Source organism: Streptomyces sp. NPDC031466 (genome assembly GCF_055581265.1).
In genome coordinates, this window is record NZ_JBVIJT010000001.1 from 573347 (window position 1) to 687404 (window position 114058).

General features: G+C 71.8%; 88 protein-coding genes and 7 pseudogenes (2 of these 95 cut by a window edge). 44 read left to right on the top strand and 51 right to left on the bottom strand.

Annotated features, from left to right (window positions below; genetic code table 11):
- From ACZ5GP_RS02030 to ACZ5GP_RS02040, 3 genes are all read right to left on the bottom strand, one after another.
- Window positions 1-7668, bottom strand: the 5' end (the start) of a protein-coding gene (locus tag ACZ5GP_RS02030) for a non-ribosomal peptide synthetase (protein ID WP_468748915.1). 11454 nt of this gene lie to the left of the window's left edge; 7668 of the gene's 19122 nt are visible here — the first part of the coding sequence; its start codon is at window positions 7666-7668; its stop codon lies off the left edge, out of view.
- Between the two features lie 530 nt (window positions 7669-8198).
- Complete coding sequence (locus tag ACZ5GP_RS02035; RefSeq protein ID WP_468748916.1) at window positions 8199-9551, bottom strand: serine hydrolase domain-containing protein; 1353 nt, start codon at window positions 9549-9551, stop codon at window positions 8199-8201.
- A gap of 101 nt (window positions 9552-9652) precedes the next feature.
- Window positions 9653-10861 (bottom strand): cytochrome P450, encoded by a 1209-nt coding sequence (locus ACZ5GP_RS02040; RefSeq protein ID WP_468748917.1) that lies wholly within the window; start codon window positions 10859-10861, stop codon window positions 9653-9655.
- Window positions 10862-12055: 1194 nt separating this feature from the next.
- On the opposite strand from ACZ5GP_RS02040, the gene ACZ5GP_RS02045 reads away from it, so the two are divergent.
- Complete coding sequence (locus ACZ5GP_RS02045; RefSeq protein ID WP_468748918.1) at window positions 12056-12460, top strand: hypothetical protein; 405 nt, start codon at window positions 12056-12058, stop codon at window positions 12458-12460.
- A gap of 50 nt (window positions 12461-12510) precedes the next feature.
- Here the strand turns inward: ACZ5GP_RS02045 and ACZ5GP_RS02050 are convergent, their stop codons facing one another.
- Entirely contained in the window at window positions 12511-13110 is a 600-nt protein-coding gene (locus ACZ5GP_RS02050; RefSeq protein ID WP_468748919.1) for a TIGR03086 family metal-binding protein, read from the bottom strand.
- A 176-nt stretch (window positions 13111-13286) separates the two neighbouring features.
- Between ACZ5GP_RS02050 and ACZ5GP_RS02055 the strand changes: the two genes are divergently transcribed.
- The 5 genes from ACZ5GP_RS02055 (at window position 13287) to ACZ5GP_RS02075 (ending at window position 16087) form a co-directional block, all read left to right on the top strand.
- Window positions 13287-14072 carry a ferritin-like domain-containing protein gene (locus ACZ5GP_RS02055; protein ID WP_468748920.1) on the top strand — a complete coding sequence of 262 codons (786 nt, stop codon included), beginning with the start codon at window positions 13287-13289 and terminating at the stop codon, window positions 14070-14072.
- Window positions 14069-14893 carry a ferritin-like domain-containing protein gene (locus ACZ5GP_RS02060; RefSeq protein WP_468748921.1) on the top strand — a complete coding sequence of 275 codons (825 nt, stop codon included), beginning with the start codon at window positions 14069-14071 and terminating at the stop codon, window positions 14891-14893. Before ACZ5GP_RS02055 ends, ACZ5GP_RS02060 begins: the two co-directional genes overlap by 4 nt.
- A 77-nt stretch (window positions 14894-14970) precedes the next feature.
- Window positions 14971-15393, top strand: a complete 423-nt coding sequence (locus ACZ5GP_RS02065; RefSeq protein WP_468748922.1) for a cupredoxin domain-containing protein — start codon at window positions 14971-14973, stop codon at window positions 15391-15393.
- A gap of 59 nt (window positions 15394-15452) precedes the next feature.
- Window positions 15453-15926 (top strand): hypothetical protein, encoded by a 474-nt coding sequence (locus tag ACZ5GP_RS02070; protein WP_468748923.1) that lies wholly within the window; start codon window positions 15453-15455, stop codon window positions 15924-15926.
- A gap of 32 nt (window positions 15927-15958) precedes the next feature.
- Window positions 15959-16087, top strand: a complete 129-nt coding sequence (locus tag ACZ5GP_RS02075; protein WP_468748924.1) for a hypothetical protein — start codon at window positions 15959-15961, stop codon at window positions 16085-16087.
- Window positions 16088-16102: 15 nt separating this feature from the next.
- Here the strand turns inward: ACZ5GP_RS02075 and ACZ5GP_RS02080 are convergent, their stop codons facing one another.
- Genes ACZ5GP_RS02080 through ACZ5GP_RS02095 form a run of 4 tightly spaced genes read right to left on the bottom strand, consistent with a single transcriptional unit; the run spans window position 16103 to window position 20694 of the window.
- Entirely contained in the window at window positions 16103-17458 is a 1356-nt protein-coding gene (locus ACZ5GP_RS02080; protein ID WP_468748925.1) for a GH1 family beta-glucosidase, read from the bottom strand.
- A 41-nt stretch (window positions 17459-17499) separates the two neighbouring features.
- A complete protein-coding gene (locus ACZ5GP_RS02085) occupies window positions 17500-18339 on the bottom strand; it encodes a carbohydrate ABC transporter permease (protein WP_468749068.1) in 840 nt (279 codons plus the stop codon).
- Between the two features lie 28 nt (window positions 18340-18367).
- Entirely contained in the window at window positions 18368-19363 is a 996-nt protein-coding gene (locus tag ACZ5GP_RS02090) for a carbohydrate ABC transporter permease (protein ID WP_468748926.1), read from the bottom strand.
- Between the two features lie 14 nt (window positions 19364-19377).
- Window positions 19378-20694 carry an extracellular solute-binding protein gene (locus tag ACZ5GP_RS02095; RefSeq protein WP_468748927.1) on the bottom strand — a complete coding sequence of 439 codons (1317 nt, stop codon included), beginning with the start codon at window positions 20692-20694 and terminating at the stop codon, window positions 19378-19380.
- A 183-nt stretch (window positions 20695-20877) separates the two neighbouring features.
- Between ACZ5GP_RS02095 and ACZ5GP_RS02100 the strand changes: the two genes are divergently transcribed.
- Complete coding sequence (locus ACZ5GP_RS02100) at window positions 20878-22200, top strand: ROK family protein (protein ID WP_468748928.1); 1323 nt, start codon at window positions 20878-20880, stop codon at window positions 22198-22200.
- A 139-nt stretch (window positions 22201-22339) separates the two neighbouring features.
- Here the strand turns inward: ACZ5GP_RS02100 and ACZ5GP_RS02105 are convergent, their stop codons facing one another.
- Window positions 22340-24550 carry a discoidin domain-containing protein gene (locus ACZ5GP_RS02105; RefSeq protein ID WP_468748929.1) on the bottom strand — a complete coding sequence of 737 codons (2211 nt, stop codon included), beginning with the start codon at window positions 24548-24550 and terminating at the stop codon, window positions 22340-22342.
- Window positions 24551-24708: 158 nt separating this feature from the next.
- Window positions 24709-25071: pseudogene (locus ACZ5GP_RS02110) on the bottom strand (DUF6010 family protein); the annotation flags it as partial.
- Here ACZ5GP_RS02110 and ACZ5GP_RS02115 point away from each other — a divergent pair.
- Both ACZ5GP_RS02115 and ACZ5GP_RS02120 read left to right on the top strand, forming a co-directional pair.
- A pseudogene (locus ACZ5GP_RS02115) lies at window positions 25067-25279 on the top strand (alpha/beta hydrolase); the annotation flags it as partial. The pseudogenes ACZ5GP_RS02110 and ACZ5GP_RS02115 overlap by 5 nt on opposite strands.
- Before the next feature lie 198 nt (window positions 25280-25477).
- The gene (locus ACZ5GP_RS02120; RefSeq protein WP_468748930.1) at window positions 25478-26614 is read left to right on the top strand and encodes an FAD-dependent oxidoreductase; all 1137 of its coding nucleotides are present in this window, start codon (window positions 25478-25480) and stop codon (window positions 26612-26614) included.
- Between the two features lie 7 nt (window positions 26615-26621).
- Here ACZ5GP_RS02120 and ACZ5GP_RS02125 read toward each other — a convergent pair whose 3' ends face one another.
- The 4 genes from ACZ5GP_RS02125 to ACZ5GP_RS02140 all read right to left on the bottom strand — a co-directional run bounded on the left by ACZ5GP_RS02125 (window position 26622) and on the right by ACZ5GP_RS02140 (window position 32109).
- Window positions 26622-27341 (bottom strand): MFS transporter, encoded by a 720-nt coding sequence (locus tag ACZ5GP_RS02125; RefSeq protein WP_468748931.1) that lies wholly within the window; start codon window positions 27339-27341, stop codon window positions 26622-26624.
- A gap of 24 nt (window positions 27342-27365) precedes the next feature.
- On the bottom strand, window positions 27366-29027 hold the full coding sequence (locus ACZ5GP_RS02130) for a tannase/feruloyl esterase family alpha/beta hydrolase (protein ID WP_468748932.1): 1662 nt from the start codon (window positions 29025-29027) through the stop codon (window positions 27366-27368).
- A gap of 124 nt (window positions 29028-29151) precedes the next feature.
- Entirely contained in the window at window positions 29152-31029 is a 1878-nt protein-coding gene (locus ACZ5GP_RS02135; protein WP_468748933.1) for a helix-turn-helix domain-containing protein, read from the bottom strand.
- Between the two features lie 171 nt (window positions 31030-31200).
- Window positions 31201-32109, bottom strand: coding sequence for a 3-hydroxyacyl-CoA dehydrogenase family protein (locus ACZ5GP_RS02140; RefSeq protein WP_468748934.1), 909 nt, complete (start codon window positions 32107-32109; stop codon window positions 31201-31203).
- Between the two features lie 508 nt (window positions 32110-32617).
- Between ACZ5GP_RS02140 and ACZ5GP_RS02145 the strand changes: the two genes are divergently transcribed.
- From ACZ5GP_RS02145 to ACZ5GP_RS02160, 4 genes are all read left to right on the top strand, one after another.
- Window positions 32618-33418: an esterase/lipase family protein gene (locus ACZ5GP_RS02145; protein ID WP_468748935.1), complete on the top strand. Its 801-nt coding sequence runs from the start codon at window positions 32618-32620 to the stop codon at window positions 33416-33418.
- A 190-nt stretch (window positions 33419-33608) separates the two neighbouring features.
- The gene (locus ACZ5GP_RS02150; RefSeq protein ID WP_468748936.1) at window positions 33609-34367 is read left to right on the top strand and encodes a CoA transferase subunit A; all 759 of its coding nucleotides are present in this window, start codon (window positions 33609-33611) and stop codon (window positions 34365-34367) included.
- Window positions 34364-35014 carry a CoA transferase subunit B gene (locus tag ACZ5GP_RS02155; RefSeq protein ID WP_468748937.1) on the top strand — a complete coding sequence of 217 codons (651 nt, stop codon included), beginning with the start codon at window positions 34364-34366 and terminating at the stop codon, window positions 35012-35014. Before ACZ5GP_RS02150 ends, ACZ5GP_RS02155 begins: the two co-directional genes overlap by 4 nt.
- Before the next feature lie 41 nt (window positions 35015-35055).
- Window positions 35056-35367, top strand: a complete 312-nt coding sequence (locus ACZ5GP_RS02160; RefSeq protein ID WP_468748938.1) for a hypothetical protein — start codon at window positions 35056-35058, stop codon at window positions 35365-35367.
- Window positions 35368-35512: 145 nt separating this feature from the next.
- Here the strand turns inward: ACZ5GP_RS02160 and ACZ5GP_RS02165 are convergent, their stop codons facing one another.
- The 6 genes and pseudogenes from ACZ5GP_RS02165 to ACZ5GP_RS02190 all read right to left on the bottom strand — a co-directional run.
- A complete protein-coding gene (locus ACZ5GP_RS02165; RefSeq protein WP_468748939.1) occupies window positions 35513-36145 on the bottom strand; it encodes an SMI1/KNR4 family protein in 633 nt (210 codons plus the stop codon).
- Between the two features lie 70 nt (window positions 36146-36215).
- Window positions 36216-36472, bottom strand: a pseudogene (locus tag ACZ5GP_RS02170) (ISKra4 family transposase); the annotation flags it as partial.
- A gap of 342 nt (window positions 36473-36814) precedes the next feature.
- Window positions 36815-37747: a hypothetical protein gene (locus ACZ5GP_RS02175; protein WP_468748940.1), complete on the bottom strand. Its 933-nt coding sequence runs from the start codon at window positions 37745-37747 to the stop codon at window positions 36815-36817.
- Window positions 37748-39074: 1327 nt separating this feature from the next.
- Window positions 39075-40418, bottom strand: coding sequence for a glycoside hydrolase family 43 protein (locus ACZ5GP_RS02180; protein ID WP_468749069.1), 1344 nt, complete (start codon window positions 40416-40418; stop codon window positions 39075-39077).
- Window positions 40419-40565: 147 nt separating this feature from the next.
- Window positions 40566-41175 (bottom strand): annotated as a pseudogene (locus ACZ5GP_RS02185) (beta-xylosidase family glycoside hydrolase); the annotation flags it as partial.
- A gap of 732 nt (window positions 41176-41907) precedes the next feature.
- Window positions 41908-43709 (bottom strand): annotated as a pseudogene (locus ACZ5GP_RS02190) (type I polyketide synthase); the annotation flags it as partial.
- A gap of 562 nt (window positions 43710-44271) precedes the next feature.
- Between ACZ5GP_RS02190 and ACZ5GP_RS02195 the strand changes: the two are divergent.
- From ACZ5GP_RS02195 to ACZ5GP_RS02205, 3 genes are all read left to right on the top strand, one after another.
- Window positions 44272-44505, top strand: a complete 234-nt coding sequence (locus ACZ5GP_RS02195) for a chaplin (protein ID WP_468748941.1) — start codon at window positions 44272-44274, stop codon at window positions 44503-44505.
- A gap of 968 nt (window positions 44506-45473) precedes the next feature.
- Window positions 45474-46190 carry a GNAT family N-acetyltransferase gene (locus tag ACZ5GP_RS02200; RefSeq protein ID WP_468749070.1) on the top strand — a complete coding sequence of 239 codons (717 nt, stop codon included), beginning with the start codon at window positions 45474-45476 and terminating at the stop codon, window positions 46188-46190.
- 7 nt (window positions 46191-46197) lie between these two features.
- Window positions 46198-48504, top strand: a complete 2307-nt coding sequence (locus ACZ5GP_RS02205) for an Rv1355c family protein (RefSeq protein ID WP_468748942.1) — start codon at window positions 46198-46200, stop codon at window positions 48502-48504.
- A 70-nt stretch (window positions 48505-48574) separates the two neighbouring features.
- On the opposite strand, the gene ACZ5GP_RS02210 is transcribed toward ACZ5GP_RS02205, so the two are convergent.
- A complete protein-coding gene (locus ACZ5GP_RS02210) occupies window positions 48575-49300 on the bottom strand; it encodes a dienelactone hydrolase family protein (protein WP_468748943.1) in 726 nt (241 codons plus the stop codon).
- Between the two features lie 431 nt (window positions 49301-49731).
- Here ACZ5GP_RS02210 and ACZ5GP_RS02215 point away from each other — a divergent pair, with 431 nt between their 5' ends.
- On the top strand, window positions 49732-51000 hold the full coding sequence (locus ACZ5GP_RS02215; protein ID WP_468748944.1) for a cytochrome P450 family protein: 1269 nt from the start codon (window positions 49732-49734) through the stop codon (window positions 50998-51000).
- 215 nt (window positions 51001-51215) lie between these two features.
- The gene (locus tag ACZ5GP_RS02220) at window positions 51216-51959 is read left to right on the top strand and encodes a dienelactone hydrolase family protein (protein ID WP_468748945.1); all 744 of its coding nucleotides are present in this window, start codon (window positions 51216-51218) and stop codon (window positions 51957-51959) included.
- Window positions 51960-52044: 85 nt separating this feature from the next.
- On the opposite strand, the gene ACZ5GP_RS02225 is transcribed toward ACZ5GP_RS02220, so the two are convergent.
- A complete protein-coding gene (locus ACZ5GP_RS02225; RefSeq protein ID WP_468748946.1) occupies window positions 52045-53010 on the bottom strand; it encodes a pirin family protein in 966 nt (321 codons plus the stop codon).
- Window positions 53011-53130: 120 nt separating this feature from the next.
- Here ACZ5GP_RS02225 and ACZ5GP_RS02230 point away from each other — a divergent pair, with 120 nt between their 5' ends.
- The 3 genes from ACZ5GP_RS02230 (at window position 53131) to ACZ5GP_RS02240 (ending at window position 55361) form a co-directional block, all read left to right on the top strand.
- Window positions 53131-53472, top strand: coding sequence for a tetratricopeptide repeat protein (locus ACZ5GP_RS02230; RefSeq protein WP_468749071.1), 342 nt, complete (start codon window positions 53131-53133; stop codon window positions 53470-53472).
- A gap of 310 nt (window positions 53473-53782) precedes the next feature.
- The gene (locus tag ACZ5GP_RS02235) at window positions 53783-54346 is read left to right on the top strand and encodes a dihydrofolate reductase family protein (protein WP_468748947.1); all 564 of its coding nucleotides are present in this window, start codon (window positions 53783-53785) and stop codon (window positions 54344-54346) included.
- A gap of 85 nt (window positions 54347-54431) precedes the next feature.
- Window positions 54432-55361, top strand: coding sequence for a glycoside hydrolase family 18 protein (locus tag ACZ5GP_RS02240; RefSeq protein WP_468748948.1), 930 nt, complete (start codon window positions 54432-54434; stop codon window positions 55359-55361).
- A 51-nt stretch (window positions 55362-55412) separates the two neighbouring features.
- Here ACZ5GP_RS02240 and crcB read toward each other — a convergent pair whose 3' ends face one another.
- The 3 genes from crcB to ACZ5GP_RS02255 form a co-directional block, all read right to left on the bottom strand.
- Window positions 55413-55787, bottom strand: coding sequence for a fluoride efflux transporter CrcB (gene crcB, locus ACZ5GP_RS02245; RefSeq protein WP_468748949.1), 375 nt, complete (start codon window positions 55785-55787; stop codon window positions 55413-55415).
- Complete coding sequence (locus ACZ5GP_RS02250; protein WP_468748950.1) at window positions 55784-56323, bottom strand: fluoride efflux transporter FluC; 540 nt, start codon at window positions 56321-56323, stop codon at window positions 55784-55786. The genes crcB and ACZ5GP_RS02250 overlap by 4 nt, the downstream gene beginning before the upstream one ends.
- Window positions 56324-56577: 254 nt before the next feature.
- On the bottom strand, window positions 56578-57357 hold the full coding sequence (locus tag ACZ5GP_RS02255) for a PAS domain-containing protein (RefSeq protein WP_468748951.1): 780 nt from the start codon (window positions 57355-57357) through the stop codon (window positions 56578-56580).
- A 185-nt stretch (window positions 57358-57542) separates the two neighbouring features.
- On the opposite strand from ACZ5GP_RS02255, the gene ACZ5GP_RS02260 reads away from it, so the two are divergent.
- Window positions 57543-60800 carry a bifunctional cytochrome P450/NADPH--P450 reductase gene (locus ACZ5GP_RS02260; protein ID WP_468748952.1) on the top strand — a complete coding sequence of 1086 codons (3258 nt, stop codon included), beginning with the start codon at window positions 57543-57545 and terminating at the stop codon, window positions 60798-60800.
- A 209-nt stretch (window positions 60801-61009) separates the two neighbouring features.
- On the opposite strand, the gene ACZ5GP_RS02265 is transcribed toward ACZ5GP_RS02260, so the two are convergent.
- Window positions 61010-62434 carry a dihydrolipoyl dehydrogenase family protein gene (locus ACZ5GP_RS02265; RefSeq protein ID WP_468748953.1) on the bottom strand — a complete coding sequence of 475 codons (1425 nt, stop codon included), beginning with the start codon at window positions 62432-62434 and terminating at the stop codon, window positions 61010-61012.
- Between the two features lie 163 nt (window positions 62435-62597).
- On the opposite strand from ACZ5GP_RS02265, the gene trxA reads away from it, so the two are divergent.
- The gene (gene trxA / locus ACZ5GP_RS02270; RefSeq protein WP_468748954.1) at window positions 62598-63020 is read left to right on the top strand and encodes a thioredoxin; all 423 of its coding nucleotides are present in this window, start codon (window positions 62598-62600) and stop codon (window positions 63018-63020) included.
- A gap of 22 nt (window positions 63021-63042) precedes the next feature.
- On the opposite strand, the gene ACZ5GP_RS02275 is transcribed toward trxA, so the two are convergent.
- On the bottom strand, window positions 63043-64077 hold the full coding sequence (locus tag ACZ5GP_RS02275; protein WP_468748955.1) for a LacI family DNA-binding transcriptional regulator: 1035 nt from the start codon (window positions 64075-64077) through the stop codon (window positions 63043-63045).
- Window positions 64078-64255: 178 nt separating this feature from the next.
- Here ACZ5GP_RS02275 and ACZ5GP_RS02280 point away from each other — a divergent pair, with 178 nt between their 5' ends.
- The gene (locus tag ACZ5GP_RS02280; protein ID WP_468748956.1) at window positions 64256-65686 is read left to right on the top strand and encodes an amidase; all 1431 of its coding nucleotides are present in this window, start codon (window positions 64256-64258) and stop codon (window positions 65684-65686) included.
- A gap of 93 nt (window positions 65687-65779) precedes the next feature.
- Here the strand turns inward: ACZ5GP_RS02280 and ACZ5GP_RS02285 are convergent, their stop codons facing one another.
- Window positions 65780-66850 carry a glycosyl hydrolase family 18 protein gene (locus ACZ5GP_RS02285; RefSeq protein ID WP_468748957.1) on the bottom strand — a complete coding sequence of 357 codons (1071 nt, stop codon included), beginning with the start codon at window positions 66848-66850 and terminating at the stop codon, window positions 65780-65782.
- A 252-nt stretch (window positions 66851-67102) separates the two neighbouring features.
- Here ACZ5GP_RS02285 and egtA point away from each other — a divergent pair, with 252 nt between their 5' ends.
- From egtA to egtD, 4 genes are read left to right on the top strand one after another with little or no spacing between them, the layout of a single operon-like run.
- A complete protein-coding gene (egtA, locus tag ACZ5GP_RS02290; protein WP_468748958.1) occupies window positions 67103-68446 on the top strand; it encodes an ergothioneine biosynthesis glutamate--cysteine ligase EgtA in 1344 nt (447 codons plus the stop codon).
- The gene (gene egtB / locus ACZ5GP_RS02295; protein WP_468748959.1) at window positions 68443-69786 is read left to right on the top strand and encodes an ergothioneine biosynthesis protein EgtB; all 1344 of its coding nucleotides are present in this window, start codon (window positions 68443-68445) and stop codon (window positions 69784-69786) included. Before egtA ends, egtB begins: the two co-directional genes overlap by 4 nt.
- Complete coding sequence (egtC, locus tag ACZ5GP_RS02300; protein ID WP_468748960.1) at window positions 69786-70541, top strand: ergothioneine biosynthesis protein EgtC; 756 nt, start codon at window positions 69786-69788, stop codon at window positions 70539-70541. Before egtB ends, egtC begins: the two co-directional genes overlap by 1 nt.
- Window positions 70538-71500, top strand: coding sequence for an L-histidine N(alpha)-methyltransferase (gene egtD, locus ACZ5GP_RS02305; RefSeq protein WP_468748961.1), 963 nt, complete (start codon window positions 70538-70540; stop codon window positions 71498-71500). The genes egtC and egtD overlap by 4 nt, the downstream gene beginning before the upstream one ends.
- 27 nt (window positions 71501-71527) lie before the next feature.
- On the opposite strand, the gene ACZ5GP_RS02310 is transcribed toward egtD, so the two are convergent.
- On the bottom strand, window positions 71528-72784 hold the full coding sequence (locus tag ACZ5GP_RS02310) for an extracellular solute-binding protein (RefSeq protein ID WP_468749072.1): 1257 nt from the start codon (window positions 72782-72784) through the stop codon (window positions 71528-71530).
- A gap of 238 nt (window positions 72785-73022) precedes the next feature.
- Here ACZ5GP_RS02310 and ACZ5GP_RS02315 point away from each other — a divergent pair, with 238 nt between their 5' ends.
- Window positions 73023-73238: a dodecin gene (locus tag ACZ5GP_RS02315; RefSeq protein ID WP_358586921.1), complete on the top strand. Its 216-nt coding sequence runs from the start codon at window positions 73023-73025 to the stop codon at window positions 73236-73238.
- Between the two features lie 36 nt (window positions 73239-73274).
- Here the strand turns inward: ACZ5GP_RS02315 and ACZ5GP_RS02320 are convergent, their stop codons facing one another.
- A complete protein-coding gene (locus tag ACZ5GP_RS02320) occupies window positions 73275-73763 on the bottom strand; it encodes a phosphatase domain-containing protein (protein ID WP_468748962.1) in 489 nt (162 codons plus the stop codon).
- Window positions 73764-73822: 59 nt separating this feature from the next.
- Between ACZ5GP_RS02320 and ACZ5GP_RS02325 the strand changes: the two genes are divergently transcribed.
- Window positions 73823-74833, top strand: coding sequence for an LLM class flavin-dependent oxidoreductase (locus ACZ5GP_RS02325; protein ID WP_468748963.1), 1011 nt, complete (start codon window positions 73823-73825; stop codon window positions 74831-74833).
- Window positions 74834-74868: 35 nt separating this feature from the next.
- Here ACZ5GP_RS02325 and ACZ5GP_RS02330 read toward each other — a convergent pair whose 3' ends face one another.
- Window positions 74869-75288 carry a cold shock domain-containing protein gene (locus ACZ5GP_RS02330; RefSeq protein ID WP_468748964.1) on the bottom strand — a complete coding sequence of 140 codons (420 nt, stop codon included), beginning with the start codon at window positions 75286-75288 and terminating at the stop codon, window positions 74869-74871.
- Window positions 75289-75454: 166 nt separating this feature from the next.
- On the opposite strand from ACZ5GP_RS02330, the gene ACZ5GP_RS02335 reads away from it, so the two are divergent.
- A complete protein-coding gene (locus ACZ5GP_RS02335) occupies window positions 75455-77803 on the top strand; it encodes an ATP-binding cassette domain-containing protein (protein WP_468748965.1) in 2349 nt (782 codons plus the stop codon).
- Window positions 77804-77828: 25 nt separating this feature from the next.
- Here the strand turns inward: ACZ5GP_RS02335 and ACZ5GP_RS02340 are convergent, their stop codons facing one another.
- From ACZ5GP_RS02340 to ACZ5GP_RS02350, 3 genes are read right to left on the bottom strand one after another with little or no spacing between them, the layout of a single operon-like run.
- Window positions 77829-78575 carry a succinate dehydrogenase/fumarate reductase iron-sulfur subunit gene (locus ACZ5GP_RS02340; protein WP_468748966.1) on the bottom strand — a complete coding sequence of 249 codons (747 nt, stop codon included), beginning with the start codon at window positions 78573-78575 and terminating at the stop codon, window positions 77829-77831.
- The gene (locus ACZ5GP_RS02345; protein WP_468748967.1) at window positions 78572-80530 is read right to left on the bottom strand and encodes a fumarate reductase/succinate dehydrogenase flavoprotein subunit; all 1959 of its coding nucleotides are present in this window, start codon (window positions 80528-80530) and stop codon (window positions 78572-78574) included. Before ACZ5GP_RS02345 ends, ACZ5GP_RS02340 begins: the two co-directional genes overlap by 4 nt.
- Window positions 80531-80533: 3 nt before the next feature.
- Window positions 80534-81241, bottom strand: a complete 708-nt coding sequence (locus ACZ5GP_RS02350) for a succinate dehydrogenase (RefSeq protein ID WP_468748968.1) — start codon at window positions 81239-81241, stop codon at window positions 80534-80536.
- Window positions 81242-81335: 94 nt separating this feature from the next.
- On the opposite strand from ACZ5GP_RS02350, the gene ACZ5GP_RS02355 reads away from it, so the two are divergent.
- Entirely contained in the window at window positions 81336-82217 is an 882-nt protein-coding gene (locus tag ACZ5GP_RS02355) for a LysR family transcriptional regulator (protein ID WP_468748969.1), read from the top strand.
- Between the two features lie 38 nt (window positions 82218-82255).
- On the opposite strand, the gene ACZ5GP_RS02360 is transcribed toward ACZ5GP_RS02355, so the two are convergent.
- From ACZ5GP_RS02360 to ACZ5GP_RS02370, 3 genes are all read right to left on the bottom strand, one after another.
- A complete protein-coding gene (locus tag ACZ5GP_RS02360) occupies window positions 82256-84400 on the bottom strand; it encodes a putative bifunctional diguanylate cyclase/phosphodiesterase (protein WP_468748970.1) in 2145 nt (714 codons plus the stop codon).
- Entirely contained in the window at window positions 84397-85209 is an 813-nt protein-coding gene (locus ACZ5GP_RS02365; protein WP_468748971.1) for an SAM-dependent methyltransferase, read from the bottom strand. Before ACZ5GP_RS02365 ends, ACZ5GP_RS02360 begins: the two co-directional genes overlap by 4 nt.
- Window positions 85210-85438: 229 nt before the next feature.
- The gene (locus ACZ5GP_RS02370) at window positions 85439-86464 is read right to left on the bottom strand and encodes an SCO0930 family lipoprotein (protein ID WP_468748972.1); all 1026 of its coding nucleotides are present in this window, start codon (window positions 86462-86464) and stop codon (window positions 85439-85441) included.
- Window positions 86465-86979: 515 nt separating this feature from the next.
- Between ACZ5GP_RS02370 and ACZ5GP_RS02375 the strand changes: the two genes are divergently transcribed.
- The 4 genes from ACZ5GP_RS02375 to ACZ5GP_RS02390 all read left to right on the top strand — a co-directional run bounded on the left by ACZ5GP_RS02375 (window position 86980) and on the right by ACZ5GP_RS02390 (window position 89359).
- A complete protein-coding gene (locus ACZ5GP_RS02375; RefSeq protein ID WP_468748973.1) occupies window positions 86980-87516 on the top strand; it encodes a hypothetical protein in 537 nt (178 codons plus the stop codon).
- A 15-nt stretch (window positions 87517-87531) separates the two neighbouring features.
- Complete coding sequence (locus tag ACZ5GP_RS02380; RefSeq protein WP_468748974.1) at window positions 87532-88296, top strand: bestrophin-like domain; 765 nt, start codon at window positions 87532-87534, stop codon at window positions 88294-88296.
- 74 nt (window positions 88297-88370) lie between these two features.
- Window positions 88371-88589, top strand: a complete 219-nt coding sequence (locus ACZ5GP_RS02385; protein ID WP_468748975.1) for a hypothetical protein — start codon at window positions 88371-88373, stop codon at window positions 88587-88589.
- Window positions 88590-88801: 212 nt separating this feature from the next.
- The gene (locus tag ACZ5GP_RS02390) at window positions 88802-89359 is read left to right on the top strand and encodes a hypothetical protein (protein ID WP_468748976.1); all 558 of its coding nucleotides are present in this window, start codon (window positions 88802-88804) and stop codon (window positions 89357-89359) included.
- 162 nt (window positions 89360-89521) lie between these two features.
- On the opposite strand, the gene ACZ5GP_RS02395 is transcribed toward ACZ5GP_RS02390, so the two are convergent.
- A complete protein-coding gene (locus ACZ5GP_RS02395) occupies window positions 89522-90013 on the bottom strand; it encodes a hypothetical protein (RefSeq protein ID WP_468748977.1) in 492 nt (163 codons plus the stop codon).
- A 348-nt stretch (window positions 90014-90361) separates the two neighbouring features.
- Between ACZ5GP_RS02395 and ACZ5GP_RS02400 the strand changes: the two genes are divergently transcribed.
- Window positions 90362-91042 carry a class F sortase gene (locus ACZ5GP_RS02400; RefSeq protein WP_468748978.1) on the top strand — a complete coding sequence of 227 codons (681 nt, stop codon included), beginning with the start codon at window positions 90362-90364 and terminating at the stop codon, window positions 91040-91042.
- Between the two features lie 25 nt (window positions 91043-91067).
- On the opposite strand, the gene ACZ5GP_RS02405 is transcribed toward ACZ5GP_RS02400, so the two are convergent.
- Window positions 91068-91913 (bottom strand): polysaccharide deacetylase family protein, encoded by an 846-nt coding sequence (locus ACZ5GP_RS02405; RefSeq protein WP_468748979.1) that lies wholly within the window; start codon window positions 91911-91913, stop codon window positions 91068-91070.
- Window positions 91914-92033: 120 nt separating this feature from the next.
- Here ACZ5GP_RS02405 and ACZ5GP_RS02410 point away from each other — a divergent pair, with 120 nt between their 5' ends.
- Together ACZ5GP_RS02410 and ACZ5GP_RS02415 are read left to right on the top strand one after the other, a co-directional pair.
- Window positions 92034-92495 carry a universal stress protein gene (locus ACZ5GP_RS02410; RefSeq protein WP_468748980.1) on the top strand — a complete coding sequence of 154 codons (462 nt, stop codon included), beginning with the start codon at window positions 92034-92036 and terminating at the stop codon, window positions 92493-92495.
- A 120-nt stretch (window positions 92496-92615) separates the two neighbouring features.
- A complete protein-coding gene (locus ACZ5GP_RS02415; protein WP_468748981.1) occupies window positions 92616-94043 on the top strand; it encodes an amino acid permease in 1428 nt (475 codons plus the stop codon).
- 9 nt (window positions 94044-94052) lie between these two features.
- Here ACZ5GP_RS02415 and ACZ5GP_RS02420 read toward each other — a convergent pair whose 3' ends face one another.
- Window positions 94053-95255 (bottom strand): CapA family protein, encoded by a 1203-nt coding sequence (locus tag ACZ5GP_RS02420; protein ID WP_468749073.1) that lies wholly within the window; start codon window positions 95253-95255, stop codon window positions 94053-94055.
- Window positions 95256-95610: 355 nt separating this feature from the next.
- On the opposite strand from ACZ5GP_RS02420, the gene ACZ5GP_RS02425 reads away from it, so the two are divergent.
- Window positions 95611-96126, top strand: coding sequence for a hypothetical protein (locus ACZ5GP_RS02425; RefSeq protein WP_468748982.1), 516 nt, complete (start codon window positions 95611-95613; stop codon window positions 96124-96126).
- 43 nt (window positions 96127-96169) lie between these two features.
- On the opposite strand, the gene ACZ5GP_RS02430 is transcribed toward ACZ5GP_RS02425, so the two are convergent.
- Both ACZ5GP_RS02430 and ACZ5GP_RS02435 read right to left on the bottom strand, forming a co-directional pair.
- Window positions 96170-97030: an Fpg/Nei family DNA glycosylase gene (locus ACZ5GP_RS02430; protein WP_468748983.1), complete on the bottom strand. Its 861-nt coding sequence runs from the start codon at window positions 97028-97030 to the stop codon at window positions 96170-96172.
- A 9-nt stretch (window positions 97031-97039) separates the two neighbouring features.
- Complete coding sequence (locus tag ACZ5GP_RS02435) at window positions 97040-99154, bottom strand: SpoIIE family protein phosphatase (RefSeq protein WP_468748984.1); 2115 nt, start codon at window positions 99152-99154, stop codon at window positions 97040-97042.
- 245 nt (window positions 99155-99399) lie between these two features.
- Here ACZ5GP_RS02435 and ACZ5GP_RS02440 point away from each other — a divergent pair, with 245 nt between their 5' ends.
- Entirely contained in the window at window positions 99400-100827 is a 1428-nt protein-coding gene (locus ACZ5GP_RS02440) for a lipase maturation factor family protein (RefSeq protein WP_468748985.1), read from the top strand.
- Here ACZ5GP_RS02440 and ACZ5GP_RS02445 read toward each other — a convergent pair.
- From ACZ5GP_RS02445 to ACZ5GP_RS02460, 4 genes and pseudogenes are all read right to left on the bottom strand, one after another.
- Window positions 100770-101135 (bottom strand): annotated as a pseudogene (locus ACZ5GP_RS02445) (amidohydrolase family protein); the annotation flags it as partial. The gene ACZ5GP_RS02440 and the pseudogene ACZ5GP_RS02445 sit on opposite strands and share 58 nt — an antisense overlap.
- A pseudogene (locus tag ACZ5GP_RS02450) lies at window positions 101132-101401 on the bottom strand (aldo/keto reductase); the annotation flags it as partial. The pseudogenes ACZ5GP_RS02445 and ACZ5GP_RS02450, both read right to left, overlap by 4 nt.
- Window positions 101402-101406: 5 nt before the next feature.
- Entirely contained in the window at window positions 101407-102162 is a 756-nt protein-coding gene (locus tag ACZ5GP_RS02455; protein WP_468748986.1) for an SDR family NAD(P)-dependent oxidoreductase, read from the bottom strand.
- Window positions 102159-103544 (bottom strand): L-fuconate dehydratase, encoded by a 1386-nt coding sequence (locus tag ACZ5GP_RS02460; protein WP_468748987.1) that lies wholly within the window; start codon window positions 103542-103544, stop codon window positions 102159-102161. Before ACZ5GP_RS02460 ends, ACZ5GP_RS02455 begins: the two co-directional genes overlap by 4 nt.
- A gap of 257 nt (window positions 103545-103801) precedes the next feature.
- On the opposite strand from ACZ5GP_RS02460, the gene ACZ5GP_RS02465 reads away from it, so the two are divergent.
- On the top strand, window positions 103802-104515 hold the full coding sequence (locus ACZ5GP_RS02465) for a FadR/GntR family transcriptional regulator (RefSeq protein WP_468748988.1): 714 nt from the start codon (window positions 103802-103804) through the stop codon (window positions 104513-104515).
- Window positions 104516-104753: 238 nt separating this feature from the next.
- On the opposite strand, the gene ACZ5GP_RS02470 is transcribed toward ACZ5GP_RS02465, so the two are convergent.
- From ACZ5GP_RS02470 to ACZ5GP_RS02490, 5 genes are all read right to left on the bottom strand, one after another.
- Window positions 104754-107777, bottom strand: coding sequence for an alpha-mannosidase (locus ACZ5GP_RS02470; protein WP_468748989.1), 3024 nt, complete (start codon window positions 107775-107777; stop codon window positions 104754-104756).
- A gap of 81 nt (window positions 107778-107858) precedes the next feature.
- Window positions 107859-109112 (bottom strand): glycoside hydrolase 5 family protein, encoded by a 1254-nt coding sequence (locus ACZ5GP_RS02475; protein WP_468748990.1) that lies wholly within the window; start codon window positions 109110-109112, stop codon window positions 107859-107861.
- Window positions 109113-109147: 35 nt separating this feature from the next.
- Entirely contained in the window at window positions 109148-110065 is a 918-nt protein-coding gene (locus ACZ5GP_RS02480) for a carbohydrate ABC transporter permease (protein ID WP_468748991.1), read from the bottom strand.
- Window positions 110062-111024 (bottom strand): carbohydrate ABC transporter permease, encoded by a 963-nt coding sequence (locus ACZ5GP_RS02485; protein WP_468748992.1) that lies wholly within the window; start codon window positions 111022-111024, stop codon window positions 110062-110064. The genes ACZ5GP_RS02480 and ACZ5GP_RS02485 overlap by 4 nt, the downstream gene beginning before the upstream one ends.
- 105 nt (window positions 111025-111129) lie before the next feature.
- Window positions 111130-112428, bottom strand: coding sequence for an extracellular solute-binding protein (locus ACZ5GP_RS02490; protein ID WP_468748993.1), 1299 nt, complete (start codon window positions 112426-112428; stop codon window positions 111130-111132).
- A gap of 319 nt (window positions 112429-112747) precedes the next feature.
- On the opposite strand from ACZ5GP_RS02490, the gene ACZ5GP_RS02495 reads away from it, so the two are divergent.
- Window positions 112748-113764 carry a LacI family DNA-binding transcriptional regulator gene (locus tag ACZ5GP_RS02495; protein WP_468748994.1) on the top strand — a complete coding sequence of 339 codons (1017 nt, stop codon included), beginning with the start codon at window positions 112748-112750 and terminating at the stop codon, window positions 113762-113764.
- Between the two features lie 143 nt (window positions 113765-113907).
- Window positions 113908-114058 carry the beginning of a carboxylate-amine ligase gene (locus ACZ5GP_RS02500; protein ID WP_468748995.1) on the top strand. The gene runs 1013 nt beyond the window's last position, so 151 of the gene's 1164 nt are visible here — the first part of the coding sequence; it begins with the start codon at window positions 113908-113910; its stop codon lies beyond the right edge, outside the window.

The window sequence follows — 114058 nt, forward strand, 5'->3', positions numbered from 1 at the left end:
CTCCTCGCCCGGGTAAGCGGTCAGGCTGAGCGGGTAGTTGGTGGTCTCGACGCCTTCCAGTCCGCTCAGCCGCAGCCCGTGGGCGGCGGCGAGGTCGTCGTCCACCGGATAGTTCTCGAAGACGACGATGCTGTCGAAGAGACCGACGCGCTCGGGGAGTTCGGTGAACGTCTTCATCCGGGTGAGCGGCAGGTGCTCGAAGCGCCGGTCCTCGCTCTGGTCGTGCTGGAGCGCGCGCAGCCAGTCGAGCAGGGTGCCGTGGCCGGGGACGGTGACGCGGGTGGGCAGGGTGGTGATGAACAGGCCGGTCATGGCCTCGGCGCCGGGCAGTTCGGCCGGCCTGCCGGACACGGTGGTGCCGAACACCACGTCGTCGCGGCCCGCCTGGCGGGCGAGGAGCAGCGCCCAGGCACCCTGTACCACGGTGTTGAGGGTGAGGCCGGAGGTGCGGGCCACCTCTTCCAGCGTCCGGGTGGTGGCGGCGGGCAGTGTGCCGTGGACCGCGTGCGTGGACTCGGCGCGGTGGGCCTCTTGCGGCTCGCGGTCGTAGGGCAGCGGTGTGGCCTCGGTCAGGCCGGACAGGCGGCGCCGCCAGTGCCGTTCGGCCGCTTCCGGGTCGCGCCGCCGCAGCCAGGACACGTACTCCCGGTAGGGCGGGCGATGCGGGAGGGCGGCGGCGGGCCCGGCGTGGTGAGTGAAGACGTCGGAGAGGACCTGGAACATGCTCCAGCCGTCGAGCAGCAGGTGGTGGAAGGACCACACCACGCGCACGGCGGTCTCGGAGACGCGGGCGAGCAGGAGGCGCTGGAGCGGGGCCCGCCCGAGGTCGATGCCGTCGGCGCGGTCCCTGACCAGCAGGTCGTCCAGGCGGGCGCGGTGCTCGTCCGCCGTCAGGTCGCGCCAGTCGACGTGGGTGACGGGCACGGCCGCGTGGCGCTCCACCACCAGCAGCGGTTCGGGGACGTCCTGCCAGAGCACCCGGCCACGCAGCACGTCGGTGCGGTCGGTGACGTGCTGCCAGGCCGCGGCGAGGGCCGCCGGGTCGGGGACGCCGTCCAGTACGAACGTCAGCTGCTGGACGTAGACACCGCGGTCGTCCTGGGACAGGCCGTGGAAGAGCATGCCCGCCTGGGTGGGCGTGAGCGGCAGGACGTCGGCCACGGCGGCCGGGTCCGCGCCGGTGATCCGGTCCACGGCGGCCTGGTCGAGCCGGGCCAGCGGGAAGTCGGACGGGGTGCGGCCCGCGGCGCCCGGCAGGGCGGCGTGCCGGGCCAGGTCGGTGAGCGCGTCACCGAAGCGCCCGGCGAGGTCGGCGACCGCGCTCTCGCGGCCCGGGAGGTCGGCGTAGAACCAGGTGAACTCCAGTGTGTCGCCCACGAGTTGACCGACGACCTCGACGGCGTGCGGGCGCTCGGCCGCCGGGTGGGCGTCCAGTTCCAGCGGGCGTACGGTGCCCCGGTAGAGGCTGTCGGGGTCCTCCGGTGTGTCCATGCGGCCCAGGTAGTTGAAGCTGAGCCACGCGTCGGTGCGCGGCGGCGCCCCGGGGCCGGCCTGCCGGAGCAGTACGTCGTGGCCGAGGCCGTTGCGGGGTACGGCGCGCAGCTGCTCCTTGACCTGTTTGAGCACGGTGTCCCCATCGGCGTCCTCGGGGACGGCGAGTGCGACGGGGTGCCGGGTGGTGAACCAGCCGACCGTGCGGCCGATGTCCAGCTCGTCGAAGAGTTCCTCGCGGCCGTGCCCCTCGACGTCGACCACGACGCGCCCCTGGCCGCTCCAGCCGCACAGGGCCCGGCCGAGCGCGCCCAGCAGGACGTCGTTGGCCCGGGTGCGGTAGGTGTCGGGCAGGGTGCGCAGCAGGGCCGAGGTCGCCTCGGCGTCCAGGCGCACGGTGAGCGACCTCTGTTCGGCGTAGGTGCCGGGGCCGCCCGTGAGTTCGGCGGGCAGGGCGGGCCCGGTGGCGGGGACCGCCTCGGCCCAGTACGCGCGCTCGTCGTCGAAACCGCCGGCCGCGGCGTGGGCGTTCAGTCTGCGGGCCCACTGGCGCAGCGGCGAGGACTTCGTGGGCAGGGCCGCGGCGCCGTCCCGGCCCGCGCGGCGGGCCCGGTAGGCGCGGTCCAGGTCTTCGAGGAGCAGCCGCCAGGAGACTCCGTCGACCACCAGGTGGTGCACGGCGAGGTGCAGGACGCGGGGCGCGCCGGCGCCGGTGTCGTGCAGGACGGCGCGCAGCAGCGGCGGCCGGGCGAGGTCGAACGGGCCGAGGTGCGGGGTGTCCGTCTCCGGACCGGTGTGGCGGGCCAGGAGGAGGCGGGGTGCCCGCTCCTCGATGTGCCAGCCGGCCGGCTCGCCGGGAGTGAAGCGGGAGCGCAGGGCGTCGTGGTGGGCGACCAGGTCGTTCAGGGCGTCCTCCAGCGCCGCCGCGTCCAGGTCGGCGGGCATCCGCAGGGACAGCGCCTGGGAGAAGTGCCCGGCGCGTTCGCCGACGGCCTCGAACAGCCACTGCTGGATGGGGGTCAGGGGGGCCGTGCCGGTGGGCGCCTGCGGTACGGGCGCGGCCTCGCGCGGGCCGGCCGCCGCGTCCGCGCAGTGCGCGAGGGCGGCCACGGTCTGGCGCTGGTAGAGGTCCCGGGAGGTGAGCGGCAGGCCCTCCTGCCGGGCGCGGGCCACCACCTGGATGCTGAGGATGGAGTCGCCGCCGAGTTCGAAGAAGTTGTCGTCGACGCCGACGCGTTCCTCCCGCAGCACCTCCGCCCAGATCCGGGCGAGGGTGTGCTCGGTGGGCGTGCGGGGCGCGACGTGGCGCACCGCGCGCACGGCGGGGCCGGGGTCGGGGAGCCGGCCGCGGTCGAGTTTGCCGTTGGGGTTGAGCGGCAGGGCGTCCAGGACGAGGACGGTCGAGGGGACCATGTAGTCGGGCAGCGTGCGGCCGAGGTCCCGGCGTACCGCCTCGGGTTCGGTGCGCTGTCCGGCGGCCGGTACGACGTATCCGACCAGGCGCCGGTTGCCGTCGGCGTCGGTGGCGGCGACGGTGGCCGCCTCGGCCACGCCGGCGCAGCCGCGCAGCGCTTCCTCCACCTCGCCCAGTTCGATGCGGAAGCCGCGCACCTTGACCTGCTGGTCCGTGCGGCCCAGGTATTCGAGTCCGCCGTCGGGGCGTCGGCGCACCAGGTCGCCGGTGCGGTACATGCGCTCTCCCGGCGCGCCGAACGGGTCGGCGACGAACCGGGCGGCGGTCAGTCCGGGCCGGTTCAGGTAGCCGCGGGCCAGGCCGCCGCCCCCCAGGTACAGCTCGCCGGGGACGCCGATGGGCTGCGGCCGCAGGGCGGTGTCCAGTACGTAGGCGCGGGTCAGCGCCACCGGGTGGCCGATGGGCGGGGCCTGTTCGGGCAGCCGGTCACCGGCGAACCAGGCGGTGGCGTACACGGTGGCCTCGGTGGGGCCGTAGACGTTGGCGATCCGGCAGCCGGGCATGGCGGCCCGCAGGTCCTGCGTGGTCTGCGCGGGCAGCGCCTCGCCGGCGAGGACGACGGTGTCGGCCGTCAGGGGTGCCGTGCCGCCCGCGACGAGCCGGGAGACGACGGACGGCACGCCGCTGAGCAGCGTGGCGCGCCGGGGTCCGGTGCCGTCGGCGAGGGCGGTCAGGTCGGCGACCACCTCGACGGTGCCGCCGGCCGTCAGGGGGCAGATCAGTTCGAACACCGAGACGTCGAAGTTGAGGGAGGTGGAGGCGATCACATGGGCCAGGCCCTCGGGCCCGAACCGCTCCCCCGCCCACGCGGCCAGCGCGGCGGCACCGCGGTGTGCGACCACGACGCCCTTGGGGCGGCCGGTGGACCCCGAGGTGTAGATGACGTACGCGGGATGGTCCGGCAGCAGCGGCCGGAGCCGGTCGGCGTCGGTCAGCGCGGTGTCGGGCGCGTCCGGCGCGGCGCAGTCCTCCAGGAGCAGCGGCACGCACTCCGGGGGCAGCGCGGAGGCGGTCTCGCGGGTGGCGAGGACGAGGGCGGGCCGGGCGTCCTCCAGCATGAAGCGGACCCGCTCGGCGGGGTAGGCCGGGTCGACCGGGAGGTAGCCGGCGCCCGAGGCGAGCACCGCCCACAAGACGGGCACGAGGTCGGCGGAGCGCGGCAGGCACAGGGCGACCAGGGTCTCGGACCCCGCGCCACGCGCGACGAGCAGCCGGGCCAGCCGGGACGCGCGCCGGGCGACTTCGGCATAGTCCAGCCGGACCTCGCCGTGGACGACGGCGGTACGGTCCGGGGTCCTCGCCGCTTGGGCGTACAGCAGTGCGGGCAGCGTGCCGCAGCCGTTGTCCCGCACCGCGTGGGCGGGCGGGTTCCAGTCGTCCACCAGCGTACGCAGCTCATCGGCCGCGAGCATGGGCAGTTCGGCCAGCGTGCGGCCCGGGCCCTTTGCCATGCCCTCGAGGAGCCGATGCAGGTGGCTGGTCATCCGGGTCACGGTCGCCGCGTCGAACAGGTCCTTGTTGAACTCCACGGTCAGCACGCAGTCGCCGTCCGCGTCGGCGTCCGGCGTGAACTCCAGGACCAGGTCGAAGCGGGCGGCGGGGCGGGGCAGCGGGTGCTCGGTGACGCGCAGACCGCCGGCGAGCGGCAGCGCGGGAGAGGCGCTCTGCTGCACGACGAGCACCTGCACCAGCGGGGTGCGGCTCGGGTCGCGGCGCGGGGCCAGCTCCTCCACCACCCGGTCGAACGGGGCCCCGTCGTGGGCGAAGGCGTCCAGCACCGTCGTGCGCATCGTCTCCACGAACCGGTCCACGGTGGCTTGCTCGTCCACCTCGCCGCGGAGCACCACGGTGTTGGCGAAGAAGCCCGGCACATCCTCCAGGTCCCGGCGGCCGCGCCCGTTGGTGACGGTGCCGAACGCGATGTCCCGCTGTCCCGAGTAGCGGGAGAACAGCAGCGCGGCGGCGCCCGCGAACAGGGTGAACGCCGTGGTGCCGCGGCCCGCGGCCAGTTGGCGCAGCCGGGACGTCAACTCCGCGGGCAGCACGTGCCGGTGGGTGGCGCCGACGGTGGTGCGCACGGCGGGACGCGGCCGGTCCGTGGGCAGTTCCAGGTGCTGGAGGCCCGCCAGATGCCGCTTCCAGTAGGCCAGGTCGGCGGTGTCCGCGTCACCGGCCCGCTGCCGGCGCTCCCAGAGCGCGAAGTCCGGGTACTGGAGGGCGGGTCGCGTCAGTCCGTCCGGCTCGCCGGTGGCCTCCGCCCGGTAGAGGGCGGCGAGTTCGCGGGTGAGGATGTTGATCGACCAGCCGTCGGTGACGATGTGGTGCTGGGCCAGGAGCAGCAGGTGCTCCTCGGGGGCGAGCCGGACGAGCAGCGCCCGGGTGAGGGGCCCGACCGCCAGGTCGAACGGGCGGCACAGTTCCTCGGTGAGCAGTTCCTCGGCGGCCCCGGCGCGGCGCGCGTCGGGTACGCCCGTGAGATCGGTCGTCCGCAGGGGTACGTCCGGCTCGGGTGCGACACGTTGGACGCCCTGGCCGTCGACCGTGGGGAACGTGGTGCGCAGGGAGTCGTGCCGGGCCGCGAGCCGGAGCAGGGAACGGTGCAGCGCCTCCGGGTCCAGGGGGCCGCGCAGCCGGAGCGAGACACCGGTGTTGTACTCGGTGCCGCCCTCGGTGAGGTCGTCCATGTACCACAGGCGCCGCTGCGCGCTGGACAGCGGCAGTACGCCCTCGCGGGGGGCCGGCGGTATCTGCTCCGGTGGCGCGGCGGCCGAGGGGGCGGCGAGCAGGGGCGCGAGCGCGGTGATCGTCCGCGCGGTGAACACGTCCCGCACGGTCAGCCGGACGCCCAGGTCGTCCCGGACGCGGGCGAGGACACGGGCGGCGAGGATCGACTCACCGCCCAGGTCGAAGAAGTCGTCGGTGACCCCTACTTCGTCGACGCCGAGAACGTCCGCCCAGATCCCGGCCAGGGCCCGCTCCTCGTCCGACCGCGGCGGCACATGCCCGGCCGCCACCGAGCGCTCCGGCGCGGGCAGGGCCCGCCGGTCGATCTTGTGCTGCGGGGTGAGCGGCATCCGGTCGAGCACCACGATGGCGGACGGCACCATGTGCCCGGGCAGCACGGCCCCGAGGGCGGCGCGCAGCGCGGCCGGCTGGGGGGCGGCAGCGGGGAGGGCGCCGGAAACGGCCGGGGTGGCCGAGGTCACGCTGAGGTCCGCGGGGTCGGCGGAGCCGCTGGAGGCGCCGGGGACGCCGGGTGCAGGCTGGTCGGCGGAGCCACTGGAGCCGCCGGGTGAAGGCTGGTCGGCCGCGGTGACGTAGGCGACGAGGCGTCGGTGGCCCGGCACGTCCTCGCGTACCACGACCACGGCCTCGCCGATCGCGCCGCCGCCCGCCCGGCGCAACGCCGCCTCGATCTCGCCCGGTTCGATCCGGAAGCCGCGGATCTTCACCTGCCGGTCCAGGCGGCCCAGGAACTCCAGCTCGCCCTCCGCGGTCCACCGCACCCGGTCACCGGTGCGGTACAGACGCGCTCCCGGCGCGCCGAAGGGATCGGCGACGAACCGCGCCGCCGTCAGCCCGGGGCGGCCCAGATAGCCGCGGGCCACCGCGTCACCGCCGACGAACAACTCGCCGTCGGCGCCGGGCGGTACGGGCCGCATCGCGGGGTCCAGGACGTGCACCCGGGTGTGCGGCAGAGCGCCGCCGATCGTCGGCGTACCGCTGCCCGCGGTGAGCGGCCCGGTCCACGTGGCGACGATGGTGGTCTCGGTCGGACCGTAGGAGTTGATCATCCGGCGGCCGGGTGCCCAGCGATCGACGAGCCCGGCCGGGCAGGCCTCCGCGCCCACGATCAGCGTGCGCAAGTGGCGGGCGGTGCCGCGCGCGGGGTCGGGCAGAGAGGCCAGCGCGGCGGGCGGGATGAGGGCGTGGGTGATGCGGTGCTCGTCCAGGACCGCGGCGAGTTCGTCGCCGAGCCAGGGCCCGTGCGGCGGTACGACCAGCGTGGCACCGGACAGGACGGAGATGAACAGCTCCAGGACGGAGGCGTCGAAGCTGGGCGACGAGAACTGGAGCACTCTGTCGCCGGGGCCCACCGCGTACCGCTCGGCGGCGGCCGCGGTGAAGCCGCCGATGCCGCGGTGCGTCACCGTCACGCCTTTGGGGGTGCCGGTGGAACCGGAGGTGTAGATGACGTAGGCCGCGTGATCGGCGTCCACGCCGGCACCGGCCTCGGCGTCGGCCGAGTGCCCCGCGGCGTCTTCGGCTTCGATCAGTTCGCCCACCCCGCGCGGATCGTCCAGGGTGATCGCGGGCGCGGCGTCGGCGAGCATCAGGGCTCGGCGCTCGGCCGGATAGGCGGGGTCCACGGGCAGGAAGGCGGCGCCCGCCCGAGCGACGGCCAGTTCCGCCGCGATCAGCTCCATGGAGCGTGGCAGGACCAGGGCCACCACCCGGTCAGGGCCCGCTCCCCGGCCCACCAGGTGCGCGGCCAACCGGTCGGTGCGCTCCGCCAGTTCACGGTAGGTCCAGGTCCGCCGCCCGTCGGTGAGGGCCGGCGCGTCCGGGGTCCGGATCACCCAGGCGGTGAACAGCTCGCCGAGCGTCGGATACGCCCGAGCCGCCTCGGTCCCCGGTGCGGCGGTGAGGCCGCCCTGCGGCAGGGAGGACGCCGGTGCGGGCTTGTCGTGCAGGTCCGTCATGGGTGAAGTCCTTCTGGGGAGCAGGGCGATGCGGCGCGGGCCACGTGGACGACCCGGCTCCGCCCGGTGGGCGGAGCACCGGACCGGACGTGACACACCGGGGTGTGTGCGGCGGTGCGACGGAACGGGGTGGGGACCTGGTGCGGGTGCGGTGCGGACGGGTTACGGCGGGGTGGTGCGGCAGCCGACGGGCCTGGGCCGGTGACGGAGCCCTGGCCTGGCCCCGGCGAACGGCTCACCGGTCCTGGTGGGGGCCGAGTCGTCCGGCGACGGCGCCCGAGCGCTCCGGGCCTGTCGGTGCCCCGGCCCGGTGGCCGAACCGCCGAGCTCGGTGAGGCGTGGCCCCGACGGGCGACTCATCGGTCCCAGGGGTGGTGTCCGTGGTCCAGCGACGGCGACCCGCCGATCCGGACCGGCCACGTCGAACCGTTTCCGGAGCCGGTGCCGCGCGGCAGGGCGGTTCCGCGCACCGGCCTCCAAGCGGCGGATGCCGGCCCGCCGACCGGCCCCCGAGGGAACCGGGAGCGGCCTCAGCCGTCGGCGACGCGGCGCGCGGTGCGCCCGGATATCTGTATCCGGTCGATCGTGCCGGTGGCCGGATCCCGGTGGAACCGGCCACCGGGCTCGATGCGGCCGGTGGCCGGATCGCGCAGATCGCAGGACAGGTCGGCGTAGCAGACCAGCGGAAGGCGCAGGTCCCCGTCTATGGACAGGGCCGGCGCACCGTCCGGCCCGGGCGCGACGCGGTAGGTCGTGGCGCCGTTGCGGTAGGTCCCCGCGCAGTCGGGCAGGCCGACGGGAAGGCCCCGGTCCGCGGTGAGCGTCTCGGTGGGCACCCGGATGCCGGTGAGTGCGGCCAGGTCGTCGGCGAGGTCGTGCCAGAGAGCGGTGGCGCCCCCGGCGTTGCCGGTGAAGGCCACGACGACGCCGCTCTCCGGTTCGGCCCGCAGGTGGCAGGACGTGCCCTGGGCGTTGCCGTCGTGGCCGCACCACATGCGGCCGTCCCGCTGGTACAGGGCGAGTCCGGCACTCCAGCCGTCGGCGAGCGTGCCCGGGTCGGCGGCGGTCTCGGCCCGGCGCATCTCCTTGGCGACGGCGGGCGGCAGCAGATCCGAGCGTCCGGTCAGCGCGTTGCCGAACACGGCCAGGTCCAGGGCGCTCGCGAGCAGCGCGCCGGCCGGCGCCTCCAGCGAGGCCAGGTTCTGCCGGGCGGCGACGGCCTGCCCGGTGGCGGTGTTGACGGCGTGTCCCGCGGCGAGCGGGCGCTGGGGCGCGGTGTCGGAGACGAACGCGGGCAGGACACCGAGGGGTTCGAGGAGCAGCGCCCGTACGGCCTCGGGCCACGGCATGCCGGTGACTCTCTCCACCAGCCGTCCGGCGGCGACGTAGCCGGCGTTGGAGTAGGAGAAGTCGGTTCCGGGTGTGAACAGCAGATCGCCGGCGGTGCAGACGGCCGCCAGGTAGCGCGCGGGGGTGGTCGCGGCGGCGGTGTCCGAGTCGGGGCCGGTGGGCAGTCCCCCGGTGTGGCTGAGGAGTTGACGAGTCGTCACCTCGGGTATGCCGGCCAGTTCGGGCAGGTGCTCGGCGGCCGGCTCGTCGAGGTCGAGGTCGCCGTCGTCGGCCAGGAGCATGACGAGCGCGGCGGTGAACGGCTTGGTCAGCGAGCCCAGCGGAACCGCGGTGTCCGCGGTGAAGGGACTGCCGGTGGTGACGTCGGCGGTGCCGGTGTGCACGGCGACGACGTCGCTGCCGGTGTCCAGGACCAGTTGGGCGCCGGGCACCCGGTGGGCGCGGGCCAGGTCATCGAGACGTTCCTGGAGCTCACGGCTCAAGGGGGACGGTGCCCGGAGGGCGACCGGAGCGGTGGGGATGGTGTACGGCATGAGAAGAGGACTCCCGTTGGGTGGGTCTCATGTGCGGGTGTGCCGATCCGGCCCGGGAACGAGCGGTGCGGGCCGGCCGGGGGCGCTGCGTACGCCGGCGACTACGGTCTGTCGACCTCTACGGGCAGATGTCGTACGCCGATGATGACGGCCGGGTTCTGGTAGACGATGTCCTCGTAGGAGGGGATCACCAGTTTGCGGAATCGTTCATGCAACATGTGAAGAGCGATCCGCGCTTCCAGCCGGGCCAGTGGCGCGCCGAAACAGAAGTGGATGCCGTGCCCGAAGGTCAAGTGGGGGTTGGGGCTTCGGGTCGCGTCGAAGACGTCGGGGACACTGAAGCGGGCGGGGTCCCGGTTGGCGACGCCGAGGTGGGCCATCAGCATGGTGTCGGCCGGGATCTCGTGGCCGCCGAGGACCACGGGCCGGGTGACCCTGCGGCCCAGTTCGGGGAAGGGCGGCAGCCAGCGCAGGACCTCCTCGACGGCGGCCGGGACGCGCGTGGGGTCGGCGCGCAGCGCTGCATCCGTGTCGGGGTCGCCGTCGAAGGTGACGATCGCGTTGCCCAGCAGCGCCGTCGTGGTGATGTGCCCGGCCACCAGGAGCAGGGCCACGAAGCCGACCATCTCCTGGTCGCCGAGGCGGACTCCGTCCACCTCGGCGGCTATGAGTCTGCTGGTGAGGTCGTCGCCGGGGTCGGCGCGGCGGGCGCGGATGTGCTCCAGCATGTAGCCGTTCATCTCGCGCACGGTGGGGGCGATGGCCTCCAGCGCCCGCTCCAGGTCGGCCATGTCGGGTGCCTCGCCGAGCTGGTCACCGCCGAACAGGACACTCGCCCACTCCTGGAACAGCCGGTGCTCTTCCGCGGGGATGCCGAGGAGTTCGGCGATCACGATGATCGGCAACGGGTAGGCCAGCGCGTCGACCAGGTCGAACCGGTCCCGGTCGGCCACGGCGTCGAGGAGGCGGGCGCAGACGGCCTCGATGCGGGGTTCGAGTCCTTGGACGACGCGCGGGGTGAACGCCTGGCTCACCAAGGTGCGGAGCTTGCGGTGCTCCGGCGGGTCCATGCCGACGAAGTTGCCCTGGGTGAAGGTCTCGAAGTCGGACTGGGTGGGTGCGAGGGCGGAGAGCTCCGAGGAGTATGTCGCCGGGTCGGCGAGGACGGCGGAGACACTCTCGTGGTCGAGCACCTGCCAGACGCGCTGGGTCTCGTCGTAGCGCACCGGCCCGGTCGCGCGTAAGCCCCGCCAGCGGTCGGGTAACTCCTCCAAGAGGGGTCGCTCGCCGGTCGGTTGCTTGCTGATCACCTTGTCTCCCTTGCTAGCGGCTGGCGCGTGCGGGCACGGTGGAGTCACGCGCACAGGGCTGTGGTGGACCGGGCCGGCCAGGATGGGGCGGCCCCGGGCACGACTGTGTCCATGCCGCCCGGCCCGGGACCTGAATCCGGGCAGAGGACGACACGTGCCCCGCGGGGCTCTCGTACGGCGGGACAGTCGATCGGTGTCAGCCACGACACCGAGGGCGACACCGGGGTGGATTCCCGGACCTCAACACATGCGATACGGGATGTCGTGGCGGCAGCGCCGGTCACGGCCTCGCAGTCGGCCCAGTCGTGCGGCGCGCCAACCCGACATAACCCCATCCCCCTCGGCGATACCTCCCGCGCACCGGATACGCGGGACCCTCCCTGCTCCTGGACGGCCAGTGGACCCCCAGGCCCGGCCGTGCGAAACGGATGTGAGAGTACGCAATCGCAGCGCGTGTCGTGCCACGATTGGCATGATGCGCCCCTCGGAACACCTTCGTTTCGATGGAACTCGGCCACAGTCTTCACGGCGAGTCACCTGCAAGCAACCCCCTGAGGTTGAGCGGAGAGTGCTCTGCCGGTGCTTTTGCGTCACCGCTCAGCCATTTCGGCCGGTCGACCGGACAACAAGGACCGACCGTCGAAAGCCGCATCGCCGCGGGTGCCCCGGCAGCTCAGCGGCAAACCGGACTGTGCGGAGAAGAACGCGGCCAGGGTGCGGACGGGTGCGTCGAACACCGCCGGGCATGACCGGATGGATGCCCTGTCGCACCGTCGGCAAATCGGCCGAGATCCCCCCTGATCTGGGGTGATGATTGAGCCAGCGGACGCATCGGGCTCCGCCGACGGGACGATGACTCAACACGCGGTGGACGTACGCGATCCGCCACCGACACGCCCCACTCGACCCCGCACCACCATCGCCTCGCTCCCTCATTCCGCGGTCGGCCGGACCTCCATCCCCCTCGCACCGCACAGATTCGGCCAATTGGCATGTGTCCGAACAACCTGCCACCGGTGTACCGAACGAACATTTGAGAGTCGCTCACCTTCTTCATATGCGGCTCCCGACGAAGAGGCACCGCTCCCTCCCGTCCCGCCCCGCCTTAAGCCGTCCCTTAAAGGGTGGGCCGCAGGTACCCACTCGGCCAAGGTGGTGAAGCCGTAACCGGCTCGCCCCCACCTGGGGACCCCCATGAGGACTCATCTGGCCGCCGCCCTCGGAGCCGCCGTGCTGACGGCCGGCACCTTGCTGGGCGCGCCCGCGGCCGGCGCGCGGACCGCCGCCTCCTACCCGACCGTCCCCTTTGACCTCACCCTCTGCACCGGCTCGCTCCGCGGCACCCTGACCTGGTACAACCGCTCGGTCGGGGCCGATGGAACACTGCGGGCCGGCGGCTGCGACAGGGTGAGGTTCGACGCGTACGGCGCCGCCGGCGAGGAGCTCGGCACCTCGACCACCGGCGCCAAGTGCAACGGGACGTATCCGTTCAGGACCACCTTGCCTGCGGAGGCGCCCGGCGGGGTCGCGTACGTCAGGATCTGCCTGGAGGACGTGAGCACGGGTTCAAGCGCGTGCGGGCGGTACAACCGGCCCTGACCCTACGGCCGACCGGAGAACACCTGCACCTGCCCCCGCGTGCAGCCGGTCTACGGCGTGCGTCCCATCGCGTGAAGAAGCCGGCTCTGCTCGGAGACGGCCGACGTGGGCGCCTTCGTGGGCGCCCCGTAGTAGCGGCCGCTGTCCGTGATCGGGCTTTCGCTCAGGCCGTGATAGATCCACCGGAAGTTGTCGAGTATCCAGCGCACCGTGCGCGCGTCCAGGCGTTCGTCGAGCCGCACCGCGCGGGCGAGATCCCACGTATGGGTGATCGCGTCCACAACGTACAGGCCAAGCAGCTGTCGGCCGGGAACAGGGCCGAACGGGTAGTCGACGATGCGGTCGAGCGCGCCGACGGCACGGAACGCCGCACGGCACTCGGCGACCGCGTCGCGACAGTCGGCCACCAGGTCCCCCGTGAGCGTCTCCTGGCCCAGGTTCGCCATGAACTCCGCACTGCTGCCGCCCCGCAGGAGCGAGGTGTAGATGCGGCTTCCCTGGATCATGTGATCGACCAGTTGACGTACGTTCCAGTCGGTGCACGGCGTGGCCTTCTCCCAGCCCGTGTCCGGGACCGACCGGAGCCGATCACTGAAGCCTCCTGCCGCGGTGTCGAAGTAGCCGAGCAACGTGTCGTCCGTGTCCTTCATGGTGTCGAGTCTGGCCAAGGGGTGCCGCTGCTCCCGGCGGAAATCGGACCTCCAGACACTCCGTTCGGGTGCCCGGGCGAGCCATTGGGTGGTATCCGGCGGGCGTCGTTCCGCTCCGTCCTCAAGTCTGGGGGCGATGCCTGCGCCGTCCGGCGTGGCCGAGGAGATGGGACGCGATGGCTACAGACCACATCGACACCGGACTGCTGAAAGAACTGACCGAGCAGTCGCAGGACCTGAACAGCGACGCGTTGCGGGTGACGCACGCCTCCCTGTCCGACTTCGAGGAGGCCGCGGAGCCCGCGGACCGGCGCTGGTGGCAGCGTCGCGCCACCGCCCTGGGGGCAGCGGGAGCAGTGACATGGCTGGGGGCCGGCCGCGCGGCGGCCGCTTCCCGTAACGACATCATGGCGCTGCAGACCGCCGCGTCGCTGGAGAACTTGGCGGTGAGCGTCTACGAGACCGCCGCCGGGCTGCCCTTCATCAAGGACGGCAACAAGACGGTGCGGGCGTTCATCAAGAAGACGACCGCGCAGCACACCGCGCACGGCAAGGCGTTCAACGCCGCCGCGCGCAAGGCGGGCGGCAAGGCGCAGAACGGCCCGGACCCCAAGTACGCCGCCATCGTCAAGAAGCGGCTGCCGTCGATCAAGACCTCAGCGGACGTGGTCAAACTGGCCATCACGCTGGAGGACGTGGCCGCGCAGACCTACACCAAGAACATCGGCCAGGTCGAGGACAAGAACCTGCGGCAGCTGTTCGCCTCCGTGGCCCCCGTGGAGGCACAGCACCGGGCGACACTGCTGGCCGTGCAGGCGCTGCTGGCCGGGGACCTGCCCGACCTCATCGCGATCCCCACCGATGTCGCCAAGCTTCCCGCCGCCGCGGGCAAGGTCGGTTTCCCCGACGCCTTCTACCCCACCAAGGACGCCTCGCCGGTCAGTGAAGGGGCAGTGAAATGACCACGAGTAAGCGCGGCTCCTGGGAGCTGCCGATCAGCGAGCGTGAACTGGCCCGTCTCACCAAGGAGATGGACCAGGTCCACCAGGAGACCCTGCCCGTCATGGCCGCGTCCGCCCGCGACCTCACGCAGGAGATCCACGACCTGCGCGCCACGGAACCCGACACCGGCCCGCGGCAGCGCGTGCACGTCGCGCGCCGCCGGTTCCTGATCGGTGCCGGCGCGTCCGCCGCCGCGCTGGCCCTGGCCGCGTGCGGCGGCGACTCCGAGGGAAGCGCGGGCACCCCGTCGAAGTCGCCGTCGGGCAGCGGCGGCACTTATACCGGAGACCTGAAGGTGGTCGCCCTGGCGGCCGCTCTGGAGAACCAGGCCGTCGGCGCCTACCAGGCCGCTCTCAAGGCGGCCAAGGACGGCAAACTGGGCAAGGTGCCCCCGGTGTTCGCGACGTTCGCGCAGACCGCGATGGACCAGCACAAGGATCACGCCGACGCGTGGAACGCGATCCTGGCCTCCGCGGGCAAACCGAAGATCTCCGGGACCCCGCTGTCCGACCATGACGACGTCACCAAGGCGCTCGGCAAGGTCAAGGACGTCCCCGGAGTGGCCAAACTCGCCCTCCAGCTGGAGGACCAGGCCACCCAGACGTACGTGTTCGCGGCGTCCAACGTCAAGAGCAAGGGCGGGATCGAGACGGCCGCGACCATCGCCCCGGTCGAGGCCATGCACTCGGCGATCCTGCACTACGTGCTCGGCCAGTACCCGGTGCCCGACGACTTCATCGGCACCGACAAGGCCGCCAGTCCCAGCCTGCTGACCGTCTGATCCGTCCCCGGGGCCAGGGGCGGTGACGCCCGCGCCTGGCCCCCGGACCGGCACGCCACGAACCCCCCGGAGAAACGATGCCCCTGCGCCCCCGCAGACCGCACACGGCCATCACCGCCGCCGTCGCACTCCTGTGCATGCTGATGACCGTCGCGGGATGTTCGGACGGCAAAGACTCTGATTCCTCCTCGCCGCCCTCCACCTCCGCATCGTCATCCGCGCGCTCCTCCTCGCCGTCGGGCGGCAAGGACGCCAAGATCACGATCAAGGACTTCGCGTTCGAACCCGCCGATTTGACGGTCGCCCCGGGTACGAAGGTCACCGTCGTCAACGAGGACTCGGCCCCCCATACGGTGACGGCCGGCGGTGACAAGCCGTTCGACACCGGCAGCATCGCCGCGGGCAAGCGGGCCACCTTCACCGCGCCGTCCCGGGCAGGGAAGTACGCGTACATCTGCACCATCCACCAGTACATGAAGGGCGCGCTCACGGTCCGCTGACCTCGGATGCCCGCACACCTCCACCGCCCGTACCCAGCTCGGGCCGGGAAGGGAATCGCATGTCCCTCCAACCCCCGCCGTCCACCCGCCCGGAACACCGGCTGCTCCGGGGCGCGGCCCGTATCCTGGCCGCCACCGGGCTCGCGGTGGACGCCTACGTGCACGCGCACCTGGCGGACCGGTACGACGCCGTCGGAGACACCATCAGCCAGGGCACCCTCTTCCGCATCGAAGCCGCTCTGGCAGCCCTCGCCGCCCTGCTCGTCCTGGTGTGGCGCCGCCGACCGGCAGACGCCTTCGCCTGGCTGGTCGCCGCGGGAGGACTGGCCGCCCTGCTCCTCTACCAGTACGTCGACGTGGGGGCCGTCGGACCGCTCCCGAACATGTACGAGCCCGTCTGGTCCGGCGACAAGAAGCTCACCGCGGTCGCCCAAGCCGTCACCCTCGTGTGCACCACTCTGCTCCTCACCCTGTTCCTCGGCGTTCGCCGACGCCGGCGCCGATTCGAGGGAAACCGTCTCGCCCGGCGCTAGAGCACAACGTCGATCCCGGTATCCAGGATCTGGTGCGCCGGCCCGTGGAGGACATGGCCGCGGCGATGGCCGGGCTGCTGGGCGAGTTGACGCACGGCCCCGGCACCGAGCCGCGCGCGCTCGACTTCGAACCGGAGCTGGTCGTGCGCGCATCCGCCTGACGCGGTGTCACGCGGTCAGGCATGGGACTCCCGGTGGGCGCGGATGATCTGCGCGTACCGCAAGCCGCTCGTCTTGAGGGTCCGGGCCTGGGTGGCGTAGTCGACGTGGACGAGGCCGAACCGCTTGTCGTAGCCGTAGGCCCACTCGAAGTTGTCGAGCAGGGACCAGGCGTAGTAACCGGCCAGCGGCACGCCCTTGCGGATCGCTCGGGCGCACGCGCCCACGTGCTCCTCCAGGTAGCGGGCCCGGTCGGGGTCGTGGACGGTGCCGTCGGGCGCGACGGTGTCCGGGAACGCCGAGCCGTTCTCGGTGACGTACAGCTCGCGCACCCCGTAGTCGTCGGTCAGGCGCAGCAGCAGCGCTTCCAGGCCGCCGTCGTCGATCTGCCAGTCCATGCCGGTGCGCGGCACGTCGGGCAGCCGGACCTCGCGGGCGTACGGGACGGGGCCCCCGGGGTCGTCGGTGACGGTCGCCGGGAAGTAGTAGTTGAGGCCGTGCCAGTCGAGCGGGGCGGCGATCGTCTCCAGGTCCCCGGGGCGTTCCGGCAGGGGCACGCCGTACAGCTCGCGCATGTCGGCGGGGAATCCTCGGCCGTGGACGGGGTCGAGCCACCAGCGGTTGGTGTGGCCGTCCATGCGGGTGGCGGCCGCGATGTCCTGCGGGCGGGTGGAGGCGGCCTCGACGGTGGAGTGGTTGGTGACCAGGCCGATCCGCGCGCCGGGGGCCGCCACGCGGACCGCGTGGGTGGCCAGGCCGTGGGCGAGCAGCAGGTGGTACGAGGCGCGCACGGCGGCGGTCAGGTCGCTCAGGCCGGGTGCCATCCGGCCTTCCAGGTGCCCGATCCAGCCGGAGCACAGGGGTTCGTTCAGGGTGGCCCACCGGGTGACGCGGTCGCCGAGCCGGCCGGCCACGACGGAGGCGTAGTCGGCGAGGTGTTCGGCGGTGTCCCGTACGGTCCAGCCGCCGCGGTCCTGGAGGGCCTGGGGCAGGTCCCAGTGGTAGAGGGTGACGTTGGGGGTGATGCCGGCGTCGAGAAGGGCGTCGACGAGGCGGTCGTAGAAGTCGAGTCCGGCCGGGTTGACCGGCCCGTCGCCCGCGGGCATGACGCGGGGCCAGGCGACGGACATGCGGTAGGCGTCGGTGCCGAGCCGCTTCATCAGGGCGATGTCCTCGGGCCAGCGGTGGTAGTGGTCGCAGGCCACGTCGCCGTGGTCGCCGCCGTCGACCTTGCCCGGGGTGTGGGAGAACGTGTCCCAGATCGACGGCGCCCTGCCGTCCTCGGCGACGGCGCCCTCGATCTGGTAGGCGGAGGTGGCCGTGCCCCAGGTGAAGTCGGCGGGGAAGGCGGCGAGGTCAAGCGGTTCGGACACAGAGGGCCTCTCTGAGGGGGGCGACGGTGGTGCCCCGACGGTTACTTGACGGCGCCCGCGGTCAGGCCGGCGACGAGGTAGCGCTGGAGGAGGAGGAAGCCGGCGACGACGGGCAGGCTGACGACGAGTGAGGCGGCCATGACCTGGTTCCAGTACACCTCGTTCTGGGTGGAGTAGCCCTGGAGGCCGACGGCGAGGGTGCGGGTGGTGTCGTTGGTCATGACCGAGGCGAAGAGCACCTCTCCCCAGGCGGTCATGAAGGCGTAGACGGTGACCGCGACGATGCCGGGGATCGCGGCGGGCACGATGATCCGGAACAGTGCGCCGAGCGCCCCGCAGCCGTCCACCTTGGCCGCCTCGTCGAGGTCTTTGGGCACCGAGTCGAAATAGCCGATCAGCATCCAGATGGAGAAGGGCAGCGAGAAGGTGAGGTAGGTGAGGATCAGGCCGCCGCGGGAACCGAACAGGGCGATGCCGGTGGCGTTGCCGATGTTGACGTAGATCAGGAACAGCGGCAGCAGGAACAGGATGCCGGGGAACATCTGGGTCGACAGCACGGTCACCGTGAAGACGCGTTTGCCGCGGAAGGAGTAGCGGCTGACCGCGTAGGCCGCGAACACGGCGACGGTGACGGAGCAGACGGTGGCCGCGCCCGCCACGACCAGCGAGTTCATGAAGTAGTCGGCCAGCGGGACCGTTTCCCAGATGTCGAAGTACGGGCGGACGGTGAGGCCCGAGGGGACCCACGCGAACTTCCCCGAGACGTCCTCCAGCGGCTTCAGCGAACTGGAGACCATCACGTACACCGGCAGCAGCACGAAGCCGGTGAGGAGGGTCAGGAAGATCCTGCGGCTCCACAGGAAGGACGGCGGGGCGGCCATCGGGGAGCGGGGCCGCCGGGTGGTGGGGCTAGGCATCGGTGGCCTTCCTTCCGCGGGAGGTGAACCAGAGGTAGAGGCCCGTCACGAGGAGCAGGAAAAGCAGCAGGAGGACCGACATCGCGGAGCCCGTCCCGAAGTTCCAGGTCTGGAACGAGGATTGATAGATGTGGAGGGAGATCAGGTCGGCGGCCTCGGGCGCCGCCTTGCCGAACAGGACGAAGGGGGTGTTGAAGTCGTTGAACGTCCACAGGAACAGCACCAGGACGAGGACCTGGTTGACCGGGCGCAGCGCCGGCAGGGTGATGCGGCGGATCTGCTGTCGGACGCCCGCGCCGTCGAGTGCGGCGGCCTCGTAGATCTCCCGGGGTATGTTCTGCAGCCCGGCCATGAGGATGAGGAAGGCGAAGGGCCAGCCCTTCCACACCGAGACGACGAGCAGCGCGACGAAGCTGTTGTCGCCGATCAGCCAGAACGGGGCGCTGTCGGTGATCCCGAGCTGGTCGTGCAGTACGTGGTTCACCAGCCCGTTGTCCCGCTGGAACATGAACGCCCAGGTGATGACGGCGGCGTAGACGGGCAGCGCGTACGGCACCAGGAAGACCGTGCGCAGCACGCCCCGGCCGCGGAACGACTCCTGCATGAAGATCGCCGCCGCCACTCCCAGCAGCCAGCACAGGCCGACCGACAGGACGGTGAACAGGCAGGTGGTGAGGAAGGACTTCAGCAGCGCCTCGCCGACGGGGGCGTCGAAGTCGACTGTCAGGGCGTAGTTGTCGAGGCCGGCCCAGGGCGCGGTGCCCCAGTCGCGGAGGTAGAACTGGGTCAGTTCCTTGAAGCTGACGACGATGCCGATCACCATCGGCACGAGGTGGACCAGCAGTTCGAGCAGCAGGGCGGGGAACAGCAGCAGATACGGCAGTGCGATGCCGCGCAGCCGCCCGGGGCGGCGCCCGCGCGGCGCCTTGCCCGGGCCGTTCTTCCCTGCCGTCCGCTCGCCTGTGCTCAGGGCAGCGGTGGTGGTCATGGTGGTGTCCGCGCTCACTTCTTCGGCATCTGCTGCTGGGCCTTTTCGAGCTTCGCCCTGACGGATGCCGTCGTGACCGGGCGGCCTGCGGCGGCGTCGGCGAAGAGTTCCTTGACGGCGGTGCCGACGACGGTCTCGAACTGCGACTCCTCGGGGACCTGCGGCAGCGCGGCGGCGCTGGTGGCGAGGGTCTCGCGGAGCACGGTGAGGGCCGGGTCGTCGAAGGCCGGGTCCTGCTGGGCGGCCTTGACGGGCGGGATGGAGCCGTACGCCTTGTTGAGGGTGATCTGCTCCTCGTCGCTGGTCATGAACTTCACGAACTTCTTGGCGCCGTCGATGTTCTTGGTGTTCTTGAAGACGGCCATGTTGATGCCGGCGACCATCGAGTTGGTGGCCCGGTCCGCGCCGGGCTCGCCGGACCGCACCGGGGCGGGGGCGACGCCCCACTCGTCCTTGTCCATGCCCTGCGCCTTGAAGGTGGCCGACGCGGTCTGCCAGAGCACCATGGCCGTCTTGTCCTTGGCGAAGTCGCTCAGGGACTGGTTCTTCGCGTACTCGGCGTTGCCCGGCGCGATGATCTTCTCCTCGGCCATCAGGTCGACGTACTGCTTGACCGCCGCCACGGCGCCGGCGGAGGTGAAGTCGGCCTTGCCGTCGGGGGTGAAGAAGTCCGCGCCGTGCTGCCTGGCGAGGACGAAGACCTGGTGGATGTTGGAGGAGAGGTTGGAGCCCTCGGCGCCGAGGGCCCACGTGCCGTCCTTGGAGAGCTTCTTCCCGGTCTCGGCCATCTCCTCCCAGGTGGCCGGGGGCTGGCCGATCCCGGCCTCGGCGAACATCTTCTTGTTGTAGTAGAGCGCGTAGGCCATGGAGTACAGGGGCACGGCGGCCGGGTCCTGGCCGTGGGCGCCGGTGGAGTCGAGCGCGGACCGCACGAAGCGGTCCTTGCCGCCGATCGCCTCGAAGTTCTTCGCGTCCCAGGGCAGCAGGGCGCCACTGGACTGGAGCGAGGCGCTCCAGGTGTTGCCGATGTTGAGGACGTCGGGGCCCTGGCCGGAGGTGGTCGCGGTGAGGATGCGGTTGAGGAGGTCGGCCCAGGGCACGACCTCCAGCTTCACCTGGATGCCCGTGCGCTTCTCGAACTTGTCGAGTTCCGGCTGGAGGACCCTCTTGTCGACCTCCAGGTTCGCACCCTGGTTGGAGGCCCAGTAGGTGAGGGTTTTCGGCTTCTCGTTGGAGCCTTCCGTGCCGGCGGACCCCCCGCCGCAGGCCGCCGCGGTGAGGGCGAAGGAGAGGGTGACGGCGCCGACGGCTGCGGCTCTGATTCTGCGCATAACTCCAGAGGCCTTCCGGGAAGTAACGGGGTCGCCCGCGGAGGGGGGCGGGAGCGGCGCCCCGCGTTCCCGAAGCCCCCCACGGCTTAATTTAGGATGTGAGTTAAACCTCAAGCGAAGGTCGCGTCAAGGGCTCCTCCCCATGTAAGTTGCGGTGACGACTTCGGAACGAGGGGGGGCAGGGTGAAGATGCGCAGTGGCCGTACAGTGCGTGACCTGCGGCGGGAGAACCGCACCGCGGTATTGCAGCGGTTGTACTTCGACGGGCCGCTCAGCCGGTTCTCGCTGGGGCCGGTCACCGGGCTGAGTTCGGGTTCGGTGAGCAACGTGGTCTCCGAACTGGTCGCCGAGGGACTGGTGGAGGAGGCCGGCAGCGTCGACTCGGCCGGCGGCCGTCCCCGCACGCTGCTGCGGGTCAGCGCCCGGAGCGGTTGCATGATCGGCGTCGACATCGGCGAGACCCGGGTGCGCATCGAACTCTTCGACCTCGCCCTCACCGAACTGGCCCGGGTCGAGAGGCCGCTGGAGACCGACGGCCCGCGCCGCCTCGACCGCTACGACGTCGACGTCGTCGTGCGTCATCTGCGCGAGGGCATCCCCGAGGTGCTGGACGAGGCCGGCGTCGCGGCGGGGCGGCTGCTCGGCGTCGGGATCGGGGTGCCGGGCATCGTCGCCGGGACTCCGGAGGACGGCGCCGTCGTGCACGGCCAGACGATCGGCTGGGACGCGGTTCCGCTGGAGCGGTTGCTGCGCGAGTCCCGGATCCTGCCCGAGACCGTGCCGTACTACATCGCCAACGGCGCCAGGACCCTGGGCCAGGCGGAGATGTGGTTCGGCGCCGGCCGGGGCGCGCAGAGCGCGGCGGTGGTGCTCTTCGGCTCCGGCGTCGGCGCCTGCGTCGTCGGCGAGGACATGGGGCCCGGTCGGGCCGTGGAATGGGGGCACCTGACGGTGCGGGTACGCGGGCGCCGGTGCCGCTGCGGCGCGCGGGGCTGTCTGGAGGCGTACGCGGGCGCGGAGGCCCTGCTGGAGCGCTGGGCGGAGGCGGGCGGGCAGCCGCCCGCGGGCGCGGACGAGGAGAGCGCGCTCACCGCGATGCTCGCCGCCGCCTACCCGGAGACCGACGAGAAGGGGAACGGCCCGGAACCCGATGCCACGGCCCTGGCCGTCCTGGAGGAGACCGCCGAGTACCTCGGCGCCGGGTTCTCCGACCTCATCAACCTCTTCCAGCCCGAACGCATCCTGGTCGGCGGCTGGGCCGGACTGCAGCTCGGCCGGCGCTTCCTGGACTCGGTGACGGCGTACGCCACCTCGTACGCCCTGACCTACCCCGCCGCCCGCGTCCGCATCGACCTCGGCACGCTGGGACCGGACGCCGTCACCGTGGGGGCCGCGATCCTGCCGCTCGCCGACTTCTTCGAGCGTGGCGGCCGGCCGGAGGCGGCCGAACCGGTGGAACCGGATCCGGCATGGCGGACCGCCCTGCGGGAGCGCTCGGTGCAGTGAGCGGCGCGGGCCGCTCCCGCAGGCGGCCGGCGCGGACGATGTGGTTCCAGCGCGCCCACACGGTCGGCGAGCCGCGGCGCCCGGCCGGTCTGCGGGGCGAGGGTGCTCTGGACACATCTCCTCCTGGCCGGCGGTTCGGTCAGGGGTACGACACGACGGTGGACGGCACGGTCGAGGTGCCGGAGGGCACCGTGGAGTCGCCGGTGTCGTTGATGACGTGGTGGTAGTGGCCCATGCCGCCGAGCGAGACCACGAGGAGGCTGTGGAACTTCACCCCCGGTTTGACGGGCGTCTTGAAGCCGTGGTCCTGGCGGATGTCCGGGTCGACGTTGTAGTTGCAGTAACTGCCCAGACCCCACGCCTCGTGGGTGTCCACCGAGTCGTCGACGCGGTAGGCGGCGTAGCCCTTTGTCGAACCGTTCTGGATGGCGGCCTGGTCGGGCGCGTCGTACGCCTTCTCGTTCTGGTAGAAGATCGTCCGGCCGCGCTCGCCGTACCACTCGACGTCGTACTTGTTGAAGTGCTCGACGAACAGTCCCGTGGCCAGGACGTCGTCGCCGTTGACGCGCACACCGTAGTCGGCCCGGTTGGTTTCCCAGCCGACGCCCTCGCCGTGGTCGGCCCGCCACACCCAGGTGTGGTCGATGATCGTGTCGTCGCTGTTGACGACCACGCTGGTGGTCGCCTTGCCCGCGCCCGCCCCGCCGATGCGGATGTAGACGTCCTGCACGGTGGTGGGGTCGGCCGCGTGGTCGGCGGAGGCGCCCTGGGGGCCGATCTCCAGCAGCGTCGGGGAGTTGACGCGTCCGGCGTCGACGAGCAATCCGGCGAGCTTCACGCCGTCGACATCGGCGACCCTCATGGCGGTCACCCCGTTGTCCGGGATGATCGTGGCGAGGCCGAGCCCCAGCACGATGGTGTCGGGCCGGTTGATGGCGATCGTCTCGTCGACGTGGTAGACGCCCGGGGTGAAGAGCAGGTGCAGTCCCTGGGCAAGGGCGGCGTTGATGGTCGCGGCTGAGGCGCCCGGCTTGACGACGTAGAACTTGCTCAGCGGGATCGATTCGCCCTGCGGGGTGCCGTTCGCCCAGGTGGTGCCGCGGGCGTTGGTGCGCTTGGCGGGGGCGAAGACCTTGTAGTCGGCGCCGTCCAGGTAGAGGAAGGGCTTCTCGCGGGAGACGGGCGTGGTGTCGAGCGTGGTGTAGCGGGGCTCCGGGAAGCTGGTGGCCGGTGCGCCCTCGACGCCGGAGAAGACCTGGTTCCACACGGAGTTGGACCAGCCGCCGATCGAGCTGTCCCGGGTGTACCACTGCTGCTGCGAGTAGTTGCCGACCTGGCCGTCGATCTTGCTGTCGGCGATGTAGCCGCCGCTGGCCCAGCCGTAGCCGGCGGGCGCGAGGTTGAGGCCGCCCTTGACGTGCATCCGGCGGAACGAGGCCGCCTGCGAGACCGCCCACCGGTTGGTGCCGTTGACCGGTTTCACCGCGAGGTTCTCGGCGGCGCGCCAGAAGTTCTGGGTGGCGTTGCCGTTGAACCAGCCCGCGTCGACGGTGACATCACCGTTGATCGTGGTGTCGTCGGGGCGCAGGCCAAGGCCGGCGATCTGGGTGTAGAAGCCGATCTGGGCGTTGAGGTCGCTGTAGGTGCCCGGCTTGAAGAGGAAGGCGTGCCGACCGGAACCGAACTGCGCCGATTCCTGCTCCTTGAAGACCTGGTCCAGCTTGGCCTGGACGCCGGGCGTGGACGGGCTGAAGACGTGCACGTTCGGGCCCAGGTCACCGCCGCCGGGGATGACCGGTCCGGGGTCGTCACCGGTGGTGCCGTACACCTTGAACTCCCAGAGGGAGTAGCCGTATGGGGTGGCGCGGGCGGTGCCGAGCACGCGGACGTAGCGGGCGGTGCCGGAGACGTCCAGAGTCTCGGTGCCGCCGTTGCCGGCGGTGGTGGAGTAGGCCGTCGACCAGTCCGTGCCGTTCTGGGACGTCTCGATCCGGTAGGCCTTGGCGTAGGCGACCTCCCAGCGGAGTTCGACCCGGGTGAGGGAGGCGCGGGCGCCGAGATCGACGCGGATCCACTGCGGATCGGAGGCGGCGCTGGACCAGCGGGTGCCGTTGTCGCCGTCGACCGCGGCAGTCGCCGGAGTGCCGTAGTGCTCCTGGCTGGAGGCGGTGACCGGTTTGCCCTGCGACAGCAGGGTGGGCGCGGCCTGGGCCGACGGGGCGGGGACGAAGGCGAGAAGGGCGGCGGCCAAGGCGGTGACCACCACGCCGACGACGCCGCGGTGGTGACGGCGGTGGCGGCCAGGTCTGCGGGACACCGGCGCCGCCGGGGGTATGCCGACTGCGGACATGCGGGAGCTCCTCGGGATTGACCGAAACGGGAGAGCGCTCTCCGGAACCTTGCCCGTACCGCCAGTGGCGGTCAAGCTTCCTCACACGTCTTTTCTTTCGTCTTTCATTAAGGGGGGAGCATCACTTCGGGTGCCGACAGTGCCTGCCCGCGACCCCTTCAGTTCCCGGTCGACTCGGCCTTGTCCCCCACCCTCTTCATGCCGCCTGCGAGCCGCCTGCGGACCTCGATCAAGGAGGGGCCTCCGCGAAAGCATCACAGGGCGATGACCGGATCGCAGATGGCACATGCCAGGGACGCGTCGTGGTGGAACGGCAGGATGGAATGGCCCTTGAGGTGGTGGGCGAGGTCCCAGGCCGTGTGGAGCAGCCAACCGACGCCGATGACGGCCCAGGAGTCCAGGCCGCGGTAGGCGACATAGGCCATGAGCCCGACGAACGGGAGCTCCCACGGGCCGAATCCGCCCCCGCTCAGATAGGCGGCGCCGGCTCCGCCCACCATGATCGCGTTGAAGTGGCGTCGGATACAGGACGCCGTCGCGACGGCTCGGCTGACGATGCCCACCATGGCCGTCGGCTCTCGCCCCGTCGGCACCGGGCTCGCACACCAACTCCGTCCCCTCGCCGATGACCTGGTCGGACACCACCTCCAGGACTGCGGCCACATCATTCCCCTCGACCGCCCCGACGCGTTGTTCCCGCTCCTTGCCCCCTTCCTCTCCGCCGATCTGCCGATCTGCCGATCTGCCGAAGTGAGCGGAGCGGGACCGAGGGTGCACGGCCGGCGGTACTGCCGGTGGCGTGCCGACGGTATGTCGGTGCTCTGTCGGTGGCCTGTCGATGGCTGACGGGACAGTGGAGCTCGCCGGCGCGACCGGCAGGACCGGCCGGGTGCCCGCGCGCCGGTCCGGGACCAGGAAGGAAACCCCATGACCCCTTACATCACGATCATCGGCGCCGGACTCGGCGGCCTCACACTCGCCCGCGTCCTGCACGTCCACGGAATACCGGCCACCGTCCACGAGGCGGAGCCCTCCGCGGCCGCCCGCTCACAGGGCGGGATGCTCGACATCCACGACTACAACGGGCAACTGGCTCTGGAAGCAGCCAACTTGACGGACGAGTTCCGTGACATCGTCCTGGACGGCCGCCAGGCACTGCGGGCCCTCGCCCCGGACGGGAGCGTCCTGTTCGACAAGGCCGACGACGGCACAGGGGGACGCCCCGAGGTACAACGGGGCGAGTTGCGACAGATCCTGCTCGACTCACTCCCGGCCGGCACCGTCCGGTGGGGGCACAAGGTCAGCGGTGCCCGTACCGTCGGCGACGGCCGTCACGAAGTGACGTTCACCGACGGCAGCAGCGTCGTCACCGGCCTGCTGATCGGCGCGGACGGCGCGTGGTCCCGGGTCCGCCCGCTGCTCTCCACCGCCGCACCCGAGTACACCGGCAAGTCGGTCGTCGAGACCTACCTGTACGACGCCGACACCCGCCACCCGGCCGCCGCGAAAGCGGTCGGAGGCGGGTCGATGATCGTGCACACGCCGGGCCGGGAACTCTTCGCGCACCGGGAGAAGGGCGGCACGCTGCACGCCTACGCGGGGCTGTCCGAACCGCGGGAGTGGTTCGACGCCATCGACTTCGCCGATGCCGCCGCGGCCACAGCGCGGGTCGCGAAGGAGTTCGACGGCTGGGCACCGGAGCTGACCGCGCTGATCACCGAATGCGACACCGCGCCGGTCCTGCGTGCCCTCTACGCCCTGCCGGCCGGGCACCGGTGGGAACGGGTGCCCGGGGTGACCCTGCTCGGCGACGCCGCCCACCTCTCGGCCCCGAACGGCGAGGGCGCCAACCTGGCCATGCTCGACGGCGCCGAACTCGGCAAGGCCCTGGCCGCGCGGCCCGACGACATCGAGGCCGCGCTCACCGCATACGAGGAGGCCCTGTTCCCCCGCAGTGCCGAGGCCGCCGCCTCCGAGGGTGCCGAGGCCCACGGAACCGACCCCGAGAACGACCCGATCCGCGCCCTGCTCACCGCCCTCGCCCAGGAGGAGCAGCCCCACTGACTGATCATCATGAGTCGGAGAAGAAGGCCGCCTGTGGGGCGTACGTCGCGCCGTGGCAGAGCAGGGCCACGGTGACGGCCGTGACGATGGCCCCGAAGGACTGCCGGTCGCGCCAGTGGTCGCGCGGGACGGCGAGTACGGGCGGCTTCTCGACGGCGGCTTGTCCGCTCTCGCGGAGTTCGGCTGCCGCGAGGGCGGCCTTGAACACGGGTGATTCTTCGACGGAGAGCCGGATCCACAGTCCGACGAGCCAGCACGCCGGAGAGCAGGAACGGCACGCGCCAGCCCCATGAGTTGACGCCGCTTCCGGCAGTGTCGCCGTCAGTGTGGCGAGCACGCCCGTGGCCAGCAACTGCCCGGCCGGCGCCCCGGTCTGCGGCCATGAGGCCCAGAAGCCGCGCCGTTCGGCGTCTCCGTGCTCCACCACCAGCAGGACCGCGCCGCCCCACTCGCCGCCCAGCGCGAAGCCCTGGACCAGGCGCAGCACGGTGAGCAGGACGGGGGCGGCCGAGCCGATGGTGGCGTGGGTGGGGAGCAGGCCGATCAGGAAGATCGCGCCGCCCATCATCAGCAGGCTGTGGACGAGAAGTTTCTTGCGTCCCGGCCGATCGCCGTAGTGTCCGAAGACGAGGGCGCCGAGGGGGCGGGCCGCGAAGCCGACCGCGTAGGTCAGAAACGACAGGAGGAGCGGACACTGATCCCGCGCGGACGTCCTCCGCGCGGCCATACCGCCCCGGCCGGCCGGGGCGGGTCAGGTTCGTGGCCGTGTGCTGTGGCAGGCGAAGCTGTGGGCGGAGGCGGGGTCGCCGTGGCCGAGGTATGTCGGCCAGGAGGGGTAGGCGCACAACGGCCGGGTGCGGCCGTTGCCCGCGGGGCCGGCGTCGGTGACGACGGGCCGCTCGGGTGCCTTGTCCTCTTCCGCCCAGCCCTCCAAGGCGCTCAGCGAGTCGTAACTTGCCGCGAAGGCCGCGTCGACGTTGACGTGGTTGGCGCCGGGGATGAGGTAGAGCCGGGCGAAGTCGCGCGTGGCGCGTGGGCCCATGAGTCGCTGGACGCGCCGGAAGTATTCGACGGTGGAGCGGTGGCTGACCAGCTCGTCGGCGGTGCCGTGCAGGATGAGGAGCTTTCCGCCTGCCTTGGAAAAGCGGCGCACGTCGGGGTTGTTGACGTCCTGCAGGGCGGAGAGACGGCTGATGCGCTGCTGCCAGCTGCCGGGGCGGCGGGGGTCCACGGCCAGCGAGTCGTGTGCCGGGTCCCGGGTGACGAAGTACTTCACCCACTGGTCCCAGAACTGGACGCCGTAGCCGCTGTCCTTCGGCATCGGATGGCCGGGGGCGCGAACCCCCATGCCCAGCAGCGGGGTGCTCATGTCGGCGCCGGACAGGAAGGGGAACCCCGGATAGCCGGTTTCGCCGCTGGCCAGGCGGTACTTCCACCGCAGCGGCGAGGAGAGGGCCTGTGCGGCGCGGATCTGCTCGTCCGAGAGGCAGGTGTCCGCACTGTCCTTGCCGTCCGGGCAGCGCAGGGTGCGGGGCCGGAAGCGGCAGCCCGCCTCGTCGGATATGACGCCGTCGCGCAGGCCATCCCCACCGTCGCAGGACCGGATGACTGCGCGGTACAGCAGATCCTGTTCGGCCGGGTCGAGGAAGGCTCCGGGGCGGGAGAGGATGTGGGCTTCGTGGCCGAAGAAGAGGTTGAGGCCGGCGGCGTTCCAGGCGGGGTAGGCGGCGATGACGCCGTCGAAGTCGGCGGGCCAGCGCTGGGCGACGGCGAGCGCTTCGCGTCCGCCGCTGGAGCCGCCGGCGAAGTAGTTGTGGGCGGGGTCGGCGCCCTGGTAGTGCGTGCGGATGATGAAGTGCGCGGCGTCGTGGGTCTTCTTCAGTGCGTCGCCGGCGAAGTTGCGGACGGCTTCGTCGTTGAGGCCGAAAGAGCCGTCGAGGGAACGGGTGGGTTGGAAGTCCGGCGCCGCCTGGTGGCCGGAGTCGCCGGCGTAGGTGGCGTAGCCGCGGCTGAGTGGGCGCGGCTGGCGGGTCGGGCCGAAGGGGACGTTGCCCGTGACATCCGGGATGGTGCCGTCGTAGCCTCCGCCGCCGAACATCATCGTCTTCCGGTTCCACTGCCGAGGCAGGGCGACGCGCAGGGTGATGTCGGGAGCCCGAGGGTCCACGGGGTGGACCACGGCGTCGACACGGCAGTACGTGCCGGTCGCCGAAGTACCGCTGCCGGCCGGCTCGATGGTGTTCGCCGCGCTCACCTCACCGCCCGTGGTGCGCAGCCCGATGTGTGCGGCGGGTATGCGCAGGCCGCGCAAGTCACCGCAGTCGGCCGGTCCCTGGTCGGCGTGTGCCGGGACCTGGAGCGTGCCGCTGAGCAGGGTGCAGGCGAGTCCGGCCGCGGCGAGGGTTCTCTTCATGGCGTCTCCGTTGCGTGTGCCTCGTGTCGGGAGGCGCAAAGGCTACGGAGGGGGTCGCCGGGGACGGTATGGGCCGGACGCACACATCGAACTGCCCGCGGATGTGCTGGGCGCGAGGGTCGTGCTAGGGCTTGCTGACTCTCAGCAGCCGCAGGGCGACCTGGATCTCCAGGAGCCGTTCGGGGTCGCGCCAGGTGGTGCCGAGGAGTCGGCTGATCCGGCTCAGGCGCTGGGTGACGGTGTTCACGTGCAGGTGCAGCAGATGTGCGGTGTTGCGGGCGTGCCGGCCGGTGCGGCAGTACGTGTCGAGGGTGTGGACCAGGTCGGAGTGGTGGGTGCGGTCGTAGGCGAGGACCGGGCCGATGACGGATTCGATGAAGGAGGCGGTGGTCGGCTCGCCGCTGAACAGGGCTCCGACGAAGCCGAGTCCGCGGGCGTCGGCGACCTCGCCGGTCCTGCCCAGGGCGACCAGGGCGCGCAGGCAGTTGTCCGCCTCGCGGAAGGCGGCGGCGATATGGGTGATGTCCGCGGCTCGCGCGGTGCCGGCGGTGACGGGGTGGCGTGAGGTCCGCGCCAGTTCGTCGACGGCGCGGCGCGCCACGGCTTGGGGGTCGTCTCCCGGCAGCAGCAGGACCAGCGTGTTGCGCTGGAAGGTCGCCAGGCCGTGGGAGCGCCGGGCGATGGCCGCGGTGGCGGCGTGCACCCGCTCGCGTGGTTCGTCGTCGACCCGGGCCACCACCACGGTGCGGCAGGTGGCGAGGTCGACGTCGAGCAGGGCGGCCCGGTGCCGCAGGAGGTCGTGGTCCTTGTCGTGCGCGGCCAGCAGGTCGCCCAGCAGTTCGCCGCGTACGCGGGCTTCGGCCTCCGCCATGCGCCTGCGGGTGACGAGTACGAGGGAGGCCACCAGTGCGGCCCTTTCCAGGATGTGCCGGTCGGTGGCGTCGATCTGCGCGGGAGCGCTCAGGACGATCGTGCCGAGGGGCTCGGACTCGGTGATCAGGGGGACGGCGCACCGCGTCGTGCGGACCACGGTGTGGCCGGCCTGCCAGGCGTCCGCGCTGAGCCGGCCGAGTTCGTCGGCCGGGACCGTGTCGTGGCCGCGGGACCGGGCGACGGTGTTGCCCTCCTCGTCGAGGACGACGACCGTGCCGGAGACCGCGGTCGCGGTGGCCTGTACGACTTCGTCGACGCCGTTGCCCTGGATGACCAGGCGGGTGAGGCGTTCATGGACCTCCGCGGTGCGTTCCAGGTCCGCCATGTGGGAGCTGATCGTGTCGTTGGCGACCCGCAGCTCCGCCACCGCCTGTCGGGCGGCGCTCAGCAGGCGACTGTTCTCGATGGCCACCGCGGCGTGCGAGCCGAGCATCATCAGCACGCTGATGTCCCGGCTGCTGAAGTCCTGCCGGCTGCGGTGTGCGGCCAACAGGACTCCGATCACCTCCTGGTTGAGCTTGACCGGCACACCGAGCAGGGACTCGATCCGCTCGGCGGCCACGGTGGTGTCGATCTCGGTGGTGTGGGCGAAGGAGTCATCGCTGAGGTAGGCGGCGACGGCGTAGGGTTCGCCGGTCCGCGCGACGATTCCCCCGACGCCGGTCCCGATGGGCAGCCGCAGTTCGCGCAGCAGTCCGGAGATGTTGCCGGCGGCGGCTTTGATGTAGCTGTCGCCGCGGCCGCGGTCGCTGAGGCTTATGTAGGCGAGATCGCAGTCCAGCAGCCGTCGTGCGCGGTCGGCGATCGCCTGCAGGATGGTGTCCAGGTCCCGCAGGGAGGCCAGGTCGTTCGCCGTGTCGTTGAGCAGCTGGAGCTCTGCCTCGTTGCGGCGGTGGCGCAGCAGCCTTTCCCGCAGGCGCAGCGCGATCGCCCGCTCCTCCTCCAGCGTGTCCAGCCGGCCGGCCGGCTCTCCTGCGGCGCGGGCCAGTACCAGGGCCTCGTCGAAGGCCTCGATGTCGGCGTCATCGGCCAGCAGTTGCAGGAAAGACGGTCCGTACCCGTGTGCCATCGATCCTCCCCGTCGAGCCGTCCTCCCGGCGCCCGGCAAGTATGGCGCCGCCCGCCCGGATACCGCAGTGAACTGAGTGGGTTGCCTTCCGCTCTGCCGTCACCGTCGCCCTCCCCCGGTGTCCTGCCGCTACCGTCGCCTTGCCCGGTCCCCTGCCGTCGGCCCGGGCGTTCACGGTCCGAGGAGGTTGCGGCGGATGCCGTTGTCCAGGCGCTCCGCCACTTCTTCTCCCCGCCCGGCCGGCCAGGCCAGCAGTCCGCGGCCGGAGGTGCGGCCCCGATGTCCGGCGTCGAGGGATTCGTCGAGCGTGGGGAACGTGACCGCCGCGGACAGGTGGGGTGCCAGGCTGCCGAGGATGTCCCTGGTCAGGTCCAGGCCGATGAAGTCCGCGTTCTCCATGGGACCCACGGCGGACCAGCGCAGGCCCAGGCTCGCCCGCATGACCGTGTCGATCGTCCCCGGGTCGCAGACTCCCTGCTCCAACAGATGCAGCGCCTCCCGGACCAGGGCGAACTGGAGGCGGTTGCCGATGAACCCCGGCACGTCCCGGTGCAGGCGCACCGTCGTCTTGCCCATCCCCTCCAGCATGTCGCAGGCTTCCCGCACGAACCGGTGGTCCGTCTCCGCGCCGGGGGCGACCTCGACCAGCGGGACGACGTAGGGCGGATTCCACCAGTGCACCCCCACCAACCGCTGCGGGTACCGCATGCCCTTGGCCACCTGGGTGAGCGAGAGCACCGAGGTGGTGGACCACACCGGCGTCACGGCCGGCACCTTCGCCTCCAGCGCCGCCAGGACCTGATGCTTGACGTCGAGACGCTCGGGGACGGCCTCGATCACCACATCCACGCATGGCACCAGGTCCGCCAGGGTTTTGGCCGCGGTGACGCGTGCCGTCAGCATCCCGACATCACCCGGCGCCGTGCCGCAGCGTCGCAGGGCGCGCACGATGCGCTCGTCGAGCGAGGCCAGGGTCGCGGGGTCCGCGTCGTGCACCACGACACGGTGCGCCGCCTGAGCCAGCGCAACGGCGATCCCGTGCCCCATGAGCCCACCGCCGATGATTCCGAACCGGGTCATTGCCTGTCCTCCGATGGCTGGCCGGGTGTGTGCGGTGACGTGTGCCCTCGCGGCTTCGAGAACCGGAGATGTCCGGCGAGGCACACGGCAGGCGAAGGCTGAAGCCGCGGACCTGGTCCGCGCGGCTCGGTCGATGGCAGCCCCGCCGCATCGCCATGACGGTATGCCGCCCCCGCCAGGCACCACGAGAGGTGCCGTACACACACGTGGAGCACTGGGGGTGTGCACACCGCACACTCGGCGCGCTCACGCGCCCGCGCAGCCCAATTACCCGGCCGACCGCGGCTTTTGGCGGTCTCGCGTGACCCGCTCGTGCGGCCGAGACGTAATGGCTGGAGCGGACACCGATGGGGGCGAAAGAGGTGCGCCGTGACCATCTGACCGCTGGGGCGGGCGGTTCTAGCGTGCTCGGTGTCACACCACCCCACCATCCCTGTCGGCGTCCATCGAGTGCGAGCCGCACCGTCAGCACTCGATGACCACCGCACGACGGGCAAGGAGTCCCCCCATGCTGTTTGCATCCCCGACGCCCCGCTGGACGGCATCGACGCACGCGGACGACCGGCGACCGCTCCGTTCACGGCGGCTGCTCAGCGCCTCCCTCGCGGCCCTGCTGACCACGGGCCTTCTGGGCCTGGCGTCCCAGACCTCCAGTGCGGCCCCTCAGCCGGCGCCCGCCGCCGCCGGACACGACCCCGTGATAATGATCCCGGGCATGACCGGCAGCACGTCCAACATGAACACCATGAAGTCCAACCTGCAGGCCAACGGCTGGCCCGCGGACAGGCTGTTCACCTGGACCGACAGCAGCTCCATGACGCAGGACCTGGCCAAGGCCGCCCAGCAGCTCTCGGCCGAGGTCGACCTGGTCCGCGACCGGACCGGGGCCGACAAGGTCGTCCTCGCCACCTGGTCCGCCTCCACGCTGGCCTCCCGGTACTACATCAAGAACCTCGACGGCGCCGACAAGGTCTCCCAGTACATAGGCTTCGCGGGACCGCAGCACGGCACCACCAACAACGGCTGCCAGTGGTACGTGTCCTGCCAGCAGTTCGCCTCCGCGAACACCCCCTTCCTCAAGGCGTTGAACAGCCCCTCGGAGGTCCCCTTCAACGACAAGATCGACTACCTCACGATCAGGTCGACCGCGGACTACAACGCCGCACCGACCGACACCGCGATGTTGGCCGGCGCGGACGAGAACTACCTCATGAGCGGGCCGACGGCACCCAGCCACTTCATGATCATCTCCAACGCCGCGGCGCTGGCGAAGATGCGTTCCTTCATCACCGCACACGAAGGCGCCTGACCCCCACCAGTGGGGGCGAGAGTGTCCACCGGCCGGGCCGGGCGCCGCGCTTCGCCCCGCCCGGCCCGGCCGGCCCCGCCCCGCCTGTCGCACCGACCCTGGCTTTCGCGCCCTCCCCGGTGGACCCGAGCGGCGAACGTTTCCGCAGCCGGGCCGCGGCGCACCGCACACGAAGGGCCTCTTCACTTCCATGGACAAGACGATGGCTTCGGCCACGCGAGCAGTGGCCGACATCCCTGCCGGAGCGACTCTGGCAGTCGGCGGGTTCGGCCTCAGCGGCGTACCCGACACCCTCATCCGAGCGCTCCACGATCAGGGCGCCGACGACCTCGAAGTCGTCTCCAACAACTGCGGCGTGGACGGACGCGGCCTGGGGATCCTGTTGGGCTCACGCCGCATATCCAGGGTCACCGGCTCCTACGTCGGTGAGAACAAGGAGTTCGCCCGCCAGTACCTGAGCGGGGAACTGGAGGTGGAACTGGTGCCCCAGGGAACCCTGGCCGAGCGGCTGCGGTCCGGCGGCACGGGGATCCCGGCCTTCTACACCCCGGCAGGGGTGGGCACGCAAGTCGCCACCGGCGGGCTGCCCTGGCGTCACGCGCCCGACGGGACGATCGCCCTGGCCTCTCCGCCCAAGGAAACCCGGGACTTCGACGGGCGCACGCACGTTCTGGAGCACGCCATCACCACCGACTACGCCCTCGTCCGGGCCCGGCGGGGCGACCACCACGGCAACCTCGTCTTCCACCGGGCCGCCGCCAACTTCAACGCGCTCGCGGCCATGGCCGGCCGGGTCACGATCGCCGAGGTCGAAGAGCTGGTCGAACCCGGCGAACTGGCCGCCGACCACATCCACGTGCCCGGCATCTTCGTCCAACGCGTCGTACAGCTCACCCCCGCTCAGGCGGCCGACAAGTCGATCGAGAAAAGGACGGTGCGTTCCCGATGACCTGGACCCACGAGCAGATGGCGGCCCGCGCCGCCGCCGAACTCACCGACAATTCCTACGTCAATCTCGGCATCGGCCTGCCCACTCTGATCCCCGGCCACCTCCCGCCCGGCGTGCACGTCGTCCTGCACTCCGAGAACGGCATCCTGGGCACCGGCCCCTATCCGCACGAGGACCAGGTCGACCCCGATCTGATCAACGCCGGCAAGGAAACCGTCACCGTTCTTCCCGGGGCCGCCTTCTTCGACTCGGCCCTGTCCTTCGGCATGATCCGCGGCGGCCACATCGACACGGCCGTCCTCGGCGCGATGCAGGTCTCGCACCAGGGCGACCTCGCCAACTGGATGATCCCCGGGAAGATGGTCAAGGGCATGGGCGGCGCGATGGATCTGGTCCACGGCGCCCGCCGCGTCATCGTCCTCATGGACCACACGGCCAAGGACGGCAGCCCGAAAATCCTCGAGGAGTGCGAACTCCCCCTCACCGGCGCGCGGTGCGTGCACCGCGTCATCACCGACCTCGGTGTCCTCGACGTGACGGAGAACGGCCTGGCGCTGGTGGAGACCGCCCCCGGCACCACCATCGAGGACGTCGTCGACAGCACCGCCGCGCCCGTGCTCCTCGACCATCTCTCCGCCGCCTGCTGACGACAAGCGGACATGGGGCTGCACCACGCACCCGGCATCCCGTGGAACGACGGAGCCCGCTCCGGACTCGACCGGTACGCCCCCCTGCTGGCCCCCACCTCGCCTCCCCCTCACACGGCTTCATCGTCGCCGCCGCGGAGGGCAACACGGGCGTCGGCATCTCGACCCCCGCGTTCCACGACATCTACCACCCCTACCTGGACGCCGTACGGGCTTGCCGTGCGGCCGTCCGCGACGAGCTGGAGGGCCATTCCCTCGCCCCGAAAGACTTCGGCTGGTCGGCTTGGGACGGTCGCGAGCGCTGCCCCCAGTGCGGGCAGCGCGGGACGAACACGGCGCCCGAGCAGCGCTGAGCCCGCCCCAGCCGGATCGCCGGGTACGGCAACTCTCCCGAGACGGACGGTTGTCGATGCATCCTGAGAGTGCTGGCGGTTCAGGCGCCTTGGGAATGTTCGTGAGACGCAGGAACGCTCCGATGGTTCGCCTGGAATCTACTGGCTAGGACAGCCCGACTGGGGCGGCCCTCAACGGGTGACCGTTCAGTTCCAAACACCCCGCTTCGTCCCACCATATTCCGCCTCGCGTGGTGAGGTAGGGGTGCAGTTCGCGGACGTCTCCGCCTGCGTGCAGTGCCTGCGCGACTGCGTGGAGAAGACTCGCAAGGTCAGGCCAGGAATCGGTGAAGTCGCCCCCACCGCTGTGGCCTGCCCAGCCGAGACGCCGGGTCCCTGGGCCAGGCCGCAGGTCGATCACCTGCGTCCCGCCATCGGCACTCTCGGCCCAGGGAATCCAGAGCGGGTGCCACCAAGGCTCGTCTTCCCAGGGGTGAGCGGTCAAGCCCTCGTTCTCCGCCGCGACGGTCATGCAGGTCTGCCAATGTTCCACGATGCCGCCCACTGCAAGCGGGGACTGCTCCGGCAGGATGGACGTCCAGGTGCTCGCACCGTTGTGGCATTGCAGAGACTCAGCGAGATCACCGGGCATCTGGGCGCCGAGGATCCGTTCCGCATGTCGGATCTCGTCCGATGTCGCTGGTGGATTGAGGAGCGTGAAATCGGCGGCCACATGCGTCTCCAGCCAGGCGTCGATCAGGCGCCAGGACTCCGACGGGGGCGAGATCTTCCATGCCATGGCGCCATCCTGCCCCACACGTCTGACGATGCCGAGCTGGGTGCAGCTCTCCCCGGGGGACGCCTGCGGTTCAGACCGTGAGGTCGTAGTCGTGCTGGTCAGAGGTGCAATAGAGCCGTTCGTGCTCGCAGGCGAGATGGAGGCGAAGTAGGCGTCAAGGTCACCGTTGTCCTTCACCGCCCGGAGTTCGAGGACGGCCTCGGTGCCGCTCAGCTCCCACCTCGCCCCGGTGATCTCCGGACGGTCGCCGATGAGATGCCTGCATGCGCCCTCGATCGGGCCGGTGGCGATCGGCCAGCCTTCGGCCAACGCGGTGTCATAGCACAGTTGGTCAAGGTGGCCGGCCATGTAGTGGACGCAGGTGTCTGCGGCTTCGCGTTTCGCTCCGCGCGGGCTGGCCCGCTCTGGCTGCGCGGTAATCTCCGCGGCGGCGAGGCTGGCCCGGCCGTGGAGAATCGTGGTCAGGTGCCCGACGACCCAGGCTTCGGCTGCCGGGGTGCCGGGCCGATGGAAGCTGTGCGCGGCAGCCCGGACGTACTCGCTGACGTGCACGATGTCGAGCAGGACCTGCACGGTGATCCCGCGCCGGTCGGCTTCGACGCGGATCAGGCCGAGTGGGTGGCGGGCGCCGTCGACCAGGACGACCCGCCCCTCATGCGCAGTCGTACGTCAGCCCGCCCGCTCATAGGTAAGGACGGTCTTCGGGTGGTTGCCGATCGTGCGTAGGCGCAGCGGGCCGCCCGAGGACTTCACGTCGAAGTCGTACTTGAGCTCCTCCGGCGGGCAGTTGACGGTCCTGGTGCCCTGGTCGAGCTTGAAGTTGCTCAGGGACAGGTCGTGCTGGTCGATGCCGGTGACAGTGGCGCTGCCCTTGCATCGCGGGCCGGTGCGGGACTCGATGACCACGCGTGCGCGTCTGCCCGGCCCGACCTGGTGGAAGGTCAGCTGCTGGCTGCCGTCCGTGGCTCGCCACCGGCCCACGAACCAGGGGTGGATGGGCTTGTACTCCGTGGCCACCTTGGCGAATCCGGAGCCTTTGCGCCAGGTCAGCGTGGTGGTCTGCAGCATGCTGCGATCGACGAAGTCCACTCGGGCGCCACCGTCGCGAATGCGGGCCTTCGGCCAGACGAGGTAGTTTTTGGTCGGGTCGGTGGTCCAGGAGGAGAGGTCCCCGGTGGCAACGGCCGCGATCACCTCTTGCGGTTCTTCGCCGTCCCTGCAATACGCGCCGAAGCCGGCCGCGAGCCACACGGTGTCCCGGTACGCCTTCGCCCTGATGCCGTGGCACGGTTTGGTGCCGGTCTCATAGACCGTCTTCCGGGCGGACCAGGCATCGTCAGAGGCGTGGCGATGCTGTGCCTCCAGGCCGCGGCGAGTGAAGCGCAGGGACACCTGCCGGCCGTCGGACAGTTCGAGGACGGTGTGGTCGTCGTCGTCCTCGACGACCCGTGAATCAGGCTTGTCCTCGGGTTCGCGGTGGGACTTCGTGTGCTTCGCGCTGCTGCCGGACGGTCCCCTGTCCGATTGCTCGGCGCAGCCGCCGACGGGTGCGCCGAGCATCAGCACCGCTACCGCCCACGCCGCTGCGCTCTTCGTTCTCATGCCGTGTCAGCTCCCCTGTACGCCGTGCCGCGCTGCCCGGACCGGTGGGTGGCACGAACTCGGCGATGCTAGTCGGTGGGCGGCCCGCCCCGCTCGGCCCACGGCACGGTGCGGCCCCGGCGGTTCCGTCTCTCGTCGAGGACAGCGGCGACCGCACCCGGGCCCGGCCGCCGCCTCCCGCGCCTCCAACTCCCCGATCAACGCCCCCATCAGCGTCGCCTCCCCCACCCACACGGTAGAGACCCGACCACGTCGCCATCACCCACAACCACGATCTCCCAGCTCAAACCATCAGGGCCGTCCCCGGAAGAGAGCTACACCCTACCGAGCTGACATCCAGGGACGACGGGCTGCGCGCTCCTCGGGCTCGGCGGTAGGGCAGGGCGTGAACCCGAGACGACGAGACCACGCAGGAAGCCACCCGTGATCGCCGACGACAACCCTGCGAACCTGCCATCGGCCGCCGCGCTGGCAATCACCACGGTGCACGCCGACGGGTAGGCCGACACCGTCGCGCGCCTGGCCGGGCTGCTGGACGTTTTTCCTGCCCCAGTCTGAGCGCGTGACCGCAGGCCACCTGCGGCGGCCTGGCCGCGACATATGTTCCCGACCCTCGGCTTCAGTCCTGCAGAGGCCGATCATGCCGAACTGGGCGCCGCCGGTCAGCTGCTGCCGCCACCATCACCCTGTCGAAAATGGGTCTCCGGCATCCGGTTGTCGTGTTTCAACGGTTCCTTCGTCCCCAGGCGGGCCCAGACCAAGAACGTCCCCAGGCCCACGGCCAGCAGACCGACCGGAATCAGTATCGCGAGAGCCCACTCGGGCATGCCGCCTCCCCCCTTGGCGTCACCGGACCCGCCAGAGGCAGGGTAGCCCTACGCCCACCCGGCCGGGGCGGGCGAACTCACCAACCTCACCGACCGGTTCTACCGTTACCGGCGCACCCGGGAACGTCAGCGGGACCGTTCCTTCAGCATTGTCGTGATCGGGGAAGAACAGCGGCGCAGTGAACGACCTCTGCCAGTGGGGTCCATCTCTGGCCGAGCGGCAGCAGTACCCGGTGGCATGGGCTGGACGCGTTCTTGAGGCAGCTTCGCTGAGCCTGGGCAAGACTGTGCCGCCTGCAATGCGGTCCGCGACCGGGACCACTACGCCGCGAAGAACGTGAGAACGGCCGCCGGACTGGCGGTTGCAGCCTGCGGAGCGCAGGTCGGACCAGAACGCGTCCCGGCACAGCGCGACGAAGCAGGAAGTGACGGACTCCCGTCCGTTGCTGTGTCACGTAGCGGCACGGCAACGGACGGGGGAGCAAGGCAACGCGGTGCGGTTACGCGGCGCGGGTGAACTGCCACCAGTTGACATTGAACAAGTAGCCGCTGCCGCCGCTGAACGTCAGGTAGAGGTCATGGGTTCCCGTCACGCCGCTGACTGGGCAGGTCACCGTGGTCCAGGACTGCCAGCCACCGGTGTTCGGCACACCGCACCGGCCCACGATCGACCCGCTCGGACTGTCCAGGCGCACTTCGAGGGTGCCGCCGCTGGTGGCCGAGGCGACGCGTGCGGCGAAGGAGGAGGCGCCCGCCCCGAAAGCCACTCCCTTGACCTTGGTGTAGTCGCCGTTCTCGATCCAGCCGACGTTCATTCCGCCGTCACTGGTCCATTCGGTCTCGATCCCGGAACCCCAGGCGATCGTCTCGGCCTCCTGGCGGACGTACGGATCGAGTGGGCCGGCCTGCGGGGCACCCGTGCTCGTCATGTTGATCGTCGGAATGGTGCCGTCGGCGTTGTAGGAGAACTTCTCCACGGCTACCGAGCGGGTGAAGCCGCCTCCGCCCGGGAGGGCGCCGTTGTGGTAGAAGAAGTACGAACTGCCCTTGAAGTCCACGATGCCCGGGTGGTTGGTGAAGCTGTCGCCCTGGGCGGGCATGACTGTTCCACGGTAGGTCCAGGGTCCGGTCGGGCTGGGTGCCGTGGAGTAGGCGATGAATTCCTGGCAGCACTTGGCCGCGTACACCAGGTAGTACAGACCGTTCCGCTTGTAGGCCCACGGCCCTTCTTCGTACAGCGTGGGACGGTCGGGGTTGTCGGTGCGGGTGCCGAATCCTGAGGTGGTGAGCGGGATCTTGGTGGGGCTGCCCGAGTAGGAGATCATGTCGGCGTTCAGCTTGACGTACCACAGGTTGGGGTTGCCCCAGTAGAGGTAGGCCTGACCGTCGTCGTCGATGAAGACGGTCGGGTCGAACTCGGTGTTCTCCAGCAGCGGGTGGCCGAGGGCGTCCCGGAACGGTCCGGTGGGGCTGTCCGCCACCGCCACGCCGATGGCGAATGCGCCGGTCGCCCGGACCGTCACCGGCACGTACCAGTAGAACTTGCCGCCCCGTTCGACGGCCTGGCCCGCCCACGCGTTGGCGCCCGCCCAGCTGAAGGTGTTCAGACTGAGCGGTGTGCCGTGGTCGGTCCAGTTGACCATGTCGGCGGAGGACCACACCCGCCAGTCCTTCATCACGAAGGAGTTGGTGGAGCCGTCCTCGTCGTGCCCGGTGTAGAGGTAGACCCGTCCGTTGTGCACCAGCGGGGACGGGTCGGCGGTGTAGACGTGCTGCACGATCGGGTTGTCGGCCCTGGCCGCCGTGGGATGCACCGCGGCAGGAAGGACGGCGAACGCCACCATGAGGATCAGCGCCCAGGTTGCCCGGGCGAGTCTCGTACCGGTGGCGGGTGATCTCACTGCGGTCGGGGGAGCCATTGGCCTGTGGACGTCGGTACTGGACATGGTGTGGCCCTTCCTGGTGCTGCGACTCGGGGACTGAGCAGCCGGTCAGATGCGGGGAGAGGGACATTGCCGCGCTCGGGGTGTGGTCAGCGCGAACCGTGCGATGCGGACGGAGCCGCCGAGTGTCTGCGTGGCGTAGTGGGTAAGGGCGAAGCGGCAGCCCATGAAGAACTGCCAGGTGTCGCCCATGGTGAGCGCGGGCCCCAGGCGGGTGAAGTTGGTGCCGTCGGTGCTGTAGGGAAGGTTCCCGGACGGGAGGCGCCGGGGCGGATGTCGGCGGCCGCGCGCAGCCAGATGCGGCCGCCCATGACGCTGGCGCTCGCGACTTCGGTGCCGGTGCCGATGATGTTCCAATTGCTGTCCCTGGTCAGGCCGTTGACCATCGCTACCGGGTTGTGCCGCCGTCTCGTTCGATGCCGATCTACGCGGAGAGGGCGCGCGGCAGGGTGAGTCCGGCCCGGTGGCCCGGTCGCCGTCGCGCATCGTCGCGTAGTCCAGCTGGATGGTCGCGGTGGAGGTGGGTCCCTGAATCCCACACGGTCGTTCCGTCGAAGGTGCCGACGCCGGTCAGTGGGGTGACCTGGCGGGGTGGGGGCGGCAGGACGGGGCTGGGATACGGCGTGTCCCAGGCGCCGCCTACGAGCTGGACGACGGGCCGGCGGCGCCGAGCCTGACAGGAGGAGCACGCCCGCGCGGCACAGGCGTGGGCGTGGGCGTGGGCGTGGGCATTGTGCGGGTGACGTCACACGAAGCTCCAGGAGGCGATCGGGGCTTTCCGCACTCATGCCAGGTGCACCCTTCCAAGTCCGGCATTCGGCGTGTGGGTGGGTGCTGTCATGCCCGGCATGTACACCATGCGAAAGCCGCTTCGCCCGGCTCATGTTCGATACTGCGAACGCGCGTCGAACCTTCGAACGTCATGGATGCTAGGAGTTGAGAGCGGACAGCACAAGATCCCTAGAAGCCGCATCTCGAACGAATGTGATCGCTCAGTTCTTCTGGCAAGGAATGTTTCGCCCGGGGTGAGGGAGGCACGCGTTCCACGAGTCGGTACAGGGCGGTCTGGAACGCGAACAGTGCGGGTTGGGCGTACTGGGTCCGGTGCAGCAGTTCCGCGTCGGCCGAGTGCTCGGGCGCGAACATCACCTCCCGCAGGGGCCGTTCGAGGTGGGGCGCCATGTGCAGGCACACCTCGTCCAGGGCGCGCGCGAATGCGGGATGGGACGGCGTACAGCCGCCGTCCCATCCCGTTGGGCTGGCTGCCCTGGCCGGTGAAGAGCGCGGCGGTCGACAGGCCTTCCATACCGGACCGTACGCCGCCGGTGACCACTCCGGGCGCCGACCGCTCCTGAGCCAGTGCCTCCACGGCGCCCAGCAGTTCCGCCCGGTCGCGTGCGGTGGCGACTGCACGGTGCTCGAACCGGGTGCGGCCCGCGAGGGGGAACCCGGTGTGCAGGGGCGTCAGTTCCGGGCGGGTGGTCAGGTGCGCGGCGAGCCGGCCCGCCTGTTCGCGTAGGGCCGCCGCCGTGCGGCCGGACAGTACGACGGGGACCGCGGCGTCCGTGACCACGATGGCGGTGGAGTCGCGGCCCGCACCGGCCACCGGTCCCTATCCCCCGCCCTGTGCGTCGGGCGCCTCCTCGATGATGGCGTGGGCGTTGGTGCCGCTCACCCCGAACGCCGACACCGCTGCCCGGCGCGGGCGGTCCGCGTGCGGCGGCCAAGGCACCGGCTCCCGCAGCAGCCGCACCTGCCCGGCCGAGCAGTCGACATGCGGTGACGGCTCGGATACGTGGAGAGTGCGCGGCAGTACCCCGTGACGCATGGCCATGATCATCTTGACTACCCCGGCGGCGCCGGCGGCGGCCTGAGCGTGTCCGATGTTCGACTTCAGCGAGCCGAGGTGGAGCGGCCGGCCGGCGGGCCGGTCCCTGCCGTAGGCGGCGATGATCGCCCGCGCCTCGATCGGGTCGCCCAGCGTGGTCCCGGTGCCGTGCGCCTCGACCGCGTCGACGTCGGCCGCCCGCAGTCCCGCGTTGGCCAGTGCGCGGATCAGGCGTTCCTGCGCGGGTCCGCTGGGCGCGGTCAGCCCGTTGCTCCCGCCGTCCTGGTTCACGGCGGTGCCGCGTACCACCGCCAGGCCCGGTGTCCTTGCCGTCGCGCTTCACCGAATCGCTCCAGCACCACCACGGCCGCCCCCTCGGCCCACCCGGTCCCATCCGCGAAGGCCGAGAACGCCTTGCACCGCCCGTCCGGTGCCAGCCCCCGCTTGCGGCGGAACTCCGACAGCATGCCCAGCGTCGACATCACGGTCACACCGCCGGCGAGGTCGCAGTCGCCCGCCCTGAGCGCCTGTCCGGCCAGGTGCAGCGCCACCAGCGACGCGGAGCACTGCGTCTCGACGGTGAGGGCGGGCCCCTCGAAGCCGAAGATGTAGGCGATCCGGCCGGAGACCATGCCCAGCGCGTTGCCGGTGAGCATCTGGCCCTGCGCCATTGGTGGGGCCTCGCGCCAGGCCGGTCCGTAGTCCTGGAGGGAGACTCCGGTGAAGACCCCGGTCCGGCTGCCGCGCAGCGCGTGCGGGTCGATGTCCGCGCGTTCCAGGGACTCCCAGGACGTTTCGAGCATCAGCCGCTGCTGCGGGTCGAGCGCCACAGCCTCCCGGGGGCCGATCCCGAAGAAGTCGGGGTCGAACGGGTCGATACCGCCGAGGAACCCGCCGTGGTGGGTGTAGGTGGTGCCCGGCGACCGGGGGTCCGCGTCGTACAGCGCGTCCAGGTCCCAGCCGCGGCCCTCGGGCAGTCCTGCGATGGCGTCCCTGCCCTCGGCGACCAGCCGCCACAGCTTCTCGCGGGGAATCGGCGCCCCCGGGCATGCGGCACGCGAGACCGATCACCGCGAGCGGCTCCTGGACCGTGGGGGCGGGGTGGCGGCCGCCGCCGGCGACGGGCGGTCGTCGCCCTGTCCGGAGTGTCCGAGGAGTGTGGACCGCAGGTGGCCCGCCAGGCCGTGGGGCGTCGGGGGGGGGGCGAAGAACACGGTGACGGGCAGCCGTACTCCCGTGACCTCGGAAGGGTCGGCGCGCAGCCGCTCCGCCACCTGCCGGTAGACGCCCAGCCGCCGCCAGGGGGACGTCATCTCCACGGACCGGTCGGTGACGCCGGTCACGGCCGACAGCCGCGCCCGCACCAGGTCGAGCAGGGCCAGGTGCCGCTCCGGTTCGGGGAGGCGACTCAGCCTGTCGCTCCACGGGGCCGTGTCGTGTCACATCGAGGGCCCGTGCGCATTCGCCACGCTTCACTTCCCATGTTCCGTCGCCACCATGCCCTTCCCCGCCGTCCGCTCCTGCCGGAGCCCTCGACGCAGACGAGCCCGCCACTGCGGACGGCCGTGTCGGTCTGGTGCAACGGCACAGGTTTCACCGCGTCACGCTGTCGCCGGTACTGGCGTGGCTCGCCATGCGCGGGAGGGAGCGTCGACCGGCGCCGTGCGCCGACCGACCACGGGGTCCGCGTCCTCGATGCCGGTGCCGGTGGCACCGGCGGCGTGGTGACGACATGTCGACAGATCGCCGAGCGGAAGGGTCGGCCACCGCCCTCCGTGCAGCGGCTGGGGAGAGAGGTTGACCTCAGGCGCGATGGCACGTTGACCAGCGCACGCGTACGACGGGACGGTTCGTAGGAGAGGTGCCCTGGGAGTGCCTGCCGGGCTCGTCGCTCACGACCCGCTCAAGACGCAAGGAGAACAGTCGATGTTGAAGAAGACCGCAGGCACCCTGCTGGGAGCCGGCACCCTTGTCATGGCAGGAGCCGGCGGGGCGGTGGCGGACGCCGCCAGTCAGGGTGCGGCCGTGGACTCCCCCGGCCTGCTCTCCGGCCGTACCGGCCAAGCGCCGGTCCACGTGCCCACCAACGTCTGCAACAACACCCTCGATGTGATCGGTGCGCTCAGCCCTACCTTCGGCGACACCTGCGTCAACAAGTAACGCTGCTGCGAGGCCAGTTCGGCGACCTCGGGCCCCCACCCCTGTCCGGGTCAGGGGGTGGGAGCGTGCGGCAGGCCTCCTTGCCCACGGCCATACCTGAAACACATGGGTGGCGCCGGACAAAGTCCGGCGGCGAATCCGTGCATGGCCTGACGCAGGCCCTCACCGAACAACGCGACACATGCCCACAGCCGCAGGACGACTCAGCCGGTGTCGGGCTTACGCGCGCGCAAGATGACGTCGAACTTCCCGGGCCATTTCCGGTCCATCGGCTCGAACCCCGCCTCGGTGTACCACTGCTCGAATTCCTGCGGCGTGTGGGCAGGTCGTGAATCTGCTCCGGCTAACCAGATCTCAAAGACTCGAGAGAATAGCGGGTTCGGGAGTACCGCCTGGCCGTTTCTTGAGCGGAGCGAACACCTCAGGCGCGGTGCGGCGTGCAGACGTCCCGGGGGCGGGACACCGGGTGGGCGTGGCCGATTCACCGCCTTAACGTGCATCGTCGAGAACTCCCTCCCCGTTGACGCGTCCTGCCCGAATGACGAATCCGTTCAGGTCGCCATGCGTCACGAGGCAACACCAAACCCGAGAACCGCACAAGACCATTCGCATCCCACCCCCCTCGCCGGTGGCGTGAATCGATCGCTTCCGCCTCTCACCCCTGCCCTTTTGGCTGAAGGATTCCCCATCCTGACCCCAGCGCGAACGATCAAGGGGCTGAAAGTCGCCCCTCGGATGGAGCGGCAGGTAGCTGGATCATCTTTCTGAAACGGACACCCCTCCGGAGCCACGACGCCCCATTCGTCGATTAGGGTGCCGCGGACCCCCTCCGGAATATGTCTGCGAGAGGCGCACGCGTCGAAGAAGACCAGAAACTATTTGTCCGGCCATGAGGCGTCCGGTATTTTTCGATGCCGTCCGCAGCCACATCCGTGATCCGCATCCGAACCGACCCACGAGGATCCTTGATGTACCTCCGGTTACTCGAAGCACAGTTCGACGATCCCACCTACGACACCTACCTCGAAGCCCAGCAACGCGCTTACTCCGCGCCCGGCTACGAGACGTTGACGAAGTACGGAAGCACGGACGCGCGCACCACTCGCGACCCGTTGAGTTACCTTGCTGTCTTCGACGAGACGGCAGGCGACGAGGGCGAGAGGCCCGTCGGCGGTATACGTATCCACCGGAAGATAACGGGTCAACTACCGTCGGAGATCCATCTCGCGAGCCAGGATCTCAACGACGCCTTGGCGGCCGAAGTCGCCGCCGGCGAGTCGGTGGCAGAGATTTGCGGCATCTGGGTGGACCACGACTGGAGGGGCCGCAACCTCGCGTCCCTGCTGTGCTTCACCTCCGTCGTGGCGGCTCAGCGACTGGGCGCCACCGTGATCTGCGGCAGCGGCCCCACGGAACGCATCAAGGGATACGAACGGTGCGGTCTCCGTTTCCGGCACGACCGCCCCCTGCACGACCGCCCGTTCCCGGGCGTCACGGCGTACTACTCCGTCAACCGGGCAGAGGCCATCCGCCATCGCGAGGAGCGGTTGACCAACGCGGCGGTGCTGCTGGACCGCGCCTTGGACGAAGCCCCCTGCATCCCCACCGACGTGGTCCGCGCCGTCACCGAGACACTCGGCCTCGGGCACACCACCGCCTCGGCATCCATAGGCAACGCACGTTAGGCGATCAATGAACCTGGAAGCCCATCTCGGCACCTTCACCCGGACCGCCGGCGACACCGCTCCATGGCGACCGACGCTGTACGCACCGGTCGAGCCCGAGCAACGCTCCGCCCTGACAGAGCTCCTCGAAAGCGGTGCCGTCAACTCCGTCCACGACACGTGCGCCGACCAGCTGGCGGAGCTCCTCTCCGCCAGGCGCCCCGACTGGCGACCGGACGCCGACGAGTTGGCCTCTGCGATCAGTGACCACCTCGGCGGCAGGCCCTTGGCGGAGTACGGCACATGGGCGTGGTACGCCTGGTCGCGGCAGCTCGTCCACGTCCTGCCGCCGGCCGAGCACCGCGAACTCCGTCAGTCCCGCAACCGGTACAAGATCACCGCGGAGGAGCAGGACCTCCTGTCGCGGAAGACCGTGGCCGTGGTGGGTCTCTCCGTGGGTGCCGCGAGTGCGGTCACCCTCGCCCAGGAAGGGGTGGGCAACCGTTTCCGGCTCGCCGACTTCGACCTCCTCTCCCTCTCCAACCTCAACCGGCTCCGCGCCTCGGTCGCCGATGTAGGGCTGCCCAAAGTCGTCATCGCCGCACGGCAGATGTACGAGATCGACCCCTACCTCGACATCACTGTCTGGCCGGAGGGACTGACCGAGGAGAACACCGACGCCTTCCTCGCGGGCGGTGGCCGCACCGACCTCCTCGTCGAGGAGTGCGACGACATGTACCTCAAGGTCCATGTCCGTGAACGCGCCCGCGCGCTCGGCATCCCCGTCCTGATGGAGACGAACGAGCGCGGCATGCTGGATGTGGAACGGTTCGACCTCGAACCGGAACGCCCCCTGCTGCACGGCCTTCTGCAGGGCGTGGCGGCCGCTGGGGTCAAGAAGATGTCGACCCGCGAAAAGCTCCCGCACCTCCTGCGCATCCTCGGGCAGGACGAGCCCTCCGAACGTCTGGTCTCCTCCCTCGTCGAGACGGGCAAGACCATCTCCTCGTGGCCCCAGCTCGCCTCGGGTGTCAGCCTGGGCGCCGCGCTGGTGACCGACACCGCTCGCCGCCTCCTGCTCGGTCAGTTCACCTCCTCCGGACGGTACTTCGTCGATCCCGGCACGCTGATCCGCGAAGGCGCGGAGACCTCCTTGGCACCGGCGGAGCCGACGCCCGAGCCCACCACGGCGGTGGCCTCCCCTCCCCTCCTCCTGCCGCCGCCCGGCACCGCCGGCGCCACCCTGGACGAAGAAGGCATCCGCCGCCTGGTCGCCCACGGCATCCAGGCGCCGTCCGGCGGCAACAGCCAGCCCTGGCGGTTCGTGGCCCATGACGAGGCGTTGGACTGCCGCGTCGACACCGCGCAGCCGCAAACCATGCTCGACTTCGAAGGCCGCGCCACCCAGTTGGCCATCGGCGCGGCGGTGGAGAACATCCACCTCGCGGCCCAGGCCTCGGGCCGAGCCTGCCAGGTGCGGTACTTCCCCACCCCGGCCGACCCCGGCCTGGTCTGCCGACTCACCTTCTCCCCCGCGGCCGACGTCCCGCGCCCCGCGCTGTTCGACTGGATCGAGCAGCGCACCACCAACCGCGGTCTCGGCCCGGTTCGCCCACTCGCCGAGTCGCACGCCGCAGCGCTGAGGGACTGCGCCGCCGAGAGCGGCGCCCGACTCCACCTCGTCACCGAACGCGACCAGTTGGACGAGATGGGCCAGATCCTGGGGGCGGGCGACCGGCTGCGGATGCTCTCCCCGCAACTGCATCGGGAAATGATGAACGAGTTGCGCTGGGACCCCGAGGAGACGCGGCGCACGCGCGACGGCATCGACGTCGCCACGCTGGGGTTCGACGAGGTCGACCTCGCGGGCGTCCGGCTGGCACGACAGTGGTCCGGGCTCGCTTTCGTTCGCCGGATCGGCGGCGGCAAAGCCTTCGAGGAGAGTGCCGCGAAGGCCCTTGCCGCCTCGTCGGCCGTCGGCTGCCTCACCATCCCGGGCAAGGGCCCTGACGCCTTCGTCGACGGCGGACGCGCCCTGCAACGGCTCTGGCTCACCGCCACCTCCCTCGGCCTGGGATTCCAGCCCCACACCTCCCTGCTCTACCTGTTCCCCCGCGTGGAGGGTGGCGGCGAGACCGGACTCGACAGCGCCGAGACCGACGTTCTGCGCACGCTGCGCGCCAGGTTCGCCGCCGTCATCCCCAGCAAGCCGGACGAGGCCGAACTCATGCTCTTTCGGCTCTCCTACGCGCCGCCGCCCACGGTCCGCTCGCTGCGCCGCCCCGTCGACTCGGTGCTGCGATTCGAAGGACCGCCTCCGCGGAGCGGGGCGTGACGGGCTCCGGCACGGCCTCGGTGCGCGTTCGGTGATCTTCGGGTGACGGCAACCGGCACTGCTGGAAGGGTTACTCCGTCAGGGGCAGGCACTCGTCGAGCAGACCGATGACGTCACTCCAGGCGCGTCGCGCGTGCCGAGGGTGGTGGCCCACTCCGGGGCGCACGCGCTGGTTCACCGGGGGGTGGTGGAAGGCGTGCAGGGCGCCGCCGTAGACCACGAGACGCCAGTCGACGCCCGCGGCCAGTATTTCGGCGGCGAAGGCGTCCCGTTGCGCGGGCGGCATGATCGGGTCTTCCGAGCCGACCCCTGCCCACACAGGACAGCGGATGCGCGCCGCCTCGCCCGGTCGGCCCGTGGTCAAGGCGTTGACTGTGCCGATCGCGCGCAGGTCGACGCCGTCGCGCCCGAGTTCCAGCCCGATGGCGCCCCCTGTGCCATAGCCGATGACGGCGATCCGGTCGGGGTCGGTCCGCGGTTCGGCGCGCAACACGTCGAGCGCCGCGTGACCGATCCTCCGCATCCGGTCGGGGTCCGCGAGCATGGGCATGACTCGGGCCATCATCTCTTCGGGGTCGGTGAACCACCGTCCGCCATGGATGTCGAAGGCGAACGCCACGTATCCCATCTCGGCCAGTGCGTCGGCCCTGCTGCGCTGGAAGTCGTTCAGTCCGGCCCCCTCGGGCCCGAGCAGGACTGCGGGCCGCCGGTCGTCGCCGGCCGGGAGCGCCAGGTGCCCGATCATGGTCAGACCGTCGGCCGGATAGGCGACCGAGCGTGTGGTAACCGTGCTCATGCGACCGCACTGTAGCCATCTGCGGGACAGGACGATCGAACCGACAGGGCCGACCGGACAGCGCTGGTACGTCTCTGACGTGCGCTGATGGCCGGCAGGGCGCCGATCTCGGTTTCGGCACGTCACCAGCATGGAGTACAGGCGCTGTTGACCTCGGCGACGGCCGACGTCCCGACTCGCCGCGCCCTCCCCCGGCCGGCATGGTCCGCACCTCAACACCCGTCTCACCGCGGGAATACGCCGCTCCACAGCCGAGCGCGACTGGCCCACCGGCACCAGGCTTCTCGGTGCGGGTGACGACCTCACGCGCTCGAGGTCAGCAGCCAGGGAAGGTAGTTGTGGGGCTGGAGGTGCGGGATTAGAGTGAGCCGCCGTGCTCGGAGTGATCGGCGGGGGCCGGTAACCCGGGCCTGAGGAAAGGGAATTCCGTCGTGACCAAGACCGAGAAAGCCGCCGCCGAACCCGCGATACCCGGCAGCACCGACCGGCCCGACAGCCCCGACGGGATCGAGGTGCTCGCCTCGCTCAGTCCCGACTTCCAAGCCGACCCCTACACCGCCTTCGCGCGGCTGCGCGAGCGCGGTCCGGTGCACCAGGTGGTGACGCCCGACCGGGGCGTGGTGTGGCTCGTGGTCGGGTACGAGGCCGCGCGCGAGGCCTTCACCGCCCCGCAGCTCAGCCGGGACTGGCACCGCGAGTGGCGGCAGTCCGGCTGGAGCCCGCCGTACGCCCTGAACATGCTCGGCAACTCCAACATGCTGATGAGCGACCCGCCCCACCACACCCGGCTACGGAAGCTGGTGTCGCGGGAGTTCACGGCCCGGCGGGTCGAGGGGATGCGGGGGCGCGTCCAGGAGATCACCGACGAGCTGCTGGACCGCATGGCGGCGGACGGAACGCACCGCGCCGACCTCATCGAGGCGTTCGCCTCCCCGCTCCCCATGATCGTCATCGCCGAACTGCTCGGCGTCCCCGGCCTGGACCGCGCCTCCTTCCACGCCTGGTCCAACGAGACCCTCGCGCCCACCAGCCCTGAGGCCGAGAAGGAGGCGTACGAGCAGATCATGCCGTATCTCACCGGGCTCATCGCCGCCAAGCGCGAGAGCCCCGGGGAGGACCTGCTCAGCGCCCTCGTCCACACGGTCGACGAGGGTGGCGACCAGCTCACCGAGGACGAGCTGGTCTCGTTGGCCTTCCTGCTGCTCGTCGCCGGGCACGAGACGACGGTCAACACGATCGGCAACGCGGTGCGCGCGCTCCTCGCCCACCCCGACCAGATGGCGGCCGTGAAGGCCGATCCGGCGGGGCTGGCGGTGGGGCTGGTGGAGGAGACGCTGCGCTACGACGGGCCGGTGGCGACCACCACGCCGCGCATCGCCCTGGAGGAGACCGAGATCGGCGGCGTACGGGTGCCGCGCGGTGCCATCGTGCTGATCGCCATGGCCGGCGCGGACCATGACCCGGCGCGCTTCCCCGAGCCGGAACGCTTCGACGTACGGCGCACGGAGGCCCGGAACCATCTCTCCTTCGGCCACGGGATCCACTTCTGCCTGGGCGCCCCCCTGGCCCGCCTCGAGGGCGAGGTGGCGCTGCGCACGCTGCTGGAGCGCTGCCCGGACCTGCAGGCGGACGGGGAGCCGGGAGAGTGGCTCCCGGGGCTGCTGATCCGGGGACGGCGGACCCTGCCGGTGCGGTGGTGACACGCCCGCCGCGGGCGGCGTGACGGGCGGGTGAGCAGCGGTCGCGGCGTCCGTTCGCGTAGGTCGGCGGGGCCTGTCAGTGGCGGAGTTCACTGTGGGCCCGCGGCCGGCGGCGAGGGCATCGGCCACAGCGAGCGGGCGGCCCGGCCCGAGGCCCTCTGATCAGCCCTCCAAAAGAACCATGCTCAACGCACGTGGCCCACGGGAGAAGCTCCATGTCTGCTGTTGAAGCCGTTGACCTGAGCAGTCTGAGTGCTACGGCCGGCGGCTCGCAGAGGCTGGCGGGGCACCTCGTCCGGCCGAAAGGCGAAGGGCCCTGGCCGGGTGTGGTCATCGCACACGAGGTACTCGGCGTCGACGACGTCATGCTCCGCCAAGCCGAGCGCCTGGCCGACGCCGGGTACCTCGCACTGCTGCCCGACCTGTTCACCGAGGGCGGCGCACGGCGCTGCCTGATCCCCACGATCCGGGCGGCCATGTCCGGGACCGGGCGTGCGTACCGGGACCTGGAGGCTGCCCGCTCCTATCTGCTGGCCCAGAGTGACTGCACCGGCGCGGTCGGCATCATCGGCTTCTGCATGGGAGGCGCGTTCGCCTTGATGTCGGCCGGACGCGGTGACTACGACGCGGCGTCCGCCAACTATGGACTGCTGCCCAAGGACCTGGATGTCCTCGCCGACGCCTGCCCCGTCGTCGCCAGCTTCGGCGGGAAGGACCGCACCCTGAAGGGGGCGGCGGGCCGGCTGAGCGCGGCCCTCGAACGTCATGGAGTCGTGCATGACGTCAAGGAGTACCCGCAAGCAGGCCACGCCTTTCTGAACGACGCCGAGGCCGGCCCCAGGCCGCTGCGCCCCCTGTTCCGCGTCATGAACATCGGTCCGGAACCGGACGCTGCGGCGGACGCCTGGCAGCGCATCGAGACCTTCTTTGCCACGCATCTCCACGCTCCCCGCACCTGAGTGGCGCGAGTCGTGGGCATTCTTGGCTTCGCGGGCCTGCACCAACCCGCCGACACAACACGTGCGTTGTAGCTGAGGGCACAGGTCAGCGCACCCTCCCCCGCGGCTTCAGCGTCACCGGGGGCAGTTCCGGGGCAGGGAGTGCGGGGCCGTCGTAACCCTGCACCTCGCCGAAGCGGGTGCCCGTCGCCCAGTCCGTCCGCGCCTGTTCGATCTCCTCGTGGGTGCGGCCGACGAAGTTCCACCACATCACTAGTTCCTCCTCGAACGGTTCGCCGCCCAACAGCATCAAGGAGGCGTCCGACTCCGCGCGGAGCGGGAGTTCCGTGCGGCCGCAGCCCAGGTAGAGCATGGAGCCGGGGAGCACCGGGACGCCGTCGACGTGGGCCTCGCCGGACATGGACAGGACGGCGTATTCGAAGTCGGGCTCCAGCGGGAGACGTACGTCCGCGCCGTGCGCCAGGGCGAGGTCCGCGCCGACGATCGGGGTGTACGTCGTGCCGGGCGAGCGGGCCCCGTCCAGGGCTCCGAGGACCAGCGTCGCCGTCAGGCCGGGGGCGGTGGCCCGGGGTAGCTCCGCGTGGTGCTCGAACCGCGGGGCCGTGTGGCGGTCGGTGTCGGGCAGGGCCACCCACAGCTGGGCGCCGTGCAGGAAACGGGCGTGTGGCCTCGGGCTCTCCTCCGAGTGCGAGATGGCCCGGCCCGAGGTCATCAGGCCCAGCTCGCGGGGGCGGATGGTCTGTGTGCTGCCGGTGGAGTCGCGGTGCAGGACCTTGCCGTCGTGCAGCCAGCTGACCGTCTGCAGGCCCATGTGCGGGTGCGGCGGCACCTGCATGCCGGGCTCGTCCGCGATGTCGTCGGGGCCGTAGTGGTCGACGAAGCACCAGGCGCCGATCATGCGGCGCCCGAGATTGGGCAGCAGGCGCCGGACCTCGGTGGACTCGCCGAGCTTGACCTGCCGGGGGCTGAGGAGTTCCCGTACCGGTTCCGCCACGACGAAGCCACGGCCGCCGCACCGGCTCGGGACCGCCTCACGATCAAGATTGCTCATGTCGCACAACCTAGTCCCGGTGACGCCCCAGCGATGGATACCCCCCTCGCCCATGTAGTGGAATATTCAACCACTGTGGGCGGTTGCAGCGTCCGACGAAGAAGGAGGCGGACAGTGGAGATGTCCTACTACGACCACGGGACCGCGGCGGAGCGCTGGGAGCGCGCGCGGCAGTTCTTCGACGCCAAGGAGTACGCCACGGCGGCCCGCATCCTCGCCGCCCTGGCCGACGAGGTGCCCGAGCAGGTCGCCCCGCGTCTGCTGCTCGCCCGCGCCTACTACCACTCGGCCCAGCTGCTGCGCGCCGAGGCGGAGCTGTCGAGGGTCCTCGAACTCGACCCCGTCGAGAGCTACGCCCGGCTCATGCTGGGGCGCACCCTGGAGCGGCAGGGCAGGCCGGCCGACGCGGCACCGCACCTGCGGATGGCCGCGGCGCTGAGCGGTGACTTCCCCCAGGTGTGACGGGTGGGGCAGGTCGGGCGGGAGCGGCGGGGCAGGTGGAGCGGCGGTACAAGCTGAGGGGCGGGGCAGGCGGAGCGGCAGTACAAGCTGGGGGGCGGGGCAGGCGGTACAGGCTGAGGGGCGGGGCGGGCGAAGAGGCGGAGTGGGCAAATAGCCCCCGCTCCCGGAGCGTGCTGCCGCGCCCGCACCGCCCCCTCGCCCTCCCCGGCGTATCGTCGGAAGTGCCGCCGCAGCCGCCGCCACGACAGCCGCGCCCACGACGCCGTGGCCACCCGCCGTGACCCACGGCGACGACCCCGTGAGGACCGCGATGCGAAAGATCGTCTGGACGATGTCGGCCTCCCTGGACGGCTTCATGGAGGGGCCGAACCGCGAGATCGACTGGCACCTGGTGGACGAGGAACTGCACCAGCACTTCAACGACGAGGTCCGCGCGATGGGCGCGTTCCTGGACGGCCGGCGCACCTGGCAGCTGATGGCCGACTACTGGCCGACCGCGGACCGGAACCCGTCGAGCAGCGGCCCCGAGAGGGAGTTCGCCGGGATCTGGCGGGACATGCCGAAGTACGTCTTCTCGCGCACCCTGCGCCAGGCGGACTGGAACACCACCATCCTGCGCGAGGTGGTGCCCGAGGAAATCGGGGCGCTCAAGCGGGAGGCGGGCGGGGACCTGGCCCTCGGCGGCGCCGACCTTGCTGCGTCCTTCCTGCGTCTGGGGCTCGTCGACGAGATCCGCACCTACGTCCACCCGGTCGTGCTCGGGCGCGGCAAGCGCATGTTCCAGGCGCCGGAGGTGACGGCCGACCTCCGGCTCACCGGGACCCGGGCCTTCGGCAACGGCGTCGTACGGCTCTGCCACGAGGTCGCGAACTAATGCGCTTTAGCTCTTCCTCGCCCTGGTGATTCGCCGCAACGCCCGTAAGAATTGCGGCGACTTCGACCTCAGGGGAGAGATGAGTATGAAGAGGCGCAGCGTCCTGCTCTCGGCACTGGCCCTCACCGCCGCATCGGGCGGTACGGCGATGGCGGCGACGACACCTTCCGCGACGGGCAGACGCGTGGTCGTCTATTACCAGACGCAGTACGCGAACGGCACGTACGTGTCGCCGCTCGCGCTCACCGAGAACCACACCGGCGTGACGGATGTCCTGGTCGCGGCGGTGCACCTCAACGACCTCAACGGGCCGTACGTGCCGGTGCATCTGAACGACGATCCGCCGAGCGCGGCGAAATACGACCGGATGTGGCGCGACCTGAAGACCCTGCGCGGCCAGGGTGTGCACGTGCTCGCGATGGTCGGCGGGGCGGCGCCCGGCAGTTTCACCCGGCTCGACAATGAATTCGACACGTATTACCCGCTGTTGCGGGACTTCATACGGCAGTACGAGCTCGACGGCGTCGATCTCGACGTCGAGGAGCGGATGTCGCTGCGCGGGATCGAGCGTGTCATCAGTGCGCTGCGCGCCGACTTCGGCGCGGATTTCCTCATCACGCTCGCCCCCGTGGGCAGTGCGCTCAGCGGCGGCGGAAATCTCTCCGGATTCGACTACGACGCGCTTTACCGCAGCCGGGGCGGCGACATCGCGTGGTTCAACGCCCAGTTCTACAACGGCTGGGGTCGCATGAGTTCCACGGCCGACTACGACCGCGTCATCGCGCGCGGGCTGATCCCGGCCTCCAAGGTGGTCGCGGGCACGCTCACCTCGTCCGCCAACGGCGGCAGCGGCTATGTCGGCATGTCGACACTCAAGTCGACGCTCCGCGCACTCGCCTCCCAGCATCCCGGCTTCGGCGGGGTGGCCGGCTGGGAGTACTTCAACTCACAGCCCGGCGGCACCGCGGCGCCCTGGAAGTGGGCGGCGGAGGTCTCCTCGGCCCTGAAGCGCTGACGCGGGGACGAAGTGACGCGGTGACGCGGTGACGTACCGAGCGGTCGGCTGTCACTGCCACAGGGCCTCGGCGACGGCCACCCCCATGAAGGCCGCGCCGAGGCCCGCCGCCACGCTGCCCAGCGCGTTGGCCAGCGCGTGGCACCGCGCCCCGCTTTCGGCGAGCCGCAGCGTCTCGTAGGAGAACGTCGAGTACGTGGTCAGGGCCCCGCACAGCCCGGTGCCGAGGAACAGCAGCACGCGGGAGGAGGCGGCGCCCGCCGTGACGGCGCCGGTGAGCACGCCGAGCACCAGGCAGCCCACGACGTTGACCAGGAAGGTGCCCCACGGGAAGAGCGTGGCGTGGCGTCTTTGCACGGCGCGGTCAGTCAGATAGCGCAGCGGCGCGCCGATCATCCCGCCGGCGACGACGAGCAGCCAGTTCACCGGTTCTTCCCCCCTCGCCTGGGCCGCAGGTCCTCGCGGGCTGCGGTGGTGGGCCGCCTCGCCACCAGGCGGCGCGTCGTCCACGCCGCGCCCCCCACCGCCGCCAGCGCCGCCAGCAGCGTCAGCGCCATGTAGGCGAGCCCGGTGCGGATGTGGCCGCCGCTGACGAGGCGCTCGATGTCCACCGCGTAGGTCGAGAAGGTGGTGAAGCCGCCGAGCACGCCCGTCCCGAAGAACGGCCGCACCAGGCGGTGCGCCGCCCAGACATCGGTGATCAGCACCATGAAGACGCCGATCACCGCGCAGCCGACGGCGTTCACCACGAGCGTCGGCCAGGGGAAGCCGTCGGCCGCGACCGGCCACAGGAGGGACGCGCCGTAGCGCGCCGAGGCACCGAGGGCGCCGCCCAGGGCCACCGCGGCGAGGATCGGGCCCTGTCCGCGTGCCGGCTCGGCGCGCTGGGCGGCCATGGAGAGGTCGACGTCGGGGTCCACGGGTTCGCCGGCCGCGTCGGGTCGGCTGGCTCTTCCGGGCATGTTCCTCCTACTCGCCGTCGCCCGTCTGCGGGCGCGCTCGTTCGCAAGTAGGGACCGTTGGCGGCGTTCGCCGCGGTTCGGGTACGGCGGGCCCCACCGCCGTGCGGCGCCGGGCAGGCCCGGGAAGATCGCCGCTGGCCTTCAGGCTAACCGCCCGCACGCGCCCCCGCGCCATCGGGCCCCGCCCGGCGCGGGGCGGGCGGTGCCGCCCGGTGAGCGGTTCCCGGGCGGGTGACCAGGGATACGGACAGTTCCTAGGCGAAGTCCCCGCGCCGGTCGCGGGGCGGTGGGAGCGGGCGTGCGGTGGGCGCGGACACCTCGGGCGGCCATGCCGCCGGGTCGAGGAGGCCGAGGACGTAGGCGCGGGCCACCAGGGCCGTGCGGTTCGGGGCCCGCAGCCGCCGGCACAGCCGGGTCAGGTGGTAGTTGACGCCGTCCACGCCGATGCCCACGGCGCGTGCCGCCACCGCCGTCGTGGCGCCGCCCGCGACGAGCCGCAGAATCCGGGCCTCCTGCGCGCTGAGGGCCGGATGGGCCGGCTCCAGGTCCGCGTCGTGGGAGCGCGCCGCGGCGCCGGGCCCGGTGGCCTGCGCGCTTTCCTCGGCCACGCGCAGCGTCACCAGCAGGGGCGGCGTGTCCTCCAAGGGGTCGGTGACCGGCTCGACCGTCAACTGCCCGTGGTGCGACGTCTTTCCCGCCGTCCAACTCACTTCGACCGGATAGCGGGACCGGCGGCCGGAGCGCATGGCCTCGTCGAGCTTGCGGAGCTGTTTCCTGTTGGTGGGCGTGAGCAGGTCCAGCAGCGGCCGACCCGCGACCCGGCCCGGCCGGAGTCCCAGCGCCCCGGCGAAGGCCGGGTTGGCGACCGTGACCACGCCGTCGCCGGTGCTGATGGCGGTCGGCGCGGGCGAACGGTCGAGCAGGCTCAGGAACCTGCCCCGCCAGACGGCGGCGTCCGCCACCCTGGGCCCGCCCACGGCCTCGGCGCCCGGCGGACCGCCGTCGGTGGCTCCCCCACCCTGCGACCGGGACACGCGTCCACCTCCTCGCCCCGCATAACCACGTCACCCCTGTCCGCGCAAGCCGCGAAGGGGAAAAGGCCCCTACAAGATTACGTAGTTCTGGCGGCGGGCCCGCGACCGGGGCGCGCGACGGTGGAGGCGGCGCCCAGCGCATCGGGCGTCCAACTCCCCCGCACCCCTGGGAAGAGGCACTGGCCATGAGCGAATCCCCCACCCCCGACGTCGACGTCACGGCCGACGAGGTCCCGACCGTCGACGTCACGGCAACCGGACTCACCAGCACCCCCGTTCAGCAGGCCGTGGAACTCGCGCGCCGCCACGGTCCGCTCTACGTCCGGCGCTACCACGGGCGTGAGAGCGTCTGGGCCTCCTCCCTGGAGCTGGTCGAGGAGCTCTGCGACGAGACGCGTTTCGCCAAGGGGGTCGGACCGGCCCTGGAGAACGTGCGCGGCATCGCCGGGGACGGCCTGTTCACGGCGTACGACGACGAGCCCAACTGGGCCAAGGCGCACGACATCCTGCTGCCCGCCTTCGCGATGAACTCGATGCGGACCTACCACCCGCACATGCTGCGCGTGGCCCGGCGCCTCATCGCCTCCTGGGACGGCCGCCTCGCACCGGACGGGACCGGGTCCGCGCCGGTCGACGTGTCGCAGGACATGACCAGGATGACGCTGGACACCATCGGCCTGTCCGGGTTCGGCTACGACTTCGAGTCCTTCGCCCGCGCCGATCCGCACCCCTTCGTCGAAGCCCTCGTCCGCGGGCTCGGCCACAGCCAGGCGAAGCTGGCCCGGGTGCCCGGCGGGGAGTACGCGGCGAAGGACGCGGAGTTCGACGCCGACGCGGCCTTCCTGGCGCGGGTCGTCGACGAGGTGATCGGGGCCCGCAAGGCGGCGGGCGACACCGCCACCGACGACCTGCTCGGCCTGATGCTCAACTCCCCCCATCCGGACAGCGGAGAGGTCCTCGACGAGGCCAACATCCGCAACCAGGTCATCACCTTCCTCATCGCCGGACACGAGACGACGTCGGGCACGCTCTCCTTCGCCCTCTACTACCTGCTGAAGAACCCGGCCGTGCTGCACCGCGCCCAGGCCGAGGTGGACGCGCTGTGGGGCGACCTCACCGACCCCGAGCCGACGTACGAGGACGTGGGCAGGCTGCGGTATGTGCGCCAGGTGCTCAACGAAGCGCTGCGGCTGTGGCCGACCGCCCCCGCGTTCCAGCGCCGGGCCCTCGCCGACACGACGCTCGGCGGGCGCCATCCGGTGCGGGCCGGCCAGTTCGTGGTGGTGCTCACCCCGATGCTGCACCGCGACCCGGTGTGGGGCGACAACGTCGAGGAGTTCGACCCGGAGCGCTTCGCCCCCGAGGCCGAGGCGGGCCGCTCCCCGCACGCGTACAAGCCGTTCGGAACCGGTGAACGCGCCTGCATCGGGCGGCAGTTCGCGCTGCACGAGGCCACGATGCTGCTCGGCATGCTGGTGCACCGCTACCGCTTCGTCGACCACGCCCGCTACGACCTGAAGGTGAAGGAGACCCTCACCCTCAAGCCGGACGGCTTCACCATGACCCTGGCCGCGCGCACCCCCGAGGACCGGGAGCGGAGCCGGACCGCGCTGCGCGAGCTGCGCTCCCTCGCCGGATTCGCCGGTTCCGGCACGGGCGAGGCCGACGCGGGTGAGCGGGCGCAGGACGGCAGGGCGACGCGGGCCCGCGCCGGGACCGCTCTGACCGTGCTGCACGGCTCCAATTTCGGGACGTGTCGGGCGTACGCGGAGCAACTCGGGGAGCAGGCCGCCGACCTCGGATTCGACGTGCGTGTCGCGGCCCTGGACGAAGCCACGGGCGCCCTGCCGACCGACACGCCCGTGGTGATCGTCGCCGCCTCCTACAACGGCCGCCCCACGGATGACGCGCGCGCGTTCGTGTCCTGGCTGACGGCGGCCGCGCCCGACGCCACCGGGGTGCGGTACGCGGTCCTCGGTGTCGGTGACCGGAACTGGGCCGCGACCTACCAGCGGGTGCCCACCCTCATCGACGACGCGCTCGCGGCGTCCGGCGCGAGCCGTCTCCTGGAGCGCGCCGAGGCCGACGCCTCCGGGGACCTCGCCGGTTCCGTGCGCCACTTCACGAAGGCGCTGCGGCGCGCGCTGCTGGAGGAGTACGGCGACCCGCTGAGCGTCGGTGCGGCGGCCGCCGCGGCCCCGGCCCACGGCTACGACGTCGTGGAGGTCACCGGTGGGCCGCTGGACGCGCTGGCCGCGCGGCACGGCGCGATGGCGATGACGGTGGTGGAGAGCGCCGACCTCGTCGACACGGCGCATCCGCTCGCCCGCCCGAAGCGGTTCCTGCGGATCGCGCTGCCCGCCGGGGTGACCTACCGCACCGCCGACCACCTGAGCGTCCTGCCGGTCAATGACCCGGAGGTGGTCGAGCGGGCGGCCGCGGTGCTCGGCGTCGACCTGGAGGCGGTCCTGAACATCCGGGCCCACAAGCCCGGGCGGGCCGCCCTCCCGCTGGATCGTCCGGTGTCCGTACGCGAACTCCTCAGCCGTTACGTCGAATTGCGTGACGCTCCGACCGCCGAACAGGTCGCCCTGCTCGCCGAACACGATCCGTGCCCGCCCGAGCGGTCCGCCCTGGAGCAACTGGCGGCCGACCCGGGCGCGTTGGCCGCACACGGGGGCAGCCTGCTCGATCTGGTCGAGGGCCACCCGGCGCTGCGGGGGTTGCTCCCCTGGCCCGTGCTGCTCGACCTGCTGGCGCCGATGCGGACCCGCCACTACTCGATCTCCTCCTCACCTGTCACCTCGCCGGACCACGCCGACCTGATGGTCTCGCTCCTTTCGGCGCCGGACCGCTCCGGGCGCGGGACCTTCCGGGGCACCGGATCCTCGTACCTCCACCGCGTGCGGGCCGGTGACACCCTGTACGCGCGGGTACAGCCCTGCCGCGACGCCTTCCGTGTCACCGCTGACGCGCGGACGCCCGTCGTGCTGGTCGGCGCGGGCACGGGCCTCGCCCCGTTCCGGGGGACGATCGCCGACCGGCTGGAGCTGGCCCGCGCCGGCCGTGAACTCGCCCCGGCACTCTGCTACTTCGGCTGCGACCACCCCGACGTCGACTATCTGCACCGCGCCGAACTGGAGGCGGCGGAACAGGCGGGCGCGGTGTCCATGCGGCCCGCGTACTCCAAGGCCCCCGAGGGCGATGTGCGCTACGTACAGCACCGGATCGCGGCCGAGGCCGAGGAGGTGTGGCGCCTGCTGGAGGCGGGGGCGGTGGTCCATGTGTGCGGCGACGGCTCCCGGATGGCGCCCGGGGTGCGCGAGGCGTTCCAGCGGATGCGGACGAAGTTCGCGGGCGGGGACGCCGCTGCGGCCGAGGCGTGGTGGCGGGACCTGGTCGCCGAGGGGCGCTATGTCGAGGACGTCTACGCGAGCAGCTGACGGCGTGTCCGGGCGGCCGCGAGATACGCGTCCCGCGCGCCACACCGGCCGACACATCACCCCGGGCAGCCCCGCCGTCCCCGAGGCCACCCCGCTGTCCCGGGCAGCCTCGCCGCCCCCGATCCGCCCCGTCCCCCGGACCACCCCCTCGTCCTCGGGCCGCCGCGTCGCCCCACGCGGCGTGCCCGGCGAAGTCGATCGGGCCGGGCTCAGCCGCGGTAGGTCTCCAGGAGCCGCAGCCACACCTCGCTGATCGTCGGGTAGGCCGGGACCGCGTGCCACAGGCGGTCCAGGGGGATCTCGCCGGCCACCGCCATCGTCGCGGAGTGGATGAGTTCGCCCACGCCCGGACCGACGAAGGTGACGCCGAGCAGGATCTCGCGGTCCAGGTCCACGACCATGCGGGCACGGCCCCGGTAGCCGTCCGCGTACAGGCCCGCGCCCGCGACACCCGACATGTCGTAGTCGACGGCGCGGACGCGGTGGCCCGCGGCCTCGGCCTCCGCGAGGGTCAGGCCCGCCGACGCGGCCTCGGGGTCGGTGAAGACGACCTGGGGGACGGCGGCGTGGTCGGCGGTGGCGGAGTGGGCGCCCCAGCGGTCGGTCTCCAGGAGAGGGACCCGTCGGGCGCGGGCGGCGATGGCGGCGCCCGCGACGCGGGCCTGGTACTTGCCCTGGTGGGTGAGGAGCGCGCGGTGGTTCGCGTCGCCGACCGCGTACAGCCAGTCGCTGCCCTCCACGCGCAGGCTCTCGTCCACCGACAGCCATGAGCCGGGCTCCAGGCCCACCGTCTCCAGGCCGATGTCGTCGGTGCGCGGGGCGCGGCCGGTGGCGAAGAGGATCTCGTCGGCCTGCACGGTCGAGCCGTCGTCCAGCGTCGCGGTGACGGTGCCGCCCTGCCGCTCCACGGCGGTCACGGAGACTCCCGAGCGGACCTCGGCGCCCGCCTCGGTCAGGGCTTCCTGGACCAGTTCGCCCGCGAACGGCTCCATGCGGGGCAGCAGGCCCCCGCCCCGCACCAGCACCGTCACCCGGGAACCGAGCGCCTGCCAGGCCGTGGCCATCTCCACGGCGACGACGCCGCCGCCCACCACCAGGAGGCGGCCCGGCACGTGGTCGGCGGCGGTCGCCTCGCGGCTCGTCCACGGCTTGACGTCGGTGAGGCCGGGCAGGTCGGGCAGGGCCGCGCGGGTGCCAGTGCACACGGCGACCGCGTGGCGGGCCTCCAGCGAGGTCCGGGCGCCGTCCGCGCCGGTGACCGTGACCTTGCGGGGGCCCGCGATGCGGCCGTGGCCCCGGTACAGGTCGACGCCGACGCCCTCCAGCCAGCCGACCTGGCCGTCGTCCTTCCAGTGCGAGGTGTACTCGTCGCGGTGGGCGAGGACGGCCGCGGCGTCCAGCGGGCCCTGGACCGACTGGCGCAGCCCGGGGACGCGGCGGGCGTCGGCGCGGGCGATGACGGGGCGCAGCAGGGCCTTGCTGGGCATGCACGCCCAATAGGAGCATTCGCCCCCGACGAGTTCGCTCTCCACGATCGCGGCGCTCAGGCCCGCCGCGCGGGCCCGGTCCGCCACGTTCTCCCCCACGGGACCCGCACCGATGACCACTACGTCGTATGTCTTGGTATCCGTCATGGGGACAGTCTGTCGGGAGGTGTGTGCCGCGGCCACATGGGTAAGCGCGCGGGACACGCCTGTGCGCGTACGGAACAGGTCCGTGCGCGCGGGCGGAATACGTTTCGCACCATCGGCCGTTGTGGACAGCGGCCATGCCCCACACAGGAAGCAGGGACACACCATGAGCAGCGCGACGCTGGAGCTCACCAAGGAGAACTTCGACCGCACGGTCACGGACAACGAGTTCGTTCTGATCGACTTCTGGGCTTCGTGGTGCGGCCCCTGCAAGCAGTTCGCCCCGGTCTACGAGAAGGCCGCCGAGGCCAACCCGGACCTGGTCTTCGCCAAGGTCGACACCGAGGCGCAGCCGGAGCTGGCTGCCGCCTTCGACATCCAGTCCATTCCGACCCTGATGATCGTCCGCGATCAGGTGGCGGTCTTCGCCCAGCCGGGCGCACTGCCCGAGGCGGCGCTGGCCGACGTCATCGGCCAGGCCAGGAAGCTGGACATGGACGAGGTGCGCAGGCAGATCGCCGAGGAGCAGGCCAAGCAGCAGGACCCGCAGGACCAGCAGGACCAGCAGGACCAGCAGGACCAGCAGTAGGAGAGGTGCAGCGGGGCTCCGGTCAGCTGGACTCGCGGTGCACGACGTCCGCGCCGAGGACGTCGTGCACCTCGGGTTCGGCGCCCGGGTCGCGCACCACGCGGTCGACGAGTTCGGCGAGGCCGCGGCCCGAGGGCAGCTCGATGCGGACGGTGCTGAGCCGGGGCCTCAGCAGTCGGCCGAGCACCAGGTCGTCGGAGCCGATGAGGGCCGTCTCGTCGGGGATCGCGATGCCTTCGTCCTGGAGGGCCCGCATCAGCAGCATGGCGTACTCGTCGTTGTAGGTGAACACGCCCTCCAGGTCCAGGGAGCGCCAGCGGGCCGCGAGCCGGGCGGCGGACTCCTCCTCGTGGGCGAGGGGCAGCTCCACGACCGAGGCACCGGTGACGTGCGCGGCGTCGACCGCCGTGCGCAGTCCCTCGACGCGGGGCCGCGAGAAGTTCTCCAGTCCTGGCTCCGCGGGGACGACCACCCCGATCCGGCGCCGGCCGCGGGCCAGCAGGTGCAGGGCGGCGGCCTCTCCCACCCGGCGGCCGTCCATCAGGAGGGCGTGGGCGCCCTCGACGCGGTGCGGCCCGAGCGTGAAGACGGCCCGGGCACCGGAGCGCTTCAGGACCGTCACGCCGCGCGGTCCGAGCGCCGAGGCGTCGGGCGCGAGGACGGCGACGGGGCGCAGCTCGGCCCAGGCGCGCGCGGCGTCCTCGCCGGTCATGCCGAGGCTGCCGTACTGCACGACGGTGTAGTCGAGGCGGCTGAGCGCCCACTGGAGTTCGTTGAAGAACCGGCTGAAGAGCGGGCCCATCGGGATCTCCGAGGTGGGCATGAGGACCATCCGGCTGTGACCGGCGCGCAGACTGCGGGCGGCGGCGTGCGGGACGTAGCCCAGTTCTCTCGCGGCCTGGTGGACGCGGCGTCGGGTGGGCTCGCTGATGCGCACGGAGGCGGTGTTGTTCAGGACGTAGGACACGGTCGCGCGGGAGACGCCCGCGAGGCGGGCGACATCGGTGCTCGTCGGCACGGGGCGCCGCGCGGGCTGCTGGTTCGGTATCTGCGCCATGGCATCGGCATCTTCGCAGACCGGGGTGGGGCCCTCGACGGCGGGCGGCCAGGATCCTTTCGGCGGCGCGGCGTGAACTTCCGTTCCCCTGAACCGTCTTGATCCGTCCGGCTCGTTCCCCGCCGGGCTACTCGCCGGTTAACGTGCGGGCATCCGTCCTCGACCGGAGGTGCCCCGCATGACCGCCGACCGTGCCGAAGGGCTGGCGCGCACCGCTCGCGCGCTGGCCGCCTCAGAGGTCTCCTCGCGTGAGCTGACCGAGCGGACACTGGCCAGGATCGAGGCGGCGCAGCCCGTCCTGAACGCCTTCAAGCGGGTGCGGGCCGAGGCCGCGCTCGCCGAGGCGGACGCCGCCGACCGGGAGTTGGCGGCGGGCGGCCCGTCGGCCGGGCGGCCGCTGCTGGGGGTGCCGCTGGCCGTCAAGGACGACATGGACGTCGCGGGCGAGCCGACCGCGTTCGGCTGCGGGGGCGAGTTCCCGCCGAAGTCCGAGGACTGCGAGGCCGTGCGGCGGCTGCGGGCGTCCGGCGCGGTGATCGTCGGCAAGACCAACACCTGCGAGCTGGGGCAGTGGCCCTTCACGGAGGGGCCGGGGTTCGGGGACACCCGCAATCCCTGGCACACCGGGCACACGCCGGGGGGTTCGTCGGGCGGCTCGGCGGCGGCGGTCGCCGCGGGCCTGGTCCCCGCCGCGCTGGGCTCCGACGGCGCGGGGTCGGTGCGGATACCGGCCGCGTGGACGCAGCTGGTCGGCATCAAGCCGCAGCGCGGGCGGATATCGACGTGGCCGTGGCCCGAGGCGTTCCAGGGGATCACCGTCAACGGCCCGCTCGCCAGGACCGTCGCCGACGCCGCGCTGCTCCTCGACGCGGCGAGCGGCAGCCACGCGGGTGACCTGCACCGGCCGCTGCGGGTGCGTGCCGCCGAGGCCGCGACCCGGGACCCGGGGCGGTTGCGGATCGCCCTGTCGCTGCGCATGCCGTTCACGGCCACGGCCAAGCGGCTGCACCCCGGGGTGCGGCAGCGGGTCGTGGCGCTGGCGGACCGGCTCGCCGCGCTCGGGCACGACGTGGAGGCGGCCGATCCGGACTACGGTCTCATCGGCCTGGCGTTCGTGCCGCGCGCCACGGCGGGCATCGCGGAGTGGGCGGAGCACGTCCCCGACGCCTCGCTCCTCGACCGGCGCACCCGTGAGGCGGCCCGCGTGGGGCGGTTGCTGGGCGGCGCCCCGTTGCGGCTCGCGCGGCGCGCCGAGGCGGCGCTGCACGAGCGGGTGGGTGCGGTCTTCTCCACGTACGACGTGGTGCTCGCGCCGACGACGGCCGCTCCCCCGCCCCGGATCGGCGCGCTGGCCGGCCTGAGCGGCCTGCGCACCGACCGGGCGATGATCGCCGCCTGCCCCTACGCGTGGCCGTGGAACGTGCTCGGCTGGCCCGGCGTCAACGTCCCCGCCGGGCGTCTCGCGGGCGGTCTGCCGGTCGGCGCCCAGCTGCTGGGCCCCGCGGGCAGCGAGCCGCTGCTGATCTCCCTTGCCGCACAGCTGGAGGCGGACCAGCGCTGGTACGAGCAGTGGCCGGCGCCCGTCCCCGGGGCACCGGCGCGGGCGTGAGGAGCGGCGCCGGGCCGGCGCAGCGCGAGGGCGCGGGGCGGCGCGGCGGGGCCTCAAGGGCCGGCCCGGCGGGGTCACAGGACGGCGGCGGGGTCACAGGGTGGCCAGGGTCCGCCACAGCTCCGGGTCCTCGAAGCCCAGCGCCCACAGCACGGTGTGGCGCACGCCGTACCGCCGCAGCACGGGCAGGTGGGCGGCGGTGCCGCGAGCGTCCTGGTACCAGACCGTGCGGCGGGTGCCGCCTTCCGTGTACGTGAAGTGGGGCGTGCCGGAGGCGGGGTCGAGGTGGTAGGGCGCGCCCACCTTGCGGCGCAGCGCCTCCGCCTCCTTGGAGGTGACGTGCCGGGCGCGCCCTCGGCCGGCGACAGCCCAGTCCCAGCCATAGGCGGGCAGTCCCATCTCCAGCTTGTCGACCGGTACGTCGGCGGTGGCGCGCCGCAGGATCTCGTCGTACCACGCGGGCGTCGACAGCGGGCCGGGGGCGCCCTCGGCCCAGTGGAGGTTGTACGCCATGACGCGCAGCCGGTCGGCGGCGGCGCCGAGCCGCTTGTAGTCCCAGACCCGGCCGGTGCCGGCGGTCTTCGGCGAGACGGTGACGACGCACTGCTTGCGCAGGGCGTGCAGCTGCTCGCACAGGTCGGTGACCAGCGTGGCGTACCCGTCGCGGACCTTCTCGTACGCGGCGTCGCCGGTCGGTGCGATGGTCTCGTAGTCGAGGTCGAGGCCGTCGTAGTCACGGCTCTTGACGACGCGCAGCAGGGTCTCGATGTGCGTGGCGCGGCGGCCCGCGTCGGTGACCACGTCGGCCAGCGCGCCGCGCGGCATGCGCTCCATGACGGTCGGCACGACCTTGATGCCCGCGCCGTGCAGTCCGTCGACGACACGCCGGTCCGCCGCGTGGAGGTGCGGGTCGACACGCCCGGCCGCCTTCGTCTCGTACCAGAAGGGGCTGACGGTGTGCAGCTGGTCCGCGTGGCGCAGGGCGGTGGCGTACGCGGCCTCCTGGTCCCAGTACGGGAGCCAGGCGGAGGCCGTGCGGGGCGGCGCGGCCGGGGTGGGCGGCGGCGGGGTGGGGTCGGAGGCCGCGGGGACGGGCGCGAGCACCGCCGCCGCGGCGGCGAGGGCGACGAGGACGGTGGCCCGGCGGGGGTGACGAGGCATCATGGACCGAGCCTGCGGGCCGCGCGGGGCCGGCGCCGCGTGGAGTGGGCCGGACAGGTCTGCGACGGCCCCCGTGTCGTTCGGGAGCGGCCGCGGCCGGCGCTCCTCGGGGCGCGGGTGAACGGCCGGTGAGCCGGGGGTGTCGGCCGGGCGACAGAAATTCCTGGTGCGAGAACGGCTTCAAGGGCACTCTTGTGCGGATGGCTTCAAGGGTCTTGGGTGTGACGAGCACCTGCGACAGGAAAGGATCCTCCTATGCCCGAGGGAGACTGTACGAAGCACCTCCCTCCACCTCGTACCAAGGCACCGGACCCGGTGACCGAGGCGGAGGTGGAGGCACTGGTGCGCGGCATCTGCTTCAAGACGGGGCCGCCCCGCACCACAGGCGTCGAACTGGAATGGCTCGTCCACGAACCCGGACTGGCCCATCTGCCGGTCCCCGCGGCCCGTCTCGAAGCCGCCTATGCCGCCCTGCGGGCGCTGCCCCTGAAGGCGTCGCTCACCGTCGAACCCGGCGGCCAGCTGGAGCTCAGCTCGCTGCCCGCCGCTTCCCTGACGGAGTGCGTGTCGGACATGCGGGCCGATCTCGGTCTCGTCCGTGACACCTTGCGCGACCATCGCCTCACCCTCAGCGGGATCGGCGCCGACCCGTGGCGGCCGCCTTCGCGGTTCCTGCGCGAGCCGCGCTACGACGCGCTGGAGTCCTGCCTCGACCGCGGCGGCCCCGCCGGGCGCCGCATGATGTGCTCGACGGCGTCCGTGCAGATCTGCCTGGACGCGGGGTACGAGGAGCCGGGCCCGCTCGGCTACGCGCGGCGCTGGCGTCTGGCGCATCTCCTCGGTCCGGTCCTGGTGGCCGCGTTCGCCAACTCGCCGCTCCAGGAGGGCCGCCCCACCGGCTGGCGCTCCACCCGGCAGGCCGTGTGGGCGGGCATCGAACCCGGCAGGTCCGGCGCCCCGTCGCTGGAGGGGGAACCGCGGGAGACCTGGACGCGGCACGCCCTCGACGCGCCGGTCATGTGCGTGAAGAGACCGCCGGGCGAGGAGGGGGCGTGGACCGTCCCGGAAGGGTTGACCTTCCGTGACTGGACCCGCTCGGGCCTGCCGCGGCCGCCCACCCGCGACGACCTCGACTACCACCTGACGACGCTGTTCCCGCCGGTCCGCCCGCGCGGCCACCTGGAGCTGCGCATGGTCGACGCCCAGCCGGGCGAGGACGGCTGGATCGTGCCGCTCGCCGTGACGTGCGCGCTGTTCGACGACGCGCAGGCGGCCGAGACCGCCTACCGGGCCGTGAAGCCGCTGGCCGAACGGGACGGCCCGCCCGGCTCCGTCGCCGCCCCGCACAGTCCGCTGTGGCTGGACGCGGCGCGCCACGGCACGGCCGACGCCGAGCTGCGCGAGGCCGCCCTGGTCTGCTTCGCCGCCGCCGTCGACGCGCTGCCCCGGCTGGGCGCCGACGCCTCGGTGCGGGACGCCGTCGCCGCGTACGCCGAGCAGTACGTCGCGCGGGGCCGCTGTCCGGCCGACGACCTGCTGGACGGCCCGGGCGAGGCACTTGGACACGACGACGCCACGGGGAAGGACGCCCGACGATGAACGGCCCCACCACCGATGCGCAGGCCCTGCGCGAGCGCGCGCTCGCCGCGCTCCTCGCCGCCCGGGACCGCACGTCCCTGCTGACCGACTGTGTCGAGGACGCCGAACTGACGGCGCAGCACTCGCCGTTGATGTCGCCCCTGGTCTGGGACCTCGCGCACATCGGCAACCAGGAGGAGCAGTGGCTGCTGCGCGCGGTCGCGGGCCGCGACGCCATGCGGCCGGAGATCGACTCGCTCTACGACGCCTTCGAGCACCCCCGCGCCGAGCGGCCGAGCCTGCCGCTGCTCGCTCCCGCCGAGGCCCGCGGCTACGCGGCCGAGGTCCGGGGGCGGGCCCTCGACGTGCTGGACAGCACGCCGTTCCACGGCAGCGCGCTCACCGACGCGGGCTTCGCGTTCGGCATGATCGCCCAGCACGAGCAGCAGCACGACGAGACCATGCTCATCACCCATCAGCTGCGCTCGGGGCCCACCGCGCTCACCGCGCCCGACCCGGAGCCGGCCCCGCCCTTCACCGGGCCGACCGAAGTCCTGGTCCCCGGGGGCCCGTTCACGATGGGCACCTCCACCGAGCCGTGGGCCCTGGACAACGAACGGCCCGCGCACCGCCGCCTGGTCCCGCCGTTCTTCATCGACACCACGCCGGTGACGAACGCCGCGTACCAGCGTTTCATCGCGGACGGCGGCTACGAGGAGATGCGCTGGTGGTCACCGGCCGGGTGGGCCATGGTCCGGCGAAACGGCCTGCGGGCGCCGCTGTTCTGGCGCCGCGAGGGCGGGCAGTGGCTGCGGCGCCACTTCGGGACCGTGGAGCCGGTGCCCGCCGACGAGCCGGTGCTGCACGTGAGCTGGCACGAGGCCGACGCGTACGCGCGCTGGGCGGGCCGGCGCCTGCCGAGCGAGGAGGAGTGGGAGAAGGCGGCCCGGTACGACCCGGTCACCGACCGCTCCCTGCGCTACCCGTGGGGCGACGAGGACCCCACCCCCGAGCGGGCGAACCTCGGGCAGCGGCACCTGCGGCCCGCCCCGGCGGGCAGCTATCCGGCGGGCGCGTCACCGTTGGGCGTACGGCAGTTGATCGGCGACGTGTGGGAGTGGACGTCCAGCGACTTCCTGCCCTATCCCGGCTTCGCCGCCTTCCCCTACCGGGAGTACTCGGACGTCTTCTTCGGCGGCGACTACAAGGTGCTGCGCGGCGGGGCCTTCTCGGTGGACGCCGTGGCCTGCCGGGGCACGTTCCGCAACTGGGACCACCCGGTGCGGCGGCAGATCTTCGCCGGGTTCCGCACCGCACGGGACGCCGGCCCCTCGGAGGCGTCCGCGCCGGAGGTCTGCTGATGTGCCGTCACATCGCCTATCTGGGACCGCCGGTGCCGCTGGAAAGCCTCCTCGTGACACCCCCGCACGGCCTGTACCGCCAGTCGTGGGCGCCCCGCCGCCAGCGGTACGGCACGGTCAACGCCGACGGCTTCGGGGTGGGCTGGTACGCGGACGGGGACCCCGCGCCCGCGAGATACCGCCGCACGGGGCCGATCTGGGGCGACCAGTCCTTCGCCGACCTCGCCCGGGTCGTCCGCTCGGGGGCGCTGCTCGCCGCGGTGCGCGACGCCACCCTGGCGGGTGCCGACGGGGAGGCGGCGGCCGCGCCCTTCGCCGCCGGGCCCTGGCTGTTCAGCCACAACGGCGCCGTCAAGGGCTGGCCCGGGTCCCTGGCCGCCCTGGCCGAGGGCCTGCCGCCCGCCGAGCTGCTCTCGATGGAGGCACGCTGCGACTCCGCGCTGGTGTGGGCGCTCGCCCTGCACCGGCTGCGGCGCGGCGAGGCGGCGGGACAGGCCCTGGCCGACACCGTCCTGGAGGTCGCCCAGGCCGCCCCGGCCTCCCGCCTGAACCTCCTTCTGACCGACGGCGACACGATCACCGCGACCGCCTGGGGCGACACGCTCTGGTACCGCGCCGAGCCCGGTCGCAGCACCGTGGTCGCCTCCGAGCCCTACGACGACGATCCCCACTGGCGCGAGGTGCCCGACCGCACCCTGCTCGCCGCGAGCCCCACCGACGTACTGCTGACACCGCTCAAGGAGCCACCCGCGTGAGCCCGTTCCTGTTGACCCGCACCCTGCCCGAGGACGCGACCGGCGCCGCCCTGCGCGCCGACGTGCTGCACGGCCTGACCAGTGCCGTGAAGACGCTGCCGCCCAAGTGGTTCTACGACGCGCGCGGCAGCGCCCTCTTCGAGGAGATCACCACCCTGCCGGAGTACTACCCGACGCGCGCCGAGCGGGAGATCCTGCTCTCGCGGGCCGCCGAGATCGCGGACGTCACCGGCGCCCGCACCCTGATCGAGCTGGGCTCGGGCTCGTCGGAGAAGACCCGCCACCTCATCGACGCCCTGACGTCCCTGCACACCTACGTGCCCGTCGACGTCAGCGAGAGCGCGCTGACCGGCGCGGCGAACACCCTGCTCGCGCAGCGGCCCTCGCTCGACGTGCACGCCCTGATCGCCGACTTCACCCGGGGCCTCGCCCTGCCGGGGACGCCCGGGCCGCGCCTGGTGGCCTTCCTCGGCGGCACGCTCGGCAATCTCCTGCCCGCCGAACGCGCCGCGTTCCTGTCCTCGGTGCGCGACCTGCTGGCCCCCGGGGACGCGCTGCTCCTCGGCACCGACCTGGTGAAGGACGAGTCGGTGCTGGTCTCGGCGTACGACGACCGGGCCGGGGTGACGGCCGCGTTCAACAAGAACGTCCTGGCGGTGATCAACCGCGAACTGGACGCCGACTTCGACCCGGCCGCCTTCGACCATGTCGCCGTCTGGAACCGCGAACACGAGTGGATCGAGATGCGGCTGCGCTCCACGGCCGACCAGACGGTGAAGATCTCCGCGCTCGACCTGGCCGTCGACTTCGCCGCCGGTGAGGAGATGCGCACGGAGATCTCCGCGAAGTTCCGACAGGACGGCGTACGCGCCGAACTGGCGGCCTCGGCACTGGATCTGACGCACTGGTGGACGGACGAGCGGGGCCGCTTCGCGCTGTCGCTGAGCACGCCGGTGTGACACCGGCCGCGCGGGGCGGCCCCCCGGTCACAGTCCGCTGATGTTCAGCGCCCTGGTGATCTCACGGGAGGCCGCACGGGCCTCGGTGGCCGGGTCGCCGCCCGTCAGGACCGCCGTCATGTACTCCTTGATGGGGTTGTCGGCCTCGACGGCGGCCCAGCGCGGCGAGTTGGGCGTCGCCCGCCCGTTCGCCGCGCCGGCGGCCATCGCGGCGACGCCCTCCTCGCCGGCGACGGCGGGGGCCAGCTTCGCCTTGTTGGGCACGTAGTTCATGGTCCTGGCCAGGTCGGTCTGCCATTTCTTGCCGGCCAGGGCCTCGATCACCTCGACGGCGCCCTTGTGGTCGTCGCCGCGTTCGGGAACGACGAGGTCGGAGCCGCCGGTGAAGACCGCGCCGGGCCTGCCCGCCTTCTTGCCGGGGATCGGGAAGTAGCCGAGCCTGCCCTTCAGGCGGGGGTTCTTCTCCTCGATGGCCCGGGCCGCGCCGGGCACCGCGATGATCTGGGCGACGCCGCCGCCCGCGAACACCCCGGCCTGCGACGGGTGTTCCTCGTCGGCGTCGCGCGGGCCCCGGCCGAGGGCCTGGAGGCGCTGGTAGAACGCCATGCCGCGCAGCGCGGGGCCCGTATGCAGGCTGCCGCGCCAGTCGCCGGAGGACTCCTTGGTCTCCTTGGCGAGGTCGCCGCCCTCGTCCCAGATGAATCCGGCGAGGGTGTACCAGTCCTGGCCCGCGAGGTAGATGCCCTGGTCGCCTCCGGTGTTGAGCTTCTCCGTGTCCGCGAGCCACTCCTCGCGGGTGCGCGGCGGCCGGGTGATGCCCGCCTTCTCGAAGAGGTCCTTGTCGTAGATGACGACGCGGTTGGCCGCGTACCAGGGAATGCCGTACTGGGCGCCGTCGTAGCGGCCCGGCTCGGCGAGGCCGGGCAGCCAGTCGTCCATGCCGAGGTCGCGCGCGGACTCCAGGGTGAGGTCGTACAGGCCGCCCTCGTCGACGTACTGCGCGACCTGGGTGTTGCCGACCTCGATGACATCGGGCCCCGTGCCGTCCTCCGCCTTCAGCGCCCGTTTGACCTTCGCGCCGATGCCCGTCCACTCCTGGACCCGGACGTCCAGGTCGATGTCGTCGTGCTCCTCCTCGAACTCCTCGGTGAAGCGCTCGACGAACTCCGGGGACGCGCTGCCCCTCATGAGCCAGACGGTGACGGTCCTCGGCTCGTCCTGCCCGGGCAGCAGCCCGCACCCGGCCAGCAGGACGGCACAGGAGAGGGTGAGGGCCAAGGGCATGGCGGGGCGGCGGTGCGGGTTCACGTGGGTCACTTTCTGCCTGCGGACAGGGAGGGGCAGCCCGACGCGGGGGGTGAGCAGATGGCTCGAACGGGTACTGGCTGGATTTTGGTCCGTACCAATGGACCGGTCAAGGGGTGTTTCGTCACGGACGCCGTCTCGCGTGCCGGCATGTGCTGGTGCACGGTGGAGTGGCGTACTTCCAAGACGTCACCCCACGGCCGGGAGGAATTCCCTCATGTCGGACCACACCTACCGCGTCACCGAGATCGTCGGCACCTCCCACGAGGGCGTCGACCAGGCGATCCGCAACGGCATCGCGCGGGCCTCGCAGACGCTGCGCTCGCTGGACTGGTTCGAGGTCACGCAGGTGCGCGGACACATCGAGGACGGGCAGATCCAGCACTACCAGGTCGGGCTGAAGGTCGGCTTCCGCCTGGAGGACGAGGCGTAGGCGCCGCACCGGGCGCCTGTCCGCCGGAGGGAGCGGTCAGGTGCGGCCCTCGCGTTCCTGGGCGTCCCACAGCTCCCCCGACGGACTCGCCCAGTCGGCCCGTACGACCGTGAAGCCCGCGCGGCGCGCTTCGGCGCAGACCAGTTCGTCGTCGTCCACGAGCACGCGCACCTCCCGCGCGCGGGCCATGGTCCGCAGGATCTCCAGCTTCGTGCGGCGGGCGGGCCGACGGTCGTCATCGCGGCGCATCCAGACGCGGCCGGGCGGCAGGCCCTGGCGGGCCAGCCACTCCTCGGTGTCCGTGCGGCAGCGCTCGGGGCGTCCCGTGAGGTAGACGACCTCGCACTCCCGCGTACTGTCCAGGGCCAGCGCCACGCCCCGTGCCAGCGGCGGATCGTCGGACGCCGCGGCGAAGAACGCGTCCCAGTCGCGGGGCGCGTGCTCCAGGTACCGCTGCCGGTGCGCGGTGTCCGCGAGGGTGCCGTCGAGGTCGAACACGGCCAGAGGTCTGCTGTCGTCGCTCACGGCGCCAGCGTAATCAGCGCCGCCGGGAATCACGGCGGACGTGAGGCGTTGAAGCCTGTGTGAGCTCAGTGATCGCGGCAACCCGGTTCTCCGTCCTCGACCGCTCGCGCACCCGTGAGGGGCACGACGGGTCCGAGGCCCTGCGCGACACCGTGCGCCTGGCCCAGGAGGCCGAGGCGCTCGGCTACCACCGCTTCTGGGTTTCCGAGCACCACGGCGTGCCGGGGGTGGCCGGCTCGGCGCCGACGGTCCTCGCCTCGGCGGTCGCCGCGGCCACCCGCACCATCCGGGTCGGCACGGGCGGCGTGATGCTGCCCAACCACCGGTCGCTGGTGGTGGCCGAGCAGTTCGGGGTGCTGGAGTCGCTGTTCCCCGGCCGGATCGACATGGGCCTCGGCCGTTCCGTCGGGTTCACGGACGGGGTCCGCAAGGCGCTGGGGCACGACAAGCACGACGCGCGGGACTTCGCCGCCCAGCTGACCGAGCTGCTCGCCTGGTTCCGCGGCACCTCCGGCACCGGCGTCCACGCCCGCCCGGCGGAGGGGCTCACGGTCCCGCCGTACGTGCTCGCCGTCGGCGAGGGCGCGACGATCGCGGCCGAAGCGGGGCTTCCGCTGGTCATCGGGGACATCAAGGGGCGCGGGAAGATGCTGCGCGGCATCGAGACGTACCGCGGCGCGTTCCGCCCCTCGCCCTGGCTGGCCGAGCCGTACGTCATGATCGCGGGCACGGTCGCCGTCGCCGGCAGCGAGGAGGAGGCCCGCCGGCTGCTCATCCCGGAGGCCTGGTCGATGGCGTACTCCCGCACGCACGGCACGTTCCCGCCGCTGCCGCCGGCCGAGCGCGTGGAGGCGCTGGCCATGACGGACAAGGAGCGCGGCTTCTACGAGTCGGGGCTGCGCGGCCAGGTGCACGGCACGCCCGAGCAGGTCGCCGACGAGCTGGAGCGGGTCATCAAGGAGAGCGGCGCGCAGGAGGTGCTGGTGACGACCAGTACGTACGACCGCGCCGGGCTCAGCCGGTCCTTGCGGCACCTGGCCGAGGTGGCGGGGCTGACCCCGGCCGCCTGAGGTCCCGCCCGCGCCACCTCATGCCGCGAGGCCGCTCAGGAGTCCGCCCACCCCCGCCTCTCGGCGAACTCCAGCAACCTCGCGCGGACGCGCACGATCTGCTCGCCCGTCAGGTCGGGCGCGGCGGACAGCAGGGCTTCGGTGATCTCGTGGGTGAACTCGGCCCGCGACAGGACGTCGCACACGCCCTCGTCCCCGGCCGCCGGCGTCGCGTGTCCGTCGGCGGCGGGCGCGGTCGGCGCCACGTGGTCCGTGAGGTGTGCCGCGAAGGCCTTGCGGCCGCGGTCGTTGGCGATGATCTGGAACTCGACGCGCGCCCCGGGGACGAGGGCCCCGGGATCGCCCGCGAAGACCGACGTGTGCAAGAAGACGTCCTCGCCCCCGTCGTCCGCCGCGATGAATCCAAAACCGCGTGTCTCGTCGAACTTGAGAATCGTGCCCGTACCCGAAGCCATGTCCCCCACCGCCTGACGCCGCCGCAAGAGCGCACACCCTAACAAGGGCCCTCGGCACCCGGATAGACCTGGTCGGGCTCCGGCGCGTGAGGGGTGCGCGGGTCCTCCGCGCCGCGGGGAGGTAAAATTGTGGGGTTTGTCCCCGAGCCGCGTACGGAGCCCGCCCATGCACAGCCCCCACGACCCGTACGTACGCGTCCGGGGTGCCCGGGAGCACAACCTCCGGGGTGTCGACGTGGACATCCCGCGCGACGTCCTCGCCGTCTTCACCGGCGTCTCGGGGTCCGGCAAGTCCTCGCTCGCCTTCGGGACGATCTACGCCGAGGCCCAGCGGCGCTACTTCGAGTCCGTCGCGCCGTACGCCCGGCGTCTCATCCACCAGGTGGGCGCCCCGAAGGTCGGGGAGATCACGGGGTTGCCGCCCGCGGTCTCGCTCCAGCAGCGCCGGTCGGCGCCGGGCGCGCGCTCCTCCGTCGGCACGGTCACCACCCTGTCCAACTCGCTACGGATGCTCTTCTCCCGTGCGGGCCGCTACCCCGAGGGCGCCGAGCGGCTCGACTCCGACGCCTTCTCGCCGAACACCGCGGCCGGCGCGTGCCCGCAGTGCCATGGCCTCGGCCGGGTGCACCGCACCTCTGAGGAGCTGCTGGTCCCCGATCCCTCGCTGTCCGTCCGCGAGGGGGCGATCGCCGCCTGGCCCGGCGCCTGGCAGGGCAAGAACCTCCGTGACGTCCTGGACGCGCTGGGCTACGACGTGGACCGCCCGTGGCGTGAGCTGGCGGCGGCCGACCGGGAGTGGATCCTGTTCACCGACGAGCAGCCGGTGGTGACCGTGCACCCGGTGCGCGAGGCGGGGCGGATCCAACGCCCGTACCAGGGCACGTACATGAGCGCCCGGCGCTATGTGATGAAGACCTTCTCGGACTCCAAGAGCCGGACGCTGCGCGCCAAGGCGGAACGGTTTCTCACCAGCGCCCCTTGCCCGGTGTGCGCCGGGAACAGGCTGCGCCCCGAGGCGCTTGCCGTGACGTTCGCGGGCCGGACGATCTCCGAGCTGGCCGCGCTGCCCCTGTCGGACCTGGCCGAAGTCCTGGAAAGCGGGGCCGGTTCGTCACGGACGGCGCGCGTGCTCACCGATGATCTGCTGGCCCGTATCGCGACCGTCACCGAACTCGGACTCGGCTATCTCAGCCCGGACCGCGCCACTCCCACCCTGTCGGCGGGCGAGCTCCAGCGTCTGCGGCTCGCGACGCAGCTCCGGTCGGGGCTCTTCGGTGTGGTGTACGTCCTGGACGAACCGTCGGCCGGCCTCCACCCGGCGGACACCGAGGCCCTGTTGACGGTTCTCGACCGTCTCAAGGCCGCCGGGAACACCGTCTTCGTCGTGGAGCACCATCTCGATGTCGTGCGGCACGCGGACTGGCTCGTCGATGTCGGACCGCAGGCGGGCGAGCACGGCGGGCGGGTGCTGCACAGCGGCCCGGTGGCCGAACTGGAGGGCGTCGAGGAGTCCGCGACGGCCCGTTTCCTCTTCGGCCGCGCTCCGGCTCCGGTACGCCAAAGGCGTACGCCCCGGGGCTGGCTGAAGGTCGGCCCGGTCACGCGGCACAACGTACGCGGGGTGACGGCGGAGCTGCCTCTGGGCGCCTTCACCGCCGTCACGGGCGTCTCGGGTTCCGGCAAGACCACACTCGTCGGCGAGATCAGCGAGGAGCTGCCGGGAGTCGGCCGGCTGGTCCGCGTCGACCAGAAGCCGATCGGGCGCACCCCGCGCTCCAACCTCGCCACGTACACCGGTCTCTTCGACGTCGTGCGCAAGATCTTCGCGGGCACGGACGCGGCGCGCGAGCGCGGGTACGGCGTCGGGCGGTTCTCCTTCAACGTGGCGGGCGGCCGGTGCGAGACCTGCCAGGGCGAGGGGTTCGTCAGCGTCGAGCTGCTCTTCCTGCCGAGCACGTACGCGCCCTGCCCGGACTGCGCGGGGGCCCGCTACAACCCCGAGACGCTCGAAGTGACGTACCTGGGCAGGAGCATCGCCCAGGTCCTCGACCTGACGGTCGAGGCGGCCGCGGAGTTCTTCGCGGACACCCCGCCCGTGCTGCGCAGTCTGCGCACGCTCCTGGATGTCGGGCTCGGCTATCTGCGGCTCGGCCAGCCGGCCACGGAGCTGTCGGGCGGCGAGGCCCAACGGATCAAGCTGGCGGGCGAGTTGCAGCGGGTGCGGCGTGGCCACACGCTCTATCTCCTCGACGAACCGACGACCGGCCTGCACCCCGCCGACGTGGAGGTGCTCACGCACCGCCTGCACGAACTGGTCGACGCCGGGAACTCGGTGGTCGTCGTCGAGCACGACATGGCGGTGGTAGCGGGCGCGGACTGGGTGATCGACCTGGGCCCGGACGGCGGCGACAGCGGCGGACGGATCGTCGCCGCGGGCCCGCCCAGGGACGTGGCCCGGGCGGAGGGCAGCCGCACCGCCCCGTACTTGGCCCGGGCACTGGGCCAGGCACCGTAAAGGGACGCGGGCCCCTGCGAAAGTGCTACCGGCTCACCCTCCGGGTGGCTCGCAGCCACTCCTTGTTCATCGCGGAGATGGAGGGCAACGGGATGCCCTTGGGGCAGGCGGAGGCGCACTCGCCGGTCAGCGTGCAGCCGCCGAAACCCTCCTCGTCCATCTGCGCCACCATGTCCAGGACGCGGGTCTCCCGCTCGGGCGCGCCCTGCGGAAGCACGTTCAGATGGTTGACCTTGGCGGAGGTGAACAGCATGGCCGACCCGTTGGGGCAGGCCGCCACGCACGCCCCGCAGCCGATGCACTCGGCGTGCTCGAAGGCGGCGTCGGCGTCCGGCTTGGGCACGGGGGTCGCGTGCGCGTCGGGCGCGGAGCCCGTCGGGGCGCTGATGTAGCCACCGGACTGGATGATCCGGTCGAAGGCCGAGCGGTCCACCACGAGGTCCTTGACGACCGGGAAGGCGGCGGCGCGCCACGGCTCGACGTCGATGGTGTCGCCGTCGGCGAAGGACCGCATGTGGAGCTGGCAGGTCGTGGTCCGCTCGGGGCCGTGCGCGTCGCCGTTGATGACGAGCGAGCAGGCGCCGCAGATGCCCTCGCGGCAGTCGTGGTCGAAGGCGACGGGGTCCTCGCCCTTGACGATCAGCTCTTCGTTGAGCGTGTCGAGCATCTCCAGGAAGGACATGTCCGAGGAGATGCCGTCCACCTCATACGTGGACATCGCGCCGTCGGCGTCGGCGTTCTTCTGGCGCCAGACGCGCAGGGTGAGCTTCATGCGTAGCTCCGCTGGGTGGGGTGGACGTACTCGAAGACGAGGTCTTCCTTGTGCAGGACGGGGGCCTCGCCGGTGGCGGTGAACTCCCAGGCGGCGGCGTAGGAGAACTCCTCGTCGCGGCGGGCGGCCTCGCCGTCGGGGGTCTGGGACTCCTCGCGGAAGTGGCCGCCGCAGGACTCGGCGCGGTGCAGGGCGTCGAGACACATCAGCTCGGCGAGTTCCAGGTAGTCCACGACGCGGTTGGCCTTCTCCAGGGACTGGTTGAACTCGGCTCCGGTGCCGGGGACCTTGACGCGGCGCCAGAACTCCTCGCGGATCCGCGGGATGCGCTCCAATGCCTTGCGCAGGCCGCTCTCGGTGCGGGCCATGCCGCAGAACTCCCACATCACCTCGCCGAGTTCGCGGTGGAAGGAGTCGGGGGTGCGGTCGCCGTCGACGGCGAGGAGCAGGTTCAGGCGGTCCTCGGTGTCGGCCAGCACCTCCTGGACGACGGGGTGTTCGGCGTCGATGTCGCCTTGGTGGGGGTTGCGGGCGAGGTAGTCGTTGATGGTGGAGGGCAGGACGAAGTACCCGTCGGCGAGGCCCTGCATGAGGGCGCTCGCGCCGAGCCGGTTGGCGCCGTGGTCGGAGAAGTTGGCCTCGCCGACGGCGAAGAGCCCGGGGACGGTGGTCTGGAGGTCGTAGTCGACCCACAGTCCGCCCATCGTGTAGTGCACGGCGGGGTAGATCCGCATGGGCACCTCGTACGGGTTCTCGGCGGTGATCCGCTCGTACATGTCGAAGAGGTTGCCGTACTTCTCCTCGACCTTCTGCTTGCCCATCCGCCGGATGGCGTCGGCGAAGTCCAGGTAGACGCCCTGACCGCCGGGGCCCACTCCCCGGCCCTCGTCGCACACGTTCTTCGCGGCGCGCGAGGCGATGTCGCGGGGCACGAGGTTACCGAAGGAGGGGTAGATGCGCTCCAGGTAGTAGTCGCGCTCGTCCTCGGGGATCTCGTTCGGCGGGCGCCGGTCGCCCTTGGCCCGCGGCACCCAGATGCGGCCGTCGTTGCGCAGGGACTCGCTCATCAGCGTCAGCTTGGACTGGTGGTCGCCGGTGCGCGGGATGCAGGTGGGGTGGATCTGGGTGAAGCAGGGGTTGGCGAAGTACGCGCCGCGCCGGTGGGCGCGCCAGACGGCGGTGGCGTTGGAGTTCATGGCGTTGGTCGACAGGTAGAACACGTTGCCGTAGCCGCCGGTGGCCAGCACGACGGCGTCCGCGAAGTAGGTGTCGATCCTGCCGGTGATCAGGTCGCGGGCGACGATGCCGCGGGCCCGCCCGTCGACGACGATCACATCCAGCATCTCGGTGCGCGGATGCATCTCGACGTTGCCGGCGGCGATCTGCCGCGACAGTGCCTGGTAGGCGCCGAGCAGGAGCTGCTGGCCCGTCTGGCCGCGCGCGTAGAAGGTGCGGGACACCTGGACGCCGCCGAAGGAGCGGGTGTCGAGCAGTCCGCCGTACTCGCGGGCGAACGGCACGCCCTGCGCCACGCACTGGTCGATGATCTCGACGGAGATCTGCGCGAGACGGTGCACGTTGGACTCGCGGGCACGGAAGTCGCCGCCCTTGACGGTGTCGTAGAAGAGGCGGTGGACGGAGTCGCCGTCGTTGCGGTAGTTCTTCGCGGCGTTGATGCCGCCCTGCGCGGCGATCGAGTGGGCGCGGCGCGGTGAGTCCTGATAGCAGAACTGCACGACGTGGTAGCCCTGTTCGGCGAGGGTGGCCCCGGCGGAGCCGCCGGCCAGTCCGGTGCCGACGACGATCACGGTGTGCTTGCGGCGGTTGGCGGGGTTGACCAGCTTGGCCTGGAAGCGGCGGGTGTCCCAGCGCTCGGCGATCGGTCCGCTCGGGGCCTTGGTGTCGACGAGCGGTTCACCGGTCGCGTACGCGCGGTACTCACTGAAGTGGTTCATGGGTCAGCTCACCAGTCCGGTCATGACGGCCACGGGTACGGAGACGAAGCCGACGGTCAGCACCAGGGCGAGGCCGCCCGCCAGGGGCTTGAGGACGCGGTCGCGGGTGGCGGTGCCGACGCCGAGGGTCTGCGCGGCGCTCCACAGGCCGTGCCGCACGTGCAGGCCGAGGGCGACGACGGCGACGATGTAGATGACGTTGCCGTACCAGGTCGAGAAGGTGTCGATGACGTTCTGGTACGGGTGCAGGTGCTCGTAGCCACCCGGGTGCACGGTGCCGGTCGTCAGGTCGAGGACGTGCCAGACGATGAAGAGAGCGAGGATGACGCCTCCCCAGCGCATGGTGCGGGTCGCGAAGCTCGCCCGCGCCCGCTTGTGGACGTACGGGGTGGGGCGCGCCCGGATGTCGCGGCGGCTGAGCTGGTAGGCGGACGTGGCGTGTGCGACGACGGCGGCGACGAGGACCACGCGGATCAGCCAGAGCGTCCACTCGCGGTGCATGAACGGCGCGCCGACGGTGCGCAGCCAGTGGGCGTAGTGGTTGATCTCCTCCGGTCCGAAGAAGATCTTGAGGTTGGCCACCATGTGCGCGACCAGGTAGAGCAGCATGATCAGACCGCTGACCGCCATGACGGTCTTCTTGCCGACGGTGGAGTCCCAGAGCGTGCGGGTCATGGACGGCCGTTTGTCCGTCCGCGTTGCCAGAGCCATGCCGGTGACGCTACGGCCGAAGGCCCCGATCGGTCCAAGAGATGGTTCTGCTCATCTCGATAGCCTGTGCCTATGCACAACGTACAGTGCGGGCATGCAATTCCAGCAGCTGCACTACTTCGTCGCGGTCGCCGAGACACGGCACTTCACGCGGGCGGCGGAGAAGGTCCATGTCTCCCAGCCCTCCCTGTCGCAACAGATCCGGGCCCTGGAGAAGGAGCTGGGCGCGGAGCTGTTCAGCCGGGCCCGCGGCAACATCACGCTGACCGACGCGGGCGAGGCGCTGCTGCCCCTGGCCCGCCGCATCCTCGCGGACGCGGACACCGCCCGGATCGAGGTCCAGGAGCTGGCGCGGCTGCGCCGGGGCCGCATCCGGCTCGGCGCGACCCCCAGTGTGTGCACGGGGCTGCTCCCGCAGGTGCTGCGCGCCTTCCACGACCGGCATCCGGGGATCCAGCTCCTCATCGAGGAGAGCGGATCGCACGACCTCGTACGGGCGCTGGCGCGCGGCGCGCTGGACCTGGCGCTGGTGGTGCTTCCGCTGCCCGGCCCGGCGCCCGCGCTGACCACCGTGGAACTGCTGCGCGAGGACCTGGTCGTGGTGTCGTCCCCGCGGGCCCGGGCGCTGGGCGCCACCGTGCGGATCGCGGATCTCGCGGCCGAGCGCCTCGTGATGTTCCGCCACGGCTACGACCTGCGGGAGCTGACCGTCGCCGCCTGTCGCGCCGAGGGGTTCGAGCCCGAGTTCGCCGTGGAGGGCGGTGAGATGGACGCGGTGCTCGGCTTCGTGCGGGCGGGGCTCGGCGTGGCGGTCGTCCCGCGCATGGTGGCCGAACGCTCGGGCTCGGACCTGCGGGTGACCCCGCTGGCCGGCCCGAGCCTGCACCGGACGATCGCCCTCGCGCACCGCAGTGACGTGGCCCCGCCGCGGGCGGCGCGGGAACTCCAACGGATGCTGCTGGCCCGGGACGGGTGAGGTTTTCGGGGACCGCCTCGCCGGGGTACCCCCGGCGGTCAGCTGATCGCGTCCGCAAGCGCCAGGTCATGCAGCTGGTCCGGCGGGCCGGGCCTCGCGTAGTACCAGCCCTGTGCCGTGTCGCAGCCCAGTTCCCGCAACTGGTCCGCCTGCGCGCCCGTCTCGACGCCCTCGACGGTGACCGCGAGGTCCAGGCTGTGGGCGAGCGAGACGATGCCCTCGACGATCTTCAGGTCGACCGGGTCGGCCGGGAAGTGCTGCATGCCCTGGGTGAAGGAGCGGTCGAGCTTGAGGACGCTCACCGGCAGCCGCCGCAGGTTGGCGAGGTTGGAGTAGCCCGTGCCGAAGTCGTCGAGCGCGATGTCCACGCCCATCTCGGCGAGCCTGCGCAGCGGTTTGAGCAGGTCGTCGTCGGCTCCTATCAGCGCGGACTCGGTCACCTCCAGGCAGAGCGAGCCCGGTTCGAGGCCCTCGCGCTCCAGGATGTCGACCGTGTCGGAGACCAGGCCCGGGTGGGTGAGCTGCATGGGCGAGAGGTTGACGTTGACCCTCAGCGGCCCGGCGGCCGCCCCGACCGAGGTGCGCGCCTCCCACAGCCGGGCCTGGCGCATGGACTCCTCGAGGACCCAGCGGCCGAGCGGCACGATCAGGCCGGTGTGCTCGGCGAGCGGGATGAACCGGTCGGGCCCGATGACGCCGTGCTGCGGGTGCAGCCAGCGCACGAGCGCCTCGGCGCCGCGCACACTGCCGTCACCGAGGTGCACCAGCGGCTGGTACTCGATGAAGAACTCGCCGCGCTCCAGAGCCGCGGGCAGCGCCGTGGTCAGGCCGTGCCGGGTGATGGCACGGGCGTCCGCCTCGGGGTCGGCCAGTTCGTAGCGGTTGCCGCCCGCGGACTTGGCGCGGTACATCGTGATGTCGGCACTGCGCAGCACGTCGGCCGCGCCGCGCTCCCCGGCCGGGCCCTCCACGATGCCGATGCTGCCGCGCACGGTCAGCTCGCGGCCCTCGACGCGGATGGGGGCGGCGAGGGCGTTCATGATGCGCCCGGCCAGCTCGTCGACCTCGGTCTCGGTGTCGGGGCCCGTGGTGAGCGCCACGAACTCGTCGCCGCCGAGCCGGGCGACCATCTCGCCGGGCGCGGTGGCGCACGACTGGAGGCGGTCGGCGACCTCCACGAGCAGCCGGTCGCCGGCCGCGTGCCCGAGGCTGTCGTTGACGGTCTTGAAGCCGTCGAGGTCGAGGTAGCAGAGCCCGAAGCGGGCGTTCTCCCCCGCCGCCAGGGCCTTCTCCAGGCGCTCGAAGAACAGCGTGCGGTTGGGCAGACCGGTGAGCGCGTCGTGGGTGGCCTCGTAGCGCAGGCGCAGGTTGAGCAGCCGCCGCTCGGTGGTGTCCTCCATCAGCGCCAGCTGGTACTGCGGCAGTCCGTCCGCGTCGCGCAGCAGCGAGACGGTCAGGTTCGTCCACAGGACGGTGCCGTCGGGGCGGTAGAAGGCCTTCTCCACGCGGTAGTGCTCACGCTCGCCGCGCACCAGTTCCTCGTACAGCTTCCATACGTGGGGCGAGTCGTCGGGGTGGGTCCACTCCGCGGCGTTGCGCCCGCGCAGGTTGCTCTCCAGGCCGCCGAACATGCGGACCAGCGCGTCGTTGACCTCCAGGATCGTGCCGTCGAGGTCCGCGATGCCGATGCCGATGGCCGCGCCGTGGAAGACGGCCCTGAAGCGTGCCTCGCTCGCGTGCAGGGCTTCGGCGACGGCACTGCGGGCGCTGAGCGCGGCGCGGGAGATCGCCTCCTGCTCGGTCAGGGTGCGCTCGCGCAGCGCCTGGGCGAAGCCCGCGGCGACCGCGTGCTGGATCCGCGCGCTGCGGGCCCGCAGCTCCTCCTGAGGGCCTTCGCCGCCGCAGTACAGGACCAGGTAGGCCTCGACGCAGTCGAGGGTGCGGCTGAGCGCCTCGGGGTCGGTGCAGTGGGTGTCGATCAGGGCGGCCCCGACGGCCTTGCCCTGCGCCGCGTCGAAGAACCGCTCCTGGAGCGCGTCCCGCAACCTGCGGGCCAGCGGCACCAGTTGCAGCTCGAACTCGGGGCGGGTCAGCGAGGTGGCCGTCACCGGGAAGATCGCGCGGCTCCAGATGGTGGCGAACCTGCGGAGTCTTCCCTCCGGTCCGTCCGGTTCGGCGCTCAACGCTTTTGTCCCACACCCGCGAACCCCGAGAAGGAGTAGGGGTCCTCCTCCTCGGGTGCCGTGTCGGGCCGCCAGCGCGGCATCGGCACCAGGCCGGGTTCCACCATGTCGTACCCCTCGAAGAACCGCGCGATCTCCTCGCGCGAGCGCATGATCAGTGGATTGCGGATGTCTTTGTATACACCGACCGTCCCGCCCGCCTGCTCGGGGGTTACCGGAATCCCTTCGTACGACGCGTGGGTGAGGACGATCAGGCTGCCGGGCGCGAGGGCGTCCCTCAGCTCGGCGACGGCCGCGCAAGGATCGTACGCGTCCTCGACGAAGTGCAGGACGGCGACGAGCAGCAGGGCCACCGGGCGGTCCAGGTCGAGGAGGGATTCCACCTCCGAACTGCCCAGAATGTCGCGGGGCTTGCGCAGGTCGGCGGTGAGGACCGCGCACCGTTCGTCACCGTCGAGGACGGCCTTGCTGTGGGCGACGGCGACCGGGTCGTGGTCGACGTACACCACACGTGCCTCGTCGCTGGCCTCCTGCGCCACCTCGTGGACGTTGCCGAAGGTGGGGATGCCGGAGCCGATGTCGAGGAACTGGGTGACGCCCCGGTCGACGGCGTAGCGGACCGCTCTGCGCATGAAGGCGCGGTTGGCCTGCATGACCTTCGGCAGGCCCGGCATGAACTCCATGGCCTTGCGGGCGGCCTCCCGGTCGACCTCGAAGTTGTGCGAACCGCCCAGGTAGTAGTCGTAGATACGGGAAACGCTGGGCATCGTGAGATCGATGCCGAGCGGGGCCCAGGCGGGACGCTCCATCAAGACTCCAAGGCATAGGGGCACAGGGGCATAGAGGCATAGGGGGTGGCGCGGGCGATCCGATGTTCGAGGGTGAGGCTACTGATCGTCCGCCAAGGGGGCGAGTCAAAACGGAAATCCGCCGTCCGTTCTCGGTCACCGCCCTCGGCACGTACCCTGTCCCACGCCGAAGACCGGCCCGTCCCTCCTTGTGAGGGGGACGGGCCGGTCGGCCGTGCTCCGTGGGGGGCTACTTGGGCGCGCCCACTGCCTTGCCGTCGGGGCTCGCGGCGTACCAAGTGCCGCCCACGCCCTGGCCGTTGGTGTCGCCCGGCTTCTTGTCGCCCGCGAAGGTGTACAGCGGCCAGCAGCCGATCGTCTGCTGCTTGGCGCCGTCCGGGCGGTCGTAGGTCATATAGCCCTTCTTCTTGATCCCCTCGGTGTCCGCCTTGTCGACGGGGGCGACGGCGGGCCACTTCTCGGCGCAGGCGCCCACGCAGTTGGACTTGATCGGCCAGGCCGAGTCCTTCGTGAAGCGGTAGACCGTCATGCCGTTTTTGTCCACGACGATCTCGCCGAGTTTCGGGTCCTTGCGGGTGGACAGGCCCGCGGGGTCGGCGGGGGACGCCTCCGGCGGTGCGGTCTCGGCGGGAGCTGTCTCGGCGGGGGCGGTTCCGGCCGTCGCGGGCGAGGCCTTCTTGCCGTCGGGGGCCGCCGCGTACCACGTGCCGCCCACGCCCTGGCCCGTGGCGTCGCCGGGCCCGGCGTCCTTCGCGTACCGGTACACCGGCCAGCCGTCGATGGTGAGTTGCTTGGTGCCGTCGGCGGCGGTGACCTCGCCGAGCAGCGACTCGTCGACGCCCGGCGCGGCCTTGGCGCCGCTCGCGGCCACCGCCGGCCAGGTCTTGAGGCAGGCCGCGTCGCAGGTGGACCGGGGTGGCTGGGCGGTGTCCTTGTCGAAGCGGTAGAGCGTGAAGCCCGCGCTGTCGGTGACGACCTTGCCGAGCTTCTTGCTGTCCCACACGGCGAGTTGGCCGGCCGGCTTCGCCTTGGCGGCCGCTCCCTTGTCGGCGGCACCGGAGTCGGCTCCGTAGCCGTCGCCCGCGCCGTAGCCGTCGCCCTTGGCCGGGGCCTCGTTGCCCACGTTCTGGCCGTTCGGCGACTGCTCGCCCTTCTCCTGTCCGCACGCCGTCGTCAAGGCAAGCAGGGCCGCAGCCGTCGCTACGAGCGAGGCGCTCCGCCCGGCCCGCGGGGCTCGCCCACTTGGATGCCGCATCTGTGACTCCCGCTGTCCGCTGGGGTGTTGTGGCGCCTGATTGCGTCACACCTGGCCCTAGGTACGGGCCGGAGTGACCCTCGCGTTCAACGGGTCCGCGCATTTCTTCGCACGGTGCCGACGGTCACGGCAGCCGGGCGGAGGGTGCGGCGCTCGGCCGAGAAGGGGCGCACTGCGTCAATCCCGCGGCAGCGACACATCCCCCCTTCGGGGGAAGTGGGAGCGTTCCGGCGTGCCTACGGCGGCCGGCGCCCATTATCTCGGTCGTGCATGGAACCTCGCCGACCTCATCCCCGCCAGGGCGTATTTCGAAGGTGCCGCCGTCCGCTCGCGGGGCGGGCCCGGCGGCGTCCGGCGCGTGCGAACGCGAGGCGGAGGGCCGCCCCGGAACCGGCGGCATCCGGGTGCTCCCGACGCGACCGAAGACGATTCCCCCGTGCCGTTCGGGCGTACGGGGAAGCCTGCCAAGGGTCGCCGGGCGGGCGGGACGTCCGAAATACGCCCTGGTCACCCGCGTGTGGGCGCTCCTTGTGCTGACGTTGCTGATCGGCGCCTGCGCCGCCGGCGGCACGGCCGTGGCCTCCGACTGCGGGTACGCCTCGATCGACCAGGGCGGCGCCTCCTCGGGCGGCAACATCGCCGTGGCGGGCGACGGCGACTGCTGGGCAGGCCCCACGCACCGGCCGAAGCCCCCGGCCCCGCCACCCGCTCCCCCGCCCCCTCCGCCACCGCCCGCGCACGCGCCCCCGCTCCCGCCGCCCCCACCGAAGGCGCAGGCCGTGAAGCCGCCGCCGGCCGCTCCCGCACCGAAGCCGAGTCCCGCTCCGCCCACGCCCACGCCCACGCCGTCCAGGTCCGCCCCGAAGCCGCCCCCCACACCGGGGGCGCCCGCTCCCGGCAGGACGGTCAAGCCGGCGCCATCCGTGACGTATCCGGTGTATCACCCTCCGCCGCGCAAGCGTCCACCGCGGCGCGGCCCGTCCCTCGTCTCCCTCACCCTGCTCATCACGGCGCCCGCGGTGCTCGCCGTCGCCGCGCTCCGTCCCCGCTGACCGCCGGAGGTCCCCATGTCGGAATGGCTTGTTCTCACCCTCGCGATGGTGGCCGCTTGCGGGGTCGTGCTCATCGTGACGCTCCTGCGCCACCGCAGGACCGGCGCGGACTACGACGCGTCGGAGACCCCGGACGTCATCGAGTACATGACGATGATGATCGGAGTCGTCTACGCCATCGTGCTCGGCCTGGCCATCGCGGGCGTCTGGGAGGCACGCGGCGCGGCCCAGGAACACGTGCGGGTGGAGGCCCAGGCGCTGCACGAGGTCTCGGAGCGGGCGCGGGTCTATCCGCCCGAGATCAGGGACCGGATCCGCGCCGATGTCCACACCTATGTCGGCCATGTCGTCACCACGGAGTGGGACGACATGGCCGACAAGGGGCAACTCACCGACCGCGGCGCCGATCTGCTCGCCCGGATCCGCCATGACGTCACGGACTACGAGCCGAAGTCGGACTTCGAGGCACAGGCCTACCAGCCACTGATCGACGAGGTGGCGGCCGCGGACGACGCGCGCAGCGCCCGCGCGGACAGCGTGGGGGCGACCATGCCCGGCGTGGTCTGGTTCGGCCTGATCATCGGAGGTCTGGTGACCGTCGGCATGATCTTCGCGCTGCAGATCCGCCGCACCCCGCGCGAACTCCTCCTCGCCGGGCTCTTCTCGGCCCTGTTCGCCTTCCTGCTGTTCCTGATCTGGGACTTCGACGCCCCCTACAGCCGTGGCATCGCGGCGACGGCGGAGCCGTTCAGGGCGCTGTTCCCGGGCATCGGCGGCTGAGGCGGCGGGGCGGGACCCGCCCGTTGGCCGTGAAACATGCTGCGCCGCGGCCCGGTCCGGCGCATTCTGGTGCCATGGCCTGGCAGACACCGATCGTCGTCCACCCGCCCGCCGCCGACGGCGGGCGGCGGATCACCGTGCGCGGGCAGGACGTCGGCGTCGCGCACGACGACCGCGACCTGGAGGAGTTCCTGCGCCGGGCGGGGCTGGGCGAGGCGGACATCGCGCTGGACGACCCCTGCCTCGTCGAGTGGCGCGGCGGCCCGCACGCATGGCCACCGCGACAGCCCTGAGACGGGGCCCTCGATCCCCTTGCCCCGCCAGCGGCATCCGCCCGGTGCGCCACGCCGTGCCGTTCCCCTGTCCGGCGTACCGGATTGCCCCGTTCGCACGACACCGCTCGCGACCGCACGGGGGCGTACCTAGCGTTCCGGTCATCGAGGTGCATTCCAGGCGTCGGCGGAAGAGGTCCGCGGCTGCTCCTCGGGGACCCGGAGGATCCACCATGCACGCGATACGCGTGGCTTCGGCCGCTCTGCTCACCGCTACCGTCCTCACCCTCACGATCCCGCCCGCCTCGGCGGCCGTCACGGGCGACGACACGAACAACAACATCACCTCGTTCGGCTTCCGTGTGACCCCCTCCACGGTCGCCGCGGGCGGCCAGGTCACGCTCAGCGTCGACGGCTGCGACGGCGACGCCGAGGTCACCTCCGGCGTCTTCGACGACGCCCACATCCCCAAGGGGCAGACGTCCACCACGGCCCAGGTCTTCTGGGACGCCAAACCCGGGGCGATGTACGAGGTGACGTTCGCCTGCAAGGGCGAGACCGGGAAGGCGGACCTGACCATCGCCACGGGCCGTCCCGACGGCAACGGCCGCCATGACCCGAACCAGGACCACCGGCAGAACCAGGCCCACAAGGGCGTCAAGGCCGGCGTCGGCGGCAGCCTCGGCGGACTCGACCTGCACGAGATCGCCATCGGCAGCGCGCTGATCCTCGGCACCCTCGGCGTCGCCTACCGCAGGACGCGGCGCCGCACCGGCGAGGACGGTGCCTGACCCGCCCCGGCACGACGCCCCGGCACGGCTTCGCCCCCGGGCGTCTCCAGGACCCGGGGGCGAAGCCGTGGCGTCCGTTGCGGGGAAGGGAGCCGGGCGGGGTGGCGCGGAAGGGGGACGCGCCGGAGCGCCCGGCGGCTCGGGCCTGTCTCGCGGGGCGGCTCAGGCCCGGTTCTCGGAGCGGCGGCGCATCCAGAACACCCCGCCGCCGACCACGGCGGCCGCCACCAGGGCGCCGCCGATCGCCATGTCGGTGCTGGTCGCCCCCGCGTGCGAGCTGCCGCCGAAGCCACCGCGCACACCGCCGTGGATGACCGTGAACGCGGCCGGGCGGGTGAGCGTCTTGCCGCCGCAGTGGGCCGTGATGTCGTAGGCCCCCGGGGTGGCGTGCTTGTGGATGACGGCCGTGGCGCTCGACGTGCTGCCGCCGGGGATGGCGTGCAGGTGCGTGTCCGGGAAGGCGTGCGAGGTGATCTTGCCGCCGGCCTGGCAGGACGAGCCGTCGACCGTGACCGTCAGGTGCCCGCCCCGCGGGATCACGCTGGGCATGGCCACGATGTTGGTGGGGTCGGCCCAGGCGGACGCGGCCGGGGCGCCGAGCCCGACGACCGCGCCGGCCGCGGCGGCGACCGCGAGGGCACGAGTGGTACGCATACGAGAAGTACGCATGGAAATCCTCCGCGGAAGGCGCCCCGGGGGTACCGTCCCCGGTCGATCGGCGAGAGCGCCTCCCAGACTGACCCTCAGATGCGGTGCCCCGACCCGCATTTCGGGGATCGGCCGTCCTGGTGAGCCGACACGCCGGGACATGTCCGCGCGAGGGGGCATCGCCGCAGGTCACGGACCGTCAGAAAAATCCTGTGTGGGGCGACTCGGATGGCGCACCCCGGCTCGGGCGCCACCCGTTCGCTCCCGCCCTTTCGCATGCCGCGCGCACCACGCTTAGCGTTCTCGTACGCGCAATGGACGCGGCGCGCCCGCCGCGTTGAGAGGGGATAGAGAATGCCTTCGTCCCATCCGGCCGACGAATTCGAGTTCCATGTTCCCCAGGAGGACGAAAAGCAGCGGAAGCGCGCCCCGTGGGGTGCGATGGCACTCGTTCTGCTGACCGGTCTCGCGCTGATCCGCAACGGTTCGGGGGAATTCGACGTGGGCCCGCCGCAGCCGGCGTCCGCCGCGGCCGCGGACCGTGCGCCGGACGCGGCGGCCGACGCCCCGGCCCCGCTGACGTTCTCCCCCGCCGAGCGCGTGCGCATCAAGGGCATCCAGGTGGACGCGCCGGTCATCGGGGTCGGGCTGGACCCCGAGGGGTGGGTGGACGCGCCGCCGCCCGAGGACCCGAACCTCGCGGGCTGGTTCACGGGCGCCGCCTCACCGGGTGAGCAGGGCACGGCGGTGGTCGTCGGACATGTGGACAACCAGCGGGGCCCGGCCGTCTTCTACGGCCTCGGTTCCCTGAAGAAAGGGCAGCACATCGAGGTCAGGCGCAAGGACAAGAAGACCGCCATCTTCAAGATCTACGGCATCGAGGTGTTCGACAAGAGCGACTTTCCCGGAAAGCGGGTCTACGGAAACAGCGGCACTCCCGAATTGCGCGTCATCACCTGCGGCGGCGGTTTCTCCAAGCAGTCCGGTTACGACTCGAACGTCGTCGTCTTCGCCCGGCTGATCGCCGTGCGCTGACCCGGGGGGCCGGGCGGGCGGCGCGTCACACCATGTGGCGGCCCGGCACCGTGATGCGGTAGCCCGAGTCGAGCAGTTCCGGCAGGTAGGTGCGCAGCGCGATGACGCTGCCCGAGCGGTCTCCGCCCGCGTCGTGCGAGAGCACCACGACGCCGGGCGCCGCGCCCGCGCGGACCCGGCGCACGATGGTTGCCGCGCCCGGCTCGGTCCAGTCGAGGGTGTCCACGGTCCAGGCGAGCGGTTCCATGCCGAGTTCGGCGCCCAGTTGGAAGGCGTTGCGGTTCCACGCCCCGTAGGGGGCCCGGAACCACTCGGGGGGTTCGCCGGTCACGTCCTCGATGACCTCGCAGGTGCGCTCGATCTGCGCGCGCGTCCTTGACCGGCTCAGTTTCGGCAGCAGCGGATGGCTCCAGGTGTGGTTGCCGATCAGGTGTCCGTCGTCGGCCATCTCGCGCAGCAGGTCCGGGTTGGCGGCGGCCATCTCCCCGCACACGAAGAACATGGCGCGCACGTCGTGTGCCCGCAGCGTCCGCAGAATGTGCGGGGTGTAGGTGGGGTCGGGTCCGTCGTCGAAGGTCAGCACCATGGAGCGGTCGTGGTCGGGCATGCGCAGGATCGGCGCCTTGCGGACCCGGGGCAGGGCGCGTGCCGAGCGCGGGGGGCCGTGTCCCGCCATGGGCTGGAGGCGGTACGCGGAGGGCTTCATGGCGCTGCGGGCCGGTGGCCCCGCGGCGGGACCGCCGCTCGGCGCGAGGGGCGCGGGGTCGGCCGTGCGGTCCGCGCCCACGCATCCGGCGGTCGCGGCGAGGCCGAGGGCCGCGGCGGTACGGAGCATGAGCCGACGCCCCGGGGTCAGCTGATCGTCTTTCATGACTAATCCGTCGCACGGTGGGCGGCCCCGGCGGCACACCAACACCGGGGCGGCCGCCGAAAGCACCCGATCAGCCGCCTGCCCGCGGTCGGTCGGCGGGGCTCCGTTAACCTCACGGGGGTGAGCGAAGACCAGGTCCACCAGTTCGAACGCGGCACCGACGGGCCGAAGGTGATCGTCGTCGGGATCGACGGCTCCGATTCGTCGCTGCGGGCCGCCGCCTATGCGGCGGGCCTCGCCCGGCGACAGCGGGCCCTGCTCGCCGTCGTGTACATCCAGCCGGTGCTCGCGGCGGGCGCGGCCCTCGGCGTGCCGGTCGCCGAGACCACGGACGAGATCGCCGAGGGGCTCATCGCGGAGATCCGCGACGCGGCCGAGCGGGTGAAGGACATATTCGACGTCCGTTGGGAGTTCCACACCTTCCGCGGCGACCCGTACAGCGGTCTGGTGACCGCGGCGGACGAGCTGAGGGCCGACGCCGTCGTCGTCGGCGCCTCCGAGCAGGCGGGCCACCGCATCGTCGGCTCGGTCGCCGTGCGGCTGGTGAAGGCGGGCCGCTGGCCGGTGACGGTCGTGCCGTGATCGAGGGCCCCCGCCGAATGAACCCGGCCGCGCGAGGGGTGTGGCGTCTTCCGTAGTGGCGCGGGCTGGGCCATCATGATCCGCCATCAGCCGACTGCCGTCCGCGAAGAGGTGGAGCTCATGGCGGGACTCCGGATGGGGCAGGGCGTCCTGCGCCGCAAGCCCATCGAACACATCGAGGAGACCGAGGCGGGAGCGGGTGGCGGGCTGGCCCGGTCCCTCGGGCTCTGGCAGCTCACCGCGATCGGCGTCGGCGGCATCATCGGCGCCGGCATCTTCACGCTGGCGGGTACCGTCGCCCACGAGAAGGCGGGCCCCGCGGTCCTGATCTCGTTCCTGGTCGCCGGGGTGGCGAGCGCGGCGGCGGCGTTCTCGTACGCCGAGTTCGCGGGCCTCATCCCGAAGGCGGGCTCCGCGTACACGTACGGCTATGTGGTGCTCGGCGAGCTGGCCGGCTGGTTCATCGGCTGGGACCTGCTCCTGGAGTACACGGCCATCGTGGCGGTGGTCGCGATCGGCATCTCCGGCTACTTCAACTTCCTGATCAACGACATGGGCGCCGAGCTGCCGAAGTGGAGGCTGGGCGCGCCCGGTACCGGCGACGGGCACCGGGTCGATCTCTTCGCGGCGCTGTTGTGCCTGCTCATCGCGTATCTGCTCACGCTCGGCATCAAGAACGCGGCGCGCTTCGAGATGGTCGTGGTGGTGCTCAAGGTCCTGGTCGTGCTCGTCGTGATCGGGGTCGGGTTCTTCCACATCGACACGGGCAACTACGAGCCGTTCTTCCCCTTCGGCGTCAGCGGCGCGTTCACGGGTGCGGCGACCGTTTTCTTCGCCGTGTTCGGCTACGACGCCATGTCGACCGCGGCGGAGGAGTCCAAGGACGCCCAGCGTCACATGCCGAAGGCGATCCTGTACTCCCTGGCCGTCTCGATGGTCCTGTACGTCCTGGCGTGCCTGGTCCTCACCGGTATGCAGGGCTACAAGGACATCGACCCGGAGAGCGGCTTCTCCACGGCGTTCAAGTCGGTCGGGCTCGGCTCTCTCGCCGATGTCATCGCCGTCGGCGCCATCATCGGCATCCTCACCGTGATGTTCACCTTCATGCTGGGCGTCACGCGCGTGTGGTTCGCCATGAGCCGCGACGGGCTGCTGCCCAAGTGGTTCGCCAAGACGCACGAGACGCGGCACGTGCCGACCCGCGTGACGTGGATCGTGGGGTTCGCCTCGGCCGCCATCGCCGGGTTCCTGCCGATCGGCGAGGCGGCCGAGCTGACCAACATCGGGATCCTGCTGGCGTTCGTCGTGGTGTGTGTCGCGGTGATCGTGCTGCGCTACAAGCGGCCCGAACTGCCGCGCACGTTCCGCTGTCCCGGGATGCCGGTGGTGCCGGCGATCGGGGTGCTCTTCTCCATCTGGCTGATCACGTTCCTCCAGTGGCAGACCTGGGTGCGGTTCGCCGTCTGGTTCGTCATCGGCCTGGCCGTGTACTTCGGCTACTCCTACCGCAGGTCGGAGCTGGCGAAGGCGGAGCGGGGCGCCCCGTAGCGCCCGCCGCTACTTGCCCATCACCAGGCCGTCCTTGCCGGCGCCCCGGCCGAGGACGACGCGGCGGATCCGGTCGCGGACCTCGCGCACGTCCGCCCCGCGGCGCAGTGCCGCGTTGAGGTCGACCACGCGGCCGGCGTCGGTGTCGAACCACATCGGGAGGAATTCCGCCTTCGCCACCTTCCACCGGCCGCCCGGCGCGGCCGGCGGGGCGAAGGTGAAGCGGCCGACGGAGTTCTGGTTGCCGCGCGGGTCGTGGGCGCCCTCGTGGTTGATCATGCTGCCGGCGATCTGGTCGCCCATGCCGTAGATGATCCAGGTGCCGCCCACCTTCTCGTACGCCTGGGGCACGTGGGCATGGGTGCCGATGATCAGGTCGATGTCCGGCCGCTTCCCGGTGCGCGACGCCGTGAGCCGTTTGCCGAGGCGCAGTTGGCGCCGGTCGGGGGCGGTCTGCCACTCCGTGCCCCAGTGCATGCTGACGACGACCACGTCGGCGCCCGCCTTCCGTGCCGCCCGCGCGTCCTTGACGATCTTCGCGCGGTCGATCAGGTCGACCGACCACGGCTTGCCCTTCGGCAGCGGGTGGCCGTTCGTGCCGTAGGTGTAGGCGAGTTGCGCGATTTTGGCGCCGCCCGCCCGCAGCCACGCCGGTCTCCTGTCCTCCGCGGCGGTGCGGGCCGAGCCCGCGTGCGCGACGCCCGCCTTGTCGAGCGCGTCCAAGGTGCGGCGCACTCCCGCCGCCCCGTCGTCGAGGGTGTGGTTGGAGGCGGTGGAGCACGAGTCGTACCCGGTGGCCTTCAGGGCGCGGGCCACCTGGGGCGGGGACGTGAAGTCGGGGTAGCCGCTGTAGTCGCCCCGGGCCCCGTACACGGTCTCCATGTGGCAGATCGCCACATTCGCCGCGGAAACGATCCGTTTGGCGCCCGCGAACATCGGGACGAAGTCGTAGCCGTCGCCGTCCGCGTCGGCCCGGGCCCGGCGGATGATCGAGGAGTGCGGCAGGACGTCCCCGGAGGCGACGAGCGTGAAAGCCCGGCGCTGGGCCGTGCCGCCGCTCGCCGGGGAGTGGGCCGGGGTCGCGCCGGGGCGGGAGGGTTCCCGATGGGTGGCCCAGTCACCGACCGCGCTGCCCGTGTCCGCCGTGCAGGATGCCGTGCCCGCGAGCAGCAGGGCCGTGGCGGCGGCCGTCGCCGGGTGGCGTCTTCGGATCCGGGGTGGGGACTGCGGGCCTCTTGTGGTCCGTGTGCTGCGTGAGTTCTCTACGCGCCGGCTCATCGATCAGACTCCACGAATCTCGTCCTATCGGTCGATATGACTAGATTCACGGAATCAACGGTGAAGCAAGGATCATTGCCGACCGAATCCCCGAAAGGGAGTCAAATCGCTGAGCCCTGTGACGCGAACAACACACGGCCGCTCACCTGCGTGGAAACCGGGGCCCGGGTCAAGGCTCCGTAAAGCGCCTTGCTCGGCACCCCCCGCGGGTAATCGGCTGTCCTCATCCGTGTTCCGGATCGGGGGCGGAGGCCGGTGACGCGCACGGACCGGAGGAAGGCGGAGCGGGATGCCGTACGAGAGCAGAGGCGGCACGGAGGGGCCCCGGGGCGGCGACCTGAGGGTGCCCATGGCGTGGTTCTACGCCGAGTACATCGCCGACGAGTTGTTGCGCACCGGCGATCTGATGCCGCCCACGTCCTTCGAGTACCGCGCGGGGCGCGACGCGCTCGCCCTGACGATCTTTCTGGCGGACAGCGGGGGCGAACTGTCCGGGATCCGGGTGATCACCCAGCTGGAGACCTGGCTCTCCCTGACCGAGTACGACCAGGCCTGGCTGGAGTGGGTGCGCGGGCGCCTGGAACTGGCCCTGGACGACGCCGCCGCGGCGGGCGGGCCGCACCCCGACGTGGAGCTGGCCGAACTGGCCTGGCGGTGGCTGGAGGAGACCGAGCTGCTCGCGCCGGATCTGGACGCCGTGCCGGGCGGCGGGGCGCTGCCGGGTGAGGAGGACGGGCCCAAGGTGTGGACGCCCGCGTGGCGGCTCGGGCTGCCGCTGGGGCACCTGGCGATCCATCTGTTCTGAGGGCTCCTGTCACCCGCCCCCTCGCTTCGGCAGGCGCGACGGCTCACTTCAGCAGGCGCGACAGTCTCCGATCCGCCAGCGGCTTTCCGCCCGTCTGGCAGGTGGGGCAGTACTGGAGCGAGGAGTCGGCGAAGGACACCTCGCGGATCGTGTCGCCGCACACGGGACAGGGTTCGCCGGTGCGGCCGTGGACGCGCAGGCCGCTCTTCTTCTCCGCCTTCAGACGCCCGGCCGCCACTCCGTGCGAGCGCTCGACCGCCTCGGTCAGCGTGTCCCGCAGCGCCCCGTACAGCCCGTGGATCTCCGCCCCGGTGAGGCTCGACGTCAGCTTGAAGGGCGACATGCGGGCCGCGTGCAGGATCTCGTCGCTGTACGCGTTGCCGACACCGGCGATCAGGCTCTGGTCGCGCAAGGCGCCCTTGATCTGCCTCCGCTCCCCCGCGAGGAGAGCGGCGAACCGCTCCTCGTCGAAGTCCGGGGCGAGCGGATCGGGGCCGAGTCGGGCGATGCCCGGGATCTCCCGCGGCGCCTCGGTGACGTGGACCGCGAGGCGCTTTTGCGTGCCGGCCTCCGTCAGGTCGAAGCCCTCCCCCGTCTCCAGGGCGACGCGCAGCGCGAGCGGGCCCTTGCCGGGGCGCGGGGCGGCGTCGGGAAGCGGGTCCTTCCACTGGAGCCAGCCGGCGCGCGCGAGGTGGGTGACGAGGTGGAGCCCGCCCGCGTCGATGTCCAGGAACTTGCCGTGCCGCGTCACGGCCGTGACGGTGCGGCCCTGGAGGGCGGTGAGCGGGGGATCATAGGTCTTGAGGACGCTCACCGCCACCGGCAGCACGCGTACGATCTCACGGCCGATCAGATGGTCCGTCAGAAAGCCTCTGAGGGCCTCGACTTCGGGCAGTTCCGGCATGGCTCTCCCTCAGACCCGCTCGTTCCTGGCGGGCACGATGAACTCGCACCACACGCATTTGCCGCCACCGCGCGCGTCCACGCCCCATACGTCCGTGAGCCGGTCCACGAGGAGCAGCCCTCGGCCCGAGACCCCCTCCTCCCCCGCCTCGCGGCGGCGCGGCAGGGCGCTGGAGGAGTCCTCCACGTCCACGCGCAGCCGCCGGTCGGCGCCGCTCAGCACGCGCAGGGTCACGATGGCGGCACCGTCGGTGTGCATCAGCGCGTTGGTGATCATCTCGTCGGCGACCAGCTCGATCTCGTCGGCGCGCCCGCCCGCGCCCCAGGCGCGCACCGCGGCCCTGATCATGTGGCGGGCCTCGGCCAGCGCCTCCGGATCGTTCTGCGCCACGTGCTGGCGCAGCCGGCCGGCCGAGCGGGGCGCGTCGATCGCGTGGCGGCGCAGCAGGAGCAGCGCGGCGTCGTCGTCGCCGCCCCGGCCGTCCACGATGCCGCAGAGCCGGTCGGCGAGCTCGGACAGGTCGCGGGGGCCGCCGGCGGCGAGTTCGGCCAGGGCGCGCATGCCGTCGTCGAGGTCGGCGCCGGGTACTTCGACGAGTCCGTCGGTGCACAGCAGCAGGGTCTGGCCGGGTTCGAGTTCGAGGGTGGTGACGGGGTAGTCCAGTCGCCCGAACTCGGCGGAGAGGCCGAGCGGCAGACCGCCGTCGACGGGCACTCTGCGGCAGGAGCCGTCGGTGAGCTGCAGGAGCGGGTCGAGGTGTCCCGCCCGCACGAACTGCACCGAACCGGTCGACAGGTCGGCCTCCGCGTACAGGCAGGTCGCGAAGCGCTCGGTGTCCAGTTCGTGCAGGAAGCTGGAGGCGCGGGCCATGACGGTGGCGGGCATGTGCCCCTCGCTGGCGTAGGCCCGCAGCACGATGCGGAGCTGGCCCATGACGGCGGCGGCGTGCGTGTCGTGACCCTGGACGTCTCCGATGACGGCGCCGACCCGGCCCCCGGGCAGCGGGATCACGTCGTACCAGTCGCCTCCGATGTCCCGTCCGAGCGCCGCCGCGCGGTAGCGGACGGCGATCTCCGCGCCGGGCACACCGGGGATGGAGCGCGGCAGCATGGCCTGCTGGAGGCTCTGGGCGAGGTCCTTCTCCTGTTCGTAGAACATGGCGCGTTGCAGGCTCTGCGCGATACTGCTGCCGAGCGCGACCAGGACGTTGCGCTCCTCCACGGTGAAGCCGCTCTTGTGCTGGTAGAGCAGTCCGAGCGCGCCGATGGGGCGGGCCTGTGCGATCAGCGGCAGATACGCGGCCGCGGTGATGCGGAGTCCGGCGATGTGCGGCCACAGCAGCGGGTAGGACCGCGCGAAGTCCTCGGCGGACTCGATGTAGCGGGGCGCGAGGGTGCGCACGACCTCGCTCATCGGGTACGGCTCGTCGATGCGGGTCACCAGGGTGCCGGGCACGAAGCTGCCCACGGGGCCCTCGGCGACGAGGCGGATCCGGCCGGCCTCGACCAGGCCCATGACGAGGTTGGCGGCGCCGAGGTGCGCGAGGCCGTGGGTGTCCTTGAGGACGTCGATGACGTCCTGCACCGTGCGGGCGTGGGCCAGCGCCGCCGTGGTGCCCTGGACGATGCTGGTCGTGCGGCGCCGCTCGGCCTCCTCGTCGACGCGTTCGCGCACGGCGGGCGGGCTGTCGCCCAGTTCGCGGGTGGCGTCCCTGACGATGCCCACGATCCGGCGGGGGCGGCCGGTGGGGTCGCGCCGGATGCAGCCGTGCGTGTGGGTCCAGCGCAGGGCGCCGCCCCGCAGGCGCACCCGGAAGTACGCGCCGTAGGTCTGGCTGCCGTCCTTCAGGGCGTGCGCGACGATCTGGTCCAGGCGGTGCGCCTCGACCGTCGGGACGCGCGCGGAGAGGGTCTCGGGGCGTCCGTCGTACTCGTCGGGGCGCACGTCGAAGACCTCGTGGGCGGTGGCGTCCATGGACATCTGGCCCGTGTCGAGGTCCCAGTCGAAGCAGCCCATGCGCAGCGCGGCGCCGTACAGCTCCATGAAACAGCCGGCCGGCGCCGCGGTCGGCGGCGCACGGCGGCAGTGCCCCGCCGGGGGATGCGCACCGGTGCCCGCGTCCATGGGGCCACGCTAGGCGGAGCCCCCGGCGCGCGCATGTGGGGGGAAGCGGTGCGCGCCCCGGTGGCCCCGCCCGCCTCCCGGTGGACCTGCTCGCGGGCTTACGCCGACTCGGCGACCTTGCCCTGTACGCGTACCGCCACCTCCGTCCACATGTCCGCGCAGGGGGGCAGCCGCCCGGCGTCACGGGGGTACGGCCGCCCGGCGTCGCGATGGAGAACCGGCTCACCCGCCGTCACAATGGTGACGTGGAGTGGTTCACGGCGGATGTGTACGGACTGAGCCGGTCGATCTTCCAGCGGGGGCTGGCCGTGCTCTACCTCGTGGCGTTCCTGGGAGCCGCCCTGCAGTTCCGGGCGTTGCTCGGGGAGCGCGGGATGCTTCCCGTGCCCCGGTACGTGGCGCGAGTGCCGTTCCGGCGGGCACCGAGCCTGTTCCAGCTCCACTACTCGGACCGGTTCTTCGCGCTCTGCGCGTGGGCGGGCTGCGCGGTCGCGGTGGCGCTGCTCGCGGGCGCCGACAGTCTGCTGCCGCTCTGGGGCGCCATGGCGCTGTGGCTGATCCCCTGGGCCCTCTACCTCTCCCTCGTGAACGTCGGCCAGACCTGGTACGGCTTCGGCTGGGAGTCACTCCTCCTGGAGGTGGGGTTCCTCGCGGTCTTCCTCGGCAACGACCGCGTCGCGCCGCCCGTCCTCGTGCTCTTCCTGCTGCGCTGGGTGCTCTTTCGCGTGGAGTTCGGCGCGGGACTGATCAAGATGCGGGGCGACGCGTGCTGGCGTGAACTCACCTGCCTGTACTTCCACCACGAGACCCAGCCGATGCCGGGCCCGCTGAGTTGGTTCTTCCACCACCTGCCCAAGCCCGTGCACCGGGCGGAGGTCGCGGCCAACCACGTGACCCAACTGGTCGTGCCGTTCCTGCTCTTCACTCCCCCGCCCGTGGCGACCGCCGCCGCCTGCCTGACGATCGTCACCCAGCTGTGGCTCGTCCTGTCGGGCAACTTCTCCTGGCTGAACTGGATCACCATCGTCGTCGCGGTGTCCGCCGTCGACCTCTCCCCCTGGCACACCCCGGCGCGGTACGCCCCGGCGCCGCTCTGGTACGAGGTGGTGGTCACGGCCGTCACCGCGCTGCTCCTGGCCCTCAGTTACCGCCCGGTGCGCAATCTGCTGTCCCGGCGCCAGGTCATGAACCGCTCGTTCGACCCGCTGCATCTCGTCAACGCCTACGGCGCGTTCGGCAGTGTCAGCCGCGTACGCCAGGAGATCGTCGTGGAGGGCACGGCGGATCCGGTGCCGCGCGAGGACTCCACGTGGCTCGCGTACGAGTTCAAGGGGAAGCCGGGGGACGTGCGCCGCTGGCCGCGCCAGTTCGCGCCGTACCACCTGCGGCTGGACTGGATGATGTGGTTCGCCGCGCTCTCCCCCGCCTACGCCCGCTCCTGGTTCGGCCCGCTGGTGGAGCGCCTGCTGGACGGCGACCGCGACACGCTGCGGCTGCTGCGCGCCTCCCCGTTCCCGCCCGAGGCGCCCCCCGCGTACATCCGCGCCCGGCTGTACCGCTACCGGTACACGACCTGGCGCGAGCTCCGCGAGACGGGCGCCTGCTGGGAGCGGACCTATGTCCGCGAGTTCCTGGCGCCGACCCGCCTCGCCGCGTCCGAGCAGAGGCGGTAGACGCGACGCGCCGTTCCGCCGAAGACCTCCTGCCGCTCATCGGCGTCCAGCCAGGACGTCAACAGGCGCGCCGTGTCGAGGACTTCTGCGTACGTGGCGGCGAGTGTGCTCACGGGCCAGTCGGAGCCGAACATCAGCCGCGCGGGGCCGAAGGCGTCCAGGACGGTGTCCGCGTAGGGCCGCAGGTCGTCCACCGTCCAGGTGCGGTGGTCGGCCTCGGTGACCATGCCGGAGAGCTTGCAGACGGTGTTGGGCCGGGCGGCGAGCGCGCGGACCGCCGTGGCCCACGGTTCCAGGGCTCCCGGAGCGGTTCCAGCAGCCGCCCGACCTTCGTGGAGATCACGTACGAGGAGCGGTCCCGGCCGCGCAGCGCCTCGCCCAGTCTGCGCTCGGACAGGCCGAGGCCGTAGTGCGGGGCGGTGTCGAAGTAGCGGACGCCCGCGTCCCAGGCGTGGTCGAGTGCGGCGGCCGCCTGTGCGTCGCTGATCGGTGAGTGGAGGTTGCCGATCCCGGCGGCGCCGAAGGCCAGTTCGGTCACCTCCACGGCGCTGCCTCCCAGGGGGCGCCGCGCCATCCCGCTCATCGGCCCACCGGCCGCGGACGCAGGCCCTGCATGCCGCCGTCGACGGCGAGGGCGGTGCCGGTGGTGGCGCCGGACAGGGGGCTCGCCAGGTAGGCGATGGCGCCCGCGACCTCGGCCGCCGTGACCAGGCGGCCGAGGGGCTGGCGGCCCCGGAGCGCGGCCCGCTCGGCCGCCGGGTCGGCGGCGGCGTCCAGGAGCCGGCCCACCCAAGGCGTGTCGACGGTGCCGGGGTTGACGCAGTTGACGCGCACGCCTTCGCGGACGTGGTCGGCGGCCATCGCGAGGGTCAGGGAGAGCACGGCACCCTTGGACGCCGAGTACAGGGCGCGCCGCGGAAGGCCCGCGGTCGCGGCTATGGAGCAGGTGTTGACGATCGCCGCCCGCGTCGACGTACGCAGGTGGGGCAGGGCGGCGCGGGTGGTGCGGACGATCCCGAGGACGTTGACGTCAAGGACGCGGTGCCACTGGGCGTCGTCGTTGTCCTCGACGGTGCCCTGGGCGCCGATGCCCGCGTTGTTGACGAGGATGTCCAGGCCGCCGAGGTCGGCGGCGGCCGAGGCGACCGCTTCCCGCACCGAGCTGTCGTCGGTGACGTCGGCGGCGTAGGCGCGCAGCGGTGCGTCCACCCCGCTCGGGTCGAGGTCGAGGACGGCGACCTCGGCGCCGCGGGCGGTCAGGAGGTCGGCGGTGGCGCGGCCGATGCCGGACGCGCCCCCGGTGACCAGCGCCTTGAGCCCTTCGAAGTCGGTCATGCGGCTGCTCCCTTGTCCGACGCGAGATGGTCCGGTGGGGGGTCGTCCGGTGGGGGGTCGTCCGGTGCGAGATCGGCGGCCCAGAACGTGCCGCCCGGATAGGTGAACTCGGTGATGGACTCGGCCCGCATCGTCGCCGAGAAGCCCGGCGCCGTGGGGGCCCGGTAGTGGCCCTCGCGCAGCACGACCGGGTCGACGAAGTGTTCGTGGAGGTGGTCGACGTACTCGATGACGCGGTTCTCGGTGGTGCCCGAGAGGGCCACGTAGTCGAACATCGACAGGTGCTGGACCAGTTCGCACAGACCCACGCCGCCCGCGTGCGGGCAGACGGGGACGCCGAACTTGGCGGCCAGGAGGAGGATCGCGAGGTTCTCGTTGACGCCGCCGACGCGGGCCGCGTCGAGCTGGAGGACATCGATGGCCCCCGCCTGGAGGAGCTGCTTGAAGACGATGCGGTTCTGGACGTGCTCGCCGGTGGCGACCTTGACCGGGGTGACGGCCGCACGGATCGCGGCGTGGCCCAGCACGTCGTCCGGACTGGTGGGCTCCTCGACCCAGTAGGGGTCGAACGGGGCGAGGGCGCGGGTCCACTCCACCGCCTCGTCCACGTCCCAGCGCTGGTTGGCGTCGATCGCCATGCGGATGCCGGGGCCGATCGCCTCGCGGGCGGCGCGGCAGCGGCGGATGTCGTCGGCGAGGTCAGCGCCGACCTTCAGTTTGATCTGGGTGAAGCCATCGGCGACGGCCCGGCGGGCGAGCCGGGTGAGCTTCTCGTCGCTGTAGCCGAGCCAGCCGGGCGAGGTGGTGTAACCGGGGAAGCCGTGTGCGCGCAGGGCGGCCTCGCGCGCCCGGGCACCCGCACGGCCCGTCCGCAGCAGGTCCAGGGCCTCCTCGGGGCCGAGGGTGTCGGTGATGTAGCGGAAGTCGACCTGGGAGACGAGCCACTCGGGTGCGGCGTCGGCGAGGAGCTGCCACAGCGGCTTGCGGGCGCGTTTGGCGGCGAGGTCCCAGACGGCGTTGACGACCGCGCCGACCGCCATGTGCATCACGCCCTTCTCGGGGCCGAGCCAGCGCAGTTGGCTGTCACCGATCAGGTCCCGGTGGAGGGCGCCGGGGTCGGCGCAGAGCCGGTCGACGTCGCGGCCGAGGACATGGTGGCGCAGCGATCGGATCGCCGCGACCTGGACGTCGTTGCCGCGGCCGATGGTGAAGGTGAAGCCGTGCCCCGCCAGGCCGTCGCCCGCGTCGGTGCGCAGCACCACATAGGCGGCGGAGTAGTCGGGGTCCGGGTTCATCGCGTCGGACCCGTCCCGTTCCCGTGAGGTCGGGAACCGTACGTCGTGGGTGTCGACCGCGATGACGCGGGCGGGTGTCGGGGACACAGGAGGCCTTTCCGGAAAGGGAGGCGGGAAGCCGTGGACTGCCCTGCCGAAGCTGTCACGCACTGTCCTGCCGACCATCTGACAGCTCCTCGTCGAGCGGATCGCATGGGTTCCAGCACCTGATGACGCGCATATTTATCAGACCACTTGGCGCTCACAACACCCCTCGTCGTCAACTTCCCCCGTTTTCGACGCGGAGTGGTAGGACCACATCGCTGGCTAGACTGCGCCGCAACCGGCCAGTGGAGGAGCGTCACGTGGACCAGCCAGACCAGTCCGCCCCGCAGAAGGGCACCGTGACGCAGCGGGCCATCGAGCAGATCAAGGCGATGATCGGCGAGGGCCGTCTGGAGCCGGGGCAGCGGCTGCCCACGGAGCGGGACCTCTCGGCCCGGCTCGGCATCTCCCGCAGCTCGATGCGGGAGGCGATCCGGGCGCTCACGGTGATGGGCGTCCTGGAGGCCCGGCACGGCTCGGGCATCTACGTCACCCAGCTGGAGGCCGGCGATCTGCTGGAGACCTTCGGCGTGGTCGCCGGCCTGTCGCGGGGACCGCGGCTGGTGGAACTGCTCGAAGTACGGCGCGTCCTGGAGTCGACGGCGACAGCGCTGGCCGCGGCCCGGATCTCGCCCAACCAACTGGCCGACGTGGAGAAACACTTGGCGGCGATGAACGCCACGGACGACCCGGAGGAGATCCTCTCCCACGACCTGGCGTTCCACCGCGCGATCGCCCTCGCGGCCGGCAACGACACCATGGCCGCCATCCTGGAGGGCCTGTCGTCACGGACGTTCCGCGCCCGGGTGTGGCGCGGCTACCAGGAAGAGGGCGCCTTCGAACGCACCCGCCGCGAACACGCCCGCATCCACCGCGCCCTGGTCGCCCGCGACCCGGAGGCGGCACGGGCCGCGGCGGCGGCGCACGTGGGCGAGGTGGAGGAGTGGCTGCGGGCGCAGCCGGCCGGGGAGTGAGGTCCGGCGGGGCGCCGACGGGGGCGGCGGGGCGAGTCAGCGGTACGACGGTCGAGGGCGGCGCCGCCCGCCGGGCCGCCGAGTCGCCGGGCCATCGGGCCACCGGGCCGCCGGGCCGCCGGGCCGCCGGGCGCATCGGGCCGTCGGGGACGGCAGGCCGCGTCGGGCACCGGCGGTGGCACGCCGGTGCCCGGGGGGGTGCCTGCTAGTCGGCATGCCGGTGCCCGTGGGGCGCCTGCTAGCTGGCGTGCCGCGCGAAGCGCAGCGTGACCAGCTCGAAGGGGCGCAGCCGTACCGCCACCGTGTCGCCCGAGAGCGCCGGGGGCGTGGCGTCGGCCAGCGGGCGCTCCAGGAGGTCGGTCACGGTGACGTCCGCCGCCGGGAAGCCCAGGGTCAGCGTGGCCTTCGCACGCCCGCCGTACGCCTCGTGGAAGCGGACGACCACGTCTCCGCTGCCGTCGTCGGCGAGCTTGACCGCCGTGACGACGACCGCGTCGTTGTCCACGCCCACCAGGGGAGCCACCGCACGGCCGCCGGCCAGACGGCGCTCGGGCAGGTTGACGCGGTAGCCCTCGCGCACCGCGTCGCCGATGTCGGCGCCCGGTACCAGAGCGTGCCGGAAGCGGTGCACCCCCTGGTCCGTCTCGGGGTCGGGGAAACGGGGGGCGCGCAGCAGCGAGACGCGTACCGTCGTGGTCGTGCCCGCGTCCTCGGCGCGCACCGCGCGGGTGACGTCGTGGCCGTACGTCGAGTCGTTGACCAGGGCGACGCCCCAGCCCGGCTCCTCGATGTGCACGAAGCGGTGGTTGCACGCCTCGAACTTGGCGGCCTCCCAGCTCGTGTTGGTGTGCGTGGCGCGGTAGTGGTGACCGAACTGGGTCTCCGACGCGTACCGCTCCGCGTGGATGTCCAGCGGGAAGGCGAGCTTGAGGAACTTCTCCGTCTCGTGCCAGTCGACCTCGGTGTCGATGTCCAGGCGCCGCGCACCGGGCGCCAGGGACAGCACCTGCGTCATGCGGGAGTCGCCGAAGGTGCGGACGATCCGGACCGACGCGCCGTCCCCTGCCGCGACCTCATCGGCTCGCGTGAGGTCGGTGACGGTGTTGCGGTAGAACTCGTCGACGTCCCACGCGTCCCACATGTTGGGGAAGTCGGCGTGGAGCTGCGGCAGGTTCAGCGCCTGCCCCGGGGCGACGCTCTCGCGGTCGGCCACCAGGTCGTACGCGGAGACGACCAGGCCCCGGGCGTCGATCTCGACCCGCAGCAGACCGTTGTCCAGGACGAAGCCGCCCTGGGCGCGCGAGGCGATCGCCGCCTCGCCGTCGACCGTCGCGCGGGCGGCGCCGCCCGCGGGCACCCCGGCCCGGCTGTGCGGCGTGGAGTTGAAGACCAGGGCGTCGGTGCCCTCGCCCGCGAGGGCTTGCTGGGCCTTGTCGACGATGCCGTTCAGTTCCCGCGCGAGCGCCGCGTAGGTCGCGCGGGCCTCCCGGTGCACCCAGGCGATGGACGAGCCGGGCAGGATGTCGTGGAACTGGTGGAGCAGCACCGTCTTCCAGATGCGGTCCAACTGCTCGTAGGGGTAGACGAATTCGGCGCACCGGACGGCGGCCGTCGCGGCCCACAGCTCCGCCTCCCGCAGCAGGTGCTCGCTGCGGCGGTTGCCCTGCTTGGTGCCGGCCTGGCTGGTGAGGGTCGCGCGGTGCAGCTCCAGGTACAGCTCGCCGACCCAGACGGGGGCGTTCGGGTACTCGGCCTCGGCCTTCTCGAAGAACCGCGCCGGAGTCTCCCAGCGGACGGTCGCCGAACCCTCCAGGTCGCGCAGGCGGGCGGCCTTGGCGATCATCTCGCGGGTGGTGCCGCCGCCTCCGTCGCCCCAGCCGGTGGGCGCCAGGGAGTGCCGGGCGACGCCCTTGTCCTTGAAGTTCTTCGCCGCGTGGGCGATCTCGCTGCCCTTCATGGAGCAGTTGTAGGTGTCGACGGGCGGGAAGTGCGTGAAGATCCGCGTCCCGTCGATGCCCTCCCAGTTGAAGGTGTGGTGCGGGAAGCGGTTGGTCTGCGACCACGAGATCTTCTGGGTGAGCAGCCACTTGGAGCCGGCCGCCTTGATGATCTGCGGGAGTCCGGCCGCGAAGCCGAAGGTGTCGGGCAGCCACGCCTCGTCGTTCTCGATGCCGAACTCGTCGAGGAAGAACCGCTTGCCGTGCACGAACTGACGGGCCATCGCCTCCGAGCCCGGCATGTTCGTGTCCGACTCGACCCACATGCCGCCTGCCGGCACGAACCGCCCGTCGGCGACGGCCTTCTTGACCTTCGCCCACACCTCGGGCCGGTGTTCCTTGATCCACGCCCACTGCTGGGCCTGGGACATGGCGAAGACGAAGTCCGGCTCGTCGTCGAGGAGCGCCGTCATGTTGGACGTCGTACGCGCGACCTTGCGCACCGTCTCGCGCAGCGGCCACAGCCAGGCGGAGTCGATGTGGGCGTGGCCGACGGCGCTGATGCGGTGCGCGGACGGCTCGGCGGGCGTGGCGAGGACGTCTTCGAGCAGCGCGCGGGCGGCGGCGGCCGTGCCGTTCACGTCCTGGAGGTCGACGGCGTCGAGCGCCCTGCCGACCGCGCGCACGATGTCGTAGCGGCGCCCGGAGTCGGCGGGCAGCTCCTGCATCAGCTCGCCGAGCACCTCCAGGTCGATGACGAGCTGCCACACCGTCTCGTCGAAGACGGCGAGGTCCATGCGCTCCAGCTTGTACTGGGGTTCGCTGCCCGCGGTCTCCTTGTCGCCCAACTGCGTGGGCAGGAAGGGGTGGTAGTCGAGGATGACGGGGTTGGACGCGGCCTCGATGTGCAGCCGCACCTCTTCGCCGCCTTCGGCGGGTGCGGCGATCCGCACCCACTGGTTGCGCGGGTTGAGGCCCTTCACGGGGGTGCCGTCGGGGCGGTAGACGAGGCCCTCGCACTGGAAGCCCGGCATGTTCTCGTCGAAGCCGAGGTCGAGGATCGCCTCGACGGTCCTGCCCGCCCACTCCTTCGGCACCGTCCCGGTCACCCGGAACCAGCTGGTCCCCCAGGGCGCGCCCCACCGCTGCCCGACGGCGGTCGGCGCCGGTTCGGCGGCGAGCCCTTCGGCGACCGGCACGGGCTCGTCCGGCGCGTTCCACACCGCGACGTCCAGCGGTACGGAGGCCGGATACACGGCGGGCCTGATGCGCTCGTCCAGAACGCGCTTGAGGCGGGCTTCGACCAGGGTGCGGTCGTCATGCATGAGGATCTCCCAGGAGGGGGTGAAGTTCTTAGGCCCGTCCGGCGGTTGAGGACGAGCGCCGTCTGCGGAGGTTGTACCGGCCTAACGGACCTCCTCCGGCGTCACGATGTCCGTGATGCCCCGCGCGGCGAGATGCTCCGCGTCGGCGGTCCGGCTCGCGAGAACGGCCGTCGGCCGGACGCCGTCCCGGGTGAGGCGGACGAACGCCTCGAACACCGCCCCGCCGGGCGCACACGCCGACCGCCGCTCCAAGGCGTCGTCCACGACGAGCGCGGTGGTCCGGGCCGCCGGCGCGTACGTACGGCCCCGCCACTCCTTGGCGACGCGCGCGACGGCCGCTCCCGCGGGCTTGACCCGGCCGTCGTTGGTGAGCAGCCCCAGGCTGTACTCCAGCTCCGGGAAATCGGCGAGATCGCGCGAGACGTCGTGGGAGCACCACCACGTCACGCCCCACACGTCCCGGCAGTCGAGCGCGGCCTCGATCGTCTCCTCGGTGAAGGAGGCCGCGTGCTCGGCGGGGATCAGCGGCGCGGGTGCGCCGACCTCCTGGAGCCAGACGGGCCGGTGCGGGTCGAGCGCCCAGGCCTTGGACAGCTCGATCAGGTACGCGGCGTGGGTACGGGTGGCGGTGCCGGTGCGCCCGTGGCGCTGGGCGGTGCCGTTGAAGACCCAGGAGTGCACGGCGGTCATGGCGCCGAGCCGGGCGGCCTGGGCCGGGGTGAAGGGCTGGTCGTCCTGGTACCAGGCGGCGTCGTACTCGGCGTGCAGATGCGGTCTGCCGGGGGCGCCTTCCTCACAGGCGGCGAGCACCGTACCGAGCCAGGTCTCGGCCTGCTCCTGGGTGATGCGGTCGGGGTCGGGATGCGGCCCCGTCGAGAACTGGTTGACCTCGTTGCCGATGGTCATGCCGATGAAGTTCGGCCGGTCGGCGAGCGCGCCGGCGAGCGTGCGGAGGTAGGCGGCCTGCGCGGCCACCACGTCCGGGTCGGTGAAGAGGTTGCGCCGGTGCCAGGTCTGCGTCCAGGCGGGCAGGAAGTCGAAGCTGGACAGGTGGCCCTGGAGGCCGTCGACGTTCACGTCGAGGCCGCGTTCGCCCGCCGCGTCGGCGAGTTGGACCAGTTGCTCGACGGCGCGGGGGCGGATCAGGGCGCGGTTGGGCTGGAAGTACGGCCAGACGGGGAAAATCCGTACGTGGTCGAGGCCGAGCGCGGCGATCGCGTCCAGGTCGGCGCGCACGGCGTCGAGGTCGAAGTCGAGCCAGTGGTGGAACCACCCCTGGGCGGGCGTGTAGTTGGCGCCGAAGCGCGGCGTGCCCGAAGGCGCTGGAGAAGGCAATGCGGATCCTGGTTCTGGAGGAAGAGGCAGGTGGCTCAGCCCTTGACCGCGCCTTCGCCGACGCCGCGGAAGAAGTACCGCTGCAGGCACGCGAAGAGGACGATCAGCGGCAGTACGGCGATGACCGTGCCCGCGGCGACGAGGCGTTCGTCGTTGGCGAAGGTGCCGTGCAGATAGTTCAGGCCGATGGTGAGCGTGAACCGCTCCGGGTCGCTGAGCACGATGAGCGGCCACAGGAAGTCGTCCCAGGCGCCCATGAAGGCGAAGATCGCGACGACGGCCAGCGTGCCCTTGACGGCGGGCAGCGCGATCCGGGTGAAGCGCTGCCAGACGTTCGCGCCGTCCACGAACGCGGCTTCCTCGATCTCGTGGGGCACGTTCAGGAAGGCGTTGCGCATCAGCAGGACGTTGAGCGCCGAGACACAGCCGGGCAGCAGTACGCCGATGAGCGTGTTGTTCAGGCCCAGCTCACGCATCGTCGTGAACTGGGCGATGATGATGCCCTCGACGGGCACCAGCATGGCCAGGATGAAGACGAGGGTGGCCGCCTTGCGGCCGCGGTAGCGCAGGCGTGCCAGGGCGTAGCCGGCCAGGGCGGCGCCGACGCAGTTGGTGACCACGTTGGCGGCGGCCACTTTCAGGGAGTTGAGGGCGTAGTCCCAGACGGGAATGGTGTCGGCGACCCGCTGGTAGTTGTGGAGGGTGGGGTCGGCGGGCAGGAACTTCGGCGGGGAGCTGAAGATGTTCTCGTGCGGCCCCTTCAGGGACGTGGACAGCTGCCACAGGAACGGGCCGATCATCAGCGCCAGGACGGCGAGCAGCAGTGCGTAGCGCAGGACGAGCTCCCAGACGGGCATCCGGCGGCCGTTCTCGTCGGTGATCCGGCGGCGGGGTGCGGTACGCGCCGCGCGCTCCTTCGCCGCCGTCGCGGGAAGCTTCTCGGTGGTGCTCACGCGTCCTCCTTCCGGTCCGCCCGCAGCACGAGCAGCATGAGCACGACGGTGACGGCGAAGACGACCACCGAGATGGCCGAGGCGTAGCCGACCCGTCCGGTCAGGCCGGTGCCCGTGCGCTGCACGAGCATCACCAGCGTGGTGTCCTCGCCCGCGGGGCCGCCGGTGGGCCCCGCCATCAGGTACACCTCGGAGAACACCTTGAAGGCGGCGACCGCGGAGAGCGCGCCGACGAGCACCATGGTGGAGCGCACGGCGGGTACGGTGACGCTGAAGAAGCGGCGTACCGCGCCCGCGCCGTCGACCGCCGCCGCCTCGTGCAGCTCACGCGGTACGTTGGCGAGCGCCGCCAGGTAAATGATCATGTAGTAGCCGAGGCCCTTCCAGACCGTGACGGCCATGGCGCTGAACAGCAGCAGCCACTGGTCGTCGAGGAAGCCGACCTTGCCGACGCCCACCGCCTCCAGGACCGCGTTGACCAGCCCCCGCTCGTCCAGCATCCACACCCAGATCAGGCCGACGACGACGATGGAGGCAACCACCGGGGTGTAGAAGGCGGAGCGGAAGAAGGTGATGCCGGGGATGTGTTTCTGGACGAGCATCGCGAGCAGCAGCGGCAGCAGGACGAGGGCGGGGACGACCATGAGGACGTACAGCGTGCTGTTGCGCAGGCCGATCCAGAACATGTCGTCGTGCAGCAGCTCACGGAAGTTGGCGAGGCCCACGTACCCGCCGGGGATCAACATCCGCTTGTCGGTGAAGGAGTTGTTCAGGGTGCTGACGAACGGATAGAGGCTGAAGACGGCGACGACCGCGAGCCCGGGGGCGGCGAACAGCCATGGGCTGGTGGGGAGTTGGCGCCGTATCCGGGCGGACCGGCGACCGGCGGTTCGCGCGTCGGCCGCCCCTGGGGCGCGGCGGCCCGCGCCCGGGGGCCTGGTGGCTGTAGTGGTCTTCATGGCTGTTGATCCCTGGTCATGGCCCGGCACGGCGCCGACATTCTCTGGTCGTGGCTCGGCACGGCGCCGACGTCCCTTGGTCGTGGCTCGGGCACGCGCCGACGCTCAGCTCTGCTTCAGCAGTCGGTCACAGTTCTTGACAGCGTTGTCAAGAGCTTCCTGGGGGCTTTCCTTGCCCTGGAGGGCCTTGGCGACGGAGTTGCGCAGCTCGACCTTCATCTGCTCGCTGAACAGGACGGGCGTGTAGTTCACCGCGGTCTTGATGGACTTCGCGGCGGCGACGCGGACCCGCGTCTCCTCCTTGCCGTCCTGCTCGGTGAAGTAGGGGTCGTCGAGGGAGCCCTGCGTGCTGGGGAAGATCGCGACCTTCTTGGCGAACTCCATCTGGTGCTCGGCGTCGGTGACGAAGTGCGCGAAGGCGACCGCGGCCGGTGTCTGCTTGGTGCGGGCGTTGACCATGACGCCCATGACGTACATGTTGTCCTTGCCGGTGTTGCTGATCTGCGGGGTGATGCCGATGTTCTTGTAGAGCTGCGGCGCGTCCTTCTTGAACTTCTCCAGGTCCAGGGCGCTGCCGGGGTTCATCGCCACGGCCTCGGTGAGGAACTTCTTGCCGGTGGACTCCGGTGTCGCGGTCAGCGCCTGCCCGTCCAGGGCCTTGGCGTCGTACAACTTCTTGTACTGGGTGAGCAGTTCGACGCCCTTGGCGTCGTTGAACGCGAAGCCGGTGCCTTCCTCGTTCATCAGGGGCACGCCGTAGCGCCCGAAGTCCTCGATGGTGGGGACGTTGGCGAGCGTGGCCACCTTGCCGTCGCTCTTCTTCGCGAGCCGCAGCGCCTGGTCGAAGAGCTGGTCGTACGTCGTCGGAGGCTTGGTCTCGTCCAGGCCCGCGTCCTTGAAGAGGCGCTTGTTGTAGAAGAGCGGCCCGGTGTTGAGGTACCACGGGAAGGCGTACGTGCCCTCCGTGCCCGGTATCTGGTGGCTCTTCCAGGCCCCGGGGAGGTACTCCTTCTCGTACTTGCCCGCGGCCTTGTCGAGGTCGAGCGCGAGGCCGGCCTTGGCGAGCGGCGCGACCAGGTCGGGCGAGACGTTCACGACGTCGGGCAGGGTGCCCGCGGCGGCGTCGGCGCTGATCTTGTCGGCGTAGCCCTCGCCGGGCTGGTCGATCCACTTGACGTCGGTGCCGGGGTACTTGTCCTCGAACTCGGCGACGAGGCCCTCGAAGTAGGGCTTGAAGTTGGCCTTCAGGTTCCAGGTCTGGAAGGTGATGTTGCCTTCGATCTTGCCCGACGCGTCCGTGGAGCCACCGCCGTCGTCGCCGTCGCCACAGGCGCTCAGCGGCAGCAGGACAGCGAGGACGGCGCCCGCGGCGACCGCTCTGCGGGGAATACGGGAGATACGCACGGTGAAACGGCTCCTTTGCTCGGCCCAGCGCGAGACGGCGGTGACTGCGGCCGGCCAGGCCGGACAATCGGCGCCGAGGCAGACCCTGCATCCAACCGTGGCGCGAAGTCAATGGATTCGGGGAGGAGAAATCGAAGATCCGTCGAACTGTGCGGCAACAGACCAGGTCAGGTACGTGTGTTGACGGTCTTGCGGTGAAGGACTAATGCGCTTTAGGGTCTGATCGCTCAAGCGCTTTAGTGCGTGGCCGCTTTCGTACGCGGCGCCAGGAAAGGGGCAAGGAGTGCAAGGCAAGCGGTCACCGGCACGCCGGCCCACCATGAAGGACATCGCGCGCCGCGCCGGGGTCTCCGAGAGCGCCGTCTCCTTCGCGCTCAACGACCGGCCCGGCGTCTCGGACCTCACCCGCGACCGGGTGCGCAGGGTCGCGGAGCAGCTCGGCTGGCGGCCCAGCACGGCGGCGCGCGCCCTGTCCGGCGAGGGGTCGGCGACGGTCGGCCTGGTCGTGGCGCGGCCCGCGGCGACCCTGGGCGTCGACTCCTTCTTCCTCCAGCTGATCTCCGGCGTCCAACAGGTGCTGGCCGAGCGGCACTTGGGGCTGCTCTTCCAGGTGGTGGAGGACGTGGCCGCCGAGTGCGCGGTGTACCGCCGCTGGTGGGCCGAGCACCGGGTGGACGGTGTGCTGGTGGTGGATCCGCGCACGGACGACCCCCGGCCCGCGCTCCTGGACGAACTGGGGCTGCCCGCCGTGGTGACGGGCGGTGTGCCCGACCCCGACGCCTCCCACCAGGGGCTCTCGACCGTGTGGGCGGACGACGCGGGGGCGATGGCATCGGTCGTGGGCCATCTCCACGCGCTCGGCCACCGCCGCATCGTGCACATCGCGGGCCTGGCGGGGCTCGCCCACACCGAGCGCCGCGTCCGCACCCTGCGGGCCGAGGCGGCGAGCCGGGGGCTTTCCGGTGTGCGTTCGGTGCCGACCGACTACTCCGACGCCGAGGGCGCCGCCGTGACCCGGCGCGTGCTGCGGTCCGCCGAGCCGCCGACGGCCCTGGTGTACGACAACGACGTGATGGCCGTGGCCGGGGTCGCCGCCGCGGCCTCCCTGGGTTTCACCGTGCCGACCGACGTGTCGGTGGTGGCCTGGGAGGACTCGGCGCTGTGCCGCATGGTGCATCCGTGGCTCACGGCCCTGTCCCGGGACACCGTGGCGTTCGGCCGTACCGCGGCCCGCGAGCTGCTGGCCCTCCTGGACGACGGGCCGGCGGCGACCGTCCAGGTGCCGCTGCCGCGGCTCATCGAGCGGGAGAGCACGGGGCCGGTACGGGGCGGGTGAACGCGCCCGGGCGCTGTCATCCTGGAGTGCCGCCCGGGCCGGGGCCGGGTCATGCTCCCGGCCGCACCGGGCGCGCGGCACGGCCCACGGGCGAGGAAGGTGGACGAACATGCCTCGCTCCCATCGGCGGAAGGACACGACGCATGGCGGACCACTTCCCCACCGTCGGTGTCGAGGAGGAGTACTTCCTCGTCGACGCCTCGCAGCGCACCGTGGCCGCGGCGGCGCCCCTGGTCCTGGCCCGCGCGAGGCCGGCGCTCGGGGACCTGGTGTCGGGTGAGGCCTCCGCGTACC

Coding starts and splice junctions, on each gene's coding strand:
- ACZ5GP_RS02380 (WP_468748974.1), top strand. CDS start 87,532: ATGTCGGAATGGCTTGTTCTCACCCTCGCGATGGTGGCCGCTTGCGGG.
- ACZ5GP_RS02260 (WP_468748952.1), top strand. CDS start 57,543: ATGAGCGAATCCCCCACCCCCGACGTCGACGTCACGGCCGACGAGGTC.
- ACZ5GP_RS02435 (WP_468748984.1), bottom strand. CDS start 99,154: ATGGACGCGGGCACCGGTGCGCATCCCCCGGCGGGGCACTGCCGCCGT.
- ACZ5GP_RS02165 (WP_468748939.1), bottom strand. CDS start 36,145: ATGGCATGGAAGATCTCGCCCCCGTCGGAGTCCTGGCGCCTGATCGAC.
- ACZ5GP_RS02370 (WP_468748972.1), bottom strand. CDS start 86,464: ATGCGGCATCCAAGTGGGCGAGCCCCGCGGGCCGGGCGGAGCGCCTCG.
- ACZ5GP_RS02355 (WP_468748969.1), top strand. CDS start 81,336: ATGCAATTCCAGCAGCTGCACTACTTCGTCGCGGTCGCCGAGACACGG.
- ACZ5GP_RS02405 (WP_468748979.1), bottom strand. CDS start 91,913: ATGAAAGACGATCAGCTGACCCCGGGGCGTCGGCTCATGCTCCGTACC.
- ACZ5GP_RS02045 (WP_468748918.1), top strand. CDS start 12,056: ATGAGGACTCATCTGGCCGCCGCCCTCGGAGCCGCCGTGCTGACGGCC.
- ACZ5GP_RS02495 (WP_468748994.1), top strand. CDS start 112,748: ATGAAGGACATCGCGCGCCGCGCCGGGGTCTCCGAGAGCGCCGTCTCC.
- ACZ5GP_RS02345 (WP_468748967.1), bottom strand. CDS start 80,530: ATGAACCACTTCAGTGAGTACCGCGCGTACGCGACCGGTGAACCGCTC.
- ACZ5GP_RS02400 (WP_468748978.1), top strand. CDS start 90,362: ATGCCTTCGTCCCATCCGGCCGACGAATTCGAGTTCCATGTTCCCCAG.
- ACZ5GP_RS02235 (WP_468748947.1), top strand. CDS start 53,783: ATGCGAAAGATCGTCTGGACGATGTCGGCCTCCCTGGACGGCTTCATG.
- ACZ5GP_RS02140 (WP_468748934.1), bottom strand. CDS start 32,109: ATGACCCGGTTCGGAATCATCGGCGGTGGGCTCATGGGGCACGGGATC.
- ACZ5GP_RS02070 (WP_468748923.1), top strand. CDS start 15,453: ATGTCCCTCCAACCCCCGCCGTCCACCCGCCCGGAACACCGGCTGCTC.
- ACZ5GP_RS02200 (WP_468749070.1), top strand. CDS start 45,474: ATGTACCTCCGGTTACTCGAAGCACAGTTCGACGATCCCACCTACGAC.
- ACZ5GP_RS02240 (WP_468748948.1), top strand. CDS start 54,432: ATGAAGAGGCGCAGCGTCCTGCTCTCGGCACTGGCCCTCACCGCCGCA.
- ACZ5GP_RS02250 (WP_468748950.1), bottom strand. CDS start 56,323: ATGCCCGGAAGAGCCAGCCGACCCGACGCGGCCGGCGAACCCGTGGAC.
- ACZ5GP_RS02095 (WP_468748927.1), bottom strand. CDS start 20,694: ATGCGCAGAATCAGAGCCGCAGCCGTCGGCGCCGTCACCCTCTCCTTC.
- ACZ5GP_RS02390 (WP_468748976.1), top strand. CDS start 88,802: ATGCACGCGATACGCGTGGCTTCGGCCGCTCTGCTCACCGCTACCGTC.
- ACZ5GP_RS02470 (WP_468748989.1), bottom strand. CDS start 107,777: ATGCATGACGACCGCACCCTGGTCGAAGCCCGCCTCAAGCGCGTTCTG.
- ACZ5GP_RS02105 (WP_468748929.1), bottom strand. CDS start 24,550: ATGTCCGCAGTCGGCATACCCCCGGCGGCGCCGGTGTCCCGCAGACCT.
- ACZ5GP_RS02060 (WP_468748921.1), top strand. CDS start 14,069: ATGACCACGAGTAAGCGCGGCTCCTGGGAGCTGCCGATCAGCGAGCGT.
- ACZ5GP_RS02330 (WP_468748964.1), bottom strand. CDS start 75,288: ATGGCTTCGGGTACGGGCACGATTCTCAAGTTCGACGAGACACGCGGT.
- ACZ5GP_RS02120 (WP_468748930.1), top strand. CDS start 25,478: ATGACCCCTTACATCACGATCATCGGCGCCGGACTCGGCGGCCTCACA.
- egtC (WP_468748960.1), top strand. CDS start 69,786: ATGTGCCGTCACATCGCCTATCTGGGACCGCCGGTGCCGCTGGAAAGC.
- ACZ5GP_RS02205 (WP_468748942.1), top strand. CDS start 46,198: ATGAACCTGGAAGCCCATCTCGGCACCTTCACCCGGACCGCCGGCGAC.
- ACZ5GP_RS02175 (WP_468748940.1), bottom strand. CDS start 37,747: ATGAGAACGAAGAGCGCAGCGGCGTGGGCGGTAGCGGTGCTGATGCTC.
- ACZ5GP_RS02050 (WP_468748919.1), bottom strand. CDS start 13,110: ATGAAGGACACGGACGACACGTTGCTCGGCTACTTCGACACCGCGGCA.
- ACZ5GP_RS02275 (WP_468748955.1), bottom strand. CDS start 64,077: ATGGCGCAGATACCGAACCAGCAGCCCGCGCGGCGCCCCGTGCCGACG.
- ACZ5GP_RS02315 (WP_358586921.1), top strand. CDS start 73,023: ATGTCGGACCACACCTACCGCGTCACCGAGATCGTCGGCACCTCCCAC.
- trxA (WP_468748954.1), top strand. CDS start 62,598: ATGAGCAGCGCGACGCTGGAGCTCACCAAGGAGAACTTCGACCGCACG.
- ACZ5GP_RS02395 (WP_468748977.1), bottom strand. CDS start 90,013: ATGCGTACCACTCGTGCCCTCGCGGTCGCCGCCGCGGCCGGCGCGGTC.
- egtB (WP_468748959.1), top strand. CDS start 68,443: ATGAACGGCCCCACCACCGATGCGCAGGCCCTGCGCGAGCGCGCGCTC.
- ACZ5GP_RS02425 (WP_468748982.1), top strand. CDS start 95,611: ATGCCGTACGAGAGCAGAGGCGGCACGGAGGGGCCCCGGGGCGGCGAC.
- ACZ5GP_RS02285 (WP_468748957.1), bottom strand. CDS start 66,850: ATGATGCCTCGTCACCCCCGCCGGGCCACCGTCCTCGTCGCCCTCGCC.
- ACZ5GP_RS02265 (WP_468748953.1), bottom strand. CDS start 62,434: ATGACGGATACCAAGACATACGACGTAGTGGTCATCGGTGCGGGTCCC.
- ACZ5GP_RS02220 (WP_468748945.1), top strand. CDS start 51,216: ATGTCTGCTGTTGAAGCCGTTGACCTGAGCAGTCTGAGTGCTACGGCC.
- ACZ5GP_RS02365 (WP_468748971.1), bottom strand. CDS start 85,209: ATGGAGCGTCCCGCCTGGGCCCCGCTCGGCATCGATCTCACGATGCCC.
- ACZ5GP_RS02090 (WP_468748926.1), bottom strand. CDS start 19,363: ATGACCACCACCGCTGCCCTGAGCACAGGCGAGCGGACGGCAGGGAAG.
- ACZ5GP_RS02065 (WP_468748922.1), top strand. CDS start 14,971: ATGCCCCTGCGCCCCCGCAGACCGCACACGGCCATCACCGCCGCCGTC.
- ACZ5GP_RS02130 (WP_468748932.1), bottom strand. CDS start 29,027: ATGAAGAGAACCCTCGCCGCGGCCGGACTCGCCTGCACCCTGCTCAGC.
- ACZ5GP_RS02430 (WP_468748983.1), bottom strand. CDS start 97,030: ATGCCGGAACTGCCCGAAGTCGAGGCCCTCAGAGGCTTTCTGACGGAC.
- ACZ5GP_RS02415 (WP_468748981.1), top strand. CDS start 92,616: ATGGCGGGACTCCGGATGGGGCAGGGCGTCCTGCGCCGCAAGCCCATC.
- ACZ5GP_RS02180 (WP_468749069.1), bottom strand. CDS start 40,418: ATGGTGGCGTTCGCCGTCCTTCCTGCCGCGGTGCATCCCACGGCGGCC.
- ACZ5GP_RS02085 (WP_468749068.1), bottom strand. CDS start 18,339: ATGGCCGCCCCGCCGTCCTTCCTGTGGAGCCGCAGGATCTTCCTGACC.
- ACZ5GP_RS02455 (WP_468748986.1), bottom strand. CDS start 102,162: ATGACCGACTTCGAAGGGCTCAAGGCGCTGGTCACCGGGGGCGCGTCC.
- ACZ5GP_RS02340 (WP_468748966.1), bottom strand. CDS start 78,575: ATGAAGCTCACCCTGCGCGTCTGGCGCCAGAAGAACGCCGACGCCGAC.
- ACZ5GP_RS02035 (WP_468748916.1), bottom strand. CDS start 9,551: ATGCCGTACACCATCCCCACCGCTCCGGTCGCCCTCCGGGCACCGTCC.
- ACZ5GP_RS02230 (WP_468749071.1), top strand. CDS start 53,131: ATGTCCTACTACGACCACGGGACCGCGGCGGAGCGCTGGGAGCGCGCG.
- ACZ5GP_RS02485 (WP_468748992.1), bottom strand. CDS start 111,024: ATGAAGACCACTACAGCCACCAGGCCCCCGGGCGCGGGCCGCCGCGCC.
- ACZ5GP_RS02225 (WP_468748946.1), bottom strand. CDS start 53,010: ATGAGCAATCTTGATCGTGAGGCGGTCCCGAGCCGGTGCGGCGGCCGT.
- ACZ5GP_RS02195 (WP_468748941.1), top strand. CDS start 44,272: ATGTTGAAGAAGACCGCAGGCACCCTGCTGGGAGCCGGCACCCTTGTC.
- ACZ5GP_RS02055 (WP_468748920.1), top strand. CDS start 13,287: ATGGCTACAGACCACATCGACACCGGACTGCTGAAAGAACTGACCGAG.
- ACZ5GP_RS02145 (WP_468748935.1), top strand. CDS start 32,618: ATGCTGTTTGCATCCCCGACGCCCCGCTGGACGGCATCGACGCACGCG.
- ACZ5GP_RS02155 (WP_468748937.1), top strand. CDS start 34,364: ATGACCTGGACCCACGAGCAGATGGCGGCCCGCGCCGCCGCCGAACTC.
- ACZ5GP_RS02150 (WP_468748936.1), top strand. CDS start 33,609: ATGGACAAGACGATGGCTTCGGCCACGCGAGCAGTGGCCGACATCCCT.
- egtA (WP_468748958.1), top strand. CDS start 67,103: ATGCCCGAGGGAGACTGTACGAAGCACCTCCCTCCACCTCGTACCAAG.
- ACZ5GP_RS02125 (WP_468748931.1), bottom strand. CDS start 27,341: ATGGCCGCGCGGAGGACGTCCGCGCGGGATCAGTGTCCGCTCCTCCTG.
- ACZ5GP_RS02335 (WP_468748965.1), top strand. CDS start 75,455: ATGCACAGCCCCCACGACCCGTACGTACGCGTCCGGGGTGCCCGGGAG.
- ACZ5GP_RS02280 (WP_468748956.1), top strand. CDS start 64,256: ATGACCGCCGACCGTGCCGAAGGGCTGGCGCGCACCGCTCGCGCGCTG.
- ACZ5GP_RS02310 (WP_468749072.1), bottom strand. CDS start 72,784: ATGCCCTTGGCCCTCACCCTCTCCTGTGCCGTCCTGCTGGCCGGGTGC.
- ACZ5GP_RS02210 (WP_468748943.1), bottom strand. CDS start 49,300: ATGAGCACGGTTACCACACGCTCGGTCGCCTATCCGGCCGACGGTCTG.
- ACZ5GP_RS02385 (WP_468748975.1), top strand. CDS start 88,371: ATGGCCTGGCAGACACCGATCGTCGTCCACCCGCCCGCCGCCGACGGC.
- ACZ5GP_RS02350 (WP_468748968.1), bottom strand. CDS start 81,241: ATGGCTCTGGCAACGCGGACGGACAAACGGCCGTCCATGACCCGCACG.
- ACZ5GP_RS02135 (WP_468748933.1), bottom strand. CDS start 31,029: ATGGCACACGGGTACGGACCGTCTTTCCTGCAACTGCTGGCCGATGAC.